The organism is Nocardia sp. NPDC050378 (genome assembly GCF_040655675.1).
Lineage (GTDB): Bacteria > Actinomycetota > Actinomycetes > Mycobacteriales > Mycobacteriaceae > Nocardia > Nocardia coubleae.
Window position 1 is genome coordinate 85,812 of sequence record NZ_JBFAKI010000004.1, and the last position, 114,942, is coordinate 200,753.

Sequence of the window (114,942 nt, forward strand, 5' to 3'; positions counted from 1 at the left end):
GCCCCATCCCTTCCTCCGCAACTCCACAACCCGGGGGGGCGGTGGCCCCCCCCCCCCCCCCCGCCACCGGAACAAGACCGGGAGGGTTACCAGGCAGTAGCTCCGCTGGACACCGGCTCCTGCTGTGTCACCGAGGGGTCCTGCACGCGCGTATTGCCCGATTCGATCCATTCCGTGTCGAGCACACCGTGGCGCGAGCGGTCGGCGCCGCGAATGGCGCGCTCACACCGGCGCGCCAGATCACGGCGGTCGGTGCCGGGATGCTCGCGCGGTTCCAGCACGATCTCGACGGTCATGCCTTTGCTGCGCAGCACCCGCTTCGCCGAGTCGGCGAAGGTGTCGTCACCGACGAAACCCGGGACGGTGCACGGCATTCCGTCGCGGTCAAGGTAACGCAACCGCACCGGCTGCACCGGGGTGGCGGTGTCGACGGCGGCCTGGAACATGGCCGGGCGCAGCGAACCGTAGGCCCGGCCGCACCAGGTGGTGCCCTCGGGGAACACCACGATCCGGTTGCCCGCACTCAGCCGTCGCGCCACCTGCTCGACCACACCCGGCAATTCGCGCAACCGGGCGCGCTCGATCGGGATCACGCGGGTGAGCTGGGCCAGCCTGCCGAGCAGCGGCCACTCGACCATGTCGGCACGTGCCACGAAACTCACCGGTTGTACGGCGGCCAGCGCGACCACATCGGCCCAGCCGATGTGTCCGGCCACCACCATCATCGGCGTGCCCGGATCGGCGAACCCGGCCGCCGAGGCGTCGGCTCCGCGGTTGTCGATGACACGCAGCCGCATTCCCAAGCAGCGCAACGCCGCTCGGGCGTACCGGCGCTGCATGTCCTCGCGACGCGCCTTCGGGGTGGCGACCGTGAGAACCGGGAAACCGAGCACCAGTCCGGCCACCCCGGCCAGCCTGGTCAGCATTGCGGCGGTACCGACCTCGTCGATCGGTTCGATACAGCCGGAACCACAGGGGCTCGACGGCATCCACGAGTGCGAGTGGGGGGCGGGCGGCGCGTCGAACACCATGGCGGTTACTTCCCGTCGAAATTGGCGGCCGCGCTCTGCAGCCGCTCCAGGTACCGGGTGTTGATGGTTTCCATACCGAGCAGCGCGACGAAGTCGGCGACCGCGAAATCGGGGTCGTGCGCCGGTTCGCCGCAGATCTCGGCACCCAGGCGCAGGTAGCCGCGTAACAGCGGCGGTAGCTTCGGGCGGCTCGGCGGGGTCAGCTGGTCGAGGGACAGTCCGTCGACGACGACCGGGTTGTACGGCTCCACATAGCGTTCCGGGTCGCAGGAGTGGCGGCCGAGCAGCAGGTCGCGCACGCCGCGCACGTTCACCCCGGCGGGGTCCTGTGGGCTGTCCTGCATGGGCACCGAGACACACCCCATCACCCAGTCGTAACCGGTGAGCTGGATGTAGTGCAGGATGCCCGCCCACATGAGGGTGAGCACCGAGCCGTTGCGGTGGTCGGGCACCACGCACGCCCGGCCCATCTCCACGATGCGGTGGCCCGCCGGATCGAGGCGGGTGAGGTCGAATTCGGTCGCGGTGTAGTACCCGCCCGCCGCGATCACCTTGTCCGGCGGCAACATCCGGTAGCAGCCGACGAACTGTTCGGTGAACTCGTCACGAACGAGCAGGTGGTCGCAGTGTTCGTCGAACCGGTCGGCGTCCAGGCCGGTACCGTTGTCGGGCATCTGGAAACCGGGTTCGGCGGCGAAGACCTGGAAGCGCAAGCGCTGCGCGGCTTCCCGGTGCTCGGCGTCGGAGGCGACGACCAGCGAGTAACGAGACTTCCCCACCCCGGAGTCCGGCGCCGGCGCGGTCAACACGGACGAAATTGTCATGCTCTTGATGAAGCCAGCCCGACTTGGCATCGGGGCGACGCGTCAGTGTCGTGTCGATGCCCGTTCGGTGAACGAGACGGGGGTCACACCGAGCGTTCATTTTACGGCCGCGCAACGTTCGCCGACACTCAGTTCCGCCCGTACCGCGGCGACCATCGCGGTGATCGCGGCAGGCAGGGTGACCGCCGGATCAGGAGCGAACCGCGACGAGTGGTTCATCGGGAAACGCGCAGGCAGAGTGCCTTCGGCGAGAATATACGCGGCATCGTCGGCGCTGAACCGCTCGGCCGCGAAACCCCCGACATGCCAGAAGACCGAAGGACACCCCGCGGCGGTACCGAGGAGCCCGAAATCCTCGCTGCCGGTGAGCGGCCTGCGCAACGGGAGTACCGCCAGCCCCGTGGCGCCGAGTTCTTCCATCACCCGTTCGGTGACGCCAGGGGTGTTCACCGTCATCGGGAAGCGGTCGTAGAACTCGACCTCGGGCGCGACGGGGGTGCCCGCCGCAGCGGCCTCGGCGGCGACGATCCGCTCGATCGCCTCCATCATCTGCGCGCGTGAACGCTCGGAGAAGGTGCGCAGGGTGAGCTGAAGTTCGGCGGTCTCGGCGATGATGTTGGGTCTGGTCCCCACGTGCAGCGAACCCGCCGTGAGCACCGGACCCGCTCCCCGGGCGGCTTGGCGCGCGACCAAGCCCTCCAAGCGCAGGACCAGCGACGCGGCCATGGTCAACGGATTCACCGCCAGATGAGGGCTCGACCCGTGCCCGCCGGTGCCCGCCAGCCGCACCCGAATCGAGTCCGAGGCGGCCATCACGACGTCGCCGCGGGTGACGACCAGTCCGGCGGGCATCGGCCCGACATGCTGGCCGAGGCAGATGTCCGGGCGCGGAAAACGTTCCAGCAGCCCGTCGTTCAGCATCCCGGCGGCGCCGGAACCGGTTTCCTCGGCAGGCTGGAAGATCGCGACGACGGTACCGGGCACGGTGTCGCGGGCGGCCAGCTCCGCGCAGGCGCCGAGCAGGGCGGCGACGTGCACATCGTGCCCACACGCGTGCATCACGCCGTCGATCGTCGAGGCGTAGTCCAGGTCGGTGTCCTCCCGCACCGGCAGCGCGTCCATGTCGGCGCGCATCCACACGACCGGGCCCGGTCCGCCCCGCAGGACCCCGACCACGCCGGTGCCCCCGACTCGTTCGGTGACCTCCCAGCCCGACAGCGCGCGCAACTGTTCGGCGACCAGGCTCGCGGTGGCGAATTCCGCACCCGACAGTTCCGGGTGAGCGTGCAACTGCCGATACACCTGCTGCCAGCGGTCCTCGGGCGGCGCGGCGACGATCGATCGACCGAGCCCGGCGAGCGGGGACGGGGTGGATGCTGTACCGGTGTCGTTCACCACGGTGGGCTCCTCGTTCGGGAAGGGCGGGGTGCCATCACGGTGCCGACCGAGCCGCCGGACGGATAGAATTCGCCGGATCTCGCCACCGAAAGGCCCGACTGTGCAGAATTCCGCCACCCTGGACGAACTCGACTACCAATTGGCGGCGGCGCTGCAGGTGGCGCCGCGGGCGCAGTGGCAGCAGATCGGGCGTGCCCTCGGCATCGACGGATCGACCGCGGCGCGGCGCTGGGCACGCCTGCAGAGCGCGGGGTTGGCCTGGCTCACCTGCTATCCGCTCAGTATCGACGGCGTGGCGCCGATCCTCGCCGTTATCGAAATCGATTGCGCCCCAGGACAGTCGCACGAGGTAGCGGCCGAACTCGCGCTCGATGTGAACCTGGTGACCGTCGAACTCACCACGGGGGCGCGCGACCTGATGGTCACCGCGGCCTTCTTCGACCACGCCTCGCTGGCCCGCTACCTCACCTTCCGGCTCGGCACCCTCGACGGCGTGGTCACCACCCGTTCGCAGGTGGTGACCACTTCGTTCACCGAGGGCAGCCGGTGGCGGCTGGACCGGGCCCGGATGGCCCACACCTCGCTGCTCACCCCGCCCCGCCGCCGCTCCCCCGGCTACGGCTCCATCCGTGCCGAGGACATCCCACTGGTCACGGAACTCAGTCGCGACTGCCGCCGCTCGGTCACCGAACTGGCCGAGCGCACCGGGACGAGCCCGACGACCGTGCGCAGACGGTTGGCCCGGCTCGAGCACGACAACGCCATCGCCTATCGCTGCGAGGTGGCCCGTTTCGCCTCCGGCTGGCCGCTCAGCGTCACGTTCTGGGCCGCCGCGCCGCTGGCCCGCGTCCCGGAGATCGGCGCCGCGATCGCCGCGATGCGCGAGACCCGCATGTGCTACTCGCTGACCGGACCGCGCAATCTGATCTTCAACGTCTGGCTGCGCACGATGGCGGATATGCCCGCGTTCGAGACACGCCTGACCGAATCCATGCCGGATCTGACGATCGCCGATCGGTCGATGGCCCTGTGGCCGTTGAAGATCGGCGCCACCCTGCTCGACCCGCACGGACGCCACCTGCGTCACATCCCGATCGGTCGCTGGGAGGACAGCGCGGCGTCGAGCGCCGAGGACGCCCTCGTCGACATTCTGCGCGGCCGCTCCGCGTCGACGGGCACCGCTGTCGCGCAATAGCATTCGGTCCACCCGCCGGTAGGACCCGACCGCGGCCGAGCGAGCGGGAGTGACCCAGATCCACCTCATGGCGGATATCCGCGGCATGTGCGGCTAGACGGCGAATTTCCCTCATGGCGCGGTCTCTCCTGGCTGATATCTGCGATATATCGAGGTCCGGCAGTGGCGCTGATTCCTTGATGGCACCTCACGCATCAAGGAGTTCGCATGAAACGCCCCCTCTTCGCAGCGTGTGTCGCGGCGGTCGCGACCCTCGCCGCGTGCACGACATCGCAGACCGCAGGCCCAGCGGGCGAGGCGACCGTGCGCCTGGCCCTGACCTCCGACGTGGGCAGCTTCGACCCCGCGCGGGCGGCCGGGTCCTCCGAGTACGCCGTCGACCGGCTGCTCTACTCGACGCTGGTCGGCCTCGACGACAAGAACGTCGTCGTGCCACGCCTGGCCACCGCCTGGGACGTCACCGCGACGCAGGCCACCTTCACCTTGAAGAAGGGACTCACCTGTTCCGACGGCGCTCCGCTCACCGCGGGCCAGGTCGCGGCCTCGCTGGAGTACTTCCGCAAGACGGCCCCGGGCGCGGCATACACGTTCGGTCCGGCCAACGCCGGTGACAAGACCACCATCACCGGCGACGACGCGGCGGGCACCGTCTCGGTGCGCATGGCCACACCGTGGTCGGAGTTGCTCCCCTCGCTCGGTCTGGTCAACTCGGGCATCATCTGCAAGCCTGGCCTGGACGACCCGACGGGCCTGGCCACCGGCTCGGTGGCGGGCGCCGGCACCGGCCCCTACGTCATGACGGAGAGCGAACGCGGCTCCCGCTACCGGCTGTCCCTGCGCGAGGGTTTCGACGCCTTTCCCGCCTTCGCCGCCGGCCGGCCGGGTCGCTCGCCCGCCACGATCGAACTCAGCATCGTCAAGAGCGAATCAGCCGCCGCCAATCTTCTGCAGACCGGTCAGCTCGACTTCGCCGGCTTCACCGGCCCCGACGGCGCCCGGCTGGAACAGGGCTTCGACACCGCGACCGCGCCGATGGTGCGCAACTTCCTGTTCTTCAACCAGCGCACGGGCAAGCCGGGTGCCGACGCGGAGTTCCGTAAAGCCGTCGCACAAGCCATGGACGCGGCGGCCTACGACAAGGTTCTCGGCGGCTCGGGAACGCTGCTACGAAGCTATGTCGACAACACCGCCAACGTCTGCGCCAACACCGACGACGCCCTGCTGACCCGCCACGACCTCGCCGCCGCGAGCCGGGTGCTGACAGGCAAGAAGATCACCGTGACCGGCACCAACGCGATCGCCGACGGCGCGGGCAACACCTACGTCGCCGAGGCGCTGCGCGCGGCCGGTGCCGACGTGAAGCTGGTCAATGTCGACAACAACACCTGGGCGTCCTCGGTGCTGCCCGGCGGTGACTGGGACATCAACGTGATGGCGTCGCTGTCGACCACGCTGCTCACCGCGTCCAACCTGCTCACCGGCGCCGAACCGCCCCATGGGCGCAACTACGGCGCCACCCACAACGACGCCTTCGACCAGGGGCTGCGCGCGGCCGTCGTCACCACCGACCAGGCCGCCAAGTGCGCCGCCTGGCAGCAGGGTCAAGCGGGTCTGCTCAGCGCCGTCGACATCGTGCCGCTGTCGACGCTGAACGTGCGCTATGTGTTCAGCGCGGGTGTGCGGGCGCACATCCCCAACGGCCAGATCGACCTCAGCACCCTGCGGATCGGCTCGTGACCGGCTGGCTCGGCTTCGCGGTGCGCCGTGCGGCCGGACTCCTCGCGGTGGCGGTGGTGCTCGTCGTGGTCACCTTCGGCATGATCCAGCTCATTCCCGGCGATCCGGCCGAATCGCTGGCCGGCCAGAACGCGACCCAGGCCGATATCGCCCGCATCCGCACCGAACTCGGCCTGGACCGGCCACTGCTCACCCGCTTCTTCGACTACGTGTCGGGGCTGCTGCACGGTGACCTCGGCCGGTCGTTCCAGACCAGGGAGGCCGTCTCGGACGTGATCGCGACGCGGCTGCCGTTCACCGCACAGCTGGCGGTGTTCTCGCTGATCCTGGTCCTCGCGGTCGCGCTGCCCCTCGGCATCGCGGTCGCCGCACGACGCAGCGGGCGCACCGACGGAATGTTCACCCTGTCGACCGGCTTGCTCGGGGCGATACCGGAATACGTGGTCGGTACCGCGCTGGTAGTCGTCTTCGCGATCACCCTCGGTGTGCTGCCCGCCGGTGGTGCGCAGACCACGCAGTCGCTGATCCTGCCCGTACTGGCGATCAGCCTGCCGAGCATGTGTGTGATGGCGCGGGTGGTACGGCGCGAGGCCGCAAACGTGCTGTCGCAGGACTACATCCGTACCGCGCGCGGCAGGCGGCTGCCGCCGTTGCGGCTGTACCTACGCCACGTGCTGCCCAATCTGCTCACGGCCGTCATGACACTGAGCGGCCTGGTGCTCGCCTCGATGCTCGGCGGCACGGTGATCGTGGAGACCGTGTTCGCCTGGCCCGGCATCGGGCAGCGGGTGGTCGACGCGCTGCTGGTCCGTGACTACCCGGTGATCCAGGGTTGTGTCCTGGTCCTCGGCCTGTTGGCCGCCGTGCTGAACCTGCTGGTCGATATCGCGCTGGCGATTCTCGATCCGCGCTCCTCGCTGGTCGGAGGCAACCGATGAAGACCCGTCCCCATCCCTCCCTGGTCGCCGGTGCCGTCGGTTTCACCGCCGTCGTGCTCGTCGCCCTGCTCGCGCCACCGCTGCTCGGCGACACCGCCACCGCCATGTCCGACACCGTCCGCGGGGGCATCACCGCCGAGCACTGGCTCGGGACCGATTCGCTCGGACGCGACGTGTGGGCGCGCACGCTGGTCGCGGCGCGGCTCACCCTGGTGCTGACCACCGTGGCCACGGTGCTGGCCGCGGCGCTCGGCATCGCGATCGGCACCGCGGTGTGGGTGTCGGGTCCGCGAGTGCGCGAAATCGGGCTGCGGGTCATCGACATCATGGTCACCGCACCGACACTGATCATGGCGCTCGTGGTGGCGACCATCCTCGGCGCGGGCCCGACCGCCTCGGTGATCGCCATCGTGCTCGGCGGCTCGCCGTCGTTCGCGCGGCTCACCGCCAATCTCGCGGGCTCGGTGGCGGGACGCGACTTCGTCGCCGCGGCGAGGCTGCTCGGTGTGTCTCCGCTGCGGGTGATGACCAGGCATCTGCTGCCCAATATCGCCGGGCCACTGCTTGTCCTGTTCTCCTCCGCCTACGCGCAGGTACTTGTCGCGTTGTCGGGCCTGTCGTTCCTCGGGCTCGGCGTACAGAATCCCCAATTCGACTGGGGTTCGCTGCTCAACGGTGGCCTGCGCTCGCTCTACACCTCACCGGCGGAGGCGCTGGGGCCCGCCGTGGCCATCACGGTGACCGGGATGTTCGCCTCCCTGATCGGGGACGGACTGGCCGCGACGCTCGATCCGCGCGAACGCACCAGACCGCCACGCACCACGGCGGCCCCGAAGCCGGTGGCCCCGACCGCGGCCGCTCCGGGCGCGCTGCTGACCGTCACCGACCTCAGCGTCGAGCTCGACAGTGGTGTACGCCTTGTCGATTCGGTGTCACTACAGGTAGCTCCGGGCGAGATCGTCGGGCTCGTCGGCGAATCCGGCTCGGGCAAGTCGCTGACGGCGATGGCGGTGGCGCGGCTGCTGCCCGACGAACTCACCGTGCGCGCGGCCTGCCTCGACCTGGACGGTCTCGACCTGACCGCTGCCGACAGCGACCCGGTGCGGTTGGCGACCGCCATCGGCATCGTCTATCAGGACCCGTCGGCCTCCTTCAATCCCGCGCTGCGCATCGGTACCCAGCTCACCGAAGTGCCGCGTGTACACGGCGGATCCGGCCGCCGCGAGGCCCTGGCCCAGGCAGCCGAGGCGCTGCGCCGGGTACACGTGCGTGAACCCGAGACCGTGCTCGGTCAGTACCCGCACCAACTCTCGGGCGGGATGCGTCAGCGCGCGATGATCGCCGCGGCGGTCCTGCCGGATCCCCGTCTGATCATCGCCGATGAGGCGACCACCGCACTCGATGTGACAGTGCAGGCCGAAGTTCTCGACCTGCTGCGTGAGATCAACGACCGCGGCACCGGCATGCTGTTCATCTCCCACGACATCGGGGTGGTCGGCACGCTGTGCCATCGCGTGGTGGTGATGTACGCGGGGCGGGTGGTCGAAGAGCTGACCGCCGACGAACTGCGAGCCGGACAGGCACGCCATCCCTACACCCGGGCGTTGCTGGCGGCCAGCCCCACCCTCGACGGCAGCGCGTCCGGCGGCAGGCTCGCGACCATTCCCGGCCGCCCGCCCGCACCCGCCGACCGCCCGGCGGGCTGCGCTTTCGCGCCACGGTGCCCCCTCGCGGGGCCGCGCTGCGCGACCGAGTTACCGCCGCGGATCGACGGGGTGGCCTGCCACGTCGTCAATGCGCCCACAGCACAGGAGGTTCCGGCACGATGAACACAGGTCTGGCAATCACCGGACTCAGCATCGCCTACGGCCCCAAGGGGCGGGCGATTACCGTGGTCGACGATGTCTCGCTGGGGGTGCCGACCGGCGAAACCCTCGGTCTGGTCGGCGAATCCGGGTCAGGCAAGTCCACGATCGCCAAGGCGGTGGTCGGGCTGGTGACGCCTGCCGCCGGGCAGATCACCCTCGATGGGCAATCGCTCACCGGGAAGTCGTCGCGTGCGTTGCGGCGGCGCGTGCAGCTGATCTCCCAGGATCCCTACGCCTCGCTGAACCCGCGCATGACCATCGGCGCGGCCATCGCCGAGGCCGTCGACCCGACGCGCGCCGATCCGCGCAGGCACACCGAGGCGATCGGGCACTGGCTGGCGACGGTATCGCTGGATCCCGCTGTCGCCCGGCGCTATCCGCACGAGTTCTCCGGCGGTCAACGTCAGCGCATCGCGGTCGCACGGGCCCTCGCGGTGGAACCGGAGGTGATCGTCGCGGACGAGATCACCTCCGCGCTCGACTGTTCGGTGCAGGCCGAGGTGCTCAATCTACTGTTCGATCTACGCGAACGCCTCGCGTTGACGATGCTGTTCATCTCCCACGATCTGGCCGTGGTGCGTCACGTCAGTGACGCGGTGGCGGTGCTGCGCCACGGCAAGCTCGTCGAATCGGGGACGTGCGCGCAGATCTACGGGAACCCGTCCGCGGTCTATACCCAGCAGTTGCTGGCCAGCGTGCCCACATTCGCGACCACGTCACATCACTGACGTGCCCGGGCAACGACGAACGACCCGTCACACGGTGACGGGTCGTTGTCGTCGCTGTCAGACAGAGACCCGCTCGCGCCGGTCGGCGTTGTCCTCGACCTCGGGCCGGGTACCGGCCGGGGCCTCGGCGGCCCTCAGCGCGTCGACCTTCGTCTCGGCCGCTTCGGCGAAGCCAGGCCGGGCGGTGCCGATGAAGGCGACCAGCCAGCCCGCGACCGCCGCGAAACGGTTACGGAAGCCGACCAGGTAGAGCAGGTGCACGGCCAGCCACATCGCCCAGGCGATGGTGCCGCGGAAGGTGATGCGCTCGTTGAGCTTCACCACGGCGCTGAACCGGCTGATCACCGCCATGCTGCCCTTGTCCCAGTAGACGAACGGCGTGCCCGCGTCCTTCTTGCCGCGGATGATGTCGGCGGCGTGACGGCCCTCCTGCATGGCCACCGGCGACTGGCCGGGGTAACCGTTGAGCGAGGTCATATCGCCGATGGCGTAGATGTCGGCGTGCCCGCCGACGGTCAGGTCGGGGTTGATCAGGATGCGGCCCGCGCGGTCGGTCTCGGCGCCGGTGGCCTCGGCGAGCATGGTCGCGAAGCCGCCCGCCTGCACACCCGCCGACCACACGACGGTCTCGGCGGCGATACCGCGTTCGATACCCTCCTTGTCGCGGACGGTCACCTTGCCCTCGGCGATGTCGGTGACGAAGGTGCCGAGCAGCACCTGCACGCCGCTACCCTCGAGCGAACGCTTGGCGTACTCCGAGAGTCCGCCGCCGAACGGCGGGAGCACCGCGTCGGCGCCCTCCACCAGGGTGACCGAGACCTTCTGGTGGAAGTGCCTTTTCGCGAGCTCCTTGATCTGGCCCGCCACCTCGACGCCGGTCGCGCCCGCACCGACGACCACGAAGCTGAGCAGCTTGCGCTTGGTCGCCTCGTCGGCGTGCTCGGCCTTGGCGAAGACGGTGGCGATCTGGTCGCGCAGCCGTTCGGCGTCGTCGATGGTCTTGAGCGAGAAGGTCTTGTCGGCGAAGTCGTCGCGGCCGAAGTAGCTCTGACTGGCGCCGGTGGCCGCGATCAGCGAGCCGTAGCGGATCTGGCGGGTGCCCTCGGCGGTCTCGTAGGTGAGCACGGCGGCGTCGGCATCGATGCCGGTGACCTTGCCGAGGCGGACGTCGGCCTCGGGGTGGCGGCGCAGTACGTTCTTGATCGGCGGGGCGATCTCGTCGGAGTCGAGTACGCCGGTCGCCACCTGGTACAGCAGCGGCTGGAACAGGTGCTCCGGGGTGCTCGAGATCAACACGAAGTTGATTCGCGACTTGGCCAGCTGCTTGGCTGCGGCAAGTCCGCCGAAGCCCGAGCCGACGATGACGACATCGGTGTGTTCCATGATCGCGCGCTCTCCAAGATCGGTAATGAATCCTTTCCTATGAGTAAACGCGATGCGGAACGCAAACGTTTCCCCCGCGTGGGCGCATAATGAAGATGACTCTTATCTGCATAACTAATATATGGGAGGTCAGCAGGTGGAACTACGTCAACTTTCGTACTTCGTGGCGGTGTGCGAGGAGCTCAGTTTCAGCCGTGCGGCGAGCCGCTGCTTCATCTCCCAGTCGGCCATCAGCCACCAGATCGCGCGCCTGGAACGCGACCTCGGCGCGCAGCTCTTCGAACGGACCACCCGGGCCGTGGTGCCCACCGAAGCGACGCTGCGACTGCTCCCCCTGGCCAAGCAGATGCTGAGTCTCGAGTCGGCGATCCGGGCGGCCGTGCGCACGACCGGGCCACGAATTCGGTTGGCCGCCAACATGTCTTTCGCGGCGCCGTCGCTGTCCGCGATCGCCACGGCGCGGGCCGCCCACCCCGACGCCGAGATCGAATACGTCATCAAACCGTTCCGTCAGCGGATCACCGCCGTCGCCGACGGTGACTGCGATCTGGCCTTGATCCGCGGCAGCGTGGAACAGCCCGGTCTGGCCGTGGAACAGCTGTGGGTGGAAGACCTCGTGATCGCCATCTCCAGCAGTCACCCGCTCGCCGAACGCGGCGCCGTCACCCTCGCCGAACTCAGCCCCTACCCCCTGCTGCTCCCCCCGGAACAGGAGCAGGTGTTGTTGCACACACTCATCCGCTCAGCCTTCGCCGACCTCCCCACCGGCCCCACCTTCGGCCCCCCGATCCCACCCGACCACACAGCGACCATGGAGCTACTCAACCGCCCCGAGTCCTGGACGATCCTCTACGAAGGCCCAACCAAGGGTCTGCTCACCCTCGACCTCACCGACCACCGGCTACGCATACCGGTGTCGGCGGTGCTGCGCGAGGACGCTCGGGAGAATCCGATCGTCAAGACGCTGTTGGATGCGTTGCATCATTGACTGAGCAGGGCTGTCACCAGCGGTTGGCGCGCAACGCCTTGCGGTAGCGGATCCACCGCCCGGTCGACGGAGACAGTGCGCAGCCGACGATTCCGATGGCCGTCACCGCTCCGAGCGATGCCGCGACGGCACCCCAATAGACACCCTCGACGGAGGCGGCGACCGTGGCTCCGAGCCCGTACAAGACGGCCGGCGTCGCCAAGATTGTCGTCATCACCCGGCCCGACGTTCTGCCCTGCAACATCAGCGTTCCCGAGATCAGGGCGACAGCGGCGCCCGCGCCGAGCAGGCCGATGGCGACGGTGTTGCCCTCGGTGTCGAGTCCATCGGTGTTCGCCTCATTGGTCAGGTAGGCGGCCAGGACCGCGAATCCCAGCAGTACCGCGCCGATCAGCAGGGCACCGATACCAGCGATCGTCGCCGTTGCGCGGGAAGGAACAGCGCCGGGCGGCAAACCGGCCTGTGGAAGACGAGCGGGCACGGCAGGACCGAACCGTGGATCGGGCCAGGACTGCGGAATGTGCCCACCGGCAGCGTGCCCTTGGTGCGCGGGGGCGCTCCGAGGCTGCCGCGCGTACCCGTCGGCACCGTGCCAGGCATGCCCCATCGGCTGCTGGACGTGCCCCTCGGAGGGTGTGCTCGCCGCTGAAGAGACGGGCCACGGGTGGGGCGCGGCGGCCGGGCCGCCGTCGAGCGCATCACGCACAGCGCTGGCGAATTCCGTTGAACTGCTGAATCTTTCGTTGCGACGTTTGGCCATCGCACGGGCGATGACCGCATCGACGGCGGCCGGCAGATCAGGTCTGATCGCCGTGAGTCGCGGCACCGGCTGCGAAAGGTGACCCGCCACCACCTGGCCCGGGTTGGTCGCGGTGTAGGGCGGGTGCCCGGCGTACATCGCGAAGAGGGTGCAGGCCAACGAGTACTGATCGCTGCGGTGGTCGACGACTTCCCCGGACAGCTGCTCGGGGGAGGCGTAGGCGAGGGTGGCGGTGAATGTTCCGGTCGCGGTGAGCTGGGTGTTCGCCGTGGTTACCCGCGCGATCCCGAAATCGGTGAGGACCGCGCGGATCTCACGCCCGTGTTCGGGGTCGGCGATCAGGATGTTGCCCGGCTTCACATCACGATGGAGCACGCCGTGCTGATTGGCGTAGTCGAGGGCGGCGGCCGTCTCCCCGATCAGCCGAGCGGTCACCGCCGGGCCGCATGCCCGCGCGTCCCAGGTGGCGGCATCGGTGCCACGAATGCATTGCATCGCGATCCACAGATACCCGTCGTCGGTCCCGCGATCGAAGATCCCGACGATTCCCGGATGGTCCAGTTGCGCAACGACATCGGCTTCCCGCTCGAACCGTCGTTGCAGTTCGTGATCAGCGCTGAACTCCCGATTCAGCACCTTCAACGCCACACTGCGCGGCAGTCGAGGATGCTTGGCCAGATAGACCGTCCCCATCCCGCCCTGTCCCAGCACACCTTCCAGGTGGTACCCGGCGAAACTCGCCCCCGTCTGCAACACCGTCACTCCTCACCGCTCCCCCGCTCGCACCGAGCACGTTACCCGCGCCTGCTTGCGGTTCGCGCCGGAAGTCCTTCTCGACGGCCAGGAGATCACTCGGCTGTGCGTTCGAACGGGAGTCGCGCCAGCGCGTCGGCGACTGCGGCGTGGAGATCGCGCATTTCCGTGTCGTTGTCTTCGACGGCCCAGGTGAGTTCCTCGACGGTGCGGAGCAGGGCCCAGGCGCGGGCGCGTTCGGGGTCTACGTCGAGTGCCGCTGCCGTGGCGGCGATCACCGTGTCGGCGTGCTCGGGGGTCGGGTCGGACTGGATCTGGATCATCAGCAGGAAGCCCGCGTCGAAGGATGCTTCGCCGAGGCACGGCTTCGGGTAGATCAGAAGCCATGGTTCGCGTTCGGCGGCAACGATATTGCCGAGGTGGGTGTCACGGTTGACGATCAGGAGGGGGCCGTCCGGCTCGCTCAGTATGACGCACCAGCGCTCCACCAACATCCGTAGAGACGGTGAGATCACTTGCGCCACAGCAGGGTCGGTGAGCCGGGTCCGGAGGCCGTCTATGACGTCGGTCGCGGCGGGGAGGGCCGGAAAGCTGTCGGGAACGGCAGGCGCTGGTCGCCGGAGCCTGCGGTACAGCTCGCATGCCGACTTCACTTTCGCCGCGTTCTCCGGCCGTCCCTCGAGGCTCGGGAAGCCGGGCTGGGTGAGCAATTCCGTTCCTGGGAAAGCCCATTCGAGCAGCATCGCACCGGTGGCGGGGTCGAATTCGAGCAGCCGGACAGCACCGTCACCGTCGTAGGCATACAAGGCGGTCGCTTCGGCGATGTTCTCCTCGTCGACCATCGGCACCTTCAGCACGGCCCGCCGTCCGCCGTCGCGCCTGGCCCCGGCGACGTAGGCGTGTGTTCCGCCGCCGAACGGCGCGGTGAACTCGCTGAGCCCCCACCGCTCGGCCAGCCCGGCCACGACGTCCGGCAACTCGTCGATCCACCGCGCACCGGCCGCACCGAACACCGCACGAACCGTCTCCTCGACCGCCGACGGCAACTCCACAGGCAATCCACCCGGCACCATCAGCCCACCCTGCCGACGCCGACTCCTGCCGTCAATCGAATTCCTACGCTCTCGACAGACCACCAGCGAACCTGACAGCCTTCCGAACATGACGGATCCGCTCACCCCCGACTTCCCATCCGGCTACGAAGTCTCCACCGACACCGCCCGCATCGACGCGCAACGCGTCCACACCTGGCTGTCCACCGACTCGTACTGGGCGAAGGGCAGAACGCGCGAGAAGCAGGACAGCGCGATGGCCGGCTCCCTCAATTTCGGTGTCTACGACAGCGTTTCGGGCGAGCAGGTGGCCTACGCGCGGGTCGTCACCGACCGCGCCACTTTCGCTTGGCTCTGCGACGTGTACGTCGACCGCTCGGTGCGGGGCAAAGGCCTCGGCACAGCCCTGGCGACCGCCGTCCGCGACCACCTCGCCCCCTACGACCTGCGCCGCATCATGCTCGCCACCCACGACGCCCACGGTGTCTACGAGAAACTCGGCTTCGAGCCGCTGAGCAACCCGGAGCACTGGATGGCCCTCGAACTACGGTGAGCGCTACTGGCTAGCCGAGTCAGAAATCCAAGGACAGCCAATCGATTTCGATGGAGAAGGGGTACGGGAACGAGATACCCGGCGCGGAACCGCGAGCGAGCCTTCTTCGCTTCGACATCGGCCGGCGTGTTCGACGGTGACAGCACTTCACCTACCAGAACAGTGTCGGAGGCACGGACATCGGAGCCCGGTGGCAGGCAGCGGTGCACGAGGAAGTCCGGCGTCACAGCTCGACCTGCGCGGCGATCTCCTCCGGTAGCGCCTCGAGCTCCTCCCAGGTCATCGACTCGGGAAGATCAGGGTGATCGACGCTCGGCATGGCCATGTCCCCATGCTACGCAGCGGAAACGCAAAACTCGCCAGACCTGACGTCTCTCGACGACAGATCTGGCGAGTCAGCGGACGAGCCTAGCCCTTGTGGGACTTGACGGCGTCGGTCAGCTGCGGGGCGACGTTGAACAGGTCGCCCACGATGCCGTAGTCGGCGATCTCGAAGATGGGAGCCTCTTCGTCCTTGTTGACCGCGACGATGGTCTTCGAGGTCTGCATGCCCGCGCGGTGCTGGATGGCACCGGAGATGCCGAGGGCGATGTAGAGCTGCGGGGAGACGGTCTTACCGGTCTGACCCACCTGGAACTGGCCCGGGTAGTAGCCCGAGTCGACGGCGGCACGCGAGGCGCCGACGGCGGCACCGAGCGAGTCGGCCAGCGCCTCGACGACCGAGAAGTTGTCGGCGGAACCGACACCGCGACCACCGGAGACGACGATGCTCGCCTCGGTGAGCTCCGGACGGTCACCGGCGACGACCGGCTCACGGGAGACGACCTTGACGACGCCCTCTTCCTGCGCGGGCACGGCCACGGCGACCTGCTCACCGGCGCCGGCCTGCGGGGCGGCCTCGATGGAGCCGGGGCGCACCGAGATCACCGGCACGTCGCCGGTGGCCTTGGCGTCGACGGTGAACGCGCCACCGAAGATGGAGTGCACGGCCGAGCCGTCACCGTTGACGCCGATGACGTCGACGAGCAGACCGGAGCCGATGCGCGCGGCGAGGCGGCCCGACACCTCCTTGCCCTCGGCGGTGGCGGCGACGATCACGGCGGCGGGGGCGGCGGACTCGACGAGCGAGGCGAGCACGTCGACCTTCGGGGTGACCAGGAAGCTCTCGACCTCGTCGCCCTCGGCGACGTAGATCTTCTCGGCGCCCGCGGCGGCCAGGGCGGCGGCCAGCTTGTCGGCGGTACCGGGGGCACCGGTCACGACGGCGGCCGGGGTGCCCAGCGCGCGTGCGGCGGTGAGCAGTTCGGTGCTGACCTTCTTGACGGCACCGTCGGCGTGCTCGACGAGCACAAGTACTTCAGCCATTGTTCTTTCTCCTAGGGAAGTTCTCGGACGGTCCGGATCAGATGATCTTCTGGCCGATGAGGTAGGTGGCGATCTGCTTGCCGCCCTCGCCCTCGTCCGCGATCTTCTCGCCCGCGGTGCGAGCGGGCTTCGGGGTGGCGGCGGTGACCGCGGTGCCCGCGTTGGCTACACCGACGGTCGACGGGTCGATGCCCAGGTCGGCGAGGGTGAAGACCTGAACTTCCTTCTTCTTCGCGGCCATGATGCCCTTGAAGGACGGGAAGCGCGGCTCGTTGATCTTCTCGTTCACCGAGACGATCGCGGGCAGGGTGGCCTCGAGCTTGAACACACCCTCGTCGGTCTCGCGCTCGCCGGTGATCTTGTCGCCGTCGACGGTGAGCTTGCGCAGGTGGGTGAGCTGCGGGATGCCCAGGTACTCGGCGATGATCGCCGGGACCGCACCCGCGCGGCCGTCGGTGGACTCGTTGCCCGCGATGACCAGCTCCACGCCTTCGACCTGGCCGAGCGCACCGGCGAGCACCCAGGCGGTCTGCACGGCGTCGGAGCCGTGGATCGCGGGGTCGTTGATGTGGATGGCCTTGTCGGCACCCATGGACAGCGCCTTGCGGATGGCCTCGGTGGCGCGATCCGGACCGGCGGCCAGCACGGTGACCTCGCCGCCCTGGGCCTCCTTGATCAGCAGCGCTTCCTCGACGGCGCGCTCGTTGATCTCGTCGAGGACGGCGTCGGCGGCCTCACGGTCGAGGGTGTAGTCACCATCGGTCAGCTTGCGCTCGGACCAGGTGTCGGGGACCTGCTTGATGAGTACGACGATGTTCGGCATCGGTCTTCGTCGACCTCCTTCTGGGTTACACGTGAGTGGTGGGCCGCACGAGCTGGGCCGTACGTCCGTGTGGGTGCTCAGAGGGGAACAGTACCCTACGCTAAGTTACCGGTGGGTAACCTACTTGCGCAACAGGTCCCTGGCTCCGGAGCGGACCATCGGTACCAGTAACGTCGAGGCCATGAGCGAGGCTGTGATCCCTGCCGCACCGGTGGACGCAACACATGACCCACTGCCGCTGACCGGTGAGCGGACGGTGCCGGGTATCGCCGAGGAGAACTACTGGTTCCGTCGGCACGAGATCGCCTACGCCCGGCTGCTGGAGCACTGTGCGGGCAAGACCGTGCTCGAGGCGGGTTCAGGCGAAGGCTACGGCGCCGACATGATCGCCGGGGTCGCCCAGCGGGTGATCGGCGTGGACTACGACGAGGGTGCCGTCGCGCACGTACGCGCGCGCTACCCGCGCGTGGAGATGATCCAGGGCAACCTCGCCGACCTCCCACTCGACGACGAATCGGTCGACGTGGTGGTGAACTTCCAGGTCATCGAGCATCTGTGGGACCAGGCGCAGTTCCTGCGCGAATGCCTGCGCGTGCTGCGTCCGGGCGGACGGCTGCTCATCAGCACCCCGAACCGCATCACCTTCTCCCCCGGTCGCGACACCCCGCTCAACCCGTTCCACACGCGCGAACTCAATGCCGCCGAACTCACCGAACTGCTGGTGGAAGCCGGTTTCACGGTGTCGCGGATGCTCGGCGTGCACCACGGCGACGCACTGAAAGCGCTGGACGCCAAGCACGGTGGGTCGTTCATCGACGCCCAGATCGAGCGCGCCCTCGCCAGTGAGCCCTGGCCTGCCGACCTCACCGCCGACGTCGCGGCCGTGACCATCGACGATTTCGACCTGCGTGAAGGCGATATCGATGCCAGCCTGGACCTGGTCGCGATCGCCGAGAAGGCAAGGCATTGACCGACTCTCGCTCCGTGCCGGGCCAGTTCACGCTCGTCCTGCACTCGCATCTGCCCTGGCTGGCCCATCACGGGCGCTGGCCGGTGGGTGAGGAATGGCTGTACCAGTCCTGGGCCGCGTCCTATCTTCCCCTGGTCCGGGTGCTGAAAACCCTTGCCGCCGAAGGCCGTTCACATCTACTGAGCCTGGGGATCACCCCGGTGCTCGCCGCCCAGCTCGACGATCCGCACTGCTCGGCGGGCATGCATCACTGGCTCGGCAACTGGCAGTTGCGCGCCGACGAAGCAGCCATGGCGGGCAATGTGGCGCTCGGCAGGCACGAACACCGGCTCGCCGCAGCGGCTCTCGCCGACTTCGAGCGAGACTGGCGCCACGGCAGCGCGCCGGTCTGGCGTTCGCTGATCGACGCCGACGCCATCGAACTGCTCGGCGGTCCGCTCGCGCACCCCTTCCAGCCGCTGCTCGACCCGCGCCTGCGTCAGTACCAGCTGGCCGAAGGCCTCGCCGACGCGCGGTTGCGCTGGGGCACCACCCCCACCGGAATCTGGGCGCCGGAATGCGGTTACACACCGGGCATGGAACTCGGTTACGACGCCGCCGGTGTGACGCATTTCATGGTCGACGGACCGTCGCTGCGCGGCGACACCAGCCTCGGCAGGCCGGTGCGGGAGGCCGATGTGGTCGCCTTCGGTCGCGATCTGCAGGTGAGTTACCGCGTGTGGTCGCCCAAGCAGGGTTATCCGGGCCAGAGCGCGTATCGCGATTTCCACCACTACGACCATGCGACGGGACTCAAGCCGTCGCGGGTGACCGGCAAAACGGTGGCCGGTCCTGACAAGGCCCCTTACGATCCCGAACTCGCCGCCGAAGCCGTTACCCGCGATGTCGCCGACTTCGTCGACACCGTGCGCGCACGGCTGATCGAGGAGTCCGAACGGATCGGCAGGCCCGCACTCGTGGTCGCCGCGTTCGACACCGAACTGTTCGGCCACTGGTGGCACGAGGGACCGCAGTGGCTCGAGCAGGTGCTGCGCGCGTTGCCCGAGGCCGGGGTCACCGTCGGCACCCTCGCCGATGCCAGGACGAACGGGTTCGTCGGCGAACCCGTGCAGCTCAACGACTCGTCGTGGGGTTCCGGCAAGGACTGGCGGGTGTGGGCAGGCGAGCAGGTGGCCGACCTCGTCGAGCTCAATGCCGACGTGGTTCGGCTGGCACTGGACACCCTCGACAAAGTGCGCCGCGACGATGCGCTGCGCGATCCGGTCGCCGATCAATTGCTGCGTGAAGCGATCCTCACGGTGTCCAGCGACTGGGCGTTCATGGTCAGCAAGGACTCCGCCGCGGGCTACGCGCGCGACCGCGCCCACGAACACGCGCACGCGGTGCGGGAACTCGCGGAGGCGATCGGCGCCGGTCAGTTCGCCAAAGCGACCCGTCTCGCGGCAGGATGGAGCGCGGCCGACGGACTCTTCCCAGGTCTGGACGCACGGCGGTTGCCGACCGCCGTCCCGTCGGCCGCCGAAGGATCGTCATGAAGATTTTGATGGTGTCGTGGGAGTACCCGCCGGTCGTGGTCGGTGGGCTCGGTCGGCATGTGCATCACCTTGCTGTCGAACTGGCCGCGGCCGGGCACGAAGTGGTCGTGCTCGCCCGCAGGCCAACCGGCACCGATTCGCTCACCCACCCGACCCACTCCTATATCGCCGACGGTGTGCTCGTCGTCGCGGTCGCCGAGGACCCGCCGTGCTTCGACTTCGGCGAGGACATGCTCGCCTGGACGCTGGCCATGGGGCACGCGATGGTGCGCGCGGGCGTCGCCCTCGGCAAACCCGGCGTCGGTGACGGCTGGACGCCCGATGTGGTGCACGCCCACGACTGGCTCGTCGCGCACCCGGCGATCGCGCTCGCCGAGTTCTACGACGTGCCGCTCGTGTCGACCATCCACGCCACCGAGGCCGGACGCCACAGCGGCTGGGTGTCGGGGCGGGTGAACCGGCAGGTGCACTCGGTGGAGTGGTGGCTCGCCAACGAATCCGATCAGCTCATCACCTGCTCGACGTCCATGCAGGACGAGGTGGAACGGCTCTACGGACCCGAACTTCCCCCGATCACGGTGATCCGCAACGGCATCGACGTCACGTCGTGGACGTTCCGGCCGCGCGCACCCCGTTCCGGACCGCCCCGGCTGCTGTATGTGGGCAGGCTCGAGTACGAGAAGGGCGTGCAGGACGCGATCGCCGCGCTGCCGCGCATCCGCCGCGCGCACCCGGGGACCACGCTCACCGTCGCCGGTATCGGCACCCAGTTCGACTGGTTGCGGGAACGCGCACGGGTGCACCGGGTGGCGCGCGCGGTGAACTTCGTCGGCAATCTCGGCCACACCGAACTGCTCGGCTGGCTACACGGCGCCGACGCCATCGTCCTGCCCAGCCGCTACGAACCGTTCGGCATCGTCGCCCTGGAGGCGGCCGCCGCCGGTGTACCCCTGATCGCCTCCACCGCGGGCGGACTCGGCGAAGCGGTGATCGACGGCGTCACCGGCGCCTCCTTCGCCCCCGCCGACATCGACGGCTTGGTCGACGCCACCCGCGCCGTCCTCGACGACCCGCTCACCGCCCAGGACCGCGCCTACACCGCCCGCGAACGCCTCACCGCCGACTTCGCCTGGGACGTGGTGGCCGCCGAAACCACCCAGGTCTACACCACGGCCAAACGCCGGGTCCGCACCCCTCTCGGCCGCCCCACCATCCCCGAACGTCCTCTCCCGGAACGGGATCCGAAGTAGACGTCGCTTCGGCACGCACATGACGCCGACCGATTTCTAATGCGTTGAAGTTCTAAACGTGAGCTGTGTAACAGTTCGGGGTTCGCGGGCGACACCCTTCGGCCACCGCTGAATCGCGGTGTGCGGCAAGGGGGTCGGCGGCCGGTCGGCCGTATTCGCCTTGCGGTGATCGTCGTGCCGAGCCTCGAAGGGTGAGCTGCTGTGTCGTCTCCGCTGTTGTCCAAGGGCCAGAACATCGCATTGCCGACGGATGTCGAACGCGTCGACATCGTCATCGGCTGGCCCGAGCCGACTGTCGAACTCGACGCCTCGGCACTCTTACTCGGCGCCGACCGCCGCGTCGCCTCCGATGCCGATTTCGTCTTCTACAACCAGCCCGAATCTCCCGACGGCTCGGTCAGATTCCTCGGAACGAGCGTGACGGACGAAGGCCGGCAGGCCAGGATTTCGATCGACCTCTCCACACTTCCCACCGGCATCCACACCGTCGCGCTGGCGGGTAGCGTCGGCACCGGCACCTTCGGCACACTCGGCAAGCTCGCCCTGCATGTGATCGACGCGGCGGGCCGCTCCCTGGCCGAATACGTGACTGCCGACGCCGACACCGAGTCGGCCTTCGTCTTCGGCGAGGTCTACCGCCGCGAAGGCGCCTGGAAGGTGCGCGCCGTCGGACAGGGCTGGGAATCCGGACTGGCCGGACTGGCAACGGATTTCGGGGTGTCGATCGACGACGGCGAGCCAGCGGCCGAACCGGTTCACGACGCGCCCGCGACCACTGTCACCGAGCCGGCGCCCACCGCCGCGCCCGCCCGCGGTGTACGCACCGCCAAGCGACCGGTGCGCAAGTCGAAGCCGATCGAGTTCCGCCAGGCCGAATCCGACGCCTGGCAGCCCGCCCGGCTGTTCTCTGTCTTCGGCATCGGTGCAGGCGAGGAACAGGAACGGCGTACCACTTCGGCGCTCGTCGCGACGATGCAGGCCGTGCGCCCCTTCGCGCGGGCGGTCTGCGCGAGGATGGGTGCACCGGTCGGTGCCTTCGAGGGTTATATCGAAGTGCAGTACGAGGCAGGCGATTCGACGGTGGTGCCCGATGCCGTGCTGCGGGTGAGCCGGGGCAGCAAGCAGTGGACCGGGTTGCTCGAGGTGAAGACCGGGAACGGCAAGCTCAGGAAAGACCAGCTCGAGAGCTATCTCGATGTCGCGCGACGCCGCAAGTACGACGTCGTGGTCAGCCTGTCCAACGATATCCCGGCCGGTCCGGGCGAACTGCCGGTCCAGGTCGACCGCCGCAAGCTGACGAAGGTCGCCCTGCGGCACCTGTCGTGGGCGGAGGTGGCGCACGAGGCACGCATGTTGCTCTCGCACGGCAGCATCGACGACCCGCTGCAGACCTGGGTTCTCGGCGAGTTCCTGCGCTACCTCGACCATCCCCGTTCCGGCGCGGCGGAATTCGTCGACATGGGCCGGCACTGGGTCGTCGTGCGGGACGCGGTCATGGCGGGCACGTTGCGCGCGGGCGATCAGAAGGCGCTGACCGTCGCCGATACCTGGGTCTCGCTGTGCAGGCATCTCGCGTTGCGGCTCACCGCCGAACTCGGCGTCGAGGTCAAACACATTCTGCCGCGCAAGTTCCATACCGATCCGGCAGCCAGGGCCGCGGCCGTCGCCGAACGATTGGCCTCCGACGGCTGCTTCGAGGCGGTGCTGCGCATCCCCGACACCGTCGGCGATCTCACGGTGGTCGCGGACGTGCGCACCAACAAGGTGCGTTGCCGCATCGCGATGGCCGCTCCCGACGAAGGTACCTCGGCGCGCCGGGTGTCCTGGTTGATCAAGCAGCTCGCCGAGGCACCGGGCCGGGTGCAGGTGGAGGCCGTGTTCTCCGAACGCGGCACCGAGAGCTGCGAACTGCTCGACGTCGTACGGGCGAACCCGAAGTCGCTCATCGAGGGACGAACCGGCTCGATCGTGTCGTTCACACTCGAACAGAGCTTCCCGATGGGCAACCGGCGCGCCGGAACCGCAGCGAGCTTCATCTCGAGCGTCACCTCCGCGACCGACACCTTCTACGGGACGGTGGTTCAGCCGCTGCGCGAATGGGTTCCCGCCGCGCCACGGCAAGCCGATATCGGTCAGGCCGAGGCTTGACCCGACGTCGTCGACCCGCTGTCACGCCGGGTGGATCCCACCTCCGTGATAGCGGGTCGCGGCGTTCCAGAAGAAGAACCCGTCGATACCGGCGGCGCGGGTGGCGTCGATCTGGGCTTTGACTTCGGCGTCGCCGTAACTCACGCCCAGGGAGAAGTCTTGGAGCCAGGGGATGACGCCTGCGTTGGTGCCCTTGGTCTGGGTGATGAAGTCCTGGAGGGAGCGGTAGACGATGTCGTAGGGCTGGGCGTTGGGGTTGGCGACGCCGTATTCGCCGGGGTTCCAGTGGGAGGGGTAGATCATGGGGGCCACGAAGTCGACGTGGCGGGCGATGAGGGGGATGTCCTGGGCGATCTGGTCGGGGCGGGTGGAGGCGATCCCGTAGACGGCGGCGCTCTGGTGGGCGCCCGCGCTGTTCACCGGGTGCCTGCTCTCGGCGAGGAAGGCCGCGATCGCCACCGACGGCGTGTCGGTGAGGCCGGTGAAGGTCATGCTCGTGAGGCTGCCGTCGGGGCGGCGGACGTAGTCGTACATGATGCCGTCGAACCCGAGCCGCGCGCCTTCCACGGCCAGGTCGATGTTGTAGCGGCGCACGTCGGGATGAGCGAAATTGGTGAAGGCGATCGGCCCGTAATGGCTGGAATACGGTTGGCCGGAGGGATTCTGGACCACCCAGTCGTTGCGTCCGCTGTGCCACGCCCACGACGCCAGAGTCGGATCGCGGAACGCGACGATGCGTCCGACCACCTGCACACCCATGTCGTGCAACTGGCGAAGCGCGGCGGGCGCGTCGTAGATCTTCGTGGCGGCACCGGACTCCCGGGCGAGCGGCACCTGCGAGTCGTAACCGACGACGCCGTCCTCGTCCTTGATGTCGAGCTGCACGGTGTCGATGCGTCCCTGACGCGCGAGGTCGAGGACCGATTCACGCAGCCCGTCGTGCGACCAGGCGTGCGCGGTGACGTGCACGGCCCGCATCCTCGGCAGGGTCCGCGCGGTGACGACGGTGCTGCTGGCCGCGTTGCCCGCGTCGTCGGCCGCGACCACTTCGAAGGCGGGCGCCCACGGCACCGCGAACTCGAACGACCCGTCTTCGGCGGGTGTCACCGATTCCGCGCCGATGGACACCCGAACGGCGTCGATGGCGGTGCCGCGCACCACCACCGGTGACCGGTACGACGTCACCGGTTCGGCGGGGTTCACGGTCAGTGTCGGTGGCGTGGTGTCGGCGAGCGGCACCACGGCCGATCTGCTCAAAGCGAATCCGGCCACGAGCGCGACCGCGACGATCGCCAGACCGACTCCGACGACGGTGCTCGTCCACCGCCACCGGACGGCCGAACGGAATGAGAACCCCAACGCCAACACCGCCTTCCAATACTGTTGACACGCCAACTATTTCGCGGTTCCGACACGGATGTGGCGGGTATCGGTAGATCAACTGTAAACCGTGGCCACCGCGTAATATCGCATTGATGACAGGTGGTTCTCCTGCTCTTTTGCGACTGCTGCCGATCCTCGCGCTGACCACCGCCCTCGCGGCGTGCACGGACACGAGCACCGAGGCGGCCTCGGTCGACCCACCCGCCGCCCACAGCACCACGACGGCACCCCCGAACCCGGCCGAAGTCGGCGCCAACGAGCTCGGTCTCGTCCCGGTGTTGATGTATCACCAGATTTCTGCGAACCCGGCGGGCGAATACGACCAGACCCCAGCCGAATTCCGCGACGAACTCGAACGCCTCTACCGCGAGGGCTACCGCCCGGTGACCGCCGCCGACTACGTGGCCGGGCGCCTCGACCTCCCCGCGGGTACCCACCCGGTGGTCCTCACCTTCGACGATTCGACCACCAGCCAGCTCGCCTTCACCGACTCCGGCGCCGTCGCCCCCGACAGCGCCGCGGGCATCCTCGCCGAATTCGGCGCCCGCTACCCCGATTTCCGGCCGGTCGCCACCTTCTACGTGAACAACGAACCGTTCCAGGGCGATCCGCGCGCCCTGCCCTGGCTGGCGGCCAACGGCCACGAGATCGGCGCCCACACGGCCACGCACCCGAACCTGTCGACGCTGGACGACAACAGCGTGCAACGCGAGTTCGCCGAGAACGTGCGCGCGGTGACGGCCGCCGCGCCCGGCGCCACCGTGCGGACGATGGCGCTACCCCTCGGCATCCACCCCGACAACCGAGCCCTGACCACCGCAGGCAGCTGGGACGGCACCGCCTACACCTTCGACGCCGTGATGCTCGTCGGCTCGAACCCGGCCCCGGCGCCCTACGCCGGGCTCGATCCGGCCGGTGTGCCACGCATCCGTTCCGGCCGCGGTGCGGTGCCCTTCGACTCGGCCCATTGGCTCGATCATCTCGCCGCCCACCCCGACCAGCGCTACACCGCCGACGGCGACCCCACGCGCGTCTCGTTCCCCCACGCCCTCGCCGGCGAGCTGAACCCCCGCTTCACCGCGCAGGCGAACCCGTACTGAGCTACGCGTCCGGGGTGAAGGTGAAGATCTCGCCGAGACGGGTGGCGACGACGACCTGACCCTCGGGCCCGATCGACGTGCCGGTGGTGGTGCCGGTGGCGTTCGGCAGCGGATCGGAGTCGATCGTGGTGCCGGTGGCGGTGTCGAAGGTGATCAGGTTCAGGCCCGCGCCGATGGCGGCGACCGTGTAGCCGATCTCGCCCGAGGTCAGGGCGGGGGTGCCGCGCTGGGCCAGGTCCTTGCGTTCCCAGGCGCGGTCGGCGCGGTCGCCGTGATCGCGGATGGCGGCCAGGTAGCCGTCGTCGCCGGACGGGAGGATCAGGTCGTCGACCAGGGCGATGCGGCCGCGCGGGGTCCAGCCGAGCGCGTGGGTCCAGCGGGTGCTGCCGTCCTCGGTGTTCACCGCGATCAGGCGGCCGCTGTTGTCGCCGACGTACACGGTGGCGCCGTCGGCCGACAGGGCCGGGCTGGTCGCGCTGCCGTCGGTGAGCATGTCGGCGCTCCACAGCTGCGTCACGGTGCCGTCGGCGTAGGACATCGCCCGCAGCGACGCCATCGGCTTGCCCGGTTCCCAGACGGTGACGAAGAAGCGGCCGGTCTCGGGGTCGACGGCGGTGGTGTTGGCGACCGCGCAGCGCGGGCCGCCGACCTGGCAGTCGTCGAGGCCGTCGCCGGAGGCGGGGCGGGTCAGGCCCGGGTACTTCAGGAAGTCGGGTTCGCCGAGCAGCTGCAAGGTCGGTACCTCACGTTCGCCGGTCTGGCGGCTGAGCACGTCGACCTGGCCGGACTGGGTCACCGTGAGCACGCGGCCGTCACCGGTGAACTGGATGGCCACCGGCACCCCGGCGACGGGGGTGCGCCAGCGCGGCTGACCGAGGTAGTTGAACGAATTCACCGCGCCGTCGTCGCCGACGTAGACGTTGTTGATGCCGTCGACCACAGTGGGCGCCTCGATCGTCGACGGGCCGAGCGGGTTGCAGAACCGTTTGCGGCCGGTCTGCATCTGATAGGAGAACACCGCGCAGTTGCCGGTGCTGGTGGTGACGAACAGCTGACCCTCGCCGCCGATCGTCACGGGCTGGGCGATCGGTCCACCCACCGGTCGCGACCAGCTCAGCGTCATCGCCGACGCACCGCTCACCGGGCTCGCGGCGCTGTTGCGGCCGTCGTGATGGGCTGCGGGCCAACCCTTTCCGGAGCCGACGGTGATGTCGTCCACATCGGTGCCGCAACCGGCCAGCGCCACCACACCGGCGGCAGCGAGCGAGGCGGCGACGCGAGTCCGAGTTCGCACCTGCTGATCTCCTGGGTAATCGGGCCGAGGATCGGGGTATGGCACGGTAAGTGTGCCCTGCGAAAGTACTCTGTGTACCCGATGACCGAATTCCCGGGGCTCACCCGGTGGACGCCGTCGAGGTCGGAAGAGGGAGAGTAGTTCGTGACGAGCATGTGGGGCGCGCCGCTGAGCGCGCGCTGGCGTGGATCACGCCGCCGCGATCCGCAGCAGGCGCGTTTTCTGACCAGGGATTCGTTGCGCTGGGTGCTCGCCAATCGCGCCTACACCCCCTGGTACCTCGTGCGTTACTACCGCCTGTTCAAATTCCGGCTCACCAATCCGCACATCGTGCTGCGCGGAATGGTGTTCCTCGGCCGCAACGTGGAAATCCACGCCACCCCCGAATTGGCGCGCATGGAAATCGGGCGCTGGGTGCATATCGGCGACGGCAACGCCATCCGCTGCCACGAGGGTTCGCTGCGGATCGGCGACAAGGTGGTGTTCGGCAAGGACAACGTGGTCAACACCTACCTCGACATCGAGATCGGTGAGTCGACGCTGGTCGCCGACTGGTGCTATATCTGCGACTTCGACCACAAGATGGACGACATCACGCTGCCCATCAAGGACCAGGGCATCGTGAAGAGCCCCGTGCGGATCGGCCCCGACACCTGGATCGCCGCGAAGGTGACCGTCCTGCGCGACACCCGGGTGGGCCGCGGCTGCGTGCTCGGCGCGCACGCGGTGGTGCGCGGCGACGTTCCCGACTACAGCATCGCCGTCGGCGCACCCGCCAAGGTCGTCAAGAACCGCAAGGTGGCCTGGGACGCCGGCGCCGCCGAGCGCGAGGCCTACCTGGCGGCACTGGCCGATATCGAACGCAAGAAGAACGCCGCGGCACAGGCCTGAACGCGCGCGTCTGTCGGTGGGGCTCGGTACGGTTCGCGACGTGGACAGTTATGCGGCGCTGCTGCGCGGGATCATGCCGACCAATCCGAACATGCGCAACGACAAGTTGCGCGGGGTGTTCGAAGGGCTCGGATTCGAGCAGGTCGCGACGGTGCTGAGCAGCGGCAACGTGGTGTTCCGCACCGACGGCGCCCGCGACCATCTCGAAGACCGCATCCAGCAGGCGCTCGCGACCGAACTCGGCATCCCCGGCGGCACCATCGTGCGCAGCCACCCCGAACTGCGTGCGCTGCTCGATCGCGACCCGTTCGAGGGCCTCACCCACGAACGCGGTTCCTATCTCACAGTCACCTTCTTCAAACACACCATGCGCGAAGCCGATACGTCCGCCTTCACCGACGACCCGCTCACCCGCGTCATCGGCTACGACCCCGCCGCGCGCGCGTTCCTCACCGTGATCGACAACAGCACCGGCAAGACACCCGATTTCATGGCCCGGCTGGAGAAGACCTACGGCAAGGACATCACCACCCGCACCTGGCTCACGGTGCAGCGCGTGGTGAAGAAGATGGAGGCCTGACTCGGCCGACCGCACCCTTGCGCGCCACGTAGCGGTGCGGTGTGTCAGGAAACCTGAGCGGCCTGTGCGGTGCAGAGGAAAACTGTGGCGTTACGGCCTATTCGTGTGACGACCAAGGTGAAGGGGAGGGCGCCGCGTAGTTTGAGCTTTTTGCGCAAGGCATCCGGGTCGATATCGACGCCTCGGACCAGGATCTCGAGAGAACCACAGTCGCGGCGGGCCAGTTCCTGACGGAGGGTTTTCTCGCGCAGATCGAAGCGGTCTTCGATGTGGAAGCCGCGCATGCCGAAAGGCACGGTGTCACCGGTGAGGTAGGCGATATGGGGATCGAGTTGCCAGAGACCGTGTTCGGCGGCGTAGTGACGAACCAGGCCGGCGCGAACGACGGCTCCATCGGGGTCGATGATCCACTCGCCGGGCGCGCGTTCGGGGATGTCGTCGGGGTCCGCGTCCGTGAGAGTTGTTGCGCCACCACGAGAATCGAGGACAGTGGCGCGACGGGTGATGCCGGGTTCGGTGAGGCCGGGCGACCAGAGACACGCTTCGCGAACAGCACCGTCGAGGGAGACGACCTCGATCTCCCCGTCCCATCCGAGCCGGTCGAAATCCAGGCCCGGCGCGGACTTCACGGCGATGTCACGACCCACGTAGGCGGCGAGCAGATCGGGCAGCGGGGGCTGGAGTTTGGCCGGATCATAGGTGCGGCGCCCGTCGGCCCGGCGGGCCGGATCAGCGATGATCACGGTGTCGCGGGTGGTCGGAACGAGGGCATCCGCCTTGGCCAGCACGATGTTTCGGCCACCGACCGGCACGGTCGCTCCAGGTCCCGGCGCCGTCAGTGGGGCAACCCCTAGATTGTGGGCGGCCATCGACAGCCGCACGTCGTCGAGATCGCTGCCGATCACCGCCGGGCACACCGCCGCCAGCTCGGCCGGCTCCGCACCGATCGAGCACGTCACGTCGTGGACGGCACGACCGGCCAACCGCGCGGCCCGATGCCGGGCGACCAGCGCGGGGGTGGCTTGTTGCAGGGCGTCATCGGTGAACAGCCACTCCCCCGCCGCGGGCAGCTTCGCCAGCGCCTTGCGCCGCAACCGCACGGTCTCGATCAAGGCGGCACCGTGCTCGGGAAACGCGCGACGCACCTGCTCGATATCGCGCAGGTGCGTCGCCGCCGTCAGCTCCAGCCGGGCGACCTCGGCGAGCGCGGCACGTCCCGCCGCGCTGCCGAGGAAGGCGACATCGTCGCGGCCGAAGCGGTATCCCACCTACTTCTGCGCCGCGCCCGGCTTCACGCCGGTGATCATCGCGTTGTAGAAGAACTCGCGCGGAACCACCTTGCGCAGCACGTTCTCGTCGAGCCAGCTCAGGCCCAGCCAGGCACGGTACTGGGCCATGCGGTATCCGACGGTCAGCTTCTCGTCCGGGACGGCCGCCTCGAAGGTGCGCACCGGCCAGCCCCACAGGGCGGCGGCGAATTCCTCGGTGGTGGCCTTCACGTCGACGGCGCCGGCCGACTTCGCCATCTTCTCCAGGTCGCTGGGGTCGAAGGTGTGCAGGTCGACGACGGCCTCGAGCGCGGCGGCGCGCGACGACTCGTCCAGCTCGGTCTGCGGACGACGCCACCCGGACAGGAACGGCAGCTTGGTGATCTCGGTGGTCACCTTCCAGGTCATCTGACCGAGCTTGCGGGCGTAGAAGTTGCCCACGGTGGTCGGTTCACCGGCGAACACGAAACGTCCGCCCGGCTTGAGCACGCGCAGGCATTCCTTCAGCGCCAGCTCCACATCCGGGATGTGGTGCAGCACGGCGTGCCCGCACACCAGGTCGAAGGTGTCGTCCTCGTAGGGGATGGTCTCGGCGTCGGCGACGCGGCCGTCCACGTCGAGGCCGAGGTGCTCGGCGTTGCGTAGCGCCACCTTCACCATGCCCGGCGAGAGGTCGGTGACCGAACCGGTCTTGGCCACCCCACCCTGCATCAGGTTGAGCAGGAAGAACCCCGTGCCACAACCGAGTTCGAGCGCCCGCTCGTACGGCAGCGGGGCGGGGCCGACCGCCAGGTCGAACCGGCCGCGGGCATAGTCGATACAGCGCTCGTCGTAGGAGATCGACCACTTGTCGTCGTAGGTCTCGGCTTCCCAGTCGTGGTACAGAACCTGGGCGAGCTTGGTGTCCTTCAGCGCTGCTTCGACCTCGGCCTCGGTGGCGTGCGGGTTCGGCGCCGGATCATCGGGGTGAACCGTCATAACACGCAAGAGTAATAGGAGACCGGCGGCACGCAATCGCCGGTCTTGTTTCGCGTCATTCCTGCTGGTCGACTGACCGGTCCGAAGTCAGCGTCCGGTGAAAACGGCGCTGTTCGGGCCGTCGGCGGCGAAGGATCGGGTGCCGGTTCGGGTGTCGTCGGTGTCGAAGAGGGCGGACCACTCGGTGACGGCCGTGGAGTGGGCGTGGGGGCCTGCTTCGAAGACGGCTTTGGCGGCGGCGAGGGCGCGGGGGGCGGCCGTGACGAACTGGTCTGCCCAGCGGCGGGCGGCGGTGAGCACGTCGTCCGGGGGGACCACTTCGTCGACCAGGCCCAATGTCGCGGCTTCCTCGGCGTCGACGAAACGGCCGGTGTAGACGAGGTCCTTGGCGCGGCTCTGGCCGATCAGCAGCGAGAGCCTGCGGATGCCGGACAGGGGGATCAGGCCCGCCTTGATCTGGGGGAAACCGAGCTTCACGTTGTCGCCGACGACGCGGTGGTCGGCGCCGAGCGCCAGTTCGAGGCCGGCACCGAGGCAATAGCCTGCGATGGCGGCCACGGTCGGTTGCGGCACGCGGGTGAGGCAGCCGAGGGCGGCCTGCAGGTCGGCGGCCATGGCGGCGGCTTGGCCGGAGTCGAGCTCGGCGAGTTCGCGCATCTCGTCGCCCGCGCTGAACACCCGCTCGTCGCCGTAGACGATCAGGGCGGCCACCCCCGGATGGTCGGCGACCGTGCGCGCGGCCGCCGCGACCTCGCGGGCCAGCTGGGCGTCGACGAGGTTCAGCGGCGGACGATCGATGCGCAGCAGCGCGACGCCGCGAGCGGAGGGCTCGGCGGGCAGCTCGAGGGTGACGAATTCGGCCATGGCGCCAAACCTACCGGCCGCGCAGCGCGTCCACGTCCGGGAGCTGGTCGAAATACCGTTCGTTGTCGGGAAAGTCCGACAGCGGGCGGCCGTCGGCGCCCGGCGAGTACCTCGGCATGATCGGCGCGATCGGCCGCTGGGCGGCCAGCACCGCCGTGGTGTCGGCGAACTCGCACAGGGCGTCGAGTTGCGACCAGGTGGGCGGCATCAGCACGTGCTCGCCCGCACGCCAGCTCTCGAGCGCCTCGACCGGTGTCTGCCAGCGCACGTGCGCGGCCTCGGAGGTGGCACCGTCGGCGATCTGTCCTTCGGGGAGCACCGCGACGAAGAAGCGGGTGTCGTAGCGACGCGGTTCGGCTTCGGGGGTGATCCAGTTCGACCACGGGCGAAGCAGGTCGGCGCGCAGCACCAGACCCTCGGCGGTGAGGAACTGCGCCAGCGACAGCTCGCGGCGCTCGAGCTTGCCACGCGCCTCGTGGTAGACCGTCGAGTCACCGACGACGGTGTCGGCGGTCGGGCCCGCCAGCAGCACACCGCATTCCTCGAAGGTCTCGCGCACCGCGGCGGCGACCAGGGCCTGAGCCGACTGCTCGTCGGTGCCGAAACGCTGCGCCCACCAGGCGGGTTCCGGCCCGGTCCAGGCGATGTCGGCGGTGCCGTCGGCCGGGTCCACCCCGCCGCCCGGGAACACCGTGACCCCCGCCGCGAACGCCATCCCGCTCACCCGCTGCTGCAGGAAAACCTCGATGCCACGCGCACCGTCGCGCACCAGCATCACCGTCGACGCATCCCGCGCCCGCACGACGGACTCGCTCATCACCGTTCCTCTCCACGACCAGCACCGTTGCCGATCGACACGCGAACGGACCCCGACCCCACCGAACGGCCGATTCCCGATCCTTACGCACCCTAACCGTTGCTTGGTCCGCAATGCGACCGGTCGGCCCACCCACCGGTCCACCCCGAGCAACCGACACGACGCCACCCTCACCACCGGGTCCGCCCCCAACAACAGCCCAAACCCGCCCCCCCTGGTGCGCCACCTACCAGGCTCCTCAGCCCCCGGCACCACTCGAGTCCGCCACCCACCGGTCTCCCACAGCCCGCCCGACGCCACTCGAGTTCGCCGCTACCTGGCTCCCGGCCCACAAAACACCACTCGAGCCCACCACCCACGGGTCTCCCGCCGCCCGCCCGGCACTACCCGAGTCCGCCACCCACCGGGCTCACAGCCCACAAGTCACCACCCGAGTCCGCCACCCACCGGGCTCACAGCTCACAAGTCACCACCCGAGTCCGCCGCCTGCCGCACTCCCAGCCCAAGCGGCACCACTTAAGTCCGCCATGACCGCCCTCCCAGCCCCGCACGACCCGACCTCGAGGAGGGTCCGCCGCGAAGCGGCGCAGCGGCCCGGCCGCGCGAACAGCGCTCGAAGCGCATGCGCCGCAGGCGCGAGTCTCGAGCGCTGATCGCGCGGCCCTCCAGGGGCCGCGCTCGAGCGCGCCAGCGCTCCAAAAACACAGCCAGTACTCCCCTGGGCGCAATTCGAAAAGAGCCGGGCACGCTACCCAACCCATCAGTTCCGCCGACGATGCCCACCCGATCGACGCGCACGCCGCGCGAACCACCGCCCGTCGACCCGGTCCAACGCGATCGACTGACTGAACGCCTTACTCAGGTTGTCCGCGGTGAGCACGTCCTCGAGCAGCCCCTGACCGACCACCTCACCCTCCTTGAGAAGCAGAGCGTGGGTGAAGCCAGGCGGGATCTCCTCGACGTGGTGCGTCACCAGGACCATGGCAGGCGCGTCGGGATCGGCGGCCAGATCGCCGAGGCGTTCGACGAGTTCCTCACGCCCCCCGAGGTCGAGGCCCGCGGCCGGTTCGTCGAGCAGGAGCAGTTCCGGATCGGTCATCAGGGCACGGGCGATGAGCACCCGCTTGCGTTCACCCTCGGAGAGGGTGCCGTAGGTGCGGTCGGAAAGATGTTCGGCGCCAAGGGTTTCCAGCATGTCGACGGCGCGTTCGGTGTCGATGTCGTCGTAGCGCTCGCGCCAGCGGCCGAGCACGGCGTACCCGGCCGACACCACCAGGTCGCTGACCTTCTCGTCGACGGGGATGCGGCTGGCCACCGCCGCCGAGGACAGGCCGATGCGTGGGCGTAATTCGGTGACGTCGACGCGACCGAGGGTCTCGCCCAACAGGTTCGCCGCCCCGGAGGTCGGATGGACCTCGGCGGCAGCCATTCTCAGCAGTGAGGTCTTACCGGCACCGTTGGGGCCGAGGACCACCCAGCGTTCGTCGAGTTCGACCTGCCAGGTGACCGGGCCGACGAGCGTTCGGCCCGAGCGGCGGATGGTGACGTCGGAGAAGTCGATGAGCAGATCTGGATCGGGTTGCGACACGCGCTCCATCTTGGCCCACGGGAGCCCTCAGCGGAACGACCGGCCCGGGTGGGATTCGTCGGTTCGGTGCCTTGCCGCTTCGCGCGACGCGCCGAGGTCGCCGCGCAGCATCCGGGCGGCGAGGAACGACACCGGCACCGCGAGTGCGACCCAGACGATCAGGATCACGGCGATTGTCGTCATCATGGCGGAACCTCCGTGTGTCTCTCGCTGCGGACGGGTATCCGATAGGTCTTACCCACACAATGCCGCCGGTACACCCGAACATCGCGACGACGCGCGCGAACCGCAACGACAGCCGTCCGATCGGCTCGCGCGTGTCGGCCGTCTCACGGCACGGCGATCACCGTCATCGAGCCCGGGGCCACCTCGGTGAAGCCCGCGTCACGCACGGCGACAGCTCGTCCCGCCGATACCCGCGCGACGAGCTCGGACCACTGCCGCGGGTCGGCATCGCGTACCGCGCAACGGAATTCGCGTTCGGCCCAGGCGGCGGCCGCGTCGACCGGCATGGCGCCGGCCAGCAGCATGCTCGCGTGTCCCACCTGCGCGGCCGCCTTGCCCACCGACATCCGCAGCGCGCTGTTCACCCACAGCACGGGCAGGTCGGGGTCGGGTGGGCCCGGTTCGTCGTGTTCGAGGTCGGTTCCGCCGATCTGGAGTTTGCGGATGCGCGGGTCGACCGCGCCGACCGGGCCGGGGACGAAGGCCCGCGCCTGCGCACCGTCGATGTCGACGGTCACGCCGTCGACATCGTTGGCCGCCACCCATTGCGCACCGCGCGCCCGGCGGGCCACCTTCCTGATCCGCGAGCGCTTCCACGCCAGGTACCGGGCCTCCCATTCGCCGCCCGGCCCGGAACGCGGGTCGAGACACACCGCGACCGCGGCGGCGGCCGCGGCGGCCAGTAGCGCACTGCGCGCGGGTGGTTCGGCTTTGGGGATGTGCAGCACCATCGGCATCGCCTGCACCATGGCCGGGTCGTCGGGATCGCCGCTGCCGCCGTACCCCTGCGCCAATTCGGCGTGCCGCACAGCGAATTCGGCCGCTTCGTCGCGGACCTCCACCTCGGTATCCCCACCGCTCAGTTCCGCGCTACCCACACCACACCCGCTTCGATCGACACCACACGTGCGAACCAGCGTAGCGAGCCGGGCGCGCTAGGAGACCTCGACCGTCACCAGGAAGGTGCCCTCCGGCCGGACCGGCGGCTCCTCGAGCTGCCCGTAGGTGAACTCGACCGTCGTCGTCCCCTTGGCGACCGCGCGCAACGGCCACACCGTCGCCCGGCCCTCGGCCAGGGGTTCCTCGGCGACCAGGATGCCCTCGTCGAGATTCACCGGCTCCCATTCCTGATCCGAGTCGGTGGTCTGGGGCAACCGCACCCGCAGTTCCTGACCCACCTCGAGGGTCACCGTGCGACCGGCGGCCGACTGGTCGACGGTGACCGCGGGTTTCGCGACCGCCGGAGCGGTGCTCGGCAGGGTGAGCGTCGTCGATCCGATGCTGTCCGGGATCGGTTCGTCGTCACCGCAGCCGGCGAGCAGACCGGCCACGGCGAGCGGGACGAGCAGGAATTTGCGCACGGACTCTCCCAACGCCGAAGTTCTTTCTGCGCTGGGATTACCCGCCGTGCCCGGAACTAACGGCCGAGCAGCGGAACTCGACGGACCCCGCCGTCGCGGGCGTCGGCTGCCTCCACCTCGTCACGCGTCACACCGAGGATGAACAGCACCGCGTCCAGGTACGGGTGCGACAGCGCCGTATCGGCCACCTCGCGCAGCGCGGGCTTGGCGTTGAACGCCACGCCCAGCCCGGCCGCGTTGAGCATGTCGATGTCGTTGGCGCCGTCGCCGACGGCGACGGTCTGCTCCATCGGCACGCCCGCGTCGGCGGCGAACTTGCGCAGCGCGGTCGCCTTGAACGCGCGGTCGACGATCTCGCCGGTGACCCGCCCGGTGAGTTTGCCGTCGATGATCTCGAGGGTGTTGGCCTGTACGAAGTCGAGTTCCAGCTCGTGCGCGAGCGGCTCGATGACCTGCCGGAACCCGCCGGAGACCACGCCACAGCGGAACCCGAGCCTGCGCAGCGTGCGGATGGTGGTGCGCGCGCCCGGGGTGAGTTCGATGCGGTCGGCGACCTCCTCGATCACCGATTCGTCGAGCCCCTCGAGGGTGGCCACGCGCTGACGCAGCGACTCGGCGAAGTCGAGTTCACCGCGCATCGCGGCCTCGGTGACCTCGCGAACCTGCTCCTCGACGCCCGCGTGCGCGGCGAGCATCTCGATGACCTCGCCCTGGATGAGGGTGGAGTCCACGTCGAACACGATGAGCCGCTTGGCGCGCCGCGCCAGGCCCGCGCGTTCCACGGCGATGTCGACCTGTTCGGCGACGGCCACATCGGCCAGCGCCGTGCGCAGTCGCGCATCGGTGTCGGCACCGGAGTCGGCCGCCGACACCATGAGCTCCATGCCGGTCACCGGGTAGTCGGCGATGCCGCGGATGGTGTCGATATTGGCGCCGAGCCCGGCGAGCAGCCGCGAGATCGCGCTGAAGGCGTGCGCGGTGACCGGCGAGCCGAGCACGACGACGGCGTGGGTCGACATCGGCGGCTTGCCGATCTGCGCGTCGACCGACACGTCGACCTGCATGCCGACGGTGTTCATCGCCTCTTCGAGCTCGTCCTGCAGCGCCTCGGGGTCGTTCGGGCACGAGACCAGCACGCCGAGGGTGAGTCGGCCCCGGATGACCACCTGCTCCACGTCGAGCAGGCTCACCTGATGCCGCGACAGCGCCGCCAGCAGCACCGAGGTGACGCCGGGTCGGTCGGGGCCGGTGACGGTCACGAGAACTGTGGTGTCGGCCAAGTCGATCTGCTCCGTTCGTTTACCCACAAAAAGAGTGTGCACCCGCTGGTCACCCAGCAGGTGCACACCCTGGTCGTTCGGTGGTTCCTTGCTACTTCGTCAGCACGGGTTCGTCGGCGTGGGCGTTGTGCTTGCTCGAGCCCCAACCCACGTGCGCCTCGCGCTTCATGCGCTCGATCATGTGCGGGTAGTGCAGCTCGAACGCCGGACGCTCCGAGCGGATGCGCGGCAGCTCGTAGAAGTTGTGGCGCGGCGGCGGGCAGGTGGTCGCCCACTCGAGCGAGTTGCCGTAACCCCACGGGTCGTCCACGGTGACGACCTCACCGTAGCGGTAGCTCTTGAAGACGTTCCACACGAACGGCAGCATCGAGGCGCCGAGGATGAACGCGCCGATGGTGGAGATGGTGTTCAGCGTGGTGAAACCGTCGCTGGGCAGGTAGTCGGCGTAGCGACGCGGCATGCCCTCGGCGCCCAGCCAGTGCTGCACCAGGAAGGTGGTGTGGAAGCCGATGAAGGTGGCCCAGAAGTGCCACTTGGCCAGACGCTCGTCCATCATGCGGCCGGTCATCTTCGGGAACCAGAAGTAGATACCGGCGAAGGTGGCGAACACGATGGTGCCGAAGAGCACGTAGTGGAAGTGCGCGACGACGAAGTACGAGTCGGTGACGTGGAAGTCCAGCGGCGGGCTCGCGAGGATGACACCCGACAGACCACCGAAGAGGAAGGTCACCAGGAAGCCGATCGACCACAGCATCGGTGATTCGAACGTCAGCTGACCGCGCCACATGGTGCCGATCCAGTTGAAGAACTTCACACCGGTCGGGACGGCGATGAGGAAGGTCATGAACGAGAAGTACGGCAGCAGCACGGCGCCGGTGGCGTACATGTGGTGCGCCCACACGGCGATGGACAGCGCGGCGATGCCGAGGGTCGCGTAGACCAGCGTGGTGTAACCGAAGATCGGCTTACGGCTGAAGACCGGGAAGATCTCGGAGACGATGCCGAAGAACGGCAGCGCGATGATGTACACCTCGGGGTGGCCGAAGAACCAGAACAGGTGCTGGTAGAGCAGGATGCCGCCGGTGGCCGGGTCGTAGATGTGGCCGCCCAGGTGGCGGTCGTAGGCCAGGCCGAACAGGGCCGCAGTGAGCAGCGGGAACGCCAGCAGCACGAGTACCGAGGTGACCGCGATGTTCCAGGTGAAGATCGGCATGCGGAACATGGTCATACCGGGTGCGCGCAGGCAGACCACGGTGGTGAGCATGTTGACGCCACCGAGGATGGTGCCGAGGCCCGACACGGCCAGACCCAGGATCCACAGGTCGGTGCCGACGCCGGGCGAGTGCAGGATGTCGGTGAGCGGCACGTACGCCGTCCAGCCGAAGTCCGCGGCGCCACCGGGGGTCACGAAGCCCGCGGTCGCCATGGTCGCGCCGAACAGGTACAGCCAGTAGCTGAACGCGTTCAGACGCGGGAAGGCGACGTCGGGTGCGCCGATCTGCAGCGGCAGGATGATGTTGGCGAAGCCGAACACGATCGCGGTCGCGTAGAAGAGCAGCATGATCGTGCCGTGCATGGTGAACAGCTGGTTGAACTGCTCCGGCGACAGGAACTGCAGACCCGGACGGGCGAGCTCGCCACGCATGAGCAGCGCCATGAGGCCGCCGATCATGAAGTAGCTGATCGCCGTCACCAGGTACATGGTGCCGAGCACCTTGGGGTCGGTGGTGGTGACCGCCTTGTAGAGGAACGAGCCCTTCGGCCCGGTCCGAGCCGGATACGGTCGAGTCGCTTCCAACTGAGGGACTGGCCTGGGCTCTACCGCAGTCACTGATCCTCCTGAAGATGCCTGTACGTCACTCGCAGAGCCGACCGCGCCTCGTACAAGGGCAGCAGACATGCGTTGAAGTGATCGTAAACCGTGCGGCCGCAGCATTCCGCGCGGGTCCTACTCTGTGTCGTATTCGGCGCGCCGTAGACGCCGCTCGCCATCTTCCTCCGCAGGTCGCGTCGGTGCAACGGTTGGCGGGGACAACCTTTCGGGTTCCGGCGCGTCTGCTCCGCGATCGATCCGGTTCACCCACCTTGGGGTGGTATTCGGTCCCCCTCGGAGTGCGTGCCCCACCGCTGGGGTCGCTGTCGGCGAGGCCGCTGGGCGACGAGATTGGAGGTGTACCGAAACACCGCCGACAAGTCCTCGAGGGGAACACGATGAGCACCCTGGTCACCGCACCCGCCGACAATGTCATCCAGCTGCCGCGCCGCTCGAGCGCACCGCTCGCCGACGGCCGACTCGCCGACGCCGACCTGGACCGCTGGGCGAACCGCCTGGCCCGGCTCCTGCTCGGCCGTGGCGCCGGCGCGGGCGACCGGATCGCCCTCGCGGTCGATCCCCGGATCGAGGCCCTCGTCGCCGAGGCCGCGGTGCGCAAGATCGGCGCCGTCCCGGTGCGTGCCGAGGAGCAGTCGGACACCGGTTTCGGGATCACCACCAGGTCTGCTCGCGGCGAACTCTCCGACGCCGTCGACTGGCTGGTGCTCGACGATCGGTCGACCCTGCGGCGCTATCTGGTGAGCTCGGATGCCCCGCTGTCCGGCATCGATCTGCGCGCGGTCTCCTGAACCCATTCCGGTCTGGTCCCCACAGGTTCAGAATGGAACCCAGAGCGCAGTACCAAGCGGTCGGGGACACCGGGCTCCAGATATGAAAACGCAGGTCAGCTCATGATCCAGCCTTCTTCGCGAGCGTCCGACACCGCGCCCGAAGATCCTTTCCCCCTGTCCGCCGCCCAGCGCGGCATCTGGTTCGCCCAGCACATCGCGGGCGACACCCCGATCTCCATCGCCCAGTACGTCGAGCTCAGCGGCGCGATCGACCACGCGCTGCTGACCACGGCGGTTCAGCGAACCGGCCGCGAGTTCGGTACCGGCTACGTGCGCCTGGTCGACATCGACGGGCAACCACACCAGCTCGTCGACCCGACACTCGAGGCCGGCATCGCCGAGCTGGATCTGCGCGGCGAGCCCGACCCGGAAGCGGCCGCGCACGCCTGGATGCGCGCCGAGTACTCCGCACCGCTGGACATGACGCGTGACCGCCTGGTCCGCCTGGCGATGTTGCGGATCGCCGAGGATCGCTGGTTCTGGTATTCGCGGATGCATCACATCGTGCTCGACGGGATGGGCGCGCTGGCGCTGGTCCAGCGCACCGGCGAGCTGTACAACGCCGCCTTGGAGGGCCGTGAGCCCCCGCCTGCCAAGGCCGAGCCGTTGCAGCGGATCGTCGAGGCCGACCTGGCCTACCGGAGCTCGGACCGGTTCGCGGCCGACCGTGAGTACTGGCGCACACACCTGGCCGACCTGCCGGACCCGGTCACCCTCGCCGGTCGTGCGGCCGAGGTAGACGGTCATCCGACCCGGGTAGCGGGGGCGCTACCCGCCGAGACGAGCGCGCTGCTGGATTCGGTCGCCGCCGAGATCAATTCGGGCGTCGCACCGACCGTGGTGGCCGCCTTCGGTGCCTATCTCGCCGCGATGACCGGTGCGCCCGAAGTCGTGCTCAGCCTGCCGGTGTCCGCGCGGACCTCCGCGACGCTGCGACGCTCGGGCGGCATGCTGGCCAATGTCGTCCCGCTGCGGGTCACCCTCGACCCCACGACCACGGTGGGTGCGGCGATCCTCGCCGTGCAGAGCGAGCTCACTGGGGCGCTGCGACGGCAGCGGTACCGCCAGGAGGACATCGTCCGAGATCTCGGCTGGTCGATGGACGAGGCGGCGTCGTTCGGTCCGGCGGTGAACCTGATGATGGTGGACACCAAGATCGCGCTCGGTCCGGTCGTCGGTCGCCTGCATGTGCTCACCTCCGGCCTGATCGACGATCTGTTCGTCAACCTGTATCCGGGCATGGGCGGCGAGAGCACCCACATCGATCTCCAGGGCAACGGCAACCTCTACAGTCCGGCGGAGCTGGCCGCGCACCACGACCGTTTCCTTCGGTTCCTGCACCGTTTCCTCGCCGCGGGCCCCGAGGCACCGCTGTCGTCGGTCCACGTGCTCGCCGATGCCGAGCTGGCCGTTTCGGTGCCCGCGCGCGGGGCGGCCGGGCTCGAGCCGCGCACACTGCCCGAGATCCTCGCCGCGGGCGCCGCGATCGACCCCGACGCGGTGGCCCTGCGCTGGGGCGTGGACGACACGATGACCTACCGCGAGGTCGACGACTACACGAATCGGTTGGCCCGCGTGCTCATCGCGGCCGGTGCCGGACCGGAACACGGTGTGGCGCTGTCGATTCCGCGATCCGCCGAATCGGTGCTCGCCACGATCGCGGTCGCCAAGTCCGGCGCACCCTTCGTCCCGATCGACCCGACCTACCCGGACGACCGGATCGAGCACATGATCGACGACAGCGCGGTGGTGACCGGCGTGACGATGATCCAGGCGCGAAAGTCGTTGCCCGACAAGGTCGACTGGCTGTGCCTCGACGACGAAGCCACCGCCGGCCGCGTCGCCGCCCAGCAGGCCACCCCCGTCACCGACGCCGACCGGACCGCCTCGATCCACCCCGACCAGGTCGCCTACGTCATCTATACCTCGGGCTCGACCGGATTGCCCAAGGGCGTGCTCGTCTCGCATCGCGGGCTGGCGAATCTCGCCGCCGGATCGGGTGCGGGTTTCGGTGTCGATGCGGGTTCGGTTGTCGCGCACGCTGTTTCCCCGAGTTTCGACATCTCGGTAGAGGAGATCCTGGTGACGCTGGCGGCCGGGGCCACCCTCGCTGTGGTGCCGCCGTCGGCCTACGCGGGCGAGGACATGGCGCAGGTCTTGCGTGTGCATGGCGTCACCCATCTGAACGTGACCCCGGCGGTCGTGGGCTCCCTCGATCCGGCGACCCTGCCCGACCTGGGCACCATCGTGGTCGGCGGCGACGCCTGCCCGCCCGAGCTCGTGTCGAAGTGGGCCGGGCGCAGGCTGCTCAACGGTTATGGGCCGACCGAGACGACGGTCACCGCCACGCTGAGCGAACCGTTGACTCCGGGCGGCCCGGTCACCATCGGTGGCCTCGCCCGTGGGGTGAACGGGCTGGTGCTCGACCCGTGGTTGCGGCCGGTCGCACCGGGCACCGTGGGCGAGCTGTACCTGTCGGGCCCCGGGGTGGCGCGTGGTTACCACCGGCGCCGCGGTCTGACCGCGAGCCGCTTCGTCGCCGACCCCTACGCGCCCGGAGCGCGCATGTACCGCACGGGCGACCTGGTGCGCTGGACCGCCGACGACGGCCGGTTCACACTGGAGTACCAAGGCCGCAGCGACTTCCAGGTGAAGGTGCGCGGGTACCGGATCGAGCTCGGTGAGATCGACGCGGCGCTGCAACGGCTGCCCGCCGTCGACTTCGCCATCACCCTCGGTGTCGAGACACCGTCCGGCGCGACCGCTCTGGCCTCCTACATCACCGCCGAACCGGGTGCCGATGTCCACCCCGAGGCGGTGAAAGCCGCTGTCGGCGAGACACTTCCGGCGTACATGGTGCCCGCCTCGGTGATCGTGCTCGACCGGGTACCACTCACCCCGCTCGGCAAGGTGGACCGCAAAGCCTTGCCCGCCCCGGATTTCGGCGCGCGCACGGTCGCGAGCAGAGCACCGTCCACACCGCGTGAGGAGATCCTGGCCGCTCTGTTCGCCGAGGTGCTCGGGGTGGACACGGTCGGGGTGGACGACAGCTTCTTCGCCCTCGGCGGCGACAGCATCGTGTCCATCCAGCTGGTCTCGCGGGCGAAGGCGGCGGGGATCGCGTTCAGCGCCCGCGACGTGTTCGAACGCAAGACCGTGGCCGCGCTGGCCGCGATCGCGGGCGACACCGAGGCCACCGTGGTGCACGAGCTACCCGGCGGCGGCGTCGGCGCGGTGGAGCTCACGCCCATCGTGCACGCCATGCTCGAGCACGGCGAGCCGTGGGGTCGCTACGGTCAGGCCGTCCTGATCGGTCTGCCCGACGGCACCCGCCGCGAGATGCTCGTCGCGGCGCTCGGGGTGCTGCTCGATCATCACGATCTGCTGCGCAGCTCGCTGCGCGGTGCTGGGGAATGGGTTGTCGCCGAACCTGGTTCGGTCGATGCGGACAGTCTCGTCGCGGTGGTGCGGTCGGATTCCGACGACGATGTCGACCGCGCGTTGCAAGACGCGGCGGACCTGCTCGATCCCGCCGCCGGCGTCGTGGTGCGATGCGTGCTGATCGAACGCGCGGAAGCCGCTCCGCTGTGCTGGCTCGTGCTGCACCACTTGGTCACCGACGGTGTGTCCTGGCGAATCCTGCTGCCCGACTTGGCGATCGCCGCATCCGGTGGCACGCCCGCTCCGGTAGGGACCTCGTTCCGGCGGTGGGCACACGGCCAGGCGGAACAGGCGGCGTTGCGAGCCGGTGAGGTGCCCGTCTGGCAGCGGATCGCGGCCACCCCCGACCCGGCGTTCGGCCGCGACACCTTCGATCCGACGCGCGACGTGGTCGCGACCATGGCGCAGCTGCGGTCGACCGTCCCTGTCGAGGTCGCGCACGCGGTGCTCACCACCGTTCCCGAGCGATTCCATTGCGGCGCGGACGATGTGCTGCTCGCCGCGCTCACCATGGCGGTGTGCCGCTGGCGCGCGCGCACGGGCACCCTGCTGACCCTGGAAGGTCACGGCCGCAGCGAATCACTGCTGCCCGGTGCCGATATCGGCCGCACCGTCGGCTGGTTCACCACCGTCTACCCCGTCGCGATCGACCTGGCGGGCATCGACCTGGACGACGCGTTCACGGGCGGCGGCTCAGCGGGCTCGGTCGTCAAGGCGACCAAGGAGCAGTTGCGCGCCGTCCCCGACCGTGGCGTCGGCTACGGACTGCTGCGGTATCTGAACCGTGCGACCGCACCGGCCCTGGCGAACGCGCCGATGCCCCAGCTCAGCTTCAACTATCTGGGCCGGGCGGTGACCGGCGAGGCCCCCTGGCTGCCGCGCCGCTTCGCCGCCACCAACGACGATCGCACGCCACTGGCCGCCGTGGTGGATGTCAACGCCGTGCTCACCGACGCGGGGCTGGAGGTCACCTGGGCGTACGCGGGCAGGCTGCTCGACGAGGCCGAGGTGCGGGAGCTGAGCGAGCTGTGGTCACAGGCCCTCGACGCGCTGGTCCACCATGCGCGCACCGACGGGGCAGGCGGGCGCACACCGTCTGACTTCGCTCTCGTCGCGGTCGATCAGGCCCAGATCGACAGCTGGGAGACGACCTATCCGAATCTCGCCGACGTGTGGCCGCTCTCGCCGCTGCAGTACGGGCTGCTGTTCCACGCGCTCTACGACTCCGACACCGCCGACGGCTACACCGTGCAGTCCCTGCTCACCCTGGCGGGCACCGTCGACAGCGCCCGTCTGCGCCGCGCGGCCCAGGCCCTGGTCGACCGGCACGAGAACCTGCGGGTGGCGTTCGTCGAAACCGCCGACGGTCCACGTCAACTCGTCCTCGCCCACGCCGAGATCGACTGGAACGACATCGATCTCACCGACATCCCCGAGGAACAGCGGGCGCGCGAACTCGACCGGGTGGTGGAACTGGACGCGCTCACCCGCTTCGACCTCACCCGTCCCCCGCTGCTGCGGTTCACCCTGATCACGACGGCGCCCGACACCTACCGGCTCGTGATGACCAACCACCACCTGGTGCTCGACGGCTGGTCGACGCCGCTGCTGGTTCGGGAACTGCTCGCCCTCTACGTCACGGCGGGCGACACCGCACCGCTGCCGCCCCCTCGGTCCTACCGCGAATTCCTGTCCTGGCTCGCGGAGCGCGACGCCAAGGAATCACTCGACGCGTGGACGCGGTCGCTGGCCGGGATCGACACCCCGACTCGCGCGGTCCCCACCTTGGCCGGGATCGAGTCGACCGAGACCGCGATGATCTCGCGCGACCTGCCACGGACCACCGTCGCCACCCTCGAATCCGCCGCCCGCGCCGCCGGTGCCACCGTGAACACCCTGGTCCAGGTGAGCTGGGCGCTGGTGCTCGCCATGCTCACCGGCCGCACGGATGTGGTGTTCGGCAGCACGGTGTCCGGTCGGCCGCCGGAGCTGCCCGGCGTCGAGGAGATGGTCGGGCTGTTCATCAACACGCTTCCGGTGCGGGTGTCGCTCGACCCCGGTGAGCGGGTCACCGATCTGCTGGCGCGGGTGCAGGCCGAGCAGGCGCGCCTGATGGACCATCAGCACGTCGGGTTGGCGGAAATCCATCGCGCTGTCGGCCTGGCCGAATTGTTCGACACACTCACGGTTTTCGAGTCCTATCCGATCGACCGGGCGGCATTGTCGCAGGCCCTCGACATCGCCGGGATGCGTGTACTCGATGTGGAGGGCACCGATGCCACGCCGTACCCGCTGAACCTCATGGTGATTCCGCTGCGCGGCGAGCACGACTCGGGCGACACCTTGCGCATCACCGTCAAGTTCATGGCCGATCAGCTCGAACACACTGCGGCACAGTCTCTTCTGGACCGGTTCATTCGGCTCCTCGGTGCGCTCGCCGAGAATCCGGATATCCCGGTGGCCCGCCTGCAACATTGCGACGACGACGAAAGAGCTTCGCTGGCCCCGGTATACGGTGCCCCGGCGCTGCCGATGCGTACCCTGCCCGACGTGCTGACAGCGGGCGCCCGCATCGACCCCGCCGCGATCGCGGTCAGTTCCGGCGACCTGCGGATGACCTACGGCGAACTCGACGCCTGGTCGAACCGGTTCGCGCGGGTCCTGCTCGGCCGGGGCATCGGGCCCGAGGTGTTCGTCGTGCTCGCCCTGACCCGATCCCTGGAATCGGTGGTCGCGGTGTGGGCGCTGGCCAAGACGGGCGCGGCGTTCGTCCCGCTGGACCCCAGCTACCCGGTGGAGCGGATCGAGCACATGCTCGCCGATTCCAAGGCGCCCATCGGTGTCACCGTCACCGAGACCGGCGAGACCCTGCCGGGGTCCATCGATTGGCTGCTGCTCGACGACCTGAACACCCTGCGCCGGGCCATGCTGGTGTCGGACGCGCCGATCACGGACGCCGAACGCGGCGGCCCCCTCGACATCGACCACACCGCCTACCTGATCTACACCTCCGGATCGACCGGCAAGCCCAAGGCGGTCCTGCTCAGCCATCGTGGCCTCGCCAATCTCGTTGCCGCCCAGCGCGAAACGCTCGCTCTCGACCCGTCGGCGAGCGCGTTGCAGGTGGCCTCCCCCAGCTTCGACGCGTCGGTCTTCGAGATGCTCACCGCGCACGCGGCGGGTGGACGGCTCGTGGTGTCCCCGCCGGAGGTGTACGGCGGCAGCGAGCTGGAGACGTTGCTGCGCACCGAACGCGTCACCCACGCGGTGATCACGCCGTCGGCTCTGGCCACGATGGAACCCAACGATCTCACCGACCTGCGGGTACTCGCGGTGGCGGGCGAAGCGGCCACCCCCGAACTCATCGAGAAGTGGGCCGCGGGCAGGCGCATGGTGAACCTGTACGGGCCGACCGAGTTCAGTATCTGGGCGACCGGTCCCGCCGAACTCCTGGCCGGTGCACCGGTCACCATCGGTGGGCCGATTCGCGGTGCGGCGGTGGTGGTGCTCGACAGCTGGTTGCGGCCGGTCCCGGTCGGTATCGCCGGTGAGCTGTACCTGTCGGGCCCCGCGCTGGCCCGCGGATATTTCAACCGGTTCGAGATGACCGCGGGTCGCTTCGTCGCCGATCCGTTCGGCGCACCCGGCGAGCGCATGTACCGGACCGGCGACATGGTGCGCTGGGTGACCGACGCGGACGACCAACTCACCCTGGAGTACCTGGGCCGCAGCGACTTCCAGGTGAAGATTCGTGGTCTGCGCATCGAGCTCGGCGAGATCGACGCGGTGCTCTCGCGCGACGAGGAGGTCGACTACGCGGTCACCATCGGCCGCGAGGGACCGGCGGGTGCGACCGTGCTCGTGTCCTATGTACTGCCCGTCCCACACGTCGAACTCGACACCGAGCGGTTGCGGGCGTGTGTCGCGGCGGAACTGCCCGGCTACATGGTGCCCGCCTACGTCGTCGTACTCGACGACATCCCGCTCACCCCGGTCGGGAAGCTGGACCGCAAAGCCCTTCCGGTACCGGACTTCTCGGCTGCCAGGCAGGCGTATCTGGCGCCACGTACGCCTGTCGAACAGGCCGTCGCCGAGGTGTTCGCCGAGGTGCTCGGCAGCGAGCGGGTCAGCGTCGACCAGTCGTTCTTCGAGCTCGGCGGCAATTCGCTGAGCGCGACCAAGGTGGTGGCGCGGGTCAATGCGGCGCTCGGTTCGACCATCGCCCTGCGCGACCTGTTCGACGCACCGACGGTGGCGCAGCTGTCGGCGCGGGTGATTCCCGCCGCCGAGGGCGGTGCCGGGCGGCCCGCCCTCGCGCCCCGGGTTCGCCCGGACCGCATCCCGCTGTCCCCGGCCCAGCAGCGCATGTGGGTGCTCAACCAGCTCGATCCGGCCTCGTCGGCCTACAACATCGCGATCGCGCTTCGCCTCACCGGGATCCTCGATATCGAGGCCATGCGCGCGGCCCTCATCGACGTGATCGACCGTCAGGAAAGCCTGCGCACCCGCTACCCCGCCGACGCCGAGGGCCCGCGGCAGGTCGTCGTCGGCATCGATACCGCCACACCGGTGATGCCACTCATCGACACCGAAGACGGTGCCGCACTGCGTGATCGGATCAACGAGCTGGTGGGCGCCGGGTTCGACCTCACCCGCGAGGGACCCCTGCGCGTCGGACTGTTCGCGGTTCGTCCCGCCGCCGTGAACCGAGATCGGGACACCGAACCAGTCGACAGGGCGCTGTCGGACTCGTCTCCGGCCATGCCACAGCGCCCTTCTGCGCACACGCAGCGCGCTGGAGCTGACCGTCCGCCCACGTCTGCCCGGCCCCCTGGCAACGAAACCGCTGATGATGTGACCGAGCATGTCCTGGTTCTCGTGGTGCACCACATCAGCGCCGACGGTGCGTCGATGGCGCCCTTGGCCGCCGATCTGGTCGCCGCGTATTCGGCGCGGGTGGCGGGTGCGGCACCGTCGCGACCGCCGCTCGCGGTGCAGTACGCGGACTTCGCGCTCTGGCATCGTGAACTACTCGGCTCCACCGCGGAACCGGAATCGCTCGCCGCCCAGCAGATCGAGTACTGGCGCGACACACTCGCCGGTGCGCCGGATGCCCTCGAACTCCCCTCGGACCGGCCACGACCCGCCGTGCAGACGATGCGCAGCGACGACGTGGACTTCGGCATCGACGAGCAGACACACCGGGCGCTGATCGATGTCGCCGCCGCCCACAATGTGAGCGTCTTCATGGTGGTGCACGCCGCGCTGGCGGTCCTGCTGGCTCGGCTCGGCGGCACCGACGACGTCGTCATCGGCACCCCGATCGCCGGCCGGGGCGACGCGGCCCTCGACGACCTGGTCGGGATGTTCGTGAACACCCTCGCCCTGCGCACCCCGGTCGACCCCGGCACCGATTTCCGGCAGCTGCTCGCCGCCGTCCGCGCCACCGACCTCGACGCGTTCGCCCATGCCGACGTGCCGTTCGAACAACTCGTGCAGGTCCTCGACCCCACCCGATCCACCGCGCATCACCCGCTGTTCCAGGTGTCGCTGTCCCTGCAGAACTTCGTGGAGCCGGTCCTCGAGCTGCCCGGCCTGCGTTTCGAGGTCGAGGATTTCGACCGACGCTCGTCGGCCTTCGACCTCACCCTCGATCTGCGCGAACGCTTCACCGACGCCGGTGCGGCGGGCATCGACGGCGTCCTCACCTACGCAACGGACCTGTTCGACCCCGCCACCGTCACCTCGTTCGCCGCCCGCTGGAAGCAGGTCCTCACCACCGTCCTCACCGCACCCGACACCCGCCTGTCCGACATCGACATCCTCGCCGAATCCGAACGCGCCGAGCTGGTTCCGGTGCGCGGGCCCGGCGCGGCCGCAACAACCACCCTTGCCGGACTGTTGACCACCACGGCGAGCACCTACCCCGATCGCCCCGCGTTGGTCACCACCACCGGCATCGGTCCCGGCACGACGACCTATCGGGCTCTCGATGCCCGCTCGAACCAGCTGGCACGGCTACTCATCGAGGCAGGTGCGCGCACGGAATCGGTTGTCGCCCTTGGTCTTCCGCGCTGCACGAAACTGTATCTCGGCCTCTGGGCCGCGGCGAAGGCGGGCGCGGCGTTCCTGCCGGTCGATCCGAAACATCCGGTGGATCGCATCGAACACATGCTCACCGATTCCGGTGCGCGGATAGGGATCACGACCGCCGAGTACCGGCCGGCACTGTCGGACTCCATCCGCTGGCTGGTCCTCGACGACCCCGAATTCGCCGCGCGCCTGGACGACGCCGACGACAGCGCGCTCGAAGACCTCCCGGCGCCGATCAGGGTCGAGAACCCGGCCTGGATGATCTACACCTCCGGGTCGACCGGCACCCCGAAGGGCGTCACCGTCACCCACCGCGGCCTGGCCGATCTGGTCGCCTCCCAGCGCGCCGATCTGCGTTTGGACGAGCACGCCCGCGTCTTACAGGTCGCCTCGCCGAGTTTCGACGCCTCGATCTTCGAGGCACTGATGGCCTTCGGCCGCGGCGCCGCCTCCGTCATCGCCCCGCCGGACGTGTTCGGTGGCGCACCCCTGGCCGAACTCATCGCGGCCGAGGGTGTGACCCACATGGTGATCACTCCCTCGGCACTGTCCACCATCGATCCCGCCGAGGTGTCGAGTGTGCGGGTCCTCGCGGTGGCAGGCGAAGCGGTGGGTCCCGACCTGGTCGCGCGGTGGTGCGGTGGCATCGGCGGGCGGACGATGGTCAACCTGTACGGCCCGACCGAATACACCATCTGGGCAACGGGTTCCGGCCCGCTGTCGGCGACGGAGCCGGTCATCATCGGCACCCCGGTGCGTGGTGCGGCGGCGCTCGTCCTCGACGACCGGCTGAGCCCGGTACCGGTCGGTGTCGCGGGTGAGCTCTACCTCGCTGGCACCGCACTGGCCCGTGGCTACCACGCCCGGCCGGGGCTGACGGCGGCCAGGTTCGTGGCCGACCCGTTCGGCGCGCCCGGTGACCTGCTCTATCGCACCGGCGATCTGGTGCGCTGGACCCGTGGCCCGTCCGGGCCGGCCCTGGAGTACCTGGGCCGCACCGACTTCCAGGTGAAGGTACGTGGTCAGCGCATCGAACTCGGCGAGATCGATGCGGTTCTCAGCGGCATCGACGGGGTGGAAGTGGCTGTGACACTGGGTGTTCCCGGTCCCACCGGGGCCACCGCGCTCGCCGCCTACCTGGTGCGCGTGCCCGGCACCGAGCTGGACGTCGACCGCGTCCGCGCCGTGGCGGCCGACACCCTGCCCGCCTACATGGTGCCCGCCGCCTTCGTCGTCCTGGACGAGATCCCGGTCAACGCGGTCGGCAAACTGGACCGAAAGGCGTTGCCCGCACCGGTTTTCGTTTCCGAGGAAGCACCGTACCGGGCGCCGGAGACACCGACCGAGAAGGTGCTGGCCGAGGTGTACGCCGAGTTGCTCGGCCGCGATCAGGTGGGTGTCGACGACTCCTTCTTCGCGCTCGGCGGCGACAGCATCCTCGCGATCCAGCTGGTGACCCAGGCCAAGCTGCGCGGTGTGCACTGCACGCCCCTGCAGGTGTTCGAACACCGCACCGTTGCCGCGCTCGGCGCCGCGATCGACGCCGCCGGCACCGTCGAAGCGCTCGCCGAACTGCCCGGCGGCGGCATCGGCGACCTCCCGCTGACCCCGATCGTGCGGTACATGGTCGAACGCGGCGGGAACTTCGACCGGTTCGCCCAGACGGCGGTCCTCGAACTGCCCGTCGGCATCGACCGGGCCGCGCTCGTCGCCACGCTGACGGCCGTCATCGACCGGCACGACATGCTCCGATCGAGGCTGTGGGCGAGCGCGGACGGCTGGCGGCTGCGGGTCGCCGAGCCGGGGTCGGTGAACGTCGACGCCCTGGTGCACCGCACCGCGTTCGACTCCGCCGCCGACCCCGTCGACCTGCGGGAGTTCGCGCAGACCGAACTCGACACCGCGATGAACCGGCTGCGTCCCGCCGATGGTGTCGTACTGCAATTCGTGTGGCTCGACCCCGTCGGCGACGCCGGTGCGCACACCCGGCCCGGTCGACTGATCGTGGTGGCCCACCATCTCGCCATCGACAGCGTGTCGTGGCGAATCCTGGTGCAGGACTTGATCGCCGCCTGGGCGCAGGTCGACGCGGGCACCACGCCGGTGCTGCCCGAGATCGGCACCTCCATGCGGCGCTGGTCGCACGCCCTCACCGAACAGGCGAACTCCGAACAGCGCGAATCAGAACTCGGCTACTGGCGACAGGTCGTGCACGGTCCCGACCCGCTGCTCGGCACACGGCATCTCGATCCGGCGATCGATCAGGCACGCACCGTGCGCCGTTTCGGCATCGAGGTCGACGAGGACACCACAGCGGCGCTGCTCACCACCCTGCCCCGGCTGTTCCAGGGGACGGTCACCGACGCACTGCTGACCACCCTCGCCCTGGCCCTGGTGCGGTGGCGCCTGCGTCGCGGTGTCACCGAGCGTTCGGCGCTGCTGCGGCTGGAAGGCCACGGCAGGCAGGAGGAGATCGTGCCGGGCGCCGACCTGTCACGAACCATCGGCTGGTTCACCACCCTGTACCCGGTCCGGCTCGATCTCGCCGGCGTCGATGTCGACGAGGCGTTCGCGGGCGGTCCCGCGATGGGTACGGCCATCCGCGCGGTGAAGCACGACCTGCTGTCGGTACCGGACAAAGGCATCGGCTTCGGGATGTTGCGATACCTGAATCCCACGACCACGCAACAACTGCCGACCCGGCTACCCGGCCAGATCTGCCTGAACTACCTGGGCAGGCACACCTCCGTCGATACCCCGGCGGGCCTCGAAGGACTCGGCTGGCTGCCCACCGAAGCGCTGGGCGAACTGGACGCCCCCGAGCACCAGGACGTGCCGATCATGTCGGCCGTCGACATCAACGCGATGGTCACGGGCGAACGACTGCACGCCGAATTCGGCTACGCCGCACAGATACTGGCCGAGCAGGACGTCACCGAGCTCGCCGACCTGTGGGCCGACGCACTACGTGCGGCCGCGCACTTCGCCGAAACACCCGCCGCCCGAACCGCTTCGACCGACGAAGCAGCCGCGATGACAGCCCGCACCGCACCCACCAAGGCAGGACCGGCGGGCCTCGGCCTCGACGTCCTGCTGCCGATCCGACCCGGCGGCGAGCGCCCCGCCCTGTTCTGCGTCCACTCCTCCTCCGGAATGTCGTGGAGCTACCTGGGATTGGCCGAGCGGCTACGCCCGGGCCGACCGATCTACGGGCTGCAAGCGCCCGATCTCAGCGGCCGGGAACCATCGGTTCGGTCCATCGAGGAATTCGCCAACCGCTACGTGCGCGAGATCCGCGCCGTCCAGCCGACCGGCCCGTATCACCTGCTCGGCTGGTCCTTCGGCGGCCTGATCGCCCACGCCATGGCGGTCGAATTGGCCGCGGCGGGTGAGCGGGTCGGGGTGGTCGCGCTGCTGGACACCGATACCGCCGACATCGACGGTGACACCATCGAACGCCTCTCGCCCGGAGCGTTCATCAACACCTTCGGGGCGATCTTCGGCATCGACGACGTCCCCGCCACCTCGACGGCCGAGGAGGCAGCCGACCTCATCACCGCCCGGCTCGGCGGGGTCGAACTCATCGATGCCGCGACCATCGAGCGGATGGCGGGCTCCTACAACGCCTCCGCGGGGACGAGGACCGGCTACCGGCGCCCCGTCTACCAAGGCGATGTCCTGTACTTCAGCGCCACCGTCGACCCCGCCGAATGGATGGGACCCGACGGCTGGCGGCCCTACGTGACCGGCGACATCGTCAACCACGACGTCGACGTGTCCCACGACGACCTGACCAACCCCTACGCACTGTCGGTCATCGCGCCGGTGCTCGACGACCACATGGAAGCAGGAGACCGGATATGAGTGTCGAACACACTGCCGTACAGAGCCCTCCGCGCACCGGCACCGGTGGCGTCGTCGTCGAGGGGATCGAGAAATCCTTCGGGGAGGTGCGCGCCCTGCGCGGCATCGACTTCGAGGCCGCGCCCGGGCAGGTGCTCGGCATCCTCGGCCCCAACGGCGCGGGCAAGACGACCATGGTGAACATCCTGTCCACCCTCGTCATGCCCGACCGTGGCCGGGCGACGGTCGCCGGCCACGATGTCGTGGCCGACCCGGCCGCGGTGCGCAAACGGATCATGCTCACCGGTCAGTACGCCGCGCTCGACGACATGCTCAGCGGCTACGAGAACCTGGTGATGTTCGGCAGGCTGATGGGTCTGCGCAAACCGGCCGCCCGCGCCCGGGCCACCGAGCTCATCGGCGAATTCGACCTCGACCAGGCCGCCGATCGACGCGTCGGCACCTACTCCGGCGGCATGCGGCGCCGCATCGACATCGCCTGCGGCCTGGTGGTGCGGCCCGACGTGGTGTTCCTCGACGAGCCGACCACCGGTCTCGACCCCCGCAGTAGGCAGGGCGTCTGGGATCTGGTGCGCAGCTTCAAGAGCGCGGGCATCACCACCCTGCTCACCACCCAGTACCTGGAGGAGGCCGACGCCCTCAGCGACCGGATCATCGTGATCGACCACGGCGTGGTGATCGCCTCGGGCACCGCCGACGAGCTCAAGCACCGCACCGGCGGCAGCTACTGCGAGATCGTGCCGCTGGATCTGGAGGAGCTGCCCGCGATCGTCACGGCGCTCGGCACGTTGCTCCCCGCCGAGCATCTGGCGGCCCTCACCCCGGACTCGGACCGCATCACCATCCCCGCCCCCGACGGCGCGAAAACGCTCGCCGAGGCCCTGCGGCGGCTCGACAACGCCGGGCTCGAACTCGTCGACATCGCCCTGCGACGGCCCTCGCTCGACGATGTGTTCCTCCAGCTCACCGGTCACCTCGCCTCGACCGAATCCACCCCGCAGGTGATCTCATGACCGCCACCACCTGGCAGACGCACTGGCGCGCCGCCCCGAACACGCTGCAGCAGTGGTGGGTACTGACCACCCGGCTGATCGTGCCGTCGGTCAAATCCGGTGAGGTGCTCGCCTCGCTGCTGGCGCCCGCGGCCTTCACCGCGAGCTTCTACATTCCGTTGAAGACGGTGATGTCGTTCTCCGGCAACGGTTTCAGCAGTTACGCCCAGTACATGATGCCGCTGGTCATCTTGCAGGCGGCGGCGTTCACGGCCATCTCGGCCGCGTTCCGATCGGCCACCGATTCCGTCGCGGGGATCGACCGGCGATTCGCCTCGATGCCGCTGCGACCCCTGGTCCCGGTGGCGGCACGCATGTCGGGCAACCTGTTCCGGCTGCTGCTGTCGCTGGCGGCGGCGATCGCGGCAGGCTATGTGATCGGGTTCCGGTTCCGGCTCGACGCCGCGCACACCCTCGGGTTCCTGGCGTTCTCCCTGCTGATCGGCATCGCGTTCACCCTGGGCGCCGACGTGATCGGCACGCTGTCCAAGAGCCCGGAGACCACCTCGCAGGCGCTGATGCTGCCGCCGTTGATCTTCGGCATGCTCTCGACGGGTCTGGCACCGGCGGACCAATTCCCCACCTGGGTCCAGTGGTTCGTGCGCAATCAACCCGTCTCGCAGTTCGCGACCGGACTGCGCGCGCTCGCCGGTGACACCAAGGCCGACACCGGTGCGGTCAGCTGGTCGCTGATGGGCCCGTCGCTGCTGTGGCTGGCCGCGATCCTGCTGATCTGCACCCCGGCGGCGATCCGGCTGAGTTCGAGGAGGGCGTGATGACATCACAGTCGGAGACCTCACCGGTGGCGCTGGTGCGGCAGACGACGATCCAGACCCAGCGCCTGCTGCTGCGCTGGGCGCGCAATCCGATCACCGTGCTCGAGGCGTTGTTCATCCCGTGCCTGCTGCTCGTGATGCTCGACATCGTGGTCGGCGGCCAGATCGAGCGGTTCACCGGGGAGAACGCGCTGTCCAGCTCGGTCCCGATGGTCGCGATCGTCGGCGCCCTGTCCGGCGCCGTGGCGAGCGGGGTGCTGCTCGGCCGCGAACGCGACGCCGGGCTGCTCGCCCGATTCTGGGTGCTGCCCGTGCACCGGGCCTCCGGACTGGCCTCCCGCATCCTCGCCGAGGGATGCCGCATCCTGCTCGGCACCGTCACCGTGGTGATCGTCGGGCTCCTGCTCGGCTTCCGGTTCCAGCAGGGACCGCTGGCGGCGCTCGTCTTCCTGCTGGTCCCCGTGGTTTTCGGACTGGCCTTCGCCACCATCGTCACCGCCGTGGCCGTCTACACGGCGAAGTCCTCGCTGGTGGAGGGGATCACCATCCTCACCTCGCTGATGATGTTCTTCAGCACCGGGTTCGTTCCGCTGGTCGCCTTTCCCACCTGGATCCAGCCGCTCGTCCGCAATCAGCCGATGTCGGTCGCCGTCGATGCCATGCGCGGCCTCGCCGACCACGGACCCGTCGCCCGCCCCCTGCTGCTCACCCTCGCCTGGTCGGCCGGTGCGATCCTGCTGTTCGCCGTGCCCGCCGCCATCGGCTTCCGACGGGCCAGCCGCCGCTGAACAGGGCCCGACCGGATACCCGGACGGTCCTCCGCAGGATGCGACGGGTGACGGCGATGACTTTTTCCGCTCCGGCGCGTCTTGATTGCAGACGGTGTGCTCGCCTGCGACCGTCTGCGTAGATCCCTTCAGCCGAGGAGCCAGCATGCAGTTCACCCCGCAACCCGGCGATCCCACCTGGATCGACCTCTACACCTCCGACCTCGACCGTGCCATCGCCTTCTACGGCGAGCTGTTCGGCTGGACCGCCGAACGCGGCGGGCTGGAGTTCGGTGGGTACACCACGTTCAGCAAGAACGGCGTCCCCGTCGCCGGTGCCATGAGCCGGGTCGAGGACGAGGGCGATCCGTACCCCGATCGCTGGACCGTCTATCTGCACTCCGACGATGCGGCCGCCACCGAGCAGAAGGCCGCCGAGGCGGGTGGCACCGTGTTCGTGAAGGCGATGGAGATCCCCGGCGTCGGCACGATGGCCGTACTGGCCGATGTGGGCGGCGTGGGTGTCGGCGTGTGGCAGCCGGGACCGTTCCCCGGTTTCGGCGAGATCGGCCGGGTCGCCGACGGAGTCTGGCAGGACGCCGCCGGACTGCCGTCCTGGTTCGAACTCATGACACGCGCCTACTCGCCCTCGCTCGACTTCTACCGCGCGGTGTTCGGCTGGAACGACACCTTCACCGTCGCCGACACCGAGAAGTTCCGCTACACCACGCTGCATGCCGAGTCCCCGATGCTGGGTGGGGTGATGGACGGACAAGGCCATCTGCCCGAAGGAGTACCCGGCGCGTGGGCGGTGTACTTCGGCAGCGACGACACCGACAAGTCGGCCGAGCTCGCCGTCTCCCTCGGCGCGAAGCTGGTCTTCGAGCCGATGACCACGCCCTACGGCCGGGTCGTCGGTCTCACCGATCCCACCGGCGCCCACTTCAGCATCGGCGGCACCGCCCGCTGACCGAGGCGGCGACGTTTTCCACGTCGCCACCCCCGGCGCTAGTCTCGACGCGATGCCCGAGCGGGCGGTAACGACGAGTTCTTGTGTGGGGGAAGATGTCCGGGGATCAGACGACCGAACGCGCGCGCGTACTGCGGTCGATACCGATACTCGCCGGTCTGATCGGTGCCGTACTTCTCGCCGGGGGTGTGGTGCTGGCGCTCTACAGCCAGTTCGTCGCGGCACCGATTCCGGTGCCGTTCAACGGCGACTTCAGCGAGACCACCGACTTCCCGTTCCGTCTGGTCGTGGGAGCCCTGGTCGTCGCGGGCGCTGCGGCGCTGACCGGTGCCGTGGTGCTCGTTCTAGGGCGGCGCGGTGACGAGCGTGCCACGAGTGTCGGTGCGGGCGGTGTACTGGCGATACTGTTCGTCCTCGGTGGGGGCCTGTGGTTCGCGGTCGCGGCAGACATCCCGTCGACTTATCAGCGGCTGACCTCGGACTTCGTCGTGACACCCCGGGCATCGTCCGCGATCGCAGCGCTCGCCCTCGCCATCTCGGGCGCATTGCTGATCTTCGTTTTCGTGGTGAAGCCGACCGGCCCGGTGCCGCGCTGGTGGGCGCTGACGGCGGCGCTCGTCATCGGCGTGATCCCGGTGCTCGGCGCCGCGGGCTTCGCGGTCCGCTTCGGGGACGACAGCGTCTCCAGCGATCACGTCACCGCCGAAGCGGCACCGGAGATTGCCGCACCTGCGGTGCTCGGGCCCGAGAAGTTCCGGCTCCAGATCCCGGCCGACCCCGATCTGGGCCACCGAATTCTCGTCGCCCGAAGCGGTGTCGTCGTCGCGACGCCTGCGGGCCTCACGCAGTACGACGGTGCGACGGGAACCGAACGGTGGCGCTACCTGCGCCGCGACATCAGCACCGACAGCGTGTGGAACCGGCTCGAAGACACGACCTACCTGCGCGCCGAGGACGTGGTGCTGACCAAGTGGCGAAATATCGGCTGGATGGCATTCGACGCGGCCACCGGCGAACTGCTATGGACCGGAGGAGATTTCGCCAGTGACCCTCGCTCCACAACCGGCGGGCACCTGCTGGCCACCGTCTCGTCCACGACCGGACAGGTGACCCGCTACGACGCCAGGACCGGGCGTGAAATGTGGCGTACCGCAGGTGAACCAGCCGAGTGCACCGCAGGAGCACCGCAGATAGCGACCACCATGACAGCGATCTACCGGGTGGCGCGTTGCGGGGACGGAGAGGCCGCGACGGTGGTCGTCACGGCGTTCGACCCGGTGTCCGGAGAGGTTCGCGATACGCGCAGCTTTCCCACGCCCGGAGCGGTGCGAGCCATGAATGCCGGCGTCCGCGTGTTCGACAGCGGCTTCGTCTGGGTGCAGTGCCATCAGGAGGGAGCGGTAGACACCGCGATCTTCCTGCCACCGAATCAGCCACTGTCGTCGGTCATCGTGGATTCGGGGCACAAGTACAGCGACGTTGAAGAGGCGGACAGCACGGCTGCCCTGGTCAGCTCCGACAACTCGGATCCTCGCGCAGGATTGGGCGACCGCTGGGAGGTGTTGTCCGCAGTCGGCGAAGGCAGCTGGACCGAGCTCGAAATGACCACCCCCGCGATTGGAGCGATGTATGTCGAGGACCGCGCCGAACTGCTCACCGACCGGGTAGTCGTGCTCACCTTGGATGACGAATTCAAGCTACGGAGCTGGGACAGATCGACCGGCCGCGAGGGTCCAGCGGTGCCCGTCGCCATCGGTCCCGACGGGAACCCGCGCGTGGCTACCACCTCGGGATCCCTGATAGTGATCGCGAGTGACCGCAACGGTCGCGGTTCCGAGATCATCGGCTTCGGCTGACATCCGATCCGCGATCGGGCCGCGCTGTGTTCGTCCGGTGCGGGATCGGACGCCGGTGACCTCGGCCCCCGACATTCGCGTCGACCCCAACCCAGTACCCTCGTGCGCATGCCGGTGAGCGCCCGAGAACGCACCCGATTCCGTCGCACCGCCACGCAGGGTCGTCGTGACCGCTCGCGGGGCGCGCTCGTTGTCGCCGCGTTGCTGTGCGTCGCCGTGGTGAGCGCGGGTTGCGCCGACAAGCACGACGACGCGAGCACGATCATCCGCACCACGACCAATATCGCCGGTGCCGGGGTGGTCGGTGCCGACCGCGATACGGCGACCGCGTGCCCGACGCCGAGCGCACCCGACGCGGGGTCGGGTACCCGCTCGGTCACCCATTCGGCCGGGGTCACGGAGGTGCCTGCCGACCCGCGGCGCATCGTCGTGCTCACCAGTTCCGCTCTCGACGCGGCGTGTGCGCTCGGCCTGTGGGAGCGGGTCGCGGGCGCGGTGACGCTCGACGGTGAGCGTCCGCAGCCGATGTACCTCGGGTACGGCGTGCTGAAGGTGCCGAGTGTCGGCCCGATCGGCGCGCCCGACCCGGCGCGCATCGCCGAGCTGAAGCCCGACCTCATCCTCGGCGACGTCCCCCCTGCCGCAGGCGGTTACGAGGCGCTGCGCGCGATCGCCCCGACCGTGTTGGTCGGCAGCGGCGGCAGCTGGCAGTCCGATTTCGTCGCCTATGCCGCGGGTATGGGCCGCACCGCCGCCGCCACGAGTGCGCTGCAGTCCTATCTCACCGAAGCCGAGGACGTCGGCACCGCGCTGCACGCGAACCAGTCCCAGGCCTCGGTGCTGCGTTTCACCGCCGACACGATCCAGGTGCAGGGTTCGGAAACCTTTGCCGCCCAGGTCCTTTCGGATGCCGGTGTGCAGCGCCCGCAGGCCCAGCGCGGCACCTCGTTCGACATCACCCCCGACGACTTCTCGAACAAGGCCGAGGGCGACATCATCTACGTGATGTTCGACGGCCCCGACGGTGAGGCGCACGGCAAGAAGGTGCTGCGCTCGAAGGAATTCGAGAATCTGGGCGCCGCGACGGATCGCCGTGTGTTCGCGGTGGACGACAAGATCTGGCACACCACCGGCCTCACCGCCGCGCGCGCCGTGCTCACGGATCTGCGCAACAGCCTCAACGGCTACGTCACCGACTGATCGGCGCACAGCAAACGTCCAGCGAGTTTCCAGGCGGGGCGCAGTCCACACGCTTACCGTCGTCGGCATGGACGAACACGATCTGGGACTCGGTCACGACCTGCGGGTGATGTCGCGGCGGCGAATTCTCGGCGTTCTCACAGCCGCGGGTGTGGCCGCCGTCGCGGCGGGCTGCGCGGCGGGCGAGGAAACCGGCGCGACCACCACCGAGGCGTCGACGACCACCACGGGCACTCCCGCCGCAGCCCCACAGGAAACCGCGGGACCCTATCCCGGCGACGGCTCCAACGGACCGAATGTGCTGATCGAATCCGGCGTCGTCCGATCCGATCTGACAACCAGCTTCGGCGCGTATTCCGGTGTCGCCCAGGGTATCCCGATGTCACTGACCTTGACATTGCACGACCTTGTGCAGGGCGGGGCCGGTGCGGGGATGGCGGTGTATGTGTGGCATTGCGATCGCGAGGGCCGCTACTCGCTCTACAGCGAGGGCGTCACCGACCAGAACTATCTACGCGGCGTACAGGTGGCCGACGATGCGGGTGTCGTCCGATTCACCTCGATCTTCCCCGCCTGCTACGCGGGCCGCTGGCCGCATATCCACTTCGAGGTCTACGACTCGCTCGCCACCGCTGTCGCGGGCGAGAACGCCCGACTCACCTCCCAGATCGCCCTTCCGCAGGATTCCTGCGAGACGGTGTTCGCCGCCGATGCCGGTTACGCGGCGAGCACGAAGAACATGTCGGCGGTGAGTCTGTCCTCGGACAACGTCTTCGGTGACGGCTGGGACGCCGAATTGGCCACCGTCACCGGAACTCCCGCCACCACGATGGCCGTGTCGCTCACCATCGGCGTAGGCGAGAAGTCCAGCACCAGTGACGCACCAAGCGGTCCCCCGCCGGGTGGTGGTCGGCCGCCTCGCTGACGACCGGATGCCGTTTCGCCGGCGAACTCTAGAGCCGGAATGCAGGAAATAGCAGCCGAACGAATACTCGAGTAGCCGCCCGGAATCACCGCAGCCGCGAGGGTCTGCGCTACTCCACAAGCGCGGCCACACACCGTGGCCTGCTCGACCGAAGTCGCTGGTAGCAGGGCTGTTGGTAGCATGGCTCACGCTGATCCATGACCCGCGAGTGTCAAGGAGAGACCTATGTCGAAGCGTGAGGTTCCGCCCGAATCCGACAATGCCGCCGATGTCGATATGCCGTGGGCGCCGCGGGATCATGAATGGACCGGGCACCGCGCCGAGCATGATGCCCTGGAGTGGGCCAAGGGTGATCCGAAGAAGCTCGCCGGCGTTTATCTGTATCGCGATCCCGACGGCGACCCGGCGCTCGAGAAGGACTACAAGTTTCCGGTCGCCGACATCATCGACGGAAAACCGACCCGGGTGTTCCGGGCGGTGGCGAACGCGGCGGCGCGGCTGGATCAGGCCGATATCTCCGGCGCCGACCGCGACAAGGTGAAGCAGCGCATCAGCGAGCTCTACCGGGACGCGGCCGACGCCTTCGACGATCCGGAACTGCGGGCACCGTGGGATCGGTGACTAGAACTCCCAGTCCTCGTCCTCGGTGTTGACGGCCTTGCCGATCACGTAGCTGGAACCCGAACCGGAGAAGAAGTCGTGGTTCTCGTCGGCGTTGGGCGACAGCGCCGACAGGATCGCCGGGTTCACCTCGCACTCGTCCTTCGGGAACAGGCCCTCGTAGCCGAGGTTCATCAGCGCCTTGTTGGCGTTGTAGCGCAGGAACTTCTTGACGTCCTCGGTGAGGCCGACCTCGTCGTAGAGGTCCTGGGTGTAGTCGACCTCGTTGTCGTAGAGCTCGAAGAGCAGCTCGAAGGTGTAGTTCTTGAGCTCGTCACGCTCGGCCTGCGAGACCAGCTCGAGGCCCTTCTGGTACTTGTAGCCGATGTAGTACCCGTGCACCGCCTCGTCGCGGATGATCAGGCGGATCATGTCGGCGGTGTTGGTGAGCTTGGCCCGCGAGGACCAGTGCATCGGCAGGTAGAAGCCGGAGTAGAACAGGAAGCTCTCCAGCAGCGTGGAGGCGACCTTGCGCTTGAGCGGGTCGTCACCGTTGTAGTACGACAGGACGATCTCGGCCTTGCGCTGCAGGTTGCGGTTCTCCTCCGACCAGCGGAACGCCTCGTCGATCTCCTTGGTGGAGCACAGGGTGGAGAAGATGGAGCTGTAGCTCTTGGCGTGCACCGACTCCATGAAGGCGATGTTGGTGTACACCGCCTCTTCGTGCGGGGTGAGGGCGTCGGGGATCAGCGAGACCGCGCCGACGGTGCCCTGGATGGTGTCGAGCAGCGTCAGGCCGGTGAAGACCCGCATGGTGAGCTGCTTCTCCTCGGTGGTCAGCGTGTTCCAGGAGGGGATGTCGTTGGACACCGGCACCTTCTCCGGCAGCCAGAAGTTGCCGGTGAGCCGGTCCCAGACCTCGGCATCCTTCTCATCGGGTACCCGATTCCAGTTGATGGCCGACACCCGATCGATGAGCTTCATTCCGCCTCCACACCTTTCCGCCAGACCTGTGACCGTGCCCGCTGTCGAACGCGAAGCCCTTCACCACGAACACTACTCGTAGTAGGTCTGAACCTCACGGAACACAACAGCTTGTGTTGCGACGCGACGTCGTCGGCCGCAGAGGCCGATCGTTCGCGCCGCACGCGCGGCCACCATTGTGCGCCACGCGAGGCTCGCGACCATCATCGGATCGCCAGTGATTCACCACATGCACCCTGCGGCTGGTTCCGGCGGTGAGCAGCACCACTGCGGGCCCGGTGCACAACCGCCCCCGCGATCCGGCACACTGACCTCCGTAGGTGCTCGGCAGCGGGCCGCAGGACGCGGGGGTTCACCCGCACAGGGGGGACACTTTCATGCTGATACGCCGCGCCGCCGCGCTTGCTGTCGCGATATCTTTCCTGCCCGCGACGGTTGCCTGTCAGGAGGACCTGCCGCCCCGGCGCACCGCCGCCTCCCCGGCCGAAGCCGCCGAGGCGATGCCCGCGTACTGGAAAACCGCCCCGGCCACGGACGACGACCGCGTGGCACTGCTGGCCCGGTTGCGCACCGTCGACCCTTGCGCCCTGATCTCCCGAACCGACCTGGCACAGTTCGGCAACCTGACCGAGGTCGAGAACGACGACCCGGATAGTTGCGAGGCGACCTTCGGCCCGGCCGACAGCGACAAACGCACCAGGATCAGATGGTCGCTTGCTGTCGCACCGAACGGCTTCGGCTGGGGCGAATCGAAACGCACCGAGGTCGACGGAATCAGCGTCGGCTCACTGCGCGACCTCGACGCCTCCCCCGAGATGGACGGCCAACTGACGGAACGAACCTGCACGGCGACAGCGGCTTTCGCAAATACCGCCTTCATCCCGTTGTACGCGAACACCCCGTTGGGCACCGAGCCGTGTCCGATCGCGGAACGCGCGCTGGCGCGAGTGATGGGCGGACTCGCCGGCGAGCCACCACATGGCACGTCCCCGGATACACCGCGCACGGCTCTGCTCGGCAGAGATCCGTGCGAGGTGGCGACCGTCCTCGGCGTGACGGCCACGATCTCCGTCCGCGATCGTCGACTGTGGTCCTGCCAGTTCACTTTCCGCGATGCCGCTGTCGACGTGGACTACACCTACGACAGCGAAGCACTCGTGGTCCGCGGCGAACCGATCTTCGAGATCAACGGGCACAAGGGCTACGGCGATACCGACAACGACGAATACGTCTCCTACACAGCGGTAGTCGGCCCGGCCCTGCCCAGCCCGGGATCGACACTGTTCGGCCCTGAGCTGCCGACCATCCGGGTATTCGGCAAGGACCGTGCGGCCCTGGAAGCCGTTTTGCGCGCGAACACCGAACTCATCCCTGCCACCTGAAAGCAAACGGACCGGATGCGGGAAGATTATCCGAGGTCTGGCGAATCGATCTGAAGGGACACCGACTGTGCGACAGGCATTTCTGTTGACTCTCGCGGCGCTGACCATGGCCGCGTGCGGGTCCCGATTCGAGGGAGATTCGATGCCCAGCGACGGATTCTGGTCCAGGGCAGCGGTTTCCGACGAGGAGAAGGTGACCGTCCTGCGCAAGGTGCGCGCGATCGACGTGTGCGCCCTGCTGCCGCGCGCCTCACTCGAGCCGTTCGGAACGGTGAGCACCGTCGAGGATGTCCGCCCGGATCAGTGCCGCGCCGCCATCGCCGTCGACGGTCGTCTCACCGGCATCGACGCCACATGGAGTACCGGGGTGATGTTCTCCGGCGAACCCGCGATGGACGGGCCGGTGCGCGAGGAGTCGATGGGCGATGTGCGCGTGTTGTTCGACGACGAACCTGCTACGTCCTCGGATCCGCAATCGCGGGCGGCGTGCCAGGCGTGGGCGCTGTTCGTGGCGGGCGCCGATCTGTCGCTGAGCGTCCGCGCGCCGGGCGACGCGTGTGCGACCGCCGCCGACCTGTTGCGGATCGCGCTGGTCGAGTTCCGCGAGGAGCCGCCGCACGGCACCTCACCCGATACGGATCGTACGGTGGTGACCGGTGCCGACCCGTGTGCCGTTGCCCCGCTGCTCGGTTCGCTCGTCCCGGTGGGCGATCAGCGGCTCACCACCTGCAAACTCACCGTCGACGGCCACGAGGCGATCGTGACCTACGACTACGGCTCCGAACGCTCGGTCACCGATGACACCCCCGCCTTCACGGTCGGCAGCCGCCAGGTGTTCCGCTTCGAACCGGGCACCGCGACGTCGTCCATCACCTCCCTGACCGCCGTCGTCGGCCGGGCTTTGACTCCCGGCCCCACCGACGCCCTGCTCGGCCCCCGCGTGCCGAAGGTGTCGGTCACCGCCGACTCGGCCGTCGCGGAGAAGGTCATGCGCGAGGCACTGCCGCTGCTGCCGTGAGAGGATCTCGAAGGACCTGTCGGCGAACCCGGCGACCAGCCCCGGCCGGGGATCCGATGCCGCCCCGGTGACGATCCGGCAGAGATCGCGATGCGGCGACAAGGCGGCATCGGTCCAGTTCCGGTGTTTGCGAGTGGATTGCTCGGACGGGCACACTCGGGTTCGGGTCCGACATCGGACCGGGTCACCGACGACAGGGGTTGCCGATGGTGCGCAGGATCGCGTTCGCCGCGGTGGCATTACTCGTTTGCGTCGGCTGTGGTGACGACGAGAGCGGCCCGTCCGCGACCGCTCCGCCACCGCCGGTGGTCCCGGCGCCGCCACCGGAGTTCTGGTCGCAGGTGCCGCGTGACCGAGCCGAACGCGAGAAGGTCGCCCAGGCGACCCGGCAGGTGGATGTGTGCGCGATCTTGCCGCGCGAGGCGCTCGAACCGCTGGGTTCGATCGAGAGCGTCACCGTCGGCCTGGATTCGTGCCGGGCGGTGCTGCACAGCGATTCCCCTGGCGAAGGCACCACCCTGACCTGGCACGCGACACTGCTGCCCGGCCTGACCGCGGGCGGACGAGGCAGGACCAGCCCCATCGGCGATGTGACCGTCCGCCTCGTCCCCGACCGGGACGCCGGTGAGCCCCGATCCTGCGGCGTCACCGCGCATTTCCCGGCCGGTGCGGCGTTCTACCTCGGCCTGTCCACGCGCCCGGGGACCGACCCGTGCACCGTCGCCGACGAACTGGTGCCGGGGATGGTGCGGCGGTGGCGGGAGTCACCGGCCCAGGGCACCTCTCCCGACACCGTGCCGACGGTGCTGCTCGGCGCCGACCCGTGCGCGGTCCGCACGAAACTTATCGACACGGTGGACGACGACGAGCAGCGACTCACCCAGTGTCTGTTCGGTTACCGGGGACAGCGGATCACGGTCGGCTACGAGTACCGGGTGCCGGAATACTTGGCGGCCAACAGCACCGAAGAGCACATCGACGGGCGGATCGTGCACCGTTCGGTCTCGGTGTACGACAGCTCGATTCCTCTCTACACCGCCGCCGTCGGGCCTGAATTGCCCCCTGAATCAACGGTTTTCGGACGGCGAATCCCCATCGTCGAGGTGGTCGCCGCCACCGACGATGTCGCGAGGGACGTGATGGCGGCGGCACTCACCCTGTTTCCATCCCGCTGAAACTCAGATGCCGAGAACGAGTTTCGCGGTGGTGAAGTAGATGATCAGGCCGGTGGCGTCGACGAGTGTCGTCACCATCGGCGCCGACACGACGGCCGGGTCGATGCGGAACTTCTTGGCCAGCAACGGCATCGTGCCACCGATGGTCGCGGCCCAACCGCAGATGAGCACCAGCGTGACGGCCACGACGACGGCGATCTTGGGACCGACGAACACGGTGCCGATCAGCAGACCCGCCGCGGCCAGCATGCTCCCGAGCACCAGGCCGACCCGGCATTCGCGCCAGATCACCTTGAACAGATCCGACACCCGCACCTCGCCGACGGCCAGCGCGCGTACACACGCCGTGGCCGCCTGCGCGCCCGCGTTGCCGCCCGCCCCGATGAGCAGCGGAATGAACAGCGCCAGGCTGGCCGCCTGCTCGAGGGTGGTGGCGAAGATGTCGGTGACGCTCACCGTGAGTGTGGCCGCGAACAGCAGCAGCATCAGCCACAGCGCCCGGTAGCGCGCCAGCTGGAACACCTTGGCGGCCATGTAATGGCCCTCCCACGGCGCCGAACCGGCCTGCTTGGCCACGTCCTCGCTGTCGGCGGCCTCGAGCACCTCCATCGCGTCGTCGATGGTGAGCAGCCCGACCACCCGGTCCTCGCTGTCGACGACGACCAGGTTGATCTCGTTGGTCGAGCTCATCAGCCGCGCCGCCTTCTCGGCGGAATCGGTGGCACGCACGAACGGCGGTTCGGTGACCACCAGTTCCGACACCATCGCCTCGGGCGCGCGCAGCACCAGCTCGCGCAGTTCCACGATGCCGGTGAGCCTGCGCCCCCGGTCGACCACGGGCAGGGTGTACACGGTTTCGGCGTTGGCGCCCTTGGCCCGCACCCAGGCCAGTGCCTGGGCGACGGTCAGATTGCCGGGCAGCGCAACGACTTCCGGCGTCATGTAGTGCCCGACCGAACCCTCCGGGTAGCCGAGCAGGGCGGCGGTCATCCGGCGTTCGCGCGGGCTCAGCCCCTCGAGCACCTTCTTGGCGACCTTGGCGGGCGCCTCGTGCAGCATGCGGGCGCGGTCGTCGGGGTCCATCGCCTCGACCAGATCGCGGAAGCTCTTCTCGCGCAGTCCCTGCAGGATCTGCTGCTGGTCGACCGGCTCGAGTTCCTCGAAAACCGTGATGGCACGGTCCTTGTCGAGCAGCCGGAACACCACCCCGGCCTGCACGGCGTCCATGCGGGCCAGCGCGTCGGCGATGACGTGCGGCGGACGGTTGTCGAGCCAGTCCATCGCGCTGTTCACGCGGTGGGTCTCGACGATGTCGCGCACCGACTCGGACAGGATCGCCAAAGCCTCGGTTACCGAATAGTCCTCGGCCACAACAGGATTCGGTTCGTGCGTGACGGCTTCGACAGGTACGTGACGTGCTTCGACGAGATCGATCTGCGACATGGGACAGTCCTCTGGCGCGACAACGCGCATGCCTACGGCAGAGGTAGGTACATGCGCCGAGATGGTTTCGGGAGACGGCGAGGATTACCGCGGGCGTCCGCCACCACGACCATCACGCACCACCGCCGAGAGAGCCGGCTGGTGTCAGTGCGAGAGCGAAGGGGCGACGCCGCGCGGCCTTCGACTAGGGGGTTCGCTGCGCATGGCAACACCACCTCCTCGTCGTCACCGCGGGCCCTGTGCCCACACTTCTTCCCGAAGGATACATGCGAGGACTGGTCGTTTCATCTTTACGCTGTCGTACCACTGGTCACAGTGGCCTCTGTCACACCATGGACGGGCAATCCCGCGATGACGGTGTCGACCGCCTGTTCGGCGAACTGCCAGACCTTCGCGCCGTCCACGTGGCGCAGCGGTCCACGCAGGGCCAGTTCGGCGAAGCCGTGCACCGTCGACCAGCAGCTCCACGTCGCGGCCTCGCGCGCCGACGGAGCGAGGTCGCCGATGTGGACCATCATGTCGAGCGCCTCGGCAAGGGCCAGGTAGGCGGGCGAGTCGGCGATCGCGGCGGGCGAGGTGTCTCCCGCGCCGAAGAACGCGACGGCGAACCAACCCGGTTCGGCGAGCGCGAACGCGATGTAGCCGAGACCGACGGCGCGCAGGCTTTCCCGTGGCCCGGCGGGTACGCGGTCGGTCGCCATGCGCGCCGCCATGTCGGCCTGGACCGCCGAGGACACCGCGTCGAGCAGCGCCTTGCGGTCGGGAAAGTGCCGGTAGGCGGCATTGGGCGTGACCCCGACGCGACGGGTGACTTCCCGGATGGTCAGCGCGTCGGGCCCACCGGACCTGGTGAGTTCCATGCCGGCCGCGAGCAGCGCGGCCGCGAGATCGCCGTGGTGATACGCCAACCCTTGAACACCCTTTCCGCGAAGTATATGGTGTGAACATATCAAATGTGCACGCCGTACACATCGGAGGCCGTACCCATGACCGCACTCCCGAACGTCGTCGACCACGACACCTGGCAAGCCGAGCTCGACGCCCTGCGCGTCCGCGAGAAGGCCGCCACCCGCGAACTCGACGCCATCGCCGCCCAACGGCGCAGGCTGCCCGCCGTCCGCCTGCCCGACTACACGCTCGAGGCCGAAGACGGCAGCGATGTTTCGCTCGCCGAGGTGTTCGACGGGCGCACTCAGCTCATCACCTACCACCACATGTGGACGCCGGGGAACACCTGGCAGTGCCCCGGCTGCACCGGGCTCACCGCCCAGTACGCGCGGCTCGATTTCCTCGACGCCTACGACGCGCGGTTCGTCATCGTCACCCAGGGCCCCATCGACGAGGTGCTCGCCTACAAGCGCCGCGTCGGCAACACCATGACCTGGTACTCCACCGCCGACAGCCCCTTCGGCGCCGACATGGGCGCGGGCCCCGGGGCAGGCTTCGCGGTGAACACCTTCCTGCGCGACGGCGACACCGTCTACCGCAGCTGGCACACCGACGGTCGCGGCACCGAACAGCTCGCCTACACCTTCGGCCTGATCGACGCCCTGCCCTACGGACGCCAGGAGGAATGGCAGGACAGCCCCGAAGGCTGGCCGCAGTCGCCCACCTACAGCCGGTGGCCCAGCTCCAAGGACATCGCCGCCTCCTACGGCGACCCGAACGCCTGAGCGGACGGTCGCGGGCGAAAACCGCCGGTCGGGGATTCGGCGCGGCGCGCGCACAATAGTTGCCGGAGCGGGCGGCAGTGGGAACAGTGGAGACCGAAAGCCGCGGTGCGTGGCGCGGCGACATCGGTTGTCAACACACTGAGGAGAAACCTGTGCGCTTCGGCATCTTCGTCCCCCAGGGCTGGCGGCTCGACCTGGTCGACATCGAACCGGCCGACCAGTGGGCGGTGATGCGCGAACTGGCCGAGCGGTTCGACAGCGGCGGCGTGTGGGAGTCGATCTGGGTGTACGACCACTTCCACACCACCCCGGTACCCACCGACGAGGCCACCCACGAGGCGTGGTCGCTGATGTCGGCCTTCGCCGCCTCGACCAGCCGGGTGCGGCTTGGGCAGATGTGTACGGCCATGAGCTACCGCAACCCCGCCTATCTGGCCAAGGTCGCGGCGACCGTCGACCTGATCTCGGGCGGCCGGGTGGAGATGGGCATCGGCGCGGGCTGGTACGAACACGAATGGCGCGCTTACGGTTACGGCTTCCCGCCCGCCGGTGAACGCCTGGGCCGTCTCGACGAGGGCGTGCAGATCTTCCGTCAGGCATGGCGCACCGGGCGCGCCACCCTCGACGGCACGTACTACCAGGTCGACGGTGCCATCGTGCACCCACGCCCGTTGCAGGAGAACGGGATTCCCATCTGGGTCGCCGGCGGTGGTGAGAAGAAGACGCTGCGCATCGCCGCGAAATACGCGAACTACACCAACTTCAGCGCCGTCCCCGACGAGTTCATCCGCAAGTCCGAAATCCTGCGCGAACACTGCGCCGAGGTGGGCACCGACTTCGCCGCCATCACCCGCAGCGCCAACTTCAACGCGGTCGTCGGAAGCACCGAGACCGAAGTGCAGGAACGGCTCTCGCTCATCATCGACCGCTACACGCCCTTCCTCGGCGCCGACGCGGCCAAGACCTACGTCACCGACAATTTCGCGAGCAGCGCCGCCACCGGCACGCCCGAGCAGATCGCCGAACGGCTGGGCGCCGTCAAGGATCTCGGCCTCGGCTATGCCATCCTCAACTTCCCCGAAGCCGCCTACGACACCTCAGGTATCGAACTGTTCGAGCGTGAGGTGGTTCCCGCGCTAGGCGGGTAGAGCGGGAACGATCGCCTCTCCCATCCGGGTCAGCGTCGCGCAGGCATCCGGCGCGGGCTGGCCCGGATTCGTCACCACGATCATGCGTACCACTCCCTGTTCGGCGCCGAAGGCGACATCGCACACCGTGGTCAGCGAGGCCGAGTCGACCAGCTTGCGTCCCGCACGCCCGGCGACCGTGATGTCGTAGAAGTTGCCGGGACCGGCTTCGGCCTCGAACTCCTCGAGCGAACGATCCGCCGAGTACACCCGCAGCGAAGCGGTCGCACCGTCCCACGCGCACGTCTGCCACCCCGCCTCCGCCGACCCGGCGGGGACTCTCGACGCCGGGTCGACCCCCGCCTGCGTCAGCGCCTGCTCCCCCACGCCCGCGCACGGCTCGAACAGCGCCTTCGCCGCCGGGTCGTCCCCGGAACATGCGGCGACCGTGCCCGCCACCACGATCCCCAGGCCAATCGTCGACAACCGGCGCATCCTAGGTCCCTTCCACTGCCTCACAAACGCGCCCAAGCTACCAAGCGATGGTCCTGATCCAGCCCTGCGTCGCCCGATACTGTCGCGGTCACCACTGCCGACCGTCCGGGTTTGTGGCAGACCCGTACGGTCCACCGTCTTTCGGATCCTCTCGGCACCGCGCGGCTGCTGCTGAATCTTGCTTGCACAGCGGGCTTTCCGACTCCGAACTTCCGGTGGGTGGCGACGTAGGATCACTGCCGGGCCTGCCCGTCGGCGGGTCGGGAAGGGGAATCGGACGATGAGTGCCACCGTGCCCGTCGAACTACTGGCGGCGGGTTCTACTACTTTGGGCGCTGCCTACGCGGCCGCGTTGCAGCTGCTCGACGCGCGGCGCTCACGTGTCCGCGTCCAGCGACTGAGCAGAACGATCACCGAGGACGCCGCCGAAACGAAGGCCGAGGCCGACTGGCTCGAGACCGCCGCACGCGAGCGCTCGGCCCTCGACATCGAGCATCATCACAGCGCGCTCCAGCAGCAGCGTCTGGCGACCCTCGCCTCGCTCGTGTGCGGCGTGGTCGCGATCGGCGTGGTGATGTACGGCCTGATCGGCGACGACCCGAGCGATCCGCAAGGGATCGCCACCGTGGCCGCGGGCCTGCTGCCCGGCGCGGCCAGCGCCCTGCTGTTCTGGCAGTCCCGCGGAGCCAGCACCCGCGCCGACAAGTTCGCCGAGCGCATCGCCACCACCGCCGCCCGCGCCGAAGCCCTCCGCCACGCGGGCTCCATCCTCGACACCCGCGCCCGCGACCGCTTCGCCACCGCCGTCCTGCTCAGCACCGCGTTCCCGGAACTCACCGGACGGGAGATCTGGCGGATGGCCGAGAGCAAAGCCCCTGCTCACGAAGGTGATTCGCGGCCGCCCGCCGAAGTCCGGGTCGACTGAGAGCTCGACCTGGACCGGCAGCAGTATTGGCACGATCAACGGTTCCCGTTAAGCGCCCCCACCTACCTTGCCGACATGAGCGACTCGGTGGACATGCGGAAAGAGACCAAGCTTCTCAGCGCCAGATACGAGCGCGACAGCGACGGTCGGCTGGTGTTCGTCCCGGCGGTGCCCGCCAAGGCGGAACCCGACGCGGAATGGCCGCTGCTGGCGAAGGACTCGAACGGCAGCACCACCCGGATGTGGTTCGCGTTCCCGTTGGACATGTTGCTGCACCTCGCGATCGGCGTCGCCGCATGGTTCGCCGTCCCCGGCTCGATATCGCTGCTCTACGGCGTACTCGCCTGGCTCACCGCATCGTTCCTGCACCGCACCGTCATCCAGCGCCTCACCCGAGCGACCCTGGGAAAGGCCGTCTTCGGTCTCCGCATGCGCTACACCGACGGCTCCTACCCCACGCTCGGACGACTGATCAAGGAGTGGTTCCGTGGTCTCGGCGCCGCACTCGAGATGCTCACCTGGCTCGGCTAGAGTCCGGCCCACAGCCGCGACCGCCTGGCATTCGCCCTCCTCAGGTTTCAGCGCTTCTCCGGGAGGGGGTCGGCGAAAGCCCAGCCCTCGGAGAGGAGTTGGTCGACGGCGGACACGGCGGCGGTGAGGCGTTCGTGATGGGAGCCCGTCAGGACGGTGAATCGTCGGCCGGTTCGGGTGAGTTCGGTGTGGAATCGTTCGGTCATCCAGGGGCGTAGGTGTTCGCCGTCGCGGAGGCCGTCGTCTTCGAAGGGGACGTCGGTGTGGTCGGTGAGCAGCCAGAGGTGCTGACGTGGGGGTGTGTGCAAGGTCGGGTCGGGGCAGCCGAGGTAGCGTTCGTGCCAGATTTCGGTGGCGAAAGCGTCGGTGTCACAGATGAGTACGTGGCCTGACTCGCGGGCGGCGTGGTCTTCGCGTTCCTGTTGGTGGGCGGCGATGAGGGGGAACTCGTCCGAGGTGAATTCGACCTGGGACCAGTGGGCGGAGGGACCGAGGGTGGCGAGTTTCTGCTCGCTGTATTCACGGCCGTATTCGGGAACCCAAGGGGCGCCGTAATGTTCGGCCAGCGCTTTGGCCATAGTCGTGGTTCCGGTGGACTCGGCGCCGAGGACGACCACGCGTCTGGTGAGCGCGGCGCGCACCGGTGGCGCGAGAAACTTCCAGTGCGCCACCGGATCCCGCCGGATCGCTGTCGCCGAAATCGGGTACCGGCGGCGCTGCGGGTCGACGCTGATCGACTGGGCGCCGAAGCGGCGGGCCAACTCGTCGCCGTAGGTCTCCGAGGTGAACACGGCGTCGACCGGTTCGGGAACGGCAGTACGGAACACCGCCATGTGCGCGTCCCAAACCCGCGGATCGGTGAGGTCCATGGGTATGTCGTCGACGGCGCCTACAACGGAAACACCGGGCTCCGGATGTATTTCACGCATCCACGCCACCCGGTCGGCGAGCGGGATCGACTCCACCGAGGCGGCGCAGACCAGCACCGTCAGCCGGTCACAGCGCGCGGCTGCGGTGCGCACCAGATGATGGTGGCCCGCGTGCGGCGGGTAGAACTTGCCCAACACCAGACCATGCGTGAACCTGCGTAGGGAATCGTTTTGTCCGGCAACCACATTCATGGTGCTCATACCGCCACAACCACCGGCTCCGCGCGCACATCCCGCCGCCAGGCGATCAGCCCACGCACGCACAGCGCGAGGAACCCGCAGTACAGGATCGCGGTGAGATGGAGGTCTTTGTAGACATAGAGGGGGATGTAGACGACATCGGCCGCGATCCACAACCACCACGACTCGAGGCGTTTACGGCACTGCCCGTAAGTGGCCATCAGCGACAGCGCGGTGGTGAGCGCGTCCCAGAACGGCACCGTCGATTCGGTTGCGGTATCGAGCAATACGGTGATCGCCGCGGTACCGAGCACACCGCACGCGCCGAGCACGAGCCATTCGGTGCGTGTGGTCCTGCGGACGGGCAACCGTTCACTCCGTGGCGCCCCGGTGGCCCATGTCCACCACCCGTAGACGGCCAGCGCGATGAACACCACCTGCAACCCGGCATCGGCGAACAACCCGGCCTGGGTGAACAGCAGGATGAAGAACACATTGTTGGCGATGCCGATCGGCCAGTTCGCGATGTGCTGGCGAGCTACCAGCCAGACACACAGCGCACCGCTACCGAATCCGAGCACCTCGGTCCAGCTCACGGGCGTGCCGAGCAGCGTGAACAGCGGTTCTCGCAGAGCAGCTATCAGATCGAGCACAGTCATCCCCCGCATCAGTATTAGTCATAGCGACAATAACCTGATCGAGAGTGCGGCACAAGAGATCATCACCAAGGTCGTCACACGGTTTCCGTTAAGCGGAGTCGAGCAATCTGTGGCGCATGACCAACGCGGCACCGCCCCGGAACGCTACGAGGAACGGCAGCTACGAGCGCGACGGACGATCGAGGTACGCCCCGGAGACGACGACGACCGCGCAGGACGAATTCCCGCTCACCGGACGCACGTCCACGGGTTCCGAGACCGGCGTGATCCCCGCGTTCCTCATCGACATGGCCCTGCACGCCGCGATCGGCCTCACCACCTGGCACCTCGTCCAGGGCCCGACCGGTGTCCTGTACGGCCTGCTCGCCTGGCTCGGAGCCTCGTTCACGCACCGCACGATCGTCCAGCACCTGGCCGGAACCACCATCGGCAAATGCTCGTTCGGCCTCAGCCTGCGCCACGCCGACGGCTCCCGCCCGTCCCTCGGGCAGCTGATCCTCCAGTGGTTCCGAGGCGGCTGGGTCTGCTTCGACTTCTTCGGCTGAGGCCGGATCACGACGAACGACCTCGGTGCGGTTATCCGCACCGAGGTCGTCGGCCAAGACTTACAACATGCAGCTGACGCAGTTCTCCACTTCGGTCCCCTCGAGGGCCATCTGCCGCAGGCGGATGTAGTAGAGGGTCTTGATTCCCTTGCGCCAGGCGTAGATCTGGGCCTTGTTCAGGTCGCGGGTGGTGGCGGTGTCCTTGAAGAAGAGTGTCAGCGACAGGCCCTGGTCCACGTGCTGGGTGGCCGCGGCGTAGGTGTCGATGATCTTCTCGTAACCGATCTCGTACGCGTCCTGGTAGTACTCCAGGTTGTCGTTGGTGAGATACGGGGCCGGGTAGTAGACGCGGCCGATCTTGCCTTCCTTGCGGATCTCGATCTTCGACGCCACCGGGTGGATCGAGCTGGTGGAGTGGTTGATGTAGGAGATCGAGCCGGTCGGCGGCACCGCCTGCAGGTTCTGGTTGTAGATACCGAATTCCTGCACCGAGGCCTTCAGCTCACGCCAGTCGTCCTGGGTGGGGATGCGCACGCCGGCGTCGGCGAAGAGCTGTGCGACCTTGTCGGTCTTGGGCTCCCACACCTGATCGGTGTACTTGTCGAAGTACTCACCGCTGGCGTACTTCGACTCGGCGAAGCCACCGAACGCGGTACCGCGCTCCTTGGCGATCAGGTTCGACGCCCGGATCGCGTGGTAGACCACGGTGTAGAAGTACATGTTGGTGAAGTCGATGCCCTCTTCGGACCCGTAGTGCACCCGCTCGCGCGCCAGGTACCCGTGCAGGTTCATCTGGCCGAGGCCGATGGCGTGCGACTCGTTGTTGCCCTGCTCGATCGAGGGCACCGAGTAGATGTGGGTCTGATCCGACACCGCGGTGAGCGCGCGGATCGAGGTCTCGATGGTCTGCCCGAAATCGGGTGAGTCCATCGCCTTGGCGATATTGAGCGAACCGAGGTTGCAGGAGATGTCCTTGCCGACCTTGGAATACGAGAGGTCGTCGTTGAACTCCGACGGGGTGGAGACCTGCAGGATCTCCGAGCACAGGTTCGAGTGGGTGATCTTGCCCTTGATCGGGTTGGCCCGGTTCACCGTGTCCTCGAACATGATGTACGGGTAGCCCGACTCGAACTGCAGCTCGGCGATGGTCTGGAAGAACTCGCGCGCCTTGATCTTCGACTTGCGGATGCGCTTGTCGTCGACCATCTCGTAGTACTTCTCGGTGACGTCGATATCGGCGAACGGCTTGCCGTAGATGCGCTCCACGTCGTACGGCGAGAAGAGGTACATGTCCTCGTTCTTCTTCGCCAGCTCGAAGGTGATGTCGGGGATCACCACGCCGAGCGAGAGGGTCTTGATGCGGATCTTCTCGTCGGCGTTCTCACGCTTGGTGTCGAGGAAGCGGTAGATGTCGGGGTGGTGCGCGTGCAGGTACACCGCGCCCGCACCCTGTCGCGCGCCCAGCTGGTTGGCGTAGGAGAACGAGTCCTCCAGCAGCTTCATGATCGGGATGACACCCGAGCTCTGGTTCTCGATCTTCTTGATCGGCGCGCCGTGCTCACGAATGTTGCTCAGCAGCAGGGCGACACCGCCGCCGCGCTTGGACAGCTGCAGCGCGGAGTTGATGGAGCGCCCGATGGACTCCATATTGTCCTCGATGCGCAGCAGGAAGCAGGACACGGGCTCGCCGCGCTGCTTCTTGCCGGAGTTGAGGAACGTGGGGGTGGCGGGCTGGAAGCGGCCGTCGATGATCTCGTCGACCAGCTTGCTCGCCAGCGTCTCGTCACCGGCGGCCAGGGTCAGCGCGACCATGCAGACACGGTCCTCGAACCGCTCGAGGTAGCGCTTACCGTCGAAGGTCTTGAGGGTGTAGGAGGTGTAGTACTTGAACGCGCCGAGGAAGGTGGGGAACCGGAACTTCTTGGCGTAGGCCTGCTGGAACAGCTGCTTGACGAACCCGCGGCTGTACTGGTCGAGCACCTCGGGCTCGTAGTAGTTCTCCTTGACCAGATAGTCCAGCTTCTCGTCCAGGTTGTGGAAGAAGACGGTGTTCTGGTTGACGTGCTGCAAGAAGTACTGGTGCGCGGCCTCACGGTCCTTGTCGAACTGGATCTCGCCGTCGGGGCCGTACAGGTTCAGCATGGCGTTGAGGGCGTGGTAGTCCATCACCTCGCCTGCGGCGTCGGGCCGCACCGCCGACCGCTCTAGACGGGCTGACTTGCCTGCCGGTGCTGTGGTTGCTGTTGCCAAAACAATCCCAATCCCTCTCGGACGCGCGCGACGTCCTCAGCGGTTCCCATCAGTTCGAAGCGATACAGGTACGGCACCCCGCATTTGCGCGAGATGACATCGCCTGCAGCACAGTAGGTTTCGCCGAAGTTCGTGTTACCGGCCGCGATCACACCGCGCAGCAGGGCACGGTTGTGCGGGTCGTTGAGGAACTTGGCGACCTGCCGCGGTACGAGATCCTTGTCGGACCGTTGCTCACCCATGACGTGCCGACCACCACCGTAGGTGGGGGTGATCAGCACGTAGGGCTCGTCGACGCGCAGCGAATCAGCGGTGTGCAGTGGTAGCCGAGTGGCCGGGAGACCCAGCTTCTCGACGAAACGGTGAGTGTTCTCCGAAGCGCTGGAGAAGTAGACCAGCCCGCCCGGAGTCGTCCGTTCGGGCATCGCGGCTCCTTCCGGCGAAGTCCTAGGCGGCCGCGACGGCGAGCGACTTGATGCGGTCGGGACGGAAACCCGACCAGTGATCGTCACCAGCGACGACGACGGGCGCCTGCAGGTAACCCAGCGCCATGACGTAGTCGCGCGCCTCGGCGTTCTCCGAGATGTCGATGATGTCGTACTCCACCCCGACCTTGTCGAGCGCCTTGTAGGTGGCATTGCACTGAACGCACGCGGGCTTGGTGTACACGGTGACGGTCATTAGAGTCCCTCTCTCCTATGCCTGATCCACAGCCTGGTTATCCGTATGCAGTGCACGAACGGTGATGCTGCGCAAACTCCTGGATCTGGCGAAGAAAGCCCTGCTCGCAACCCCTTCCCTTGGGCCCGATCAGTAGTGGCTTCACACCGTGTTCCAGTACCGAAGACACTACACCTAGTGGCCGACAGATGGGAACAACACAAGGGGTTGCGAGTCGCACGAATGTAATTTCCACCGGGTAAGTCCCAGGAAGCATCGGCGGCGAGCAGCCGAAACAGTGGTTCAGATCACGATTTCGCCTACCGGCGAGTCTTCAGCAAACCGGCTCGACAACGAAAGAGCGCCGCATCGACCGTGTCGATGCGGCGCCCGTCGGGAGCGCTGTCAGCTTACGCGCTGACGAGCGTGCCGTTCGCCGCGGCGACCAGCTCGTGCACCGCGGCACCGAGCTGGGTCAGCGCCTCGGCGTCCTCGCTCGGGTGCACCTGGGCGAACCGCTCACCGATGGTGCCGAACCGCACGGCGGCCGACTCCACGACCACACCACCCGCGACGCCGACGGACTTCACCGCGTCGCCGTGCGCCCACTCGGCGGCGCGCGCGCTGATCGAGGCACTCACCACGGCGACCGGCTTGCCCTTGATCGAACCGGCACCATAGGGACGCGAGGCCCAGTCGATAGCATTCTTCAGCACGGCGGGCAGGGTGCCGTTGTACTCGGGCGTGACCAGCAGGACAGCGTCGGCGGCGGCTACGGCGTCGCGCAGCGCCTGCGCGGCGGCGGGCACGGAACCGGGGACGTCGAGGTCCTCGTTGTAGAAGGGGACCTCGGCGAGACCCTCGTGGATGGCGATGTCGACGCCCTCGGGCGCGGTCTGCGCGGCGGCCTCGGCGAGGCGGCGGTTGATCGAACCGGCGCGCAGGCTGCCGACCAGAGTAAGGATGCGGGTCTCGCTCATGACGACTCCTGGTGTACTCAGTGGAAAGATCCAAGTTTCATCCGACAATAACCGGACCACGGTCCGAATACTTCCCCGGAGGGGCGTGTGAGCAGCGTGAGCTACAGCACACCGAGGTCGGACGAGCCCGATGTGCTGCGGATCGGGCAACCGTCGTCCCTCAACGCGGAACCGGCCGAGCGCGCCGACGCGGCCCGCAACCGAGCCCTGCTGCTCGACGCCGCCCAGCAGCTGGTGCGCGACCACGGCGTCGCCGGACTCACCATGGACGCGCTCGCCAAGCGCGCGGGCGTGGGCAAGGGCACGGTGTTCCGCCGCTTCGGCAATCGCTCCGGGCTGATGCTGGCCCTGCTCGACCACTCCGAACAGAAGTTCCAGACGGCATTCATGTTCGGACCGGGACCGCTCGGGCCCGAGGCCCAACCGATCGACCGGTTGATCGCCTTCGGCCGGACCCGGCTGCTCGATATCGAACTCGAGGGCGACCTGCACCGCGCCGCCGAGGAGAAAGGCCGCTTCGGCGACGGCCCCTACGCGCTGCACCGCGCCCACATCGTGCTGCTGTTGCGTGCGGCCGGGGTGCGCGGCGAGCTCGCTCTGGTCGCCGACGGTCTGCTCGCCACGCTCTCGGCGGCGCTGGTCCTGCATCAGATGGAGGTGCTCGGCTACACCCGCGCTCAGGTCGGCGACAACTGGGAATGGCTCGTTCGCCGGGTTGTTTCGCCTGTCGCCCAAGTAGAGTGAGACGGCATGGGGACACTGCGTGAACAGATCATTGCCGAATTGGGTGTGCAACCCGAGATCGAACCGAAGCAGGAGGTCCGCAGGCGCGTCGACTTCCTCAAGGAGTACCTGAGCACCACCCCCGCGAAGGGTTTCGTGCTCGGCATCAGCGGCGGCCAGGACAGCACCCTCGCCGGTCGGCTGTGCCAGCTGGCCGCCGAGGAGCTGCGTGCCGAGGGCAAGGACGCCACCTTCCTCGCGGTGCGGCTGCCCTACGGCGTGCAGGCCGACGAGCACGACGCGCAGGTCGCCCTGAAATTCATCGACCCCGACCGCTGCGTCGTCGTGAACGTGCGCCCCGGTGTCGACGCGGTGTCGGCCGAGGTGGCCGGGTCCATCGACCACGAGCGGCTGCGCGACTTCGTGCGCGGCAATATCAAGGCACGCGAGCGGATGGTCGCCCAGTACGCGCTGGCCGGGCAGGAGAACCTGCTGGTGGTCGGCACCGACCACGCCGCCGAGGCGGTCACCGGTTTCTTCACCAAGTACGGCGACGGCGGTGTCGACCTGACCCCCCTCACCGGCCTCACCAAGCGTCAGGGTGCCGCGCTGCTGCAGGAACTCGGGGCACCGCCGAGCACCTGGTCGAAGGTGCCGACCGCCGATCTCGAGGACGACCGCCCCGCACTGCCCGACGAAGACGCGCTCGGTGTGCGCTACAGCGAGATCGACGACTACCTCGAGGGCAAACAGGTGAGCGACGAGGTCGCCGAGCGCGTCGAATCGCTGTTCACCGCCACCCGCCACAAGCGCACCGTGCCGGTGACCCCCCTCGACACCTGGTGGCGCTAGGCGCATATCGGGAAAGCGGCACGCTGCCGTGACGCAGCCGATCAGAACGCCGCCTCGTTGGAGGCGGTGGCCGATCGACTGGCGACGAGTCCGGTGATGAGCGCGCCCGCGGCTTCCGAAGAAACTTTCGCGATTCGGGAATCAACTCGCCCCCCGCTAACCTTTCAACTGTTGATTGACGGTTATAAGACCGGCTGCAACGTGAAAGGGTTTACGGTGATCGAGATTCCTGTGATCGCACATCGGTTCGTCGAGGTCGACGGCGTGCGCGTCTTCTACCGTGAGACCGGCCCGCGTGACGCGCCGACGCTGGTACTGCTGCACGGCTTCCCCTCGGCCTCGCATCAGTTCCGCCGGTTGATGGATGCCCTCGGCGGCCGGTACCACCTCATCGCCCCGGACTACCCCGGCTTCGGGCACACCTCGGCGCCCGAGGATTTCGTCTATTCGTTCGACCGTCTGGCCGATATCACCGAAGGCTTCCTCGAAGCCCTCGGCCTGCGCCGCTTCATCATGTACGTCTTCGATTTCGGTGGGCCGGTGGGTTTCCGGATCGCCGAGCGTCATCCGGAGTGGATCGCCGGACTGATCGTGCAGAACGCCAACGCCTACACCGAGGGCCTGTCCGACGGCGCCCGCGATTTCATCGCGCTCACCCCGGAAACCCCCGGATCACGCGACGTGATCGGCGACCTGCTGACCTTGGACGGCACCCGAGGCCAGTACGAAACCGGCGTCTCGGACCCGCATGTGCTCGACCCCGACGCCTGGACCCTGGACCAGCACTTCCTCGACGCGCCCGGACGGAAGCAGGCGCAGCTCACGCTGGCCTTCGACTACCACAGCAACCTCGAGCGCTATGACGCCTGGCAGCTCTGGCTGCGGACGCACACACCACCCACCCTGATCCTCTGGGGTCGGTACGACCCGTTCTTCCCCGAGCCCGGCGCCCACGCCTACCTCGCAGACGTGCCGCAGGCCGAACTGCACCTGTTCGACACCGGCCATTTCGCCCTGGAGACCCACCTGCCGGAAATCGCCCCACGCATCGCGGATTTCGCCGACCGCGTGTGGGACACCGGCCGGACCGATCGCTGAGCCCGATGATCCCTCGCCGCGACCTTCCAGGCGGTGGGCCGAATCTTGCGCTGGACCGGGTTCAGCCGCCGGCGAAAGGGGGGAGGACGTCTACGCGGTCGCGGAGCACGGCCGCGGGGTCGCGGGTGAGTTCGTCGCCGATCAGGAAGGCGCAGACCCGGACCAGGGTGTCCACCTCGGCACCGTAGGTGGTGGCGAGGGTGGTGCGCAGGTCGGCGACGGTGGCGCCGTCGGGGAGGTCGAGTGATTCGGTGTTCTTGCCGACCGCGTCGGCGATGGCGGCGAAATAGCGGACCTCAACCACCGATGGCTCCCATCGTGCGTTCCGGGGGGACGAAACCTGCGGCGTCGATGCCGTGCCCTGCCCACTTCTGCCACATCGCGCCACGCCACAGCTCGGCGACCTCGGCGTCGTCGGCGCCGGCCCGCAGGGCGGTGCGCACGTCGAACTCCTGGTCGCTGAACAGGCACGAGCGCAGCATGCCGTCGGCGGTGAGCCGGGTGCGGTCGCAGGCGTCGCAGAACTTGCGGGTCACCGTCGCGATGATGCCGACGGTCGCGGGGCCGCCGTCGACCAGCCACTTCTCCGCGGGCGCCGAGGGGTCGGCGCGGCCGGCGGGCGTGAGGGTGAAGCGGGTGCCGAGCACGTCGAGCAGGTCGGCGGCGGTCACCATCTGTTCGCGCGCCCACTCGTGGTCGGCGTCGAGCGGCATTTCCTCGATGAAGCGCAGTTCGCATTCCTCGGCGAGGCACCAGGCCAGCAGGTCGGCGGCACCGGCGAGGTTGTCGCGCATGAGCACGGCGTTCACCTTCACCGGCGCGAGGCCTGCGTCGCGGGCGGCGCGGATACCGTTGAGAACCGATCCGAGGCGGTCGCGGCGGGTCAGGCGGGCGAAGTCGAGCCGGTCGACGGTGTCGAGGGAGACGTTCACCCTGGTCAGGCCGGCATCGGCGAGGGCACGCACCCGATGTTCGAGGCCGACACCATTGGTGGTCATCGCCAGCGGAGTGTCGGGAACGGCGGCGTGGCAGCCCGCGATGATCTGCTCGAGTTCTCGGCGCATCAGCGGTTCGCCGCCCGTGAAGCGCACCTCGCGCACCCCGAGTTCCTTCACGGCGAGGGAGACCAGCCGGACGATCTCGTCGGCGGTGAGCAGTTCCTCGCGCGGGATCGGCGGCAGGCCCTCCTCGGGCATGCAGTACGTGCAGCGCAGCGAACACTTCTCGGTGATGGAGACGCGCAGGTCACGGGCGACGCGGCCGAATCGATCGACCAGCAGCGGCGTCTCGGGCCTGCCGTCGAGAGACGGCCGCTCCGAGCGCACAGCGGGGATCCCCATCTCGACCAGCGTCATTCCTCCAGTATGACCCGTCGGGGCCGTCACATCGGGTCCGGTGCGGCGATTCGTTGCTCACCGCGGGGGCCGGGAAAGAGTGAGCAACACGATCGAACCGGGTACCGCGACGACGATTAGGCTGGGCACATGACTCACCGGCCCGCCACCGCGTCGGCGCGCAGCGTGGACGAGTACCGCGACACCGTTGCCGCGCTGCTGGCCCACCTCGCCGACCGCACCTCCGAACTGGTGCCGGTCCCCGACGCGCTCGGGCGCGTGCTCGCCGCCGATGTGACCTCTCCGATCGATCTGCCGGTCTTCCGCAATTCGGCGATGGACGGGTACGCGGTGCGGGCCGCCGATGTCGCCGTCACGCCGGTGACGCTGCCGGTCGCTGGTGTAGTGGCCGCCGGCAGGCCCGGCACCGAGGTACTGCCCGAGGGCGCGGCGATGAAGGTGATGACGGGTGCGCCGCTGCCGCCGGGCGCGGACTGCGTCGTCCCGGTGGAGGACGTGCAGGCGGGCGCCGACCGCATCGTCGTCGAACGCGGCCGGGCTCGTGGGGAATTCGTGCGCGAGGCCGGTACCGATGTGCGGGTGGGTGAGCTGGTCACCCGGGCGGGCACGGTGCTCGCGCCGCGTCATATCGCCGCGCTGGCCGCCGTCGGGCTGCCGAGTGTGCCGGTGCTGTCGCGATTGCGTGCGGTGTGCCTGACCACCGGGGACGAGTTGCGACCGGCCGGTTCGGTGCTGGCCCCCGGCCAGATCTACAACTCGAACGGGATCGGCCTCGCCGCCGCCCTGCGCGCCGACGGCGTCGACGTGCTCGAGATCGCCCACAGCACCGACGACGCGACCGTCTTCGCCCGGGTGCTGCGGTCGGCCGTCGCGAAGGCCGACGTGGTGTTCACCTCCGGTGGCGTGTCCAAGGGGGACTTCGAGGTGGTCAAAGAAGTGCTGGCACCGTTGGGTGGGACGTTCGGTTCCGTCGCGGTGCAGCCGGGTGGACCGCAGGGGTACACGGTGGTCGACGGTGTGCCCGTGCTGAGTTTCCCGGGCAATCCGGTGAGCACGATGGTTTCCTACACGGTCTTCGCGCGGCCGGTGATCCGGGCGCTCGCCGGACTGCCCGCGCCCGCGAGCCGCGAACTGCCCCTGCTCACCCCGGTCCGCTCCCCTGCGGGCAAACGTCAGTTCCTGCGCGGCCTCACCAGCGACGACGGCGTGGAAGTCGTGTCCGGACCCGGCTCACATCTCATCGCGGGCATGGCCTGGGCCGATGCGCTCGTCGACATTCCCGCCGAGGTCACCACGCTCGCCGCCGGTGCCACTGTGCGAATCTTGATGCTATGAGCGAGTTGTCGCACGTCGACCGCGAAGGTCGCGCCCGCATGGTCGATGTGAGTGCCAAGCCCGACACCACCCGGATCGCCGTCGCCGCAGGCGAATTGCAGACCACGGCCGAGGTCGTGCGCCTGGTCCGTGCCGACGGCATGCCCAAGGCCGACGTGCTGTCCACCGCCCGGCTCGCCGGAATCGCCGGTGCCAAGAAGACTTCCGAGCTGATCCCGCTGTGCCACCAGCTGGCACTGTCGTCGGTGAAGGTGGAGTTCGGGTTCACCGAGACGACCATCACCATCGAGGCGAGCGCCAAGACCACCGGGCCGACCGGGGTCGAGATGGAGGCGCTCACCGCCGTCGCCGTGGCGGGGCTCACCTTGCACGACATGGTGAAGGCGGTCGATCCGGCGGCGGTACTGAACGGAGTGCGGCTGGTCACCAAAGAAGGTGGCAAGCACGGGCATTGGGTGCGACCGGAGGCGCGGACCGGTACCGAGAGCGGGGCGGCTGAATCCGCCGTGGGCACGCCGGAAACAGCGAGCTCGGTCGCCGCTGATTCGCGGCCCGCCGTGACGAGTGGTCCCCGCGCCACCGCAGAGCCTCGTAGTGCCGCCGTGGTGGTCGCGTCCACCGGCGCGGCGGCTGGGACACGTGTCGACACCACTGGCCCGGTGCTCGCCGAATGGCTTGCCGCGCAAGGTTTTTCCGTGCGTGGTCCACTCGTTTACGCGGACGCCGACATCGCGGCAGGCTTGGCCGACGCACTGACCGGGGCGCCGTCGCTGGTCGTCACGACCGGTGGCACCGGCGCCTCGCCGACCGATGCCACCCCCGAAGCGACACGGGCCGTGCTCGATCGGGAGCTGCCCGGGGTGGCCAACGCCATCCGGCAGCGTGGGACGGCGAAATTCCCGCTCGCGGCGCTGAGCCGCGGGGTCGCGGGCCTGGTCGGGAGCACCGTTGTGGTGAACCTGCCCGGTTCGCCCGGCGGGGTGAAGGACGGCATCGCCGTGCTGGAGCCGCTGCTGGATCATCTGCTCGCGCAAGTAGCCGGAGGCGGCAATCATGAATGACAAGGGCACGGTCGCGCTGGCCGCGATCAGTGACCGCGATCTCGATCCCGCCGCCGTCGAAAAGGCCGTGGACGGACCGGAATTCGGTGCCGTGGTGGTGTTCACCGGCAAGGTCCGCAATCACGATGGTGGCCAGGCGGTTTCGTCGCTCGAGTACTCCGCGCACCCGCAGGCCGAACGGTTCCTCCACGCGGTGTGCGCCGAAGTCGCCACGGCCAGTGGACTTCCCGTCGCCGCCGCCCATCGGGTCGGCGCGCTCGACATCGGTGGCCTGGCGATCGTGGTCGCCGTCGCCGCACCGCATCGGGCCGAGGCGTTCACCGTATGCCACGAGCTCGTCGACCGGATCAAGCACGAAGTGCCCATCTGGAAGCGGCAACTGTTCGCCGACGGGCTCTCGGAATGGGTCAACGCCTGCGGTTAGACCATGCTCGGGGTGTAGCGCCAGATGCCGAGCATCGCCTGATCGTCCAACGGCGAGTGGCCCTCGAAGACGGTGGCACGCAGGCGTTCCCGGGCCGCGTCGGCATCGAGACCAGCACCGATGAGCACCAGGCTCGACACCCGCTGCTCGCCGCGCGCCCAGGTGCCTGGCGTGAACGTCACGTGGCGGCCGACCAGGTGCATCTCGAACTTGCGCCGCTCCCCCTCCACCGCGAAGGCCACACATCCTTTGGCGCGGAACAACCCTGGTGGTGGGTTCTCCAGGAAGTCCACCAGGGCGCGAGGATTCAGCGGGCGCTCGCTGGTGAACGACACCGACACGTAGTCGTCGTGGAAGTGCCGGTGGTCGGGATCGTCGTGGTCGTGGTCGTCGAGCAGGGCGTCGAAGCTCAGCTGCTGCGCCACTTTCGGCTCTTCGCGGGTGCGCTCGTCGAACAGCAGACCCGGGTCGACCCGGCCGTGCGTGGTCGCGTAGACGGGTACCTGATCGACCCACTCGGTGATCTGCGCACGTAGGGCCGTGAGTGCCTCGGGGGTGACGCGATCGGCCTTGTTCACCAGCACCAGGTCGGCCAGTTTCAGATGCGAGATCAGCTCCGGGTGCCGGGTGCTCGTTTCGCCGAACTGTTCGGCATCGACCACCTCGACGAGTCCGCCGTAGCCGATGCGGGGATTCGGATTCGCCACGACCATCCGGATCAGATTGCGTGGTTCGGCCAGCCCGCTGGCCTCGACCACGATCACGTCCACCGCGCTGCGCGGCTGCGCCAGCTGTGCGAACAGATCGTCGAGCTCGGACACGTCGACCGCGCAGCACACACACCCGTTCCCCAGCGACACCATGGCATCGACCTGCCCCGCGACCAGCATCGCGTCGATGTTCACCGCCCCGAAGTCGTTGACCACCACTCCGATCCGGGTCCCCCGGTTGTTGCGCAACAGATAGTTCAGCAGAGTCGTCTTCCCCGACCCCAGAAACCCAGCAACGATCACCACAGGAATCACGGCACCCATGGTGCCATCTCGCCGCTACCCCCCACTCTCACCGCCCATCCACCGAGCCCCTCCCCGGCCCTGGACGCGCGCTCACCACGCTCTGGGGGCGGCATACCGCCCGCAGAGCGTGGTGACCTCGAAACGAAGGGTTCGAAGGTCTACTTCGTCGGGCCGAAGACGACCCCGGCGAGCGTGTAGGCCAAGTTGATGAGCTGATTGGTGATGACACTGTTGTCCATGCCGAGGGACTGAGCCATGGGCATCAGCATGTTCATCACCGTGAGGACCGGGCCGCCGAGGGAACTGCTCAGCGACGTGATGTCGGGAACCGATTCCTCCTGGTAGGGCTGGGCCTTCGGGGCCGCACCGCCGCGTTCCCTCGGGGTGGGAGCCGGTGCGGCGGGCGGGCGGGCGTTGGCACCGGGTGCGGTGCGGGCGGGCGCGTAAGGCAGCGGGGCCGGGTCGGCGATCGGGGCCCGGGCCGGTGCGCGCGCCGGGGCGGGCGCTGCCGGGGTGGTGGAATCGCTGGACGGTTCCTCCACGGGCGCCGGGTTCTGGCCGGATTCGTCGCCGGCCGCGCCGTTCTCCGGCGACCCCTGGGCGGGTGCGCCTGCCGGGCCCGACTCGGGCGCGGACCCCGGCCCATTCGCCCCGGATTCCGGCCCCGCACCGTTTCCGGTCGCGTCCGATTCAGGTGCCGACCCCTCGCCGACACCACCGGACTCGGGTTCCGACGCCACACCGGGCGCGGACCCCTCACCAACCCCACCCGACTCGGGTTCCGACGCCGCACCGGGCGCGGATCCCTGGCCGACTCCACCGGATTCGGGCACCGACCCCTGCCCGGTCCCGTCGGACTCCGGCACCGATCCCTGACCCGGCTCACCCGTGGCACCGGGCGCGGACTTGCCGGTAGACGGCGCACCCCGCCGCGGCGAGGTCGTATCGGACCGACCCGGCTTCTCGGTCGTCGAGTCCGTCGCCGCACCCGGCTCGGGCTCCTGCCCGGGCGTGGGAACCGGGGTCGCCACCGGCGCCCGACCCGGAATCGGCTTGGGTGCCAAGGCCAGGGCAGGGGCGGGTCCGATCGGTTTGTTCAGCAGGTAGCCGACCAATCCGGTCGTGATGGCCACCGCGTGCTGCAGCCGTCCCTCGCGCGATTCGAGCAGCGCCGCATCCTCGGCATTGGCGCCGTTGCCCATCTCCACGAAAACGAGCGGCACTCGGGTCAAGGCTGGCCCGGCCACATCGGCGCGGGTCTGCAGCCCGTTGTTCGCACCGCCGTAGGTCGCGGGTGGTATCCCGGCCGCGACATAGGCGTCGCGCACCGCGCTCGACGCGGCGAGCCCGGCGCGCGATTGAGCCTGCTCGACCGCCGGATCGGGCACCGGCAGCTGCGGCAGGATGAGGTGGAAGCCGCGCTGGTCGGCGGGTGCGCTGTCGGCGTGGATGCTCACCGCCACCTCGGCACCGGATTCGTTCGCGGCGCGGGCGCGTTCGTCCACGCAGCCGCCCCACCCGGTGTCGTCGACGCGGCTGAGCACCACGTCGGCGCCGAGCGCCTGCAGCGAGGTCTTCACCAGCTGGGCCACTTCCCAGTTGATGGTGTGCTCGGGGACACCGCCGAGCGAGGTCATGCCGGTGGTCTGGCAATCCTTGGTTCCGCCTCGGCCGTTGTCGACCTGACGGGCGAGGTCTTCCGCGTGGGCCGGGCCCTGATGACCCGGATCGAGGAAGATCGTCTTCCCGGCGAGCTGATCGCCCTGCGCTGGTTCGGGGGCGGCGTGGGCGGTCACGGGCAGCAGCCCGGACAGCGACACCACGACCGCGGCGGAGACAGTGGAGCAGAGACCGGCCTTGATGATGTCTGGTTTCATGTTCGGTCGGCGCTCCGGAACGGAGCACCCCTCCCTTCCCATTGGTAACACCAAACCCAGTAGTTAACTCTTGCCACGTGTACAACGACAGGGCAAGCGCCGTTACCGAACTGCAATAGGCCGATAATCGCTGGTCAGGTGCCCAGATGGGCGATTCTTCGAGCGCGTCAGGCAACCTCCGGCAACTGTCGCAGCGAGCGGAGCGCGTAGTGCACGCGGGTCTTCACCGTGCCGACGGGAACCCCGAAATCCTCGGCCACTTCCCGGTATCCGCGATCACGCAGAATCACTTCGACCACGGCCGCGCGCTGCGGTTCGGGCAACCGGGCGAGCAGCTCGTCGACGAGCAGGCCGTCGACGAGTCCGTCGGCGAAATCCGGTTTGCCACAGGGCACCAGCTCGGCGAGGTCGTCGAAACCCACATCGATCGGGCGCACGGCACGAGCCCGCACGATATCGACGACCACATTGCGTTCGATCGCCAGCAGCCACGTGCGCACGCTGCCCTTGCGCGCGTCGAAGTCGGCGCACGCCCGCCACGCGCGCAGCAAGGTCTCCTGCACGGCATGCTCGGCCAGCCCGCGATCGCCGAGGCTGCGCATGGCCCGCCAGTGCAGCAGGCCGCGATCGGTGGCCAGCACGTCGGCCAGCCCGTCCCTGGTACACAGTCGCGCGCAGTGCGCGTTACAGAAGTTGTCCGCCATACCGGGTTATCGCGGGCGAGCCGACCGATGACAACGCCTTAAGCGACTCTTCAGGATCCTGCTGGTGCCGTGCCGGAAAGTAGTTCCTGCGAGCCCGGCCGGGCCTGCTCCAGGAGGGGGGAGCAGGGCTGCCGGGCTCGCTCCGTTCCGGCCGACGAAGGAATTGCATACATAGCGATTCGTGCATATGATTGCGGCGTTCGGATCACCGGAGAGGGGAAATCGCATGGGCGCAGGACACGGGCACGACCACGGGGTGTCGGCCGACAGCGACAAACGCTGGCTGGCAGGCGCGCTGGCCCTGATCGTCACGTTCCTGATCGGCGAGGTCATCGTCGGTATCGTCGCCGATTCGCTGGCACTGCTGTCCGATGCCGCGCATATGACCACCGACGCCGCGTCCATCGCGCTGGCGCTGTGGGCGATCCGGTTGGCCGCGCGCCCGCCGAAGGGCCGGATGACCTTCGGCTGGAAGCGGGTGGAGATCCTGTCCGCCCAGGCCAACGGGCTCACCCTGCTCCTGCTCGCGCTGTGGCTCGGCTACGAGGCGATCCGCAGACTGTTCGAGCCGCCGGAAGTTCACGGTGGTCTCGTGCTCGTCACCGCACTGGTCGGCGTGGCCGTGAATGTGCTCGCCACCTGGATGATCAGTCGCGCCGATCGGACGAGCCTCAATATCGAGGGCGCCTACCAGCACATCCTCAACGACCTGTTCGCGTTCATCGCCACCGCCGTCGCGGGTGTGGTCATCATCCTGACGGGCTGGGCACGCGCCGATATCGTCGCCACCCTGATCGTGGTCGCGCTGATGATCAAGGCGGGTGTCGGGCTGATCCGCGCGTCGAGCCGCATCTTCCTCGAGGCCGCCCCCGACTACCTCGACCCCGCGCAGATCGACACCGACATCCGCGCCCGCGACGGCGTGGTCGGTGTGCACGATCTGCACATCTGGGAGATCACCTCCGGCTCCCCCGCCCTGTCGGCGCACATCCTGGTGCAGCCGGGCCGCGATTGCCACGCGGTGCGCGAGGACGTGGCGCACATGCTCGACCACGACCACCACATCAACCACGTCACCCTGCAGGTCGATCACGCCACCCCGGAGGTGCTCGCGATCGGCAACCGGCAGAGCAGCGCCTGCGGTGACACCCACACGGCCGAAGCGCCGCACACACACTGACCCCGACCACGAGAATGCCCCACACCGGAAGGTGCGGGGCATTCTCGTGGTCGACGTTCCCGTCGACCCGGCCGTTACCGGCCGAAAGCGCTGACGAATCAGCCGCCGAAGGAGCCGGTCCACAGGGTGTCGACCAGACCGTGCAGAGCAGCACCCAGGGTGTCGAAAAGACCGTTCAGGGCGGCGCTACCGGTGTCGATGATAACGGGGATCATAAATACTCCTCTGTTTCTCATGCTCCAGCCGAGGCTGGCTTACGAATGGCATATCGACCCCCGAACACCGCGAGTTACGCAAATTACGGATTAGTGACAGCCGTTACAGTCACCCAATTTCACCTATCACCACCTGCGGTTATAGGTGAAACAGTGTGTTACTTAAAATTGTATGAGAAGTTTCTGAGAGTTATTTATTCACCTTTTATGTTTAGGGCCCGACATTCGCGGGAAGGGTGCGGAGAATTAGCTGATACGTAATACTTCCCGTTCTTCGGGCACCAGCGGCGAGGATCGTTCGGCCGACGCCGACGGGGCATCGGCCACACCGATCGACCTACCGGCGACCATGGTCAGCACGACCTGCAGGAACTCCAGGTGCTTGCGCACCGCCCGCACGGAACGGGCCACCGAGGCCACCGTCTGTGTCCCGGTCTCGGCCCGCCTGCCCGCGAAACGGTCGGCGAGCCAGTCGAGGACGACCGGGACGACGAGGAACTCCAGCGGCAGATGGGAACCGTTGCGGATGCGCAGGTACCGCACTCTCGCCCCGGCCCGTTCGTAGCGCCGGACATGCGCGTCGATGTCGGCGACCGCGATCACCTCGTCGCGCACGCCCTGCACCACGAGCAGCGGGGCGGCCGGGGCCTTGCCGCCGGGCTCGATGTCGGTGAGAACGCGGCGCAGCACCGGTTCGGCGAGCAGTTCGGCGATGCCGCCGCGCAGGTGGCGGGCGACATCGCGGCGGGCGAACCGCAGCAACAGCGCGAAGGTACTGCGTCGTTCGGCCTCGCCGAGCAGGGCGCGGAACCGCGTGTCGAAGTGGTCTTCCAGCACAGGGACCAGCTCCGGGTAGGCGCGGCTGAGCCCGGCGACGAAGGCGGCGGGGAATCCGGCGAACCAGCCACCGTTGAGCCGGACGAACGCCGCCGCCGGGTCACCCACGGGCGACCCGGCGGCGGCGCCGACGATATCCAGCTCGGGGGCATACTCGGCGGCCAGCTCGGCCGCCCAGGCCGTCGCCAGCCCGCCGCCCGAATAACCCCACAGCGCAACCTGATTCGACGGTGACAACCCGAGCGCGCCGAAACTCAGTGCCGCACGGATGCCGTCGAGCGCCCGGTAACCGGGTTCCCGCGCGGCGCCGAACCGCCCGTCGCGCCCCTCGTGGTCGGGGACCGAGACCGCCCACCCCTGCCGCAGCGCCATCGCGATGATCGGCAGTTCCAGCGGGGCGATCGAGCCGATGGTCTGCGCGCCCCGGCGCAAGGCGTAGGACGGAAAGCACTGCGGAGCAACGGCATCGATCGCGCACTGGAACGAGACGAGCGGACGGGACTCGTGCGGGTCGGCACCCCAGGGCAACAGCACCGTCGTCACCGTCACCTCGGCATTGCCGTCGAGATCGCAGGTGCGATAGAGCAATTGCCACGCGGCGATACGCTGGGGCACCATGCCGAACAGGGCCAGCTCCACCGAGCGCGACCGCACCACCGCGCCGGGGGCGAGCGTCTCGAGATCAGGCGGGGCGATATAGAAGGGATCGTCGGGCGGCAACGGTGGTGCTCCGCGCAGGGTGGCCGCCCGATCGAGCAGACTGGTCATAGGCTGCCGCCTCCGCCGACGAACCACGGGTTGAACGTGCAGGCCAGCTCGGTTCCCTGTGCCGGATCGAGAGCACGCAGCGCGATGGAGACGGCGCGCGGGGAGTACATCATCGTCAGGTGGTCGGAGACGTCTTGTTCGCAGCCGGCCTGCAGGGTGATGTTGTCGACGGTCGCGTCCGGCCCGGCGGCCAGGAAGCCCAGGTCGAGAGGGTTCATCACTTCGTCGTAGCGGGAGCCGACCACGGTGTAGTGCACGCCGGGCACGGTGTCGCCGCCGGCGTTGAGGGTGGTGTAGAACGGCGAGCCGATGGCCTGTTCCACATTGGCGGCGCCGATGATCGGCCGGTAGAAGCCGAGGATGTCGATGCCCGCGTTGTTGATCATGCGGCCGAGCGTGGCGATGCCGAGCAGCGAGGTGCCGTGGTGGGTGCCGCCGAAGCTCACGAGGGTGGCGACCTTGTCCCGTCCCCCGTCGAACTTGAGGTAGTGGTTGGCGATGGTCGCGCCCTGGGAGTGGCCGACGATATCGACCTGTTCGGCACCGGTCGCCGCCAGCACCCGCTCGATGAACGCGGCCACCTGGCCTGAGGATTCGACCATCGGGCCGACCCCGTTGCGGCCGGGCAGGATCGCGCCGAGCCCACCGGCCTCGAGCAGGGTGGACTTGCCGAAGTTCAGGGTGAACACGCAGTGCCCGGCATCGGCCAGCCGCGGTGACAGATAGGAGAAGGTGTCGTAGGCGTTGAGCCAGGTGCCGTGCAGCAGGACCACCGGTCGCGGATGGGCCGCGGTGGGTTTGCAATCCCAGCGGTTGGCCTTGGGCGGCGCGGCGTCCGGGTGCAGCAGGCCGTAGGCGAGTGCGGGCAGGTAGGCCGACATCGAGGGGCCCTCACCGACGGTGTCGGAGGCACGGCTCGACGAACCCGAGCCGCTGCCCGAGCCGCTGCCCGAGGCGCTGCCGGTGTCGGCGATGGCCGTGGGCCGGCCGTCGGGCGTGATCGGCATGGTGGCGTCGAGGTACTCGGCCAGCGAGGCGACAGTCGGTTCCAGCGTGGGGGTCGCGGCCGCGGGGACGGTGCCGAGCGCCACCAGCGCGGCGGCGATGCCGAACGCAGACAGGGTCCGGCGGAGAGGATGCGTCGTTGCAATCAAGGGGTTTCACTTCCGTAGAACAGCGTCGTCGAGCAGGTGACTCGTCGCGCGTTCTGACGAATCTATGAGCTGCGCCACAGGGAAGTCACTGCACCGTGCGCCCAGAAAACGACCGCGTCATTGTCTCGGAAACCAAGTTCTCGTCGTTGCCGACGGGAGCGCCCACAACGGCCCTGTCTTGGGACACAATTCCTCTCATGCTCGCCGAACATCCCGCTCCCGCGTCATCCGATCTGACCGCTCGTCTGCTGAGCCGATGGCCGCAGATCGCCGAGCGCATGCTCGCCGAAGGCCTTGCCGCCAAGGCGCCCGCCGAACTGCCCGCGGGGCACTTCACCGCCGAAGTACTGCCGACCATCTACGCCTGCGGTCGGGCGGTGCTCGACGCGATCGCTTCGAACCGGGAGTTCACCAAGGGGGAAGTGGCCGTGTTCGTCGGCCCGGTCGCCGAACGTCATGCCGAGGACCGGCTGCCGTTGCCGCTGCTCATCGACGCCATCCACGCCTCGGCGCAGTCGTTGCTGACCGCGGCCGCGGCGGAGGTCGACCCCGACGAGATGTTCGATTTCATCCACGTCTTCAGCCGGCTGCTCGACCTGCTGCGCCACATCAACACCACGGTGGTCGAGGTGTACACCGAGGTGGAGCAGTCGATCTACCATGCCGAGCGCGAGGCGCGGCGTGAACTGTGTTCGGCACTGGTGCGCGGGCTGCCCGCCGAGGAACTCGCCGCGCGGGCCGACACGGTTCTGGCCGAGCAGTACACGGTGCTCGCGATCCATCTCGACGAGCCGCCGCGCACCGGCAGCGCGGCGAACTTGCTGACGCGCCGCCGTATCCGCGTGTTGCAGCGCGCCCTCGACGCGCTCACCGGAACGACTACACCCGCGACCTTCGACGGCACGAGCGGTATCGCCCTGCTGAGCCGCTCCGAGGCCGACGTTCTCGATGCCGCGCGTTTCGACCAGCTCGCCACGCGCTTGGCCGAACAGTTCGGGGTCCCGGTGTTCTTGGCCGAATTCTCCGAGGTGGCCCGCGAGGACATTCCCACCGCGGCCAAAGACGCGAGCGAGTTGACCGAACTGGCCCGGCTCCGAGGCAAACCCGGTGGCTGTTACCGGCTCGACGACCTGCTGCTCGAGTATCAGCTCACCCGCCCGGGGCCGGCGCGAAAGCGGTTGGCGCAGCGCGTGATTCCGCTGCTGTCGAGTCCACACCTCATCGACGCGCTCGAGGCGCATCTGCAGTTCGGCGCCGACCGGAAGACGGCCTCGCGCCGTATCCATGTCCACCCCAATACCTTCACCTACCGGTTGCGCCGTATCGCCGACCTCACCGGGCTCGACCCGGCGGATCCGAAGGATTCACGAATGCTGGCGGCCGCGCTCACCGTTTATCGGCTGGATTCGGTATAAACGAAAAAACCCGCTATTCGACGTGTGCTTCGAATAGCGGGTATTCCGTTTCCCGACAAGGAAAGTCTTTATTGCGCGGCGTACCTTACAGGTAGGCGCTGCAGGTCGGCCAGGCGCCGGGGCCCTGGGCCGCGAGCACGTTCTCGGCGACGCGGATCTGCTCTTCACGGCTGGCGTTGTCGGCCGTGCCGGTGCCGCCGTAGGCCTCCCAGGTGCTCTGCGAGAACTGCAGACCGCCGTAGTAGCCGTTACCGGTGTTGATACCCCAGTTACCGCTGCTCTCGCACTGCGCCACGGCGTCCCAGTTGTTCGCCGAAGCGGTGGCAGTGGTCAGACCGGCCGGAACGGCGATCATGGCACCGGCGACAGCGGCGAAACCGAGGGCACGGGTGGTGAACTTGCGATTGAAAGACATAAGCATTTCCTGCCTGCGCCCACCGACTCGGTATTCGAACTACCGCGTCCCTGCCCCACAGGTATGTCGGGGATCCTCGAATCGCGGGGCAGGCTTTGCGGCGTTCTGCGATTCGATTCGGCTCGGGTTGTTGTTCAAGCCGTGATCGAATGTAGCTGTTTCGCAACGGAAGATCACGCACCGATCACGGACGCTTATGTAGCAGAGTTTGTCCAACCGTACGCTGTTCACCGCTGGTCGTTCGTGATAAATCCGTAATCACAGAACTGTGCTTCAGACGGCTATTTGTGACTGGCCTCACAAGAAATAAGTGGGCCCGATCACGTTTCTTTCTGGCAATTCGGGCAACCCTTTGTATGAGTAGTGCCGCAAGCTCCTCAGGCGAGGAGCCGCTTCTCCGATGCCACGGCCACCGCCGCGGCGCGCGTATCGACGCCGAGCTTGTCGTAGATGCGCCCGAGATGCGTTTTCACCGTCGCCTCGCTGATGTGCAGCGCGCGGGCGATCTCCCGGTTACCGAGGCCTTCGGCCAGCTTGCCGAGGATGTCGCGCTCGCGAGCGGTGAGGGTGGGACCGGGATTGCGCATCTTGGCCATGACCTTCGCCGCCACCGGTGCCGACAACGCGGTCTGTCCGTCGGCCGCCGCGCGGATGGCGGTGAACAGTTCCTCGGGGCGTTCGGCCTTGAGCAGGTACCCGGTGGCGCCCGCCTCGATCGCGCGGGTGATGTCGGCATCGGTGTCGTAGGTGGTCAGCACGAGAACGTGCGGTGCCGGCGCCGGTTGGGCGGTGATGAGCCTGGTCGCGGCCACGCCGTCCATCTCGCCGCCGAGCTGCAGATCCATCAACACCACATCCGGCCGCAGGCGCCCGGCCAGCGCCACCGCCGTCGGGCCGTCGGCGGCCTCTCCGATCACCTCGATCCCGGGTGCGTTCGACAGCAGGGCGTGCAGGCCGGCGCGCACCACCGCGTGATCGTCACAGATCAGCAGGCGCACGGTGGTGGTCATAACGGCCGATGCTAGCGGGCATCGCCCGATGCGACCGGGGCCAAGGGGATCGACACCGACAGCACCGTCCCCTCTCCCGGCGCCGATTCGATCGCGCAGGTACCGCCCAGCTGACGCACGCGCGCCCGGATCGCAGGCAGACCGTGACCCCGATGCTCGGCTGGATCACCGAGGTCACCGGGATCGAAGCCGCATCCGTTGTCGGCCACATCGAGAACGATCTGGTCGTCGAGGCTGGTGAGCGTGAGTGTCGCCGTGCTCGCCCGCGCGTGTTCGCGCACATTGGCCAGCGCACCCTGGGCGATGCGGAGCAGCGTGGCTTCCACGCGCTGCGGCAGCGGCACCGGCGCACCTTCGATATGGCATCGCACCGTCAGCGTGTCGGTGGATTCCCGGACGGCGAGCGCGGTCAGGGCGGCGGCCAGCGACCCGCCCGCGGCGAGATCGGCGGGGGCGAGATCGTGGACGAAGCGGCGCGCTTCGATGAGGTCGCGTTCGGCAATCTCGGCGGCCGAGCGCAGATGCGTGCGGGCCAGCCCCGGGTCGGTATCCCAGACCAGGTCGGCGGCCTGCAACAGCATGCGCTGGCTGGACAGACCCTGGGCGAGGGTGTCGTGGATTTCCATCGCGAGCCGTTCGCGTTCGGCGAGGGTGCCTTCGCGTCGTTCGGTGTCGGCCAACTCCTGACGGGTTCGCACGAGATCGTCGATGAGCGCCGCCTGCCGGGTCGCCTGCCTACGCATACCGACGAACAACGCGGTGGTCACGGCCGCCACCGCGGGCGGCGCGAGCACCAGGTTCGGATCGAGCCAGCCCGCGATGCGCACCTGACTGGCCACCACCAGCGCGGTCAGCACGACGACCAGCGTCACCGCAGTGCGTTCGGAGAGGATGCGCAGGCCCGTGTACACCAACGGCACCGCGCACCAGGCGAAACTCGGCGCGAGCACCACCAGCACCGACCAGGTGAGCACCAGCGCCGCGAACCACCCGAGCCGACGCGACTGCCGCAACTCGCTGAGCCCGTAGAGCACCGCGAGCGCGACCGCGAGGACGACGATGAGCGGTGTCGAACGGGTCTCGCTGTGCCGGATCAGCCAGCGCAACAGCGACGCGGCGAGCAGCACGTAGAACGCGCTGTGCACGATGATCGCGAGCAGACGGGTGTCCTCGCGCTGGTCACCGAGGTCCATGCGGCCTCCTCCCTCTCCTCGGCATTCTCTCCCGCCGCCCGGGCCCGGCGGGTCATCCGATCGGTCGACCCGGGTGTCGTCCGATCCGGCCGCGCACTCCAGCCACACCGTCGATTCGCCGGAGCCGCCGGGCGAACAGGATGGATATCACCAGGCCGCGCCGCCGATCCGACGGCCGAGAAATGCTCAGGAGTAGCAATGACCAGCAAGTTCAGCACCCGTAACCGTCTCGTCGTCGCCGGTGCCACCGCCGCCGTCGTCGGCGCGGGCGTCATCGGTGTCGTCACCGTGCAGGCCGCCGATCCCGACCCGGCCACCCGCACCCCCGTCGTCGTCGAGGCGGCCGACAGCAATCTGGCCACCAGCACCCACCTGTCGGTCGCCGCCGCGACCAAGGCCGCCCAGACCGCGCTCGACGCGGCCGCCGCGGAGAACCAGCGGGTGAGCGTGGCCGTGGTCGACCGCAACGGCAATGTGATCGTCACCCTCCGTGGCGACGGCGCGGGCCCGCAGTCCTACGACGCCGCGCAGCAGAAGGCGTTCACCTCCGTCTCGTGGAACGCCCCGACCAGCGAGCTCACCGAGCGGCTCGAGTCCGCACCCCACCTGGCCGACATCGACGGCACCCTCTTCCTCGGTGGCGGCGCCCCGGTGAAGTCGAAGGGCGCGCCCATCGCGGGCATCGGCGTGGCAGGTGCCCCGAGCGGCGATCTCGACGAGAAGTTCGCGCAGGCCGGCGTGGCCGCGCTCGGTAACTGATCCGAGGCTGCGCCCGGCGGACGGACGGAGAATGATGGACCTCGAAGGAGGCATCATGTCCGCACGCCGAGTGCTCTTGGTGCGTTGAAGGGCAACGAGGGCAACCAGAACTACGAGGTGCCCGCCGGGACCGACCTGTCGACGGTGCGTTCGGTCAGCATCTGGTGCGAGCGTTTCCACGTGTCCTTCGGCGCGGCGACGCTCACACCGGTCTGATCATTCCGCGCGGCGGGCGCGGGCGCGGCGTTTACCTTCGTGCATGGCCTGGACCCGGGCGACCGGGATGGTGTGGCCTTCGGCGATCAGGTCGTCCGGAAGGTGTTGTGGTTCAGGCATTTCCGTTACCCACGGGTCCGAGTCACCGAGCAGGTCCGCGACGGTGCGCAGGGTGAAGTCGGCGGGCGTCACGTCGTCGAGGTCCGACCAGGTCAGCGGGAACGACACGGTGACGCCCGGTCGGATCCGCGGGCTGTATGCCGCGGCCACCGTGGCACCGCCGGCGCGGGTGGCATCGAGAAACACCTTCCCGCGCCGGTCTTCACGAATGAAAGCCGTTGTCCCGACGGCAGGATCGATCCGCTCGGCCCGCGCGGCCACCGCCCGCGTCGCCGCCGCCGCATCCTCCACATCGATACCGTCGACCACCGGTACGAACACATGCAGTCCCTTGGACCCACTCGTCTTCACCGCCCCGGCCAACCCGTCCGCCGCCAAGGCCTCCCGGATCAACCGAGCACCCGCCACCGCATCGGCGAACGTCTGCCCCGGTGACGGATCCAGGTCGAGCACGAGATGCGTTGGTGCGGGCGTCGATTCGGCAAGAAACAAGGTCGGGTGATACTCGACCGCCCGCTGATTCCCGAACCACAGCAGCGTCCGCAGATCATCACACAGCGCGTACGTGATCTCCCGTCGCGAACTCTCCGCCCACACGGTCGTCCGCGATACCCACTCCGGCGTGTACTTCGGCAGGTTCTTCTGCATGAACGGCTCCTGGCCCGGTCGCACCCGCACCACCGACAGGGGCCGCCCGCGAAGTGCCCCGAGCAATCGCTGCCCGGCGAACTCCAGGTAGTCGAGCAGGTCACGCTTGCGTGCCTCGGCCCCGTCGAACAACGGCTGATCGAGGTTGGACAGCTCGACCCCGTGACGCACTTCTATTCCCGCCATGGCACCACCCTTCCCCGCCGCCGCTCCGCAGTCAATCACCGCAGCATCCGGGTGGATTCGCGCGCTCACGGCACGGAGGCACCGCCCGCCGCACGGTGAAACCTGGCCGCGAGACGCGCGAAGGCCTCCGCGAGCTCGTCGCCGTCGATCACCTCGATATCGACGTCGAGCTGTGTCATCCACAACGCGAGCCGGTCCGGGTCGTCCGCGCCAAGCTCGACACGGCACGTCGACTCGTCGACCACCTCGATGTCGAGCGGGGCGGGGAACTGCGCGGCGACCTCGACCGCGGGGGCGTGCACGAGCACCCGGGCGCGGTACCGCCAGGTTCCCCTGCTGATCCGTCCGATGACGTACTCGACGACATCGGCGTCCGGGAGCACGCGCGGCGGGAACCGCGCACCCGTCGGTACCGGCGCGACCATGCGGTCGACCCGAAAGACCCGCCAGTCGTCGCGCTCGAGGTCCCACGCGAGCAGGTACCACAGCTGCCCCCAGCTCACCAGCCGTCGCGGTTCGACATGGCGGGCCGCTTCGCCGCCGCCGGGCTTGATGTAGCCGTACCGGAGTCGTTCGCGGCCGCGGATCGCGACGGCGACGGCGCCGAGAACCGAGAGATCGAGCGGCGGCTCGACGCGGGGAACAACGCTCGTCGCCTCGCGGACCGCCGCGACGCGCCGACGCAGTCGCGAGGGCAACACCTGCTCGAGCTTGGCGAGCGCGGTGAGCGCGGTCTCTTCCACTCCGAGTCCCTGGGTGGCGACCGCACCGAGTCCGACGGCGACGGCGACCGCCTCGTCGTCGTCGAGCAACAGCGGGGGCATCGCCGTCCCGGCGGCCAGGCGGTACCCGCCCGCGACGCCGGGCCGCGCGTCCACGGGATAGCCGAGGGCTCGCAGCTTCCCGATATCGGCGCGCACCGTCCTCGTACTCACCGCGAGCCGGTCGGCGAGCTTCGAGCTCGTCCAGTCCCGCTCGAGCTGAAGCAACGACAGCAATTCGAGCAGGCGCGCCGAGGTTTCCAACATCGTCCCGATCATTCCAGCAATCGCGGAAGCTGATCTTCCGCATTACCTGCGAACGTGGGCACCATGACCGACAACACCACGCTCACCCCGTTCCGCATCGATATCCCGCAGGCCGACATCGACGACCTGCGCAACCGCCTGGCACACACGCGCAGGCCGTTCCCCGTGCCGGGCCGAGACGATCGCACCGATTTCCGCCGGGGCATTCCACCGGCGTATCTGATCGAGCTGGCCGAGTACTGGCGCGACGGTTTCGACTGGCGGGCGCAGGAGGCCGAGCTCAACGAGTACGACCAGTGCACGACGGTCGTCGACGGACAGACGTTCCACGTCGTGCACGTGCGGTCGGCGAACCCGCGGGCCGTCCCGCTGATGCTGAACCACGGCTGGCCGGGTTCGTTCGTCGAGTACCAGCGCCTCATCCCGCTGCTGACCGACGAGTTCCACGTGATCGTCCCGTCGCTGCCCGGTTTCGGGTTCTCGACCCCGCTGTCGGGGACAGGCTGGGACCTGACGCGGACGGCGCCGGCCTACGCCGAGATCATGACCCGACTCGGCTACGACCGGTTCGCGGCGCACGGCACCGACATCGGTTCGGGCACCACCGGTCGCCTCGCGACGCTCTACCCGGAGCGGGTCATCGGCACCCATATCGGTGCGGAGCGCCGATGGCTCGGGTTGCTCGGCGACCTCTTCCCGTACCCGCACGGCCTGTCCGACGAGGAGAACGCCGAGATAGCCGCGGTGCGCGCGGAGGTCGCCGCCGATCGCGGGTATCTCGAGATGCAGAACCATCGCCCCGACACGATCGGCGCGGCGCTGGCCGACTCACCGGTCGGTCAGCTCGCGTGGATCGCCGAGAAGTTCAAGACCAGGCGCGCCGACGACCACCGGACGCCGGACGAGTCGGTCGAGCGCGACCAACTCCTCACGAACATCAGCCTCTACTGGTTCACCCGTAGCGGCGAGTCGAGCGCGCAGTTCTACTACGAGTCCGCACACGCCGACATCGACCTGGCGACAACCGAAGTGCCGTCGGGCTGGGCCGTTTTCGACACTCACCCGCTCCTGCGCCGAGCGATCGACCCGGACACAGCGATCGGTCACTGGACGGATTTCACCGAGGGGGGTCACTTTCCCGCCATGGAGGAGCCGGAACTGCTCGCCCACGACCTCCACACCTTCTTCGGCAGCCTTTCCTGAGCGCGCGCCAGTCCGACGGACCGGGACACCCGTCCGCAGTATCGTTGTGACTGCTTGCCGCCCAACGAATCTCGACCGGAAACGGAGTAACCCCAAGCCATGCCCGAAACCGGTGCGGTCACCCGTACGACTCTTCTCGACCAGGTACTGCCGTCCCCACTGGCCCTGCATCGCGTCGAAATCAGGCGCATCACGCTGGCCCCTGACGTCGCCGGTGGCCTTCACGTGCACAACGGCCCGGTCTTCGGCAGCATCGAATCCGGCTCCGCCGTGTACCAGATCGAAGGCGAACCACCAACGATCCTGCGCCCCGGTGATGTGTTCTACGAACCCGCGCACGTCCGTATCCAACGGTTCGACGCACAACAGGACGGCGTCACCTTCCTCGGCTATTTCCTGCTGGCGGCCGACCAGGACGCCGAACTCGAGTTCCCCGAGGCCTGAGCGGCCCGCCGACGGCGCCGTCAGGTCGTCGGCCACCGAGTCGCATCCACCCCCCCGTTTTGGTCGATCGCCCGTCGTCGGCTAAGGTATGTTCCGCGCGGTTCACGCTGATGAACTGCTGTTCTGGCCCCGTCGTCTAGCGGCCTAGGACGCCGCCCTCTCAAGGCGGTAGCGCGGGTTCGAATCCCGTCGGGGCTACAGATGAGCTCCCCGGTCAACAGGCCGGGGAGCTTTTTCGTGTCCGGCACCAAGGCTCGCTTTTCGCGTTGACACCGCACCGCGCGGCGTTCGTACACTGTAGGAATGAAGCGCACCCTCTACACCGAAGACCATGAGGCCTTCCGTGCCTCGGTGGCCGAATTCGTCAAGCGGTCGATCGAACCGAACGCCGAGAAGTTCATCGAACAGCGCTCGATCGACCGCGAAACCTGGTTGGCCGCAGGCGAACTCGGCTACCTCGGGCTCGGTGTTCCGGAGGAATTCGGCGGCAGCGATGCCGGTGACTACCGGTTCAACGCGGTGCTCGGCGAGGAACTGGCCAAGGCCGGCGCGGCGATCTCGTCGTCGTTCGGCATCCACTTCGACGTGTGCGCCCCCTACCTGGTGGAACTGACCACCGACGAGCAGAAGCGGCGCTGGCTGCCGAAGTTCTGCACGGGCGAGCTGATCACGGCCATCGGCATGACCGAACCGTCGGGCGGTTCCGACCTGGCCGCGCTGAAGACCACCGCCGTGCGCGACGGCGACGACTGGATCATCAACGGCTCGAAGACCTTCATCACCAACGGCTTCAACGCCGACCTGGTGATCGTGGCCGCCCGGACCAGCCCGGAGAAGAAGGCCAAGGGCATCACCCTGTTCGCCGTGGAGAATGGCATGGACGGTTTCACCCGTGGCCGCAAACTCGACAAGGTCGGCCAGCCCGAGTCCGACACGGCCGAGCTGTTCTTCGACAACGTGCGCGTCCCCGACGCCAATCGCCTGGGTGAGCTCGACCGCGGCTTCATCACCATGATGCAGATGCTGCCCCAGGAACGCATCGGCGCCGCCGCCTCCAATATCGCCCACGCGGCGGCGATCCTGGACGAGACGCTCGCATACGCCAAGGAGCGCAAGGCCTTCGGGCAGCAGATCGGCAGCTTCCAGTACAACAAATTCCTGTTCGCCGAGCTGGTCACCAAGGTGGAGGTCACGCAGGCGTTCATCGACCAGTGCCTCGCCGCGCACACCACCGGTGAGCTGTCGGCCGTCGACGCCGCCAAGGCCAAATGGTGGTCCGCGCAGGTGCAGAACGAGGTGCTCGACGCCTGCGTGCAGCTGCACGGCGGGTACGGCTACATGCGTGAATACCGGGTGGCGCGGGCCTGGATGGACGCCAGGGTCACCAAGATCTGGGCGGGTTCGAACGAGATCATGAAGGAACTGATCGGCCGCGATCTGGGTCTGTGAAGCAGTGCGTCGCGCCCGGTGAAGCGATCCACCGGGCGCGACGCGACGCCGGTCAGTTCAGGGTGATCGGCAAGGCGGCCAGATCGTTCTGGGTCAGCACCGGCAGGTTGCCGAGCTCGCTGTCGGGCACGGCCAGGCGCAGATTCGGGAAGCGGGCGAACAGCGCGGGCAACGCGATCGCGGCCTCGAGCCGCGACAGTGCCGCACCGGGGCAGATGTGCGGGCCGTAGCCGAAGGCGAGGTGGCGGTTGGCCGTCGAGCGGGTCACGTCGAATTCGTCGGCGGTCTCACCGTGCACGGCGAAGTCACGGCCGACAGCGCGGTAGGACATCACCACACCCTCGCCCTTCGCGATGACGGTCTCGCCCACGGTGATGTCCTCGGTGGCGAACCGCATCAGCAGATGCGAGACGGGCCCGTCCCAGCGCAGCGACTCCTCGATGACCTGCTTCCAGTCCACTTCGCCGGCAAGGACCTTCGCCAGCTGCTCGGGTTCGTTGAGCAGCGCGCGCACGGTGTTGACGATGAGGCTCACGGTGGTCTCGTGCCCGGCGGCGACGAGGGCCTTGATATTGCCGATCGCCTCCTCCTCGGTGAGCGCCTCGCCGCCCTCGTCGGCTACGACGAACGCCGAGGTGAGATCGTCGCCCGGGTCGGCGATCTTCTTGCGCACCTGGTCGGTGAAGTACACGTCGAGCTCGCCGATCACGCGCAGGCGCTCGTCCTGCGGGGTCATCACGGAGAAGAACTTCTTGTACCAGTCGAGCAGCTGGGCGTGGTCCTCGCGGGCGACGCCCATCAGGTCGCCGACCACGCGCATGGGCAGCGGGTAGGCGAATACCTGCTTGAGATCCACCGGGGTGCCGTCGGCACCGGCCGCGGCGAGGTCGTCGAGGAGTTCGGCGGTGAGCGCTTCGATCCGCGGGCGCAGTTCCTCGAGCCGGCGCGGGGCCAGCGCCTGCGCGGTCTTGAGGCGCAGCCTGCGGTGTTCGGCGCCGTCGACGCTGAACATCGAGCGGTCGACGTCGACCATCCCGATCAGCGGCCACTGGTTGCCAACCACGCCGTCGGCGAACAATTTCCAGGCGTTGATGTCCTTGACCAGGCGGGTGTCGGTGGTCAGCTGCCGGGCCAGGGCGTGGTCGGTGACGGTCCACACGGTCACACCCATCAGGTCGATCCGGGTGATCGGCCCCGCGTCACGTAGCCGGGCGGTCTCCCCCGCGAGATCACCGACCATGGGGTCGATGGCGATGGGGCATTGCGAACTCACGAGAAACCTCCGACGGGTCGAACAGGGGTGAAACGAACGGGCAGTGCTTGCATGCCCCGAAGGAAAGCCGAAGGTCGCCGGGTGAGCTGGTCGGCCGGAACCGCCAGATCGACATCGGGGAGCCGGTCGAGCAGCACCTCGATCCCGGTGCGCGCGATGATCTCGGCGATCTGCTGCGCCGGGTACGGGCAGCGGTATTCGCCGTAACTGAACGCGAAGTGCGCGTTGTTGCCGGTGGGCACGGTGTCGCCGTCGGAAAACGACTGGCGCACATGCGGATCGAGATTCGCAGCGGCCAAGCCGAGCAGCAGCATGTCCCCGGCGCGGATGGTGCGGTCGCCCAGGCGGGTATCGCGGGCGGCCCAGCGACCGGCCAGGATGGAGGTCGGCCCCTCTTCCCAGAGCACCTCGTTCATGGCCTGGCCGACGCTGCGCCTGCCGCCACCGAGCGCGGCGGCGAAGCGTTCGTCGGTGAGCATCAGCCGCATCGAGCTGCCGAGCCAGTCGGCGGTGGTGAGATGACCAGCGGCGGCGATCGCCATCAGGTCGTTCATGTACTCCTCGTCGGTGAACGGCTCGGGATCGGCCAGCATCAGCGACGTGAGATCACCGCCGGGGCGCGCCTTCTTGGCGGCGACGAGGCGGGCCATGTGTTCGGCGAAACGCACGTGCCCGGCCTGGGCGTCGGCGCCGCCGTCGGCGAGGGTCTTCATGGTCAGCGCCAGGTCGGCGGCATCGGCGTCGGGCAGGCCGAGGATGCGGCCGAGCGCGAGCACGGGCAGCGGTTCGGCGAATTCGGCGACCAGGTCGGCGGTGCCACGCCCACAGAACCGGTCGACCAGCTGATCGGCGAGTTCCTCACAGGCACGCCGCAATTCGAAGTGGTCGACCGCGTCGAGAGCGGGTTCGACCATGGCCAGGTGGCGGCGGTGTTCGGCACCGGCGGTGAAGTAGATCGACGGCATCGGCCGCCCGACCATCGGCAGCAGCGGCCAGTCCTCGGGCACCCGCCCCCACTGGTTCCACAGCGACACATCGCGCGGGAACAGCACCGGATCGCTGGTCACCTGGTGCAGTTCGCGGTACCCGATCACCAGCCAGGCGGGGAAACCGCCGGGCAGTTCGACGGCGACGACCGGGCCGTGTTCGCGGCGCATCCGCCGGTACACCTCGTGCGGTTCGATATGGAACTCGGGACCGCTCAGCGGGACGGCGCCGGTGACCGGGCAGGCCCCTGCTGGTGTGCTCATGAAACGGTCTCCCCCTGTGGAACAACAGAATACAGATGCTCGATCAGCGCGATGAGTACCTGTTTGCTCGATTCACGCGAGCGGGCGTCACACATCAGCAGCGGGACCGCCGGGTCGAGGTCGAGCGCGTCGCGCACCGCCTCGGGGGCATGTGATTCACCGAAGTCGTTGCAGGCGACCACGAATGGCGTGCCCTGGTGTTCGAGGCGGTCGATGGCGTACCAGGAGTCGGCGATGCGGCGCTGGTCGACGAGCACGATCGCACCGAGCGCACCGGCGAACAACCGGTCCCAGAGGAACCAGAATCGTTGCTGCCCAGGGGCGCCGAACAGATACAGGACATGCTCGTCGTCGATGCTGATGCGGCCGAAGTCGAAGGCGACGGTGGTGGTCGACTTGCCCGGCACGCCGCTCGCGTCGTCGACGCCCACACCCACATCGGTCATCGTCGCCTCGGTGTCGAGGGGGCGGATCTCACTCACCGACCGGACCAATGTCGTTTTACCGACACCGAATCCGCCGATGATGACGATTTTCAACCCGTGCCGCGCCGTGCTGTGCAGCGGCGCCCGTGACCGCTCGGGTACGTCTTCAGAGCCTGCGAAGTCCAACGAGCACCTTCTCGAGGGTGGAAAGATCCAGATTCATCGCCGCCGACAGCGGTGGCCTGATGGTGATCTTGCCCGCGGCGAGCAGATCCGACAGCACAACCGTCGCCACGCCCACCGGCAGCCGCAGTTCGGCCGCGATCTCCACCACGGCGGTCGGCGCCACGCACAGCTCGAGGATCGCGACCTGCTCGGAGGTCATGCCCGCGTTCGGCGCCGATTCGCTGACCACGAGGGTGACCAGGTCGAAGTCGTCGTCGGCGGGCATCCGGCCGCCGGTGAGGGTGTAGAACCTGTCGGGATCGTCGTCGCGGCCGAGCATTACGGCGTCCCTCGGCGCGGCTGTGCGGCGAGGTGTTCGCCGAGCTGCTCGACCAGTTCGTGCATGGTGTGCCCGACCAGGCCCGCGTCGGCGTCCTCGGCGGCGATCACCGCCAAGTGCGCGCCGAGCCCGGCCTCCACCACGAACAGGATGCCGCCGTAGAACTCGGTCATCGACTGGCGGACTCCGCCTCGCCCGTCACCGAATTCGACGGAGGCCCCGTGTGCGAGGCTCTGGAAACCGGCGGCGATCGCGGCGAGCTGGTCGGCGCGGTCGGTGTCGAGTTCCGGGGTGTGGCAGATCTTGAGGCCGTCACCCGAGAGCAGCAGGGCGTGGCGGGTGCGTGGGGTGCGGGCGAGCAGCTTCTCGAGCAACCACCCGAGATTGGTCGCGGCGGTGGTGGTCATCGGTCCTCCTGGGGGTCTGGTGCAGAGGCGGCGCTGCCTGTGCGCGGCTCGGTGCGGGCAGAACGTTGGAAGGCGCCGAGTGCCGATGGCTTCGCCGGCGTCACCTGGGTGGGCGCGGGCGGGGTGAGACCTTCGGGATGGACCTGCGCGAGCGTGCTGCCGCGACGGCGCTTGGGCAGCGCGGGGGTGGTCGCCGCGGGCAAGTGAGCGGACTCGCCTGCGGGTGGTGACACCTGGCGGGCGATGGCGTCGGCCCAGCCGAGGTCGCCGTTCTCGGTGTGCGGTGCCGGACGCGGGGTCGGTGCGTCGAACTGGCCGAGGTTGGTGAGCTGGATGCCGCCGGTGTCGGCACGCTGCGCGGCGGGCGCGGCGTGGCGGCCCGTGTCGCGGCCCCGGCGTTCGGCGCGGGCGGTGAGTTCGCGCGGGACGACGACGACCACCGCCGTGCCACCGATGGCCGAAGGCCGGTACGACACGGTGAGATCGTGCTTGCGCGCGAGGTTTCCGACCACGGCGAGCCCGAGCCGGGTGCCCGAGAGGGAGGCCAGGTCGGCGCCCTTGCCCTTGTGGTCGCGTCCGCTCACGGCGGCCTCGGCGCGGCGCAGGGCCGATTCGCTCATCACCAGACCGCTGTCCTCGATCGTGATGACCACGCCCGCGGGCACTTCCGCCGCGTAGACGTGCACCTCGGTGGTGGGCGGGGAGAAGTTGCAGGCGTTGTCGAGCAGTTCGGCCAGCGCGTGCATCACGCCTTCGGCGGCGTGCCCGGCGATACCGACCTCGGCCACCGCGCGCAATCGCACACGCTGGTATCCGGCGACCCGGCCCATCGCGCCACGCAGGATCGATTCCATCGCAATGGGTTTGGCCCAGCGTCGGCCGGTGCGGGCGCCGCTGAGCACCGCGATGCTGTCGGCGAGGCGGCCGGTCTGGGCGGTGCGGTGGTCGATGTGGAGCAGGTCGGTGAGCACGCGGGGGTCGGCGTGCCGGTGTTCCATCTCGCGCAGTTCGGCGAGCATGCTGGTGGTCATGGCCTGGATACGGCTGGCGGCACCGGCGAACGCCGCGAGCGCGGCGGCACCGCGACGCGAGTTCTCCTGCGCTTCCCAGGCGTAGGCGGAGCTGTGTTCCTCGGCCTTCGCGATGCGCTGTGTCGCCTCGGCGACGGTGGCCGCCAACTGCTGTTCGGCGCGCTGAGCGGCTGCGGCGGAGAGGTCGGCTTTCGCGGTTTGGCGCAGCGCGACGAAAACCGCCGGACAGGCGATCAGCGCCGTGATCAACGCCCCGACCAGCACGGGAACGCCGATGCCAGGGGGCGCGAAAACCACGGTGAGCACGGCGATCACCACGATGACCACTGCGGCGCTCAGCACCACGTACCCCGCCGGTCCCGCTGTCGTGCGGTCCCCCGTCGCGTGCGTCACCGGCCCGACTTCCGCAGTAACCACAGGCCCCCAACCACCAATCCTCGAGCCAAACACGCAGCAAGGCAGCCCGTTTCGATAACGGGGGCGAGCATATCGAGCCCTCGTCCCGACTGCCACTCGAGCAGTCAGGGTTCACCGGTTGTTGACCCGGTGGTCTCTTTCCGCGCTGGTGACAGCCTTGCCGCTGGCGAGCATCACAGCACGCCCGCGCCGGCTATGGCCGCCGCCAAGGACCGTAGCCGAGGCGCGTTGGGGGCACGCTCGACCACTCGGGTGCCCGCTTACGCGTGCCGCGGGCGACGAGCGCCAGGGCGGTCACCGTCGCGAGGAAGGCGACCGCCCGGCGTCGGGTTTGTTCAGCCGAGCGACCAGGTCATGCCGAATTCGCCCAGTGCGTCGAGAAATTCGACCGGATCGAACAGTTCGGCCGGTGACTGCGCGCCCGGTTTCGCGCCCGCGCCGATGCGGGTCGCTACCGCCACCGCGAGCTGGGCGCTGTTGCGGTACGTGTCGGGCCCGCTGCCAATGCCGCGCAGCGTTTTTCCGTCGCGGTGGAGGTCGACCACCATCGAGTACGGCGCCGGGGCGGAGGGTGTTTCGGGCGCGCGTTCCAAGTCGGCCTCGGTGACGGTGCCGACCATCGCGAAGATCTCCTTCGCCAGCACACCTTCCACCGAAGCGGCCGCGGTGTGGCGCGGGATCGTGACCACGGCCGGCTGTGGGAACTTCACCACCGCGACAGGGTCGGTGGCGCCGGGCAGGAGCAGCGCGTCCCGGCGCGGCTGGGGGCCGGTGCGGAATTCGCCGTCGGACCAGGACAGACCACCACTGGTGAAGACGTCCAGATTGCGCAGCACCGTGCGCATACTGCCACGTGAACCCTCACCACCGGGTGCGACGACATGGCTGAGCACGATTTCGTCGGCGCCGCCGAGCCGCCGCGCGCCGAGGTGGGCGAGCAGGTCACCGAACACGCCTGCCTCTGTGACAGCCGTGACCAGCGTGACGCCTGCGGCCTCGGCGAGCGGCCCGTATTCGTCGAACACCTTGCGGGCGAACAGTTGTTCGCCCGCGACATCCACATAGCTCGCGCCCGCGGCGACGGCGGCGCGCAGCACGCCCTCACCGGTTCCGGTGTAGTCGGGCAGGGTGCTGATGACCACGTCGGCGCCGGTGAAGGCGGCGACAAGCGCGGAGTGGTCGTCGGCCGCGGCGGCCCGGGCAGGTACGCCGAAGTCCGTCAGCCGCTGCGCGTTACGCCCCACGACCACGGTGTCGATTCCACGGCGCCCCAGTTCCGCCACCACGAAACGGCCGACATGTCCACTGGCCCCGTACACGGCGATCTTCATGTCCTGCTCCTTGTTCATTCGGTTGATGAACTCAGCGTATGGGCAGGAGTCAGGACGTGAAATCATCCAGAGTCCATAGAAGATATCCATCCGTCTTCGGCAGTATCGTCTCCGGTTATGGATCTGCTCAGCGATGTCCTGGCCACCGCACGCACCGGCGACCCGGCGTCAGGGATGTTCGTGCGGCACGCGCCGTGGGGCCGCAGATATCCGCTGATGGAAGGTGCCGGTTTCCATGTCGTCCTGCAGGGTTCGTGCTGGCTCACCAGGGCGGGGGCCGAACCCATCGCGCTCGGTACGGGGGACGCGGTGCTGATGCCGCGCGGGGTCGCGCACGGTCTGGTCGATCAGCTCACCAGCACATTCACCGAGACCGCGGGACCCGACGACGTCCGCGTGGTCGACGGCCCCGGTGCCGCTTGCACCCTGCTGTGCGGGTCGTATCACCTGGCCGCCGATCGCACCCATCCATTGCTGGCGGAATTGCCCGAGGTGGTGCATATTCCCGCCCGGCTCGGCACGCACGCGTCGTTGCGCGCCGCCGTCGACCTGCTCGCCGCCGAACTCACCGACGCCCGCCCCGGTGCCGACGCGGCCGTCCCACCGCTGCTCGACCTGCTCCTGCTCTACCTGTTGCGCGCCTGGCTCGCCGAGAGCACGACCCACGACACCGCACGGTGGTCGGTGGCGTTCACCGACCCCGAACTGTCACGTGCGCTGCGGGCCGTGCACGACGACCCTGGTCACAACTGGACCGTCGAATCGCTCGGCGCCCGTGCGGGTTTGAGCCGGGCCGCGTTCGCCAAACGATTCACCACCATGCTCGGCGAACCGCCGCTGGCCTACCTCACCCGCTGGCGAATGCTCACCGCCGCCCGGCTCCTGCGCGAAACCGACCACCCACTGGCCACCATCGCCGGGCGCACCGGCTACAGCTCCGAATACGCGTTCGGCAAAGCCTTCAAACGTGAATACGGTGTGGCCCCCGGCCGGTACCGCGCAGGGTGATCAGTCGAGCACCGCGGTCGCCTCGACCTCGACCAGCAGGTCGGGTTCACCCAGTGCCGCCACGCCGCCGGCCAGGAAGACCAGGCGTGAGCCGGTCGCGATCGACAGCTGTCGGTACACATCGGGCTTGGGCAGTCCGTCCGGATTGATCAGTTCCACGGTCATGGTCGCTCCCATCGTCGATGCCATAACCATAACGCTGTTATGTAATGTGGCGCCATGGGTAGAACGCGGAATCCGGCGGTGCGGTCGATGTTGATCGAGCGGGCTGCGCAGATGGTCGCGGCGCGTGAACCGGTGACGCTGCGTGGGCTCGTCGCCGGGACCGAGGTGTCGACGATGGCCGTCTACACCTATTTCGACGGGATCGACGGGTTGTGGCGAGCGGTGCGGCAGGAGGGTTTCACGCGGTTGGCCGCGCGCCTCGCCCAGGTACCCGACACCGGCGATCCCGTGCGCGACCTGGCCGCCCTCGGCAGGGCTTACCTCGCCAACGCACTGGCCGAACCGGATCTGTACCGGGTGATGTTCGACGCCGGTTTCGAACTCGAGGACGCGCCGGCCGCCGATGCGACGTTGGAACGGCTGGTGGCGGCCGTGGCGAGGGCCCGCGACCTCGGCCGCTTCCGGGCCGAGGTCGACCCCCTCGAACTGGCGACGCAGAGCTGGGTGATCGGGCACGGGCTGGCCGCGCTGGTGGCGACCGGCCCGTTGCCCGCCGAGGCGCTCGCCAACGGCATCCCGATGCTCACCGCGTTGTTCGTCGGAGCAGGCGACGACCCACAGCTGTGCGCCCGTTCCGTGCGAGCGGGGTGGCAGGTCAATTGAGCTGGGCGACCGCCGCTTTCGCCGCCTCGGCCAGGAGTTCGTTGGACGGTTCGGCGTTCTGCTCGGATTTCGTCGACAGGACCGCGAGCACCAGGGGCGGGCGGTTCGGGGGCCAGGCGATAGCCACGTCGAGGGCCGAACCGTAGGCGGGGGTGCCGGTCTTGTCGCCGACGGTCCAGTCGGCGGGTAGACCCGCCTTGATGCGTTTGCCGCCGGTGGTGTTGGCCTTCAGCCAGTCGGCGAGCTGGGTGCGTTCGGGTTCGGCGAGGGCATCGCCGAGGACGAGGGCACGGTAGTCGGCGGCCAGGGCGGCCGGGGTGGTGGTGTCGCGTTCGTCGCCGGGGATGGCGGTGTTGAGTTCGGTTTCCCAGCGGTCAAGGCGTGTCACGTTGTCACCGAGCGTACGCAGGAACGCCGTGAAACCCGCTGGACCGCCGAGCAGTCGGAGCACCAGGTTGCCCGCTGTGTTGTCGGAGAGGGTAATGGTGGCCTGGCAGAGGGCCGCTACGGTCATGCCGGTGTCGACGTGCTTCTCGGTTTCGGGTGAGAACTCGACCAGGTCGGCGGCGGTGTAGTGGATGACCTGGTCGAAGTAACCGGTCGAGAGTGGATGCGCCTGCAGGAGGGCGCCACAGGCCAGACCCTTGAAGGTGGAGGCGATGGGGAAACGTTCGTCGGCCCGGTAGGCGACGGTGGCGCCGGTTCCGGTGTCGGTGACCGAGAGACCCAGGCGTGCACTGTATTTCGATTCCAATGCGGCGTACTGGGTGGTGTCGGCGGACGAGGTGCCCGGCGCGGCCGAGGTGTCGCTCGGGGCCGCGGGTTCGGAGGAGCACGCGGTGAAGGTCAGCGTGGCGACCGCGAGTGCGGCGGCCGCGAGCCGTCTGCGGATCGGGTGCTCGGTAGCGGAGGAAATCACCGTTGCACCACACCATCGCGGGCGGGGGCGCGGCCAATACCGGATGCCGTCCGCCGCGAGTCGTGATCGATATCGCCGCAGTTCACGTGCGGTATCCGAGGCGATGCGCTGGGCACTTCGTCCGGTTCGGGCGAGTCGTCGCGTGACCGCTGGTTCAATGGCCCCATGGACCTGCTGCGCCACCTCCGGTTCTTCGTCGCCGTCGCGGACGAGGGCCATTTCGGGCGGGCGGCAGCGGCACTCGACATGACCCAACCACCGCTGTCCCAGGGTTTGCGCCGCCTCGAACAGCACCTCGACATCGAGCTCGTCCACCGGACCACCCAGGGTGCCGTGCTCACCCCGGCGGGCAGGCAGTTGCTGCCGCGCGCCCGGTTGCTCGTCGACGACGCCGATCGCCTGCTCGCCGAATCCCGGCGCATCGCCCAGCTCAGCGGCACCACCCGCTTCGCGGCGGCCACTGCCCTGCCGGACCGCGTGGTCACCGCCTGCGTCACCGCGTTGCGGCCGGCGGACGGCACGGTGTCGACCACGATCGGCAGCACCGTCGACCTCGTCGCCGACGTGCGCTCGGGCATCTGCGATGTCGCGGTGATCGAACACCCGGCCCTGGTCGACGGCGTCGAAGCGGGCCCTATCGTGAAACTCCCCCGCTGGCTGGTCGTTCCCGCCGGTCACCGCACCACCACCACCGAACGCCCCACGTTTCCCATGCTCACCGGCCTGCACTTCGCCCATCCCCCGCGTCCGGCCAACCCACCCGCTTACGACGCGCTCCTCGATCTGCTGCGTGAACGCGGCCTCGACACTCCGTCGCTGCCCGCTCCCGACGACCGCGCTGTGCTGGCAGCGGTAGCCGCCGGAACCAGCTTCGGTCTCACCACCACCCCACCCACTCCCACGCCGGGCGTCGCGTGGTTGACCTTGGCGCCGCAGTCGGTCGCGTTGCGGGTCAGGGTGATTCGGCGGACTGATACCCGCGGACAGGCGGACGTGCTGGATCGCGTGCTGTACCGGGAGCGGTTGCGGTGACGGTGCGCAGCGATCGTCGGTGGAGCGCGCGGTGAGCCGGTCGTTCGACATGCTGCGTGCGCAGTCGGGATTCGTGGCTGCCGACCGGGCTGTCCCGACGGCCGCGGACAGGATCCGGGCGGTGTTCGCGGATGCCGGGTGCAGTGGGTGGCTGCATGCGCGGCGGTGTGACGGTTCGGCGGCGGAGATCTCGGTGGGTGGGCGGGATCGGGTGGTGATGGCGTCGGTGTACAAGTTGCTGTTGTGCGTGGCGTTCTATCGCGAGGTGGACCGCGGTGGCATCGATCCGGCGGGCAGGCTCACCATCGACCCCGCCGACTGCACCCCGGGCCCGACCGGTATTGCCGCACTGCACGATCCGATCACATTGAGCCGTCGCGATCTGGTGACCTCGATGATGACGGTGTCCGACAACGCGGCCGCCGACGTTCTCCTCGGTGAACTCGGGCTGGCCGCCGTCACCGACCTGGCCGCCGAACTCGGCCTCACCGAAACCCGGGTCGTCGGTGGCACCGCCGATCAGCATCGAAGCCTGGTGCGCGACACCGACACCCACAGCACAGCCGAGGCGTTCGCGGCACTGACCGACAACGACGAGGCGTGGACGGTGTCGGCCTACGACCCGGCCTACGCCAGCGCGACCACTCCCGAGGAGATGACGCGCCTGCTGTGGCTGCTCTGGTCGGGCCGCGTGTTGTGCACGGAGAGCACCGAATTCGTGCGGGCGGTCATGCGCAACCAGATCTGGCCGCATCGTGTCGCTGCCGGGTTCCCACATCGCGGTGTCGTGGTCGCAGGCAAGACCGGCACCGTCGGCATCATCCGCAACGAGGTCGCGGTCGTCGAATTCCCCGGCGAAATCCCGGTCGCCGTCGCGGTCTTCACCCGCGCCGCTCGCGCCGACCCCGCCCTTCCCGTCGTCGACGCCGCCATCGCCGAGGCCGCCCGCATCGCCGTCACCGAACTCCGCCGCCCCATCCCCTGACCCTCCTGGACTGCCGATCGTCACGCGCTGGCGGCGTTCGGCTCTCGGGGGATGCCGCCATCGGAGCGTGATGATCTCGAAGTGACTGGGTGCGAGCCGGTTCGACGGCCTAGCATCGTCATTCGTGGGTGGAGATTCCGGCTTCGGCCGAGCGAAAATTGGTGGGATCGTGGCGGGGGCGCTCGGATTGTTGCTGGCGGTTCTCGTCCCGCTGCTTCCCGTGCAGCAACAGCGGGCGAGCCTGGATTGGCCGCAGGACAAGTCGCTGCAGGTCAGCGCGCCGCTCGTGGACTACGTGCCGCTGAGCCTCGATCTACGCATCCCCTGCACCGCCCTGCGAGGTTTCACCGGCGGAACCGTCCTGTCCACCGTCCCACCCCAAGCTCCCCGAGCAGGCTCCAAGGGCCTGGTCGCCCGCGTCGAGGACCGCCCCGACCAGGGCCGCACGCTGTCAATGGTGTTGCGCGACCGCCTGTTGCTGAACGTCCCCCTCACCAGCCTCCCGACCGGTCCCGCAGCGCCTGGGGTAGGAGGAGCACCCTTGCCCTCGGCGCCCGCCGCACCTTTGGAAGCGCCACGGGGAGCACCGTCGGCAGCGCCATCAGGAGCACCGCCGGCAGCACCGTCACAAGCGCCACCGGCAGCACCGTCAGCAGCACCATCGGGAGCGCCGTCAGCAGCACCGGTGGGGGCGCCGGCAGCACCATCGGCAGTGCCTGAGAGTGGCCTGGCGCCAGGCGCGGCGGACGGTGGC

At 68.6% G+C, this 114,942-nt stretch carries 99 protein-coding genes, 1 tRNA gene and 4 pseudogenes (1 of these 104 cut by a window edge); 52 read left to right on the forward strand and 52 right to left on the reverse strand.

Going from position 1 to position 114,942, the window contains the following annotated elements:
• Nucleotides 1–86: 86 nt before the first annotated feature.
• The 3 genes from AB0I35_RS10585 to AB0I35_RS10595 form a co-directional block, all read right to left on the reverse strand.
• Nucleotides 87–1,031: a lysophospholipid acyltransferase family protein gene (locus tag AB0I35_RS10585; protein WP_357395549.1), complete on the reverse strand. Its 945-nt coding sequence runs from the start codon at nt 1,029–1,031 to the stop codon at nt 87–89.
• A gap of 5 nt (nt 1,032–1,036) precedes the next feature.
• Nucleotides 1,037–1,855, reverse strand: a complete 819-nt coding sequence (locus AB0I35_RS10590) for a GNAT family N-acyltransferase (RefSeq protein WP_357395550.1) — start codon at nt 1,853–1,855, stop codon at nt 1,037–1,039.
• Between the two features lie 96 nt (nt 1,856–1,951).
• On the reverse strand, nt 1,952–3,253 hold the full coding sequence (locus AB0I35_RS10595) for an amidohydrolase (RefSeq protein WP_357395552.1): 1,302 nt from the start codon (nt 3,251–3,253) through the stop codon (nt 1,952–1,954).
• 100 nt (nt 3,254–3,353) lie between these two features.
• Here AB0I35_RS10595 and AB0I35_RS10600 point away from each other — a divergent pair, with 100 nt between their 5' ends.
• The 5 genes from AB0I35_RS10600 (at nt 3,354) to AB0I35_RS10620 (ending at nt 9,719) form a co-directional block, all read left to right on the forward strand.
• Nucleotides 3,354–4,448, forward strand: coding sequence for an Lrp/AsnC family transcriptional regulator (locus tag AB0I35_RS10600; protein WP_357395554.1), 1,095 nt, complete (start codon nt 3,354–3,356; stop codon nt 4,446–4,448).
• Nucleotides 4,449–4,655: 207 nt separating this feature from the next.
• Nucleotides 4,656–6,185, forward strand: coding sequence for an ABC transporter substrate-binding protein (locus tag AB0I35_RS10605; protein WP_357395556.1), 1,530 nt, complete (start codon nt 4,656–4,658; stop codon nt 6,183–6,185).
• The gene (locus AB0I35_RS10610; protein ID WP_357395557.1) at nt 6,182–7,123 is read left to right on the forward strand and encodes an ABC transporter permease; all 942 of its coding nucleotides are present in this window, start codon (nt 6,182–6,184) and stop codon (nt 7,121–7,123) included. The genes AB0I35_RS10605 and AB0I35_RS10610 overlap by 4 nt, the downstream gene beginning before the upstream one ends.
• Nucleotides 7,120–8,952 (forward strand): dipeptide/oligopeptide/nickel ABC transporter permease/ATP-binding protein, encoded by a 1,833-nt coding sequence (locus AB0I35_RS10615; protein ID WP_357395559.1) that lies wholly within the window; start codon nt 7,120–7,122, stop codon nt 8,950–8,952. Before AB0I35_RS10610 ends, AB0I35_RS10615 begins: the two co-directional genes overlap by 4 nt.
• Complete coding sequence (locus tag AB0I35_RS10620; RefSeq protein ID WP_357395560.1) at nt 8,949–9,719, forward strand: ABC transporter ATP-binding protein; 771 nt, start codon at nt 8,949–8,951, stop codon at nt 9,717–9,719. Before AB0I35_RS10615 ends, AB0I35_RS10620 begins: the two co-directional genes overlap by 4 nt.
• A gap of 57 nt (nt 9,720–9,776) precedes the next feature.
• Here the strand turns inward: AB0I35_RS10620 and AB0I35_RS10625 are convergent, their stop codons facing one another.
• On the reverse strand, nt 9,777–11,102 hold the full coding sequence (locus AB0I35_RS10625) for an NAD(P)/FAD-dependent oxidoreductase (protein ID WP_357395562.1): 1,326 nt from the start codon (nt 11,100–11,102) through the stop codon (nt 9,777–9,779).
• A 136-nt stretch (nt 11,103–11,238) separates the two neighbouring features.
• Here AB0I35_RS10625 and AB0I35_RS10630 point away from each other — a divergent pair, with 136 nt between their 5' ends.
• Nucleotides 11,239–12,090 carry a LysR family transcriptional regulator gene (locus tag AB0I35_RS10630; RefSeq protein ID WP_181698539.1) on the forward strand — a complete coding sequence of 284 codons (852 nt, stop codon included), beginning with the start codon at nt 11,239–11,241 and terminating at the stop codon, nt 12,088–12,090.
• A gap of 13 nt (nt 12,091–12,103) precedes the next feature.
• Here AB0I35_RS10630 and AB0I35_RS10635 read toward each other — a convergent pair whose 3' ends face one another.
• Complete coding sequence (locus tag AB0I35_RS10635; RefSeq protein ID WP_357395563.1) at nt 12,104–13,606, reverse strand: protein kinase; 1,503 nt, start codon at nt 13,604–13,606, stop codon at nt 12,104–12,106.
• 92 nt (nt 13,607–13,698) lie between these two features.
• Nucleotides 13,699–14,676: an aminoglycoside phosphotransferase family protein gene (locus AB0I35_RS10640; protein ID WP_357395565.1), complete on the reverse strand. Its 978-nt coding sequence runs from the start codon at nt 14,674–14,676 to the stop codon at nt 13,699–13,701.
• Nucleotides 14,677–14,764: 88 nt separating this feature from the next.
• Here AB0I35_RS10640 and AB0I35_RS10645 point away from each other — a divergent pair, with 88 nt between their 5' ends.
• Entirely contained in the window at nt 14,765–15,208 is a 444-nt protein-coding gene (locus AB0I35_RS10645; RefSeq protein ID WP_357395566.1) for a GNAT family N-acetyltransferase, read from the forward strand.
• 408 nt (nt 15,209–15,616) lie between these two features.
• Here AB0I35_RS10645 and AB0I35_RS10650 read toward each other — a convergent pair whose 3' ends face one another.
• A complete protein-coding gene (locus AB0I35_RS10650; RefSeq protein WP_067493179.1) occupies nt 15,617–16,573 on the reverse strand; it encodes an electron transfer flavoprotein subunit alpha/FixB family protein in 957 nt (318 codons plus the stop codon).
• A 37-nt stretch (nt 16,574–16,610) separates the two neighbouring features.
• On the reverse strand, nt 16,611–17,396 hold the full coding sequence (locus AB0I35_RS10655) for an electron transfer flavoprotein subunit beta/FixA family protein (RefSeq protein WP_181698485.1): 786 nt from the start codon (nt 17,394–17,396) through the stop codon (nt 16,611–16,613).
• A gap of 181 nt (nt 17,397–17,577) precedes the next feature.
• On the opposite strand from AB0I35_RS10655, the gene AB0I35_RS10660 reads away from it, so the two are divergent.
• The 4 genes from AB0I35_RS10660 (at nt 17,578) to AB0I35_RS10675 (ending at nt 23,299) form a co-directional block, all read left to right on the forward strand.
• Nucleotides 17,578–18,366 carry a class I SAM-dependent methyltransferase gene (locus tag AB0I35_RS10660; protein WP_357395568.1) on the forward strand — a complete coding sequence of 263 codons (789 nt, stop codon included), beginning with the start codon at nt 17,578–17,580 and terminating at the stop codon, nt 18,364–18,366.
• Nucleotides 18,363–19,901, forward strand: coding sequence for a glycoside hydrolase family 57 protein (locus AB0I35_RS10665; RefSeq protein ID WP_357395569.1), 1,539 nt, complete (start codon nt 18,363–18,365; stop codon nt 19,899–19,901). Before AB0I35_RS10660 ends, AB0I35_RS10665 begins: the two co-directional genes overlap by 4 nt.
• Nucleotides 19,898–21,151, forward strand: coding sequence for a glycosyltransferase family 4 protein (locus tag AB0I35_RS10670; RefSeq protein WP_067493171.1), 1,254 nt, complete (start codon nt 19,898–19,900; stop codon nt 21,149–21,151). Before AB0I35_RS10665 ends, AB0I35_RS10670 begins: the two co-directional genes overlap by 4 nt.
• A gap of 201 nt (nt 21,152–21,352) precedes the next feature.
• Entirely contained in the window at nt 21,353–23,299 is a 1,947-nt protein-coding gene (locus AB0I35_RS10675) for a TerD family protein (RefSeq protein WP_357395570.1), read from the forward strand.
• A gap of 21 nt (nt 23,300–23,320) precedes the next feature.
• Here the strand turns inward: AB0I35_RS10675 and AB0I35_RS10680 are convergent, their stop codons facing one another.
• Nucleotides 23,321–24,658, reverse strand: a complete 1,338-nt coding sequence (locus AB0I35_RS10680) for a putative glycoside hydrolase (RefSeq protein ID WP_357395572.1) — start codon at nt 24,656–24,658, stop codon at nt 23,321–23,323.
• Between the two features lie 116 nt (nt 24,659–24,774).
• On the opposite strand from AB0I35_RS10680, the gene AB0I35_RS10685 reads away from it, so the two are divergent.
• Nucleotides 24,775–25,782: a polysaccharide deacetylase family protein gene (locus AB0I35_RS10685; RefSeq protein WP_357395573.1), complete on the forward strand. Its 1,008-nt coding sequence runs from the start codon at nt 24,775–24,777 to the stop codon at nt 25,780–25,782.
• Nucleotide 25,783: 1 nt separating this feature from the next.
• On the opposite strand, the gene AB0I35_RS10690 is transcribed toward AB0I35_RS10685, so the two are convergent.
• Nucleotides 25,784–27,076 carry a PQQ-binding-like beta-propeller repeat protein gene (locus AB0I35_RS10690; protein WP_357395575.1) on the reverse strand — a complete coding sequence of 431 codons (1,293 nt, stop codon included), beginning with the start codon at nt 27,074–27,076 and terminating at the stop codon, nt 25,784–25,786.
• A 153-nt stretch (nt 27,077–27,229) separates the two neighbouring features.
• Between AB0I35_RS10690 and AB0I35_RS10695 the strand changes: the two genes are divergently transcribed.
• Nucleotides 27,230–27,967: an acyltransferase gene (locus AB0I35_RS10695; RefSeq protein WP_357395931.1), complete on the forward strand. Its 738-nt coding sequence runs from the start codon at nt 27,230–27,232 to the stop codon at nt 27,965–27,967.
• Nucleotides 27,968–28,007: 40 nt separating this feature from the next.
• Entirely contained in the window at nt 28,008–28,547 is a 540-nt protein-coding gene (locus tag AB0I35_RS10700) for a DUF1697 domain-containing protein (RefSeq protein ID WP_357395576.1), read from the forward strand.
• 44 nt (nt 28,548–28,591) lie between these two features.
• Here AB0I35_RS10700 and AB0I35_RS10705 read toward each other — a convergent pair whose 3' ends face one another.
• From AB0I35_RS10705 to ctaD, 10 genes are all read right to left on the reverse strand, one after another.
• Nucleotides 28,592–29,815, reverse strand: coding sequence for a class I SAM-dependent methyltransferase (locus AB0I35_RS10705; protein ID WP_357395578.1), 1,224 nt, complete (start codon nt 29,813–29,815; stop codon nt 28,592–28,594).
• Nucleotides 29,816–30,793 carry a methyltransferase domain-containing protein gene (locus tag AB0I35_RS10710; protein WP_357395579.1) on the reverse strand — a complete coding sequence of 326 codons (978 nt, stop codon included), beginning with the start codon at nt 30,791–30,793 and terminating at the stop codon, nt 29,816–29,818.
• An 87-nt stretch (nt 30,794–30,880) separates the two neighbouring features.
• Nucleotides 30,881–31,657 (reverse strand): enoyl-CoA hydratase-related protein, encoded by a 777-nt coding sequence (locus tag AB0I35_RS10715; RefSeq protein ID WP_357395580.1) that lies wholly within the window; start codon nt 31,655–31,657, stop codon nt 30,881–30,883.
• 10 nt (nt 31,658–31,667) lie between these two features.
• Nucleotides 31,668–32,474 carry an NUDIX hydrolase gene (locus AB0I35_RS10720; RefSeq protein WP_357395582.1) on the reverse strand — a complete coding sequence of 269 codons (807 nt, stop codon included), beginning with the start codon at nt 32,472–32,474 and terminating at the stop codon, nt 31,668–31,670.
• Between the two features lie 760 nt (nt 32,475–33,234).
• Entirely contained in the window at nt 33,235–34,071 is an 837-nt protein-coding gene (locus AB0I35_RS10725) for an ABC transporter ATP-binding protein (protein WP_357395583.1), read from the reverse strand.
• Nucleotides 34,072–34,089: 18 nt separating this feature from the next.
• Nucleotides 34,090–34,248 (reverse strand): hypothetical protein, encoded by a 159-nt coding sequence (locus AB0I35_RS10730; protein WP_357395584.1) that lies wholly within the window; start codon nt 34,246–34,248, stop codon nt 34,090–34,092.
• Between the two features lie 143 nt (nt 34,249–34,391).
• On the reverse strand, nt 34,392–35,165 hold the full coding sequence (locus tag AB0I35_RS10735) for a peptidyl-tRNA hydrolase (RefSeq protein WP_357395585.1): 774 nt from the start codon (nt 35,163–35,165) through the stop codon (nt 34,392–34,394).
• Between the two features lie 57 nt (nt 35,166–35,222).
• Nucleotides 35,223–35,648, reverse strand: a complete 426-nt coding sequence (locus tag AB0I35_RS10740; RefSeq protein WP_357395586.1) for a protease inhibitor I42 family protein — start codon at nt 35,646–35,648, stop codon at nt 35,223–35,225.
• Nucleotides 35,649–35,704: 56 nt separating this feature from the next.
• Nucleotides 35,705–36,934, reverse strand: coding sequence for a phosphoserine phosphatase SerB (gene serB / locus AB0I35_RS10745; protein WP_133733910.1), 1,230 nt, complete (start codon nt 36,932–36,934; stop codon nt 35,705–35,707).
• A gap of 85 nt (nt 36,935–37,019) precedes the next feature.
• Nucleotides 37,020–38,759: a cytochrome c oxidase subunit I gene (gene ctaD / locus AB0I35_RS10750; protein WP_357395587.1), complete on the reverse strand. Its 1,740-nt coding sequence runs from the start codon at nt 38,757–38,759 to the stop codon at nt 37,020–37,022.
• Nucleotides 38,760–39,139: 380 nt separating this feature from the next.
• On the opposite strand from ctaD, the gene AB0I35_RS10755 reads away from it, so the two are divergent.
• From AB0I35_RS10755 to AB0I35_RS10800, 10 genes are all read left to right on the forward strand, one after another.
• Entirely contained in the window at nt 39,140–39,550 is a 411-nt protein-coding gene (locus tag AB0I35_RS10755; protein ID WP_357395588.1) for an AMP-binding protein, read from the forward strand.
• 102 nt (nt 39,551–39,652) lie between these two features.
• Nucleotides 39,653–52,990, forward strand: coding sequence for an amino acid adenylation domain-containing protein (locus tag AB0I35_RS10760; protein WP_357395590.1), 13,338 nt, complete (start codon nt 39,653–39,655; stop codon nt 52,988–52,990).
• The gene (locus tag AB0I35_RS10765; protein ID WP_357395591.1) at nt 52,987–54,003 is read left to right on the forward strand and encodes an ATP-binding cassette domain-containing protein; all 1,017 of its coding nucleotides are present in this window, start codon (nt 52,987–52,989) and stop codon (nt 54,001–54,003) included. The genes AB0I35_RS10760 and AB0I35_RS10765 overlap by 4 nt, the downstream gene beginning before the upstream one ends.
• Complete coding sequence (locus AB0I35_RS10770) at nt 54,000–54,818, forward strand: ABC transporter permease (protein ID WP_357395593.1); 819 nt, start codon at nt 54,000–54,002, stop codon at nt 54,816–54,818. The genes AB0I35_RS10765 and AB0I35_RS10770 overlap by 4 nt, the downstream gene beginning before the upstream one ends.
• A complete protein-coding gene (locus AB0I35_RS10775) occupies nt 54,818–55,606 on the forward strand; it encodes an ABC transporter permease (RefSeq protein ID WP_067493136.1) in 789 nt (262 codons plus the stop codon). Before AB0I35_RS10770 ends, AB0I35_RS10775 begins: the two co-directional genes overlap by 1 nt.
• Nucleotides 55,607–55,751: 145 nt before the next feature.
• Nucleotides 55,752–56,555 (forward strand): VOC family protein, encoded by an 804-nt coding sequence (locus tag AB0I35_RS10780; protein WP_357395594.1) that lies wholly within the window; start codon nt 55,752–55,754, stop codon nt 56,553–56,555.
• A gap of 95 nt (nt 56,556–56,650) precedes the next feature.
• The gene (locus tag AB0I35_RS10785; protein ID WP_357395595.1) at nt 56,651–58,411 is read left to right on the forward strand and encodes a PQQ-binding-like beta-propeller repeat protein; all 1,761 of its coding nucleotides are present in this window, start codon (nt 56,651–56,653) and stop codon (nt 58,409–58,411) included.
• A gap of 108 nt (nt 58,412–58,519) precedes the next feature.
• A complete protein-coding gene (locus tag AB0I35_RS10790) occupies nt 58,520–59,611 on the forward strand; it encodes an ABC transporter substrate-binding protein (protein WP_357395596.1) in 1,092 nt (363 codons plus the stop codon).
• Nucleotides 59,612–59,678: 67 nt separating this feature from the next.
• Nucleotides 59,679–60,536 carry a dioxygenase gene (locus AB0I35_RS10795; RefSeq protein ID WP_357395597.1) on the forward strand — a complete coding sequence of 286 codons (858 nt, stop codon included), beginning with the start codon at nt 59,679–59,681 and terminating at the stop codon, nt 60,534–60,536.
• A gap of 225 nt (nt 60,537–60,761) precedes the next feature.
• On the forward strand, nt 60,762–61,157 hold the full coding sequence (locus AB0I35_RS10800; protein WP_357395598.1) for a hypothetical protein: 396 nt from the start codon (nt 60,762–60,764) through the stop codon (nt 61,155–61,157).
• On the opposite strand, the gene nrdF is transcribed toward AB0I35_RS10800, so the two are convergent.
• Nucleotides 61,158–62,120: a class 1b ribonucleoside-diphosphate reductase subunit beta gene (gene nrdF, locus AB0I35_RS10805; RefSeq protein WP_067493116.1), complete on the reverse strand. Its 963-nt coding sequence runs from the start codon at nt 62,118–62,120 to the stop codon at nt 61,158–61,160. It abuts the gene before it with no gap.
• 377 nt (nt 62,121–62,497) lie between these two features.
• Here nrdF and AB0I35_RS10810 point away from each other — a divergent pair, with 377 nt between their 5' ends.
• The 3 genes from AB0I35_RS10810 to AB0I35_RS10820 all read left to right on the forward strand — a co-directional run bounded on the left by AB0I35_RS10810 (nt 62,498) and on the right by AB0I35_RS10820 (nt 65,695).
• The gene (locus AB0I35_RS10810; RefSeq protein ID WP_357395599.1) at nt 62,498–63,502 is read left to right on the forward strand and encodes a hypothetical protein; all 1,005 of its coding nucleotides are present in this window, start codon (nt 62,498–62,500) and stop codon (nt 63,500–63,502) included.
• Between the two features lie 142 nt (nt 63,503–63,644).
• Entirely contained in the window at nt 63,645–64,520 is an 876-nt protein-coding gene (locus AB0I35_RS10815; RefSeq protein ID WP_357395600.1) for a hypothetical protein, read from the forward strand.
• Between the two features lie 206 nt (nt 64,521–64,726).
• Complete coding sequence (locus tag AB0I35_RS10820) at nt 64,727–65,695, forward strand: peptidase (protein WP_357395602.1); 969 nt, start codon at nt 64,727–64,729, stop codon at nt 65,693–65,695.
• Between the two features lie 3 nt (nt 65,696–65,698).
• Here the strand turns inward: AB0I35_RS10820 and mgtE are convergent, their stop codons facing one another.
• Nucleotides 65,699–67,138 (reverse strand): magnesium transporter, encoded by a 1,440-nt coding sequence (gene mgtE / locus AB0I35_RS10825; protein ID WP_357395603.1) that lies wholly within the window; start codon nt 67,136–67,138, stop codon nt 65,699–65,701.
• Nucleotides 67,139–67,428: 290 nt separating this feature from the next.
• Complete coding sequence (locus tag AB0I35_RS10830; protein WP_357395604.1) at nt 67,429–68,046, reverse strand: TetR/AcrR family transcriptional regulator; 618 nt, start codon at nt 68,044–68,046, stop codon at nt 67,429–67,431.
• Between the two features lie 78 nt (nt 68,047–68,124).
• Between AB0I35_RS10830 and AB0I35_RS10835 the strand changes: the two genes are divergently transcribed.
• The gene (locus AB0I35_RS10835; RefSeq protein ID WP_357395605.1) at nt 68,125–68,811 is read left to right on the forward strand and encodes a DUF899 family protein; all 687 of its coding nucleotides are present in this window, start codon (nt 68,125–68,127) and stop codon (nt 68,809–68,811) included.
• Nucleotides 68,812–68,963: 152 nt separating this feature from the next.
• Nucleotides 68,964–69,959 (forward strand): LLM class F420-dependent oxidoreductase, encoded by a 996-nt coding sequence (locus AB0I35_RS10840; protein ID WP_357395606.1) that lies wholly within the window; start codon nt 68,964–68,966, stop codon nt 69,957–69,959.
• On the opposite strand, the gene AB0I35_RS10845 is transcribed toward AB0I35_RS10840, so the two are convergent.
• Nucleotides 69,948–70,424 (reverse strand): DUF3558 family protein, encoded by a 477-nt coding sequence (locus tag AB0I35_RS10845; protein WP_357150580.1) that lies wholly within the window; start codon nt 70,422–70,424, stop codon nt 69,948–69,950. The genes AB0I35_RS10840 and AB0I35_RS10845 overlap by 12 nt on opposite strands.
• A gap of 289 nt (nt 70,425–70,713) precedes the next feature.
• Here AB0I35_RS10845 and AB0I35_RS10850 point away from each other — a divergent pair, with 289 nt between their 5' ends.
• Nucleotides 70,714–71,358, forward strand: a complete 645-nt coding sequence (locus AB0I35_RS10850) for a hypothetical protein (protein ID WP_357395607.1) — start codon at nt 70,714–70,716, stop codon at nt 71,356–71,358.
• Nucleotides 71,359–71,433: 75 nt separating this feature from the next.
• Nucleotides 71,434–71,889 (forward strand): RDD family protein, encoded by a 456-nt coding sequence (locus AB0I35_RS10855; protein ID WP_357395609.1) that lies wholly within the window; start codon nt 71,434–71,436, stop codon nt 71,887–71,889.
• A 47-nt stretch (nt 71,890–71,936) separates the two neighbouring features.
• On the opposite strand, the gene AB0I35_RS10860 is transcribed toward AB0I35_RS10855, so the two are convergent.
• Together AB0I35_RS10860 and pnuC are read right to left on the reverse strand one after the other, a co-directional pair.
• A complete protein-coding gene (locus AB0I35_RS10860) occupies nt 71,937–73,019 on the reverse strand; it encodes an AAA family ATPase (RefSeq protein WP_357395610.1) in 1,083 nt (360 codons plus the stop codon).
• Complete coding sequence (gene pnuC, locus AB0I35_RS10865; RefSeq protein WP_357395611.1) at nt 73,016–73,657, reverse strand: nicotinamide riboside transporter PnuC; 642 nt, start codon at nt 73,655–73,657, stop codon at nt 73,016–73,018. Before pnuC ends, AB0I35_RS10860 begins: the two co-directional genes overlap by 4 nt.
• A gap of 116 nt (nt 73,658–73,773) precedes the next feature.
• Here pnuC and AB0I35_RS10870 point away from each other — a divergent pair, with 116 nt between their 5' ends.
• A complete protein-coding gene (locus AB0I35_RS10870) occupies nt 73,774–74,202 on the forward strand; it encodes an RDD family protein (RefSeq protein WP_357395612.1) in 429 nt (142 codons plus the stop codon).
• Nucleotides 74,203–74,262: 60 nt separating this feature from the next.
• On the opposite strand, the gene nrdE is transcribed toward AB0I35_RS10870, so the two are convergent.
• From nrdE to AB0I35_RS10890, 4 genes are all read right to left on the reverse strand, one after another.
• Complete coding sequence (gene nrdE / locus AB0I35_RS10875) at nt 74,263–76,368, reverse strand: class 1b ribonucleoside-diphosphate reductase subunit alpha (protein ID WP_133733911.1); 2,106 nt, start codon at nt 76,366–76,368, stop codon at nt 74,263–74,265.
• A gap of 38 nt (nt 76,369–76,406) precedes the next feature.
• The gene (gene nrdI / locus AB0I35_RS10880; protein WP_067493091.1) at nt 76,407–76,877 is read right to left on the reverse strand and encodes a class Ib ribonucleoside-diphosphate reductase assembly flavoprotein NrdI; all 471 of its coding nucleotides are present in this window, start codon (nt 76,875–76,877) and stop codon (nt 76,407–76,409) included.
• A gap of 22 nt (nt 76,878–76,899) precedes the next feature.
• Nucleotides 76,900–77,133, reverse strand: a complete 234-nt coding sequence (nrdH, locus tag AB0I35_RS10885) for a glutaredoxin-like protein NrdH (RefSeq protein ID WP_067985385.1) — start codon at nt 77,131–77,133, stop codon at nt 76,900–76,902.
• A gap of 389 nt (nt 77,134–77,522) precedes the next feature.
• A complete protein-coding gene (locus AB0I35_RS10890; RefSeq protein ID WP_357395613.1) occupies nt 77,523–78,092 on the reverse strand; it encodes an NAD(P)H-dependent oxidoreductase in 570 nt (189 codons plus the stop codon).
• A 135-nt stretch (nt 78,093–78,227) separates the two neighbouring features.
• Between AB0I35_RS10890 and AB0I35_RS10895 the strand changes: the two genes are divergently transcribed.
• The 3 genes from AB0I35_RS10895 (at nt 78,228) to AB0I35_RS10905 (ending at nt 80,765) form a co-directional block, all read left to right on the forward strand.
• Complete coding sequence (locus AB0I35_RS10895; protein ID WP_357395932.1) at nt 78,228–78,836, forward strand: helix-turn-helix domain-containing protein; 609 nt, start codon at nt 78,228–78,230, stop codon at nt 78,834–78,836.
• Between the two features lie 6 nt (nt 78,837–78,842).
• Nucleotides 78,843–79,667: an ammonia-dependent NAD(+) synthetase gene (nadE, locus tag AB0I35_RS10900; protein WP_357395614.1), complete on the forward strand. Its 825-nt coding sequence runs from the start codon at nt 78,843–78,845 to the stop codon at nt 79,665–79,667.
• A 216-nt stretch (nt 79,668–79,883) separates the two neighbouring features.
• On the forward strand, nt 79,884–80,765 hold the full coding sequence (locus tag AB0I35_RS10905; RefSeq protein WP_357395615.1) for an alpha/beta hydrolase: 882 nt from the start codon (nt 79,884–79,886) through the stop codon (nt 80,763–80,765).
• A 61-nt stretch (nt 80,766–80,826) separates the two neighbouring features.
• On the opposite strand, the gene AB0I35_RS10910 is transcribed toward AB0I35_RS10905, so the two are convergent.
• Together AB0I35_RS10910 and moaA are read right to left on the reverse strand one after the other, a co-directional pair.
• Nucleotides 80,827–81,069, reverse strand: a complete 243-nt coding sequence (locus AB0I35_RS10910) for a MoaD/ThiS family protein (protein ID WP_357395616.1) — start codon at nt 81,067–81,069, stop codon at nt 80,827–80,829.
• Nucleotides 81,062–82,120, reverse strand: a complete 1,059-nt coding sequence (gene moaA / locus AB0I35_RS10915) for a GTP 3',8-cyclase MoaA (protein ID WP_357395617.1) — start codon at nt 82,118–82,120, stop codon at nt 81,062–81,064. Before moaA ends, AB0I35_RS10910 begins: the two co-directional genes overlap by 8 nt.
• Nucleotides 82,121–82,249: 129 nt before the next feature.
• Here moaA and glp point away from each other — a divergent pair, with 129 nt between their 5' ends.
• The 3 genes from glp to AB0I35_RS10930 are packed head-to-tail and all read left to right on the forward strand — an operon-like array spanning nt 82,250 to nt 84,940.
• Nucleotides 82,250–83,455 (forward strand): gephyrin-like molybdotransferase Glp, encoded by a 1,206-nt coding sequence (gene glp / locus AB0I35_RS10920; protein ID WP_357395618.1) that lies wholly within the window; start codon nt 82,250–82,252, stop codon nt 83,453–83,455.
• Nucleotides 83,452–84,516 carry a bifunctional molybdenum cofactor biosynthesis protein MoaC/MoaB gene (moaCB, locus tag AB0I35_RS10925; protein ID WP_357395619.1) on the forward strand — a complete coding sequence of 355 codons (1,065 nt, stop codon included), beginning with the start codon at nt 83,452–83,454 and terminating at the stop codon, nt 84,514–84,516. Before glp ends, moaCB begins: the two co-directional genes overlap by 4 nt.
• Nucleotides 84,509–84,940, forward strand: coding sequence for a molybdenum cofactor biosynthesis protein MoaE (locus AB0I35_RS10930; protein ID WP_067493072.1), 432 nt, complete (start codon nt 84,509–84,511; stop codon nt 84,938–84,940). Before moaCB ends, AB0I35_RS10930 begins: the two co-directional genes overlap by 8 nt.
• On the opposite strand, the gene AB0I35_RS10935 is transcribed toward AB0I35_RS10930, so the two are convergent.
• From AB0I35_RS10935 to AB0I35_RS10945, 3 genes and pseudogenes are all read right to left on the reverse strand, one after another.
• Nucleotides 84,937–85,956 (reverse strand): CobW family GTP-binding protein, encoded by a 1,020-nt coding sequence (locus AB0I35_RS10935; RefSeq protein ID WP_357395620.1) that lies wholly within the window; start codon nt 85,954–85,956, stop codon nt 84,937–84,939. The genes AB0I35_RS10930 and AB0I35_RS10935 overlap by 4 nt on opposite strands.
• A 1,097-nt stretch (nt 85,957–87,053) precedes the next feature.
• A pseudogene (locus AB0I35_RS10940) lies at nt 87,054–87,833 on the reverse strand (N-acetylmuramoyl-L-alanine amidase); the annotation flags it as partial.
• Nucleotides 87,834–88,000: 167 nt separating this feature from the next.
• Nucleotides 88,001–88,537: a sigma-70 family RNA polymerase sigma factor gene (locus AB0I35_RS10945; RefSeq protein WP_357395621.1), complete on the reverse strand. Its 537-nt coding sequence runs from the start codon at nt 88,535–88,537 to the stop codon at nt 88,001–88,003.
• 226 nt (nt 88,538–88,763) lie between these two features.
• On the opposite strand from AB0I35_RS10945, the gene AB0I35_RS10950 reads away from it, so the two are divergent.
• Nucleotides 88,764–89,717 carry a cation diffusion facilitator family transporter gene (locus AB0I35_RS10950; RefSeq protein ID WP_357395622.1) on the forward strand — a complete coding sequence of 318 codons (954 nt, stop codon included), beginning with the start codon at nt 88,764–88,766 and terminating at the stop codon, nt 89,715–89,717.
• A 461-nt stretch (nt 89,718–90,178) separates the two neighbouring features.
• Here the strand turns inward: AB0I35_RS10950 and AB0I35_RS10955 are convergent, their stop codons facing one another.
• On the reverse strand, nt 90,179–91,537 hold the full coding sequence (locus tag AB0I35_RS10955) for a lipase family protein (RefSeq protein ID WP_357395623.1): 1,359 nt from the start codon (nt 91,535–91,537) through the stop codon (nt 90,179–90,181).
• Nucleotides 91,534–92,691, reverse strand: coding sequence for an alpha/beta fold hydrolase (locus AB0I35_RS10960; protein ID WP_357395624.1), 1,158 nt, complete (start codon nt 92,689–92,691; stop codon nt 91,534–91,536). The genes AB0I35_RS10955 and AB0I35_RS10960 overlap by 4 nt, the downstream gene beginning before the upstream one ends.
• A gap of 197 nt (nt 92,692–92,888) precedes the next feature.
• Here AB0I35_RS10960 and AB0I35_RS10965 point away from each other — a divergent pair, with 197 nt between their 5' ends.
• A complete protein-coding gene (locus AB0I35_RS10965; RefSeq protein ID WP_357395625.1) occupies nt 92,889–94,106 on the forward strand; it encodes a helix-turn-helix domain-containing protein in 1,218 nt (405 codons plus the stop codon).
• Between the two features lie 106 nt (nt 94,107–94,212).
• Here AB0I35_RS10965 and AB0I35_RS10970 read toward each other — a convergent pair.
• The 3 genes and pseudogenes from AB0I35_RS10970 to AB0I35_RS10980 form a co-directional block, all read right to left on the reverse strand.
• Nucleotides 94,213–94,521, reverse strand: a pseudogene (locus AB0I35_RS10970) (transglycosylase family protein); the annotation flags it as partial.
• 377 nt (nt 94,522–94,898) lie between these two features.
• Nucleotides 94,899–95,531, reverse strand: a complete 633-nt coding sequence (locus AB0I35_RS10975) for a response regulator transcription factor (protein ID WP_357395626.1) — start codon at nt 95,529–95,531, stop codon at nt 94,899–94,901.
• A gap of 11 nt (nt 95,532–95,542) precedes the next feature.
• The gene (locus AB0I35_RS10980) at nt 95,543–96,724 is read right to left on the reverse strand and encodes a sensor histidine kinase (protein ID WP_357395628.1); all 1,182 of its coding nucleotides are present in this window, start codon (nt 96,722–96,724) and stop codon (nt 95,543–95,545) included.
• 198 nt (nt 96,725–96,922) lie between these two features.
• Between AB0I35_RS10980 and AB0I35_RS10985 the strand changes: the two genes are divergently transcribed.
• Together AB0I35_RS10985 and AB0I35_RS10990 are read left to right on the forward strand one after the other, a co-directional pair.
• Nucleotides 96,923–97,483 carry a heme-binding protein gene (locus tag AB0I35_RS10985; protein ID WP_357395629.1) on the forward strand — a complete coding sequence of 187 codons (561 nt, stop codon included), beginning with the start codon at nt 96,923–96,925 and terminating at the stop codon, nt 97,481–97,483.
• Nucleotides 97,484–97,564: 81 nt separating this feature from the next.
• Nucleotides 97,565–97,699: pseudogene (locus tag AB0I35_RS10990) on the forward strand (DM13 domain-containing protein); the annotation flags it as partial.
• On the opposite strand, the gene AB0I35_RS10995 reads toward AB0I35_RS10990, so the two are convergent.
• Together AB0I35_RS10995 and AB0I35_RS11000 are read right to left on the reverse strand one after the other, a co-directional pair.
• Nucleotides 97,700–98,653, reverse strand: coding sequence for an ATP-dependent DNA ligase (locus AB0I35_RS10995; protein ID WP_357395631.1), 954 nt, complete (start codon nt 98,651–98,653; stop codon nt 97,700–97,702).
• Nucleotides 98,654–98,718: 65 nt separating this feature from the next.
• Nucleotides 98,719–99,681: a WYL domain-containing protein gene (locus AB0I35_RS11000; RefSeq protein ID WP_357395632.1), complete on the reverse strand. Its 963-nt coding sequence runs from the start codon at nt 99,679–99,681 to the stop codon at nt 98,719–98,721.
• A gap of 63 nt (nt 99,682–99,744) precedes the next feature.
• Between AB0I35_RS11000 and AB0I35_RS11005 the strand changes: the two genes are divergently transcribed.
• From AB0I35_RS11005 to AB0I35_RS11020, 4 genes are all read left to right on the forward strand, one after another.
• Nucleotides 99,745–100,884 carry an epoxide hydrolase family protein gene (locus AB0I35_RS11005; protein WP_357395633.1) on the forward strand — a complete coding sequence of 380 codons (1,140 nt, stop codon included), beginning with the start codon at nt 99,745–99,747 and terminating at the stop codon, nt 100,882–100,884.
• Nucleotides 100,885–100,983: 99 nt separating this feature from the next.
• Complete coding sequence (locus AB0I35_RS11010) at nt 100,984–101,328, forward strand: cupin domain-containing protein (RefSeq protein WP_357395635.1); 345 nt, start codon at nt 100,984–100,986, stop codon at nt 101,326–101,328.
• A 125-nt stretch (nt 101,329–101,453) separates the two neighbouring features.
• Nucleotides 101,454–101,526 (forward strand) — tRNA-Glu (locus AB0I35_RS11015).
• A 105-nt stretch (nt 101,527–101,631) separates the two neighbouring features.
• Entirely contained in the window at nt 101,632–102,777 is a 1,146-nt protein-coding gene (locus AB0I35_RS11020) for an acyl-CoA dehydrogenase family protein (RefSeq protein ID WP_357395636.1), read from the forward strand.
• A gap of 52 nt (nt 102,778–102,829) precedes the next feature.
• Here AB0I35_RS11020 and AB0I35_RS11025 read toward each other — a convergent pair whose 3' ends face one another.
• The 7 genes from AB0I35_RS11025 to AB0I35_RS11055 all read right to left on the reverse strand — a co-directional run bounded on the left by AB0I35_RS11025 (nt 102,830) and on the right by AB0I35_RS11055 (nt 109,416).
• Nucleotides 102,830–104,050, reverse strand: a complete 1,221-nt coding sequence (locus AB0I35_RS11025) for a cytochrome P450 (protein ID WP_357395637.1) — start codon at nt 104,048–104,050, stop codon at nt 102,830–102,832.
• A complete protein-coding gene (locus AB0I35_RS11030) occupies nt 104,047–105,300 on the reverse strand; it encodes a cytochrome P450 (protein WP_357395639.1) in 1,254 nt (417 codons plus the stop codon). The genes AB0I35_RS11025 and AB0I35_RS11030 overlap by 4 nt, the downstream gene beginning before the upstream one ends.
• Entirely contained in the window at nt 105,297–105,863 is a 567-nt protein-coding gene (locus AB0I35_RS11035) for an ATP/GTP-binding protein (RefSeq protein ID WP_067491890.1), read from the reverse strand. Before AB0I35_RS11035 ends, AB0I35_RS11030 begins: the two co-directional genes overlap by 4 nt.
• Nucleotides 105,864–105,891: 28 nt before the next feature.
• Complete coding sequence (locus AB0I35_RS11040) at nt 105,892–106,230, reverse strand: DUF742 domain-containing protein (protein ID WP_225279015.1); 339 nt, start codon at nt 106,228–106,230, stop codon at nt 105,892–105,894.
• Nucleotides 106,230–106,637: a roadblock/LC7 domain-containing protein gene (locus tag AB0I35_RS11045; protein WP_067491837.1), complete on the reverse strand. Its 408-nt coding sequence runs from the start codon at nt 106,635–106,637 to the stop codon at nt 106,230–106,232. The genes AB0I35_RS11040 and AB0I35_RS11045 overlap by 1 nt, the downstream gene beginning before the upstream one ends.
• Nucleotides 106,634–108,061, reverse strand: a complete 1,428-nt coding sequence (locus tag AB0I35_RS11050; protein WP_357395640.1) for an ATP-binding protein — start codon at nt 108,059–108,061, stop codon at nt 106,634–106,636. The genes AB0I35_RS11045 and AB0I35_RS11050 overlap by 4 nt, the downstream gene beginning before the upstream one ends.
• 359 nt (nt 108,062–108,420) lie before the next feature.
• Complete coding sequence (locus tag AB0I35_RS11055; protein WP_357395642.1) at nt 108,421–109,416, reverse strand: saccharopine dehydrogenase NADP-binding domain-containing protein; 996 nt, start codon at nt 109,414–109,416, stop codon at nt 108,421–108,423.
• 117 nt (nt 109,417–109,533) lie between these two features.
• Here AB0I35_RS11055 and AB0I35_RS11060 point away from each other — a divergent pair, with 117 nt between their 5' ends.
• Nucleotides 109,534–110,424 (forward strand): AraC family transcriptional regulator, encoded by an 891-nt coding sequence (locus AB0I35_RS11060; protein WP_357395643.1) that lies wholly within the window; start codon nt 109,534–109,536, stop codon nt 110,422–110,424.
• Here AB0I35_RS11060 and AB0I35_RS11065 read toward each other — a convergent pair whose 3' ends face one another.
• Nucleotides 110,425–110,589, reverse strand: coding sequence for a hypothetical protein (locus AB0I35_RS11065; RefSeq protein WP_357395644.1), 165 nt, complete (start codon nt 110,587–110,589; stop codon nt 110,425–110,427).
• Nucleotides 110,590–110,643: 54 nt separating this feature from the next.
• Here AB0I35_RS11065 and AB0I35_RS11070 point away from each other — a divergent pair, with 54 nt between their 5' ends.
• Nucleotides 110,644–111,252, forward strand: a complete 609-nt coding sequence (locus tag AB0I35_RS11070; protein ID WP_357395645.1) for a TetR-like C-terminal domain-containing protein — start codon at nt 110,644–110,646, stop codon at nt 111,250–111,252.
• On the opposite strand, the gene bla is transcribed toward AB0I35_RS11070, so the two are convergent.
• Nucleotides 111,245–112,171, reverse strand: coding sequence for a class A beta-lactamase (gene bla, locus AB0I35_RS11075; RefSeq protein ID WP_357395646.1), 927 nt, complete (start codon nt 112,169–112,171; stop codon nt 111,245–111,247). The two genes, AB0I35_RS11070 and bla, sit on opposite strands and share 8 nt — an antisense overlap.
• Nucleotides 112,172–112,336: 165 nt before the next feature.
• Between bla and AB0I35_RS11080 the strand changes: the two genes are divergently transcribed.
• From AB0I35_RS11080 to AB0I35_RS11090, 3 genes and pseudogenes are all read left to right on the forward strand, one after another.
• Nucleotides 112,337–113,203: a LysR family transcriptional regulator gene (locus tag AB0I35_RS11080; RefSeq protein ID WP_357395647.1), complete on the forward strand. Its 867-nt coding sequence runs from the start codon at nt 112,337–112,339 to the stop codon at nt 113,201–113,203.
• Between the two features lie 49 nt (nt 113,204–113,252).
• Nucleotides 113,253–114,188 (forward strand): serine hydrolase, encoded by a 936-nt coding sequence (locus tag AB0I35_RS11085; RefSeq protein ID WP_357395933.1) that lies wholly within the window; start codon nt 113,253–113,255, stop codon nt 114,186–114,188.
• Nucleotides 114,189–114,408: 220 nt separating this feature from the next.
• Nucleotides 114,409–114,630: pseudogene (locus AB0I35_RS11090) on the forward strand (hypothetical protein); the annotation flags it as partial.
• A 49-nt stretch (nt 114,631–114,679) separates the two neighbouring features.
• Here the strand turns inward: AB0I35_RS11090 and AB0I35_RS11095 are convergent.
• Nucleotides 114,680–114,895, reverse strand: a complete 216-nt coding sequence (locus tag AB0I35_RS11095) for a hypothetical protein (RefSeq protein WP_357395956.1) — start codon at nt 114,893–114,895, stop codon at nt 114,680–114,682.
• A gap of 5 nt (nt 114,896–114,900) precedes the next feature.
• On the opposite strand from AB0I35_RS11095, the gene AB0I35_RS11100 reads away from it, so the two are divergent.
• A protein-coding gene (locus AB0I35_RS11100) for an arabinosyltransferase domain-containing protein (protein WP_357395934.1) crosses the window boundary here: on the forward strand, nt 114,901–114,942 show its 5' portion. 3,366 nt of this gene lie beyond the right edge of the window; only the first 42 of its 3,408 coding nucleotides appear in the window; its start codon is at nt 114,901–114,903; its stop codon lies off the right edge, out of view.

Bases quoted from the DNA above. Each gene is read 5' to 3' on its own strand.
- AB0I35_RS10870 (WP_357395612.1), top strand. From the start codon at position 73,774: ATGACCAACGCGGCACCGCCCCGGAACGCTACGAGGAACGGCAGCTAC.
- nrdE (WP_133733911.1), bottom strand. From the start codon at position 76,368: ATGGACTACCACGCCCTCAACGCCATGCTGAACCTGTACGGCCCCGAC.
- AB0I35_RS11045 (WP_067491837.1), bottom strand. From the start codon at position 106,637: ATGACCACCACCGCCGCGACCAATCTCGGGTGGTTGCTCGAGAAGCTG.
- AB0I35_RS10755 (WP_357395588.1), top strand. From the start codon at position 39,140: ATGAGCACCCTGGTCACCGCACCCGCCGACAATGTCATCCAGCTGCCG.
- AB0I35_RS10615 (WP_357395559.1), top strand. From the start codon at position 7,120: ATGAAGACCCGTCCCCATCCCTCCCTGGTCGCCGGTGCCGTCGGTTTC.
- AB0I35_RS10835 (WP_357395605.1), top strand. From the start codon at position 68,125: ATGACCGCACTCCCGAACGTCGTCGACCACGACACCTGGCAAGCCGAG.
- AB0I35_RS10815 (WP_357395600.1), top strand. From the start codon at position 63,645: ATGCCCAGCGACGGATTCTGGTCCAGGGCAGCGGTTTCCGACGAGGAG.
- AB0I35_RS11060 (WP_357395643.1), top strand. From the start codon at position 109,534: ATGGATCTGCTCAGCGATGTCCTGGCCACCGCACGCACCGGCGACCCG.
- AB0I35_RS10975 (WP_357395626.1), bottom strand. From the start codon at position 95,531: ATGACCACCACCGTGCGCCTGCTGATCTGTGACGATCACGCGGTGGTG.
- AB0I35_RS11005 (WP_357395633.1), top strand. From the start codon at position 99,745: ATGACCGACAACACCACGCTCACCCCGTTCCGCATCGATATCCCGCAG.
- AB0I35_RS10650 (WP_067493179.1), bottom strand. From the start codon at position 16,573: ATGGCTGAAGTACTTGTGCTCGTCGAGCACGCCGACGGTGCCGTCAAG.
- AB0I35_RS11065 (WP_357395644.1), bottom strand. From the start codon at position 110,589: ATGACCGTGGAACTGATCAATCCGGACGGACTGCCCAAGCCCGATGTG.
- nrdI (WP_067493091.1), bottom strand. From the start codon at position 76,877: ATGCCCGAACGGACGACTCCGGGCGGGCTGGTCTACTTCTCCAGCGCT.
- AB0I35_RS11010 (WP_357395635.1), top strand. From the start codon at position 100,984: ATGCCCGAAACCGGTGCGGTCACCCGTACGACTCTTCTCGACCAGGTA.
- AB0I35_RS10855 (WP_357395609.1), top strand. From the start codon at position 71,434: ATGAGCGACTCGGTGGACATGCGGAAAGAGACCAAGCTTCTCAGCGCC.
- AB0I35_RS10930 (WP_067493072.1), top strand. From the start codon at position 84,509: ATGAATGACAAGGGCACGGTCGCGCTGGCCGCGATCAGTGACCGCGAT.
- AB0I35_RS10695 (WP_357395931.1), top strand. From the start codon at position 27,230: ATGTGGGGCGCGCCGCTGAGCGCGCGCTGGCGTGGATCACGCCGCCGC.
- AB0I35_RS10860 (WP_357395610.1), bottom strand. From the start codon at position 73,019: ATGAGCACCATGAATGTGGTTGCCGGACAAAACGATTCCCTACGCAGG.
- glp (WP_357395618.1), top strand. From the start codon at position 82,250: ATGACTCACCGGCCCGCCACCGCGTCGGCGCGCAGCGTGGACGAGTAC.
- moaCB (WP_357395619.1), top strand. From the start codon at position 83,452: ATGAGCGAGTTGTCGCACGTCGACCGCGAAGGTCGCGCCCGCATGGTC.
- AB0I35_RS11040 (WP_225279015.1), bottom strand. From the start codon at position 106,230: ATGCTCGGCCGCGACGACGATCCCGACAGGTTCTACACCCTCACCGGC.
- AB0I35_RS10800 (WP_357395598.1), top strand. From the start codon at position 60,762: ATGTCGAAGCGTGAGGTTCCGCCCGAATCCGACAATGCCGCCGATGTC.
- nrdF (WP_067493116.1), bottom strand. From the start codon at position 62,120: ATGAAGCTCATCGATCGGGTGTCGGCCATCAACTGGAATCGGGTACCC.
- AB0I35_RS10850 (WP_357395607.1), top strand. From the start codon at position 70,714: ATGAGTGCCACCGTGCCCGTCGAACTACTGGCGGCGGGTTCTACTACT.
- AB0I35_RS10605 (WP_357395556.1), top strand. From the start codon at position 4,656: ATGAAACGCCCCCTCTTCGCAGCGTGTGTCGCGGCGGTCGCGACCCTC.
- AB0I35_RS11070 (WP_357395645.1), top strand. From the start codon at position 110,644: ATGGGTAGAACGCGGAATCCGGCGGTGCGGTCGATGTTGATCGAGCGG.
- AB0I35_RS10765 (WP_357395591.1), top strand. From the start codon at position 52,987: ATGAGTGTCGAACACACTGCCGTACAGAGCCCTCCGCGCACCGGCACC.
- AB0I35_RS11020 (WP_357395636.1), top strand. From the start codon at position 101,632: ATGAAGCGCACCCTCTACACCGAAGACCATGAGGCCTTCCGTGCCTCG.
- AB0I35_RS10645 (WP_357395566.1), top strand. From the start codon at position 14,765: ATGACGGATCCGCTCACCCCCGACTTCCCATCCGGCTACGAAGTCTCC.
- AB0I35_RS10640 (WP_357395565.1), bottom strand. From the start codon at position 14,676: ATGGTGCCGGGTGGATTGCCTGTGGAGTTGCCGTCGGCGGTCGAGGAG.
- AB0I35_RS10890 (WP_357395613.1), bottom strand. From the start codon at position 78,092: ATGAGCGAGACCCGCATCCTTACTCTGGTCGGCAGCCTGCGCGCCGGT.
- AB0I35_RS10720 (WP_357395582.1), bottom strand. From the start codon at position 32,474: ATGAGCGAGTCCGTCGTGCGGGCGCGGGATGCGTCGACGGTGATGCTG.
- AB0I35_RS10760 (WP_357395590.1), top strand. From the start codon at position 39,653: ATGATCCAGCCTTCTTCGCGAGCGTCCGACACCGCGCCCGAAGATCCT.
- AB0I35_RS11000 (WP_357395632.1), bottom strand. From the start codon at position 99,681: ATGTTGGAAACCTCGGCGCGCCTGCTCGAATTGCTGTCGTTGCTTCAG.
- AB0I35_RS10780 (WP_357395594.1), top strand. From the start codon at position 55,752: ATGCAGTTCACCCCGCAACCCGGCGATCCCACCTGGATCGACCTCTAC.
- AB0I35_RS10590 (WP_357395550.1), bottom strand. From the start codon at position 1,855: ATGACAATTTCGTCCGTGTTGACCGCGCCGGCGCCGGACTCCGGGGTG.
- AB0I35_RS10980 (WP_357395628.1), bottom strand. From the start codon at position 96,724: ATGGACCTCGGTGACCAGCGCGAGGACACCCGTCTGCTCGCGATCATC.
- AB0I35_RS10585 (WP_357395549.1), bottom strand. From the start codon at position 1,031: ATGGTGTTCGACGCGCCGCCCGCCCCCCACTCGCACTCGTGGATGCCG.
- AB0I35_RS10625 (WP_357395562.1), bottom strand. From the start codon at position 11,102: ATGGAACACACCGATGTCGTCATCGTCGGCTCGGGCTTCGGCGGACTT.
- AB0I35_RS10710 (WP_357395579.1), bottom strand. From the start codon at position 30,793: ATGACGGTTCACCCCGATGATCCGGCGCCGAACCCGCACGCCACCGAG.
- AB0I35_RS10770 (WP_357395593.1), top strand. From the start codon at position 54,000: ATGACCGCCACCACCTGGCAGACGCACTGGCGCGCCGCCCCGAACACG.
- AB0I35_RS10795 (WP_357395597.1), top strand. From the start codon at position 59,679: ATGGACGAACACGATCTGGGACTCGGTCACGACCTGCGGGTGATGTCG.
- AB0I35_RS11095 (WP_357395956.1), bottom strand. From the start codon at position 114,895: ATGGTGCTGCCGGCGCCCCCACCGGTGCTGCTGACGGCGCTCCCGATG.
- AB0I35_RS10715 (WP_357395580.1), bottom strand. From the start codon at position 31,657: ATGGCCGAATTCGTCACCCTCGAGCTGCCCGCCGAGCCCTCCGCTCGC.
- AB0I35_RS10730 (WP_357395584.1), bottom strand. From the start codon at position 34,248: ATGATGACGACAATCGCCGTGATCCTGATCGTCTGGGTCGCACTCGCG.
- AB0I35_RS10950 (WP_357395622.1), top strand. From the start codon at position 88,764: ATGGGCGCAGGACACGGGCACGACCACGGGGTGTCGGCCGACAGCGAC.
- AB0I35_RS10965 (WP_357395625.1), top strand. From the start codon at position 92,889: ATGCTCGCCGAACATCCCGCTCCCGCGTCATCCGATCTGACCGCTCGT.
- AB0I35_RS10655 (WP_181698485.1), bottom strand. From the start codon at position 17,396: ATGCCGAACATCGTCGTACTCATCAAGCAGGTCCCCGACACCTGGTCC.
- AB0I35_RS10995 (WP_357395631.1), bottom strand. From the start codon at position 98,653: ATGGCGGGAATAGAAGTGCGTCACGGGGTCGAGCTGTCCAACCTCGAT.
- AB0I35_RS10725 (WP_357395583.1), bottom strand. From the start codon at position 34,071: ATGGAGCGCGTGTCGCAACCCGATCCAGATCTGCTCATCGACTTCTCC.
- AB0I35_RS10810 (WP_357395599.1), top strand. From the start codon at position 62,498: ATGCTGATACGCCGCGCCGCCGCGCTTGCTGTCGCGATATCTTTCCTG.
- AB0I35_RS10985 (WP_357395629.1), top strand. From the start codon at position 96,923: ATGACCAGCAAGTTCAGCACCCGTAACCGTCTCGTCGTCGCCGGTGCC.
- AB0I35_RS10945 (WP_357395621.1), bottom strand. From the start codon at position 88,537: ATGGCGGACAACTTCTGTAACGCGCACTGCGCGCGACTGTGTACCAGG.
- mgtE (WP_357395603.1), bottom strand. From the start codon at position 67,138: ATGTCGCAGATCGATCTCGTCGAAGCACGTCACGTACCTGTCGAAGCC.
- AB0I35_RS10955 (WP_357395623.1), bottom strand. From the start codon at position 91,537: ATGACCAGTCTGCTCGATCGGGCGGCCACCCTGCGCGGAGCACCACCG.
- AB0I35_RS11055 (WP_357395642.1), bottom strand. From the start codon at position 109,416: ATGAAGATCGCCGTGTACGGGGCCAGTGGACATGTCGGCCGTTTCGTG.
- pnuC (WP_357395611.1), bottom strand. From the start codon at position 73,657: ATGACTGTGCTCGATCTGATAGCTGCTCTGCGAGAACCGCTGTTCACG.
- AB0I35_RS11085 (WP_357395933.1), top strand. From the start codon at position 113,253: ATGCTGCGTGCGCAGTCGGGATTCGTGGCTGCCGACCGGGCTGTCCCG.
- AB0I35_RS10685 (WP_357395573.1), top strand. From the start codon at position 24,775: ATGACAGGTGGTTCTCCTGCTCTTTTGCGACTGCTGCCGATCCTCGCG.
- AB0I35_RS10670 (WP_067493171.1), top strand. From the start codon at position 19,898: ATGAAGATTTTGATGGTGTCGTGGGAGTACCCGCCGGTCGTGGTCGGT.
- nrdH (WP_067985385.1), bottom strand. From the start codon at position 77,133: ATGACCGTCACCGTGTACACCAAGCCCGCGTGCGTTCAGTGCAATGCC.
- AB0I35_RS10775 (WP_067493136.1), top strand. From the start codon at position 54,818: ATGACATCACAGTCGGAGACCTCACCGGTGGCGCTGGTGCGGCAGACG.
- moaA (WP_357395617.1), bottom strand. From the start codon at position 82,120: ATGACGCTGGTCGAGATGGGGATCCCCGCTGTGCGCTCGGAGCGGCCG.
- AB0I35_RS10660 (WP_357395568.1), top strand. From the start codon at position 17,578: ATGAGCGAGGCTGTGATCCCTGCCGCACCGGTGGACGCAACACATGAC.
- AB0I35_RS10785 (WP_357395595.1), top strand. From the start codon at position 56,651: ATGTCCGGGGATCAGACGACCGAACGCGCGCGCGTACTGCGGTCGATA.
- nadE (WP_357395614.1), top strand. From the start codon at position 78,843: ATGGGGACACTGCGTGAACAGATCATTGCCGAATTGGGTGTGCAACCC.
- AB0I35_RS11080 (WP_357395647.1), top strand. From the start codon at position 112,337: ATGGACCTGCTGCGCCACCTCCGGTTCTTCGTCGCCGTCGCGGACGAG.
- AB0I35_RS10790 (WP_357395596.1), top strand. From the start codon at position 58,520: ATGCCGGTGAGCGCCCGAGAACGCACCCGATTCCGTCGCACCGCCACG.
- AB0I35_RS10620 (WP_357395560.1), top strand. From the start codon at position 8,949: ATGAACACAGGTCTGGCAATCACCGGACTCAGCATCGCCTACGGCCCC.
- AB0I35_RS11030 (WP_357395639.1), bottom strand. From the start codon at position 105,300: ATGAGCACACCAGCAGGGGCCTGCCCGGTCACCGGCGCCGTCCCGCTG.
- AB0I35_RS10820 (WP_357395602.1), top strand. From the start codon at position 64,727: ATGGTGCGCAGGATCGCGTTCGCCGCGGTGGCATTACTCGTTTGCGTC.